Here is a 115,343-nt window from a genome sequence, read left to right on the forward strand (position 1 = left end):
TCAGAATAGCCTTAAAAGAAGGCGACGGCTCCGCACATTACCTATAGAAAAAGCCGCATACGGCTTTTTCTTGAAAGCTTAGACATTTCCATGTACAGTAAGAATAGAGATTTCCCAGTCATTAGAAGTAGAGACTTTGAAAAAAGAGAGGACCTTTGCATGAATAAGAGTGTTGCTGTTGTAACGGATAGTACAGCCTATATACCTAAAGACATTTGTAACGAATTATCAATTGAGATGGTTCCTCTTAATGTTGTGTTCGGAGAGAAGTCATACCAAGAAGAGATCGACTTGACGACTGATCAATTTTATGAGGAAATGAAAACAGCGGAGCAGCTCCCAAAGACATCTCAGCCTGCGATTGGGGATTTCGTTACATTATTTGAGCGTCTTGCCAAAGAAGGCTACAAACAAGTGGTAACGATTCATTTGTCGAGCAAAATTAGCGGTACCTTTCAATCGGCAATGAGTGCTGGAGAAATGGTTGAAGACATCGAAGTGCTTGGGTTTGATACAGAAGTAAGTTGTGCACCTCAAGGCTATTATGTTCTTGAGGCAGCCAAAATGGCGAATGCTGGAGAAGATGGCTATACTATCATTGAGAAATTAATTTCGCTAAAAGAAACGTCGAAAGCGTACTTTATGGTTGATGATCTTAACCATTTGCACCGCGGCGGAAGACTTTCGGGAGCGCAGTTACTTGTCGGAAACCTGCTGAAGATTAAGCCAATCTTGCATTTTGAAGAAGGAAGCATCGTTCCTTACGAAAAGGTGAGAACAGAGAAAAAAGCATTATCGCGTATCGTTCAATTGCTAGAAGAAGACTTGAATAAAGGTGGCAATTTTATCGCTACGGTTATCCATGCGGACAACCTAGAAGGAGCTAAGCAGCTTCAAGCGACGATCACCGAACGTTTTAATGACGTTACCGTAGATATAAGCTACTTCGGACCGGTCATTGGTACGCATTTAGGTGCCGGCAGTCTAGGCTTATCTTGGCAAAAACAAAACTAGTTATAAAATCAAAGAGCATGCTGACATCCCTATGTTGCGTGCTCTTTCTTTAAAAAAATGAGGTGATCCCTGATGAAACTGTCCCCGCAAATTGAATCACTTGCCCAATTTCTCGCAGGAAAACGACTCCTTCTTTCGGAAATTCCTTTCCAGCAAGATGTAATTACGGAAGCGCTGGCACAAAACGTTATCGAAAAAGTAAGTGGGTTACATGAAAATGGAAATAGCCTCAAGTGCAAGCGTTGCGGCAATCAAGATCGCTCATTATTTGGCGTCCATCATTGTGCTCGTTGTGAGCAAGACTGTTCATATTGTCGTCACTGCTTACAGCTTGGAAAAATCAGTAGCTGTCAACAATTGTACTCGTGGAGTGGACCGCCAACCTCTCACGGCAATCTACAAGATACGCTAAAATGGCAAGGAGAATTGTCTCCTGGACAAAAACAAGCTTCCAAATCAGTCATTCAAGCCATTATCGACCAGACAGAATTACTCGTTTGGGCCGTATGTGGTGCAGGAAAAACGGAGGTACTGTTTCACGGTTTAGAAAGAGCTTTTGCCACAGGGAAACGAGTCCTCATTGCCACCCCACGTACTGATGTTGTAAAAGAGCTGTACCCCCGCATCCAAGCTAGTTTCACGCAAGTCTCCATTACTGCCTTGTATGGCGGCAGCAAAATCCGGCATTCGAATGCACAACTCGTTCTCGCTACAACTCACCAAACGATGCGCTTTTACAAAGCGTTTGATGTAGTTATTGTCGATGAAGTCGATGCCTTTCCATTTTCTTATGATGAAAGCCTTCAATATGCTGTTGATCATGCGAAAAAACCAATAGCAACAACGATCCTCTTAAGTGCAACCCCATCAGCCCAATTAGTCAAAAAACGTTCCCTCAACATTGTGAAAATTCCAAAGAGATATCACGGATTTCCTCTCCCCGTTCCTCGATTTCAATGGATAGGTAATTGGAAAAAGCAAGTTAAAAAGAGTCAACTCCCACCCAAGATACATCACTGGATCCAAACGTATTTCGCTAAGAAAAAACTACTTCTCCTCTTTGTCCCTTCTGTATCCACTCTTGCAACGATTTCACAAATCTTGATAAAAAACTCCATTGAACATGCTTCTGTTCATGCGGCTGACCCTAATCGTCACGAAGCAGTACAAGCATTTCGACGCAAAAACATATCACTGATGGTAACGACAACGATCCTTGAACGCGGAGTTACATTTCCTGGTGTACAAGTGGCGGTACTTGGGTCAGAGGATGATGTGTTTACAGAAGCGGCGCTTGTTCAAATCTCTGGGCGTGTTGGAAGGAAAAAAGAAACACCTACTGGCGATATTGTCTTTTTTCATTACGGAGTAACTAAGGCGATGCGTGCAGCGCAGGCTCATATCGAACAAATGAATCGTGAAGGAGGATTTTCATGAACAGATGCTTAGCTTGTCATGGAACGTATTATGATCAGCCAGGGTGGAGGCGCTTGTTGATGATCGAGCAACTATCACAGATTTGCCAAACTTGTGAATCGAAATTAGTTTTGATTAGTGGACGCCGTTGTATAAAATGCTCTCGCTCATTAGATCAGCTATCTCAAACATATAGAAAAGGGGAACAATGCCTGGACTGCTGGCGCTGGGATCAGCAAGGGGAGATACTTGAGAAGAATCTTTCCATTTATGAATACAATGCCTTTTTAAAGGAATGGTTAGCCACGTTTAAGTTCCGTGGTGATGCGATTATTGCGTCTTTTTTTACAAATAAATTAGCCAACATGTATGAGAAACATTTTCAAGGGTATGTACCAGTACCAATGCCATTAAGTAATGAACGTCTTCTTGCGAGAGGATTCAATCAGTCTAGTTTACTGATGAAAGGATGGGCCGATGCCATAGATAGTTTAGTAAGAACAGAAGGAGAAAAACAAAGCAAAAAGAACCGTAAACAACGAATTAGACAATTCAAACAAAATCCATTTTCTTTCAAAAGCGAAAGCGATGTAAAAGGAAAAAACATGGTACTTATTGATGATATTTACACAACAGGGACAACTGTGAGACAAGCAGCAAGGGTGTTACAGGAACACGGAGCAACAAAAGTAGCTTCGTTAACGATTGCAAGATAAATCTAACAGTTGTTAAGACATTCGCTATAAGCAAGAGGAGGGGGAAAAGCTATGAAAGATGTAGCGAACTGCCCGAAGTGTGGGCAGATTTTTGTAAAAGCGCTTCGACTAATTTGTCAGCATTGTTATAAAGAGCAAGAAACGAACTATGAAACGGTTTCGAAAATTATGAGACGAAAACAGAATCGAATGGCGTCGATTCGAGAATTACATGATGGGGTTGTGAAGTGGCAAGCAGAAACGTACGTAAAGCAAAAAAATCAAATTTCCTTTCAAGTTGTTGGTGGCAATGTGAATATGGTGTTGTAGAGAAGTCGGGATGCGGCTTTTTGTTGTTCAGGTAATTAAAAAGCGAACTACACACATGGCTTTCAAACAAAAACGTTCTGTCGATTTGTTTAATTATTAAGGAAATAACTAACACCTTTCCCGGGAAATCGACAAAGGAATTGGGGAATAATGGCTTAACATAAGAGAGGAAGTAAGACTGACTTTACAATTTCCCGTCTTCGACATAAACTGATAGAGAGATTAGTGCTCAATAATAATTTGGAGGTGGGTGTGATGGAAAAGGAAATCTTAACCCTTTTAAAACAAATGAATGAGAAATTGGACAAGCAGTTTGAACAGATCGATGTTAGGTTTGGTAGGATCGAAGAAAAGTTAGACAGGGTAGAACAGAGATTAGATGGAGTCGAAGAACGATTAGATAGGGTAGAGACTCGCCTCGACCAACATGAGCGACTATTAGAATCTTTGATTAAAATGACTGCACAAAACACAGAAGACATCACAGCACTCCGAACAGAAACGAATGAACGCTTTGACAAACTAGAGCTCTCCTACTATAAAATGACTGCTGACATTAACCTCCTATTCCAAGAAACCCAAACAAACAAGCGTGATATAGCATTATTAAAAAATCAATAACCGTTAGCTCCCCACTTGAATGTTTGAGGGGGGATTTTTTTATCATAGAGGGCCCCTGGTCATGTAAGAAGAATGACAAATTGTGTTATGTTACAATGAAGCTAATAGTAACTAGTATAGATGGAATAAGAGAGGCTACGATGAAACTAGAAACGAAATACCAAGGTCAGAAGTACATAAGAAGTCTCACTTTCAAAAGCGGGAATCCCTTTTTCAAACGTAATGACTCTTTCTTCATTCACTTCGCATGCTATTTTAAAAGAGCCTGTAGCAGCGAGGGGGAAAAGTAAATGCTTGTTCTCTCTAGAAAGGTAAAAGAAGCGATTCAAATTGGTGATGATATTGAGCTAAAAATCATTGCCATTGAAGGTGACCAAGTAAAGATCGGTAAAGATGCCCCCGAGACATGTGGAAATAAATCGCAAAGAAGTATATTTGGCGATTCAGGAAGAGAATAGTGCGGTGGCACAGACGGTTTCAGTCAATGTATTGAAAGGGGTTTAGAAAGTGAAATTATTAAAAGGATCTTTCATTAACTTATAAGTTAAAACTTTCTAACGGACTCCTGCAATTCCTCAGCCATTCTCGATAACATCTCAGCCGATGCAGAGATCTCTTGCATCGTTGCCGTTTGCTCTTCTACAGCAGCAGCGACATTTTTGTGAGTAAGATGATGCGTTTTCCGCGATCGTAGACGCTTCTTTAATAGATTCAAGCATGTTATTGTGCCAAGGGCATTTTGCTGAACAGCAACAGATTAGTGTTTGTTCTAATGGTAAGATTCATGAACTAAGTACGTTTTTTCGTTTTTTTTTTCGTTTGTCCCTTTTTTCTTTTCTTAATTCAATGGGGTACCTCCAAGTAAGCGTTGATCTGCGATTAATCTATTAATAAGTAAATATCCATATCCCCAGTGTTACCAAATGAGACAGGGACTTGCATTCCTTTGTCAAACTCGGTTAGTACCGTGCTTTCTTTTATTACAAAAGGAGTGGTAATATTCGTAGGCATACCATACTCAACAATGATTGTCGAAAAACTACCAGCTACCATATTTCCTAGTTCACCAATGAACGAATCTAGCATCTCACCCTCGAGTGACATCCCGGACATGGATTGACCAATTGCTGAGAAGACTGAAATATCTCCAGTCATTACTAACTTCCCTTTAATATCACCCGTAATTTTAATGGAAACACCATAATCTAGAAAGATTGATTGTTCAGTTATTTGTGGAGAGGAGTTTGTCAGATGGAGAGGGACGACATTTTTTATAGAGGTGATGATTCCTTGCAATAAATTAATGTTTGTCTGATATGTCATATCTGTTGTAGAAATCATGTTTAATCCTCCTTGTATTAATAGAGTGGTTCATTCTGTAAAAATAGTGCGTACAAAAAATGGCTACTCCTAAAGAGGAATAGCCAAATAAACATAGTTCGAACACTATCACTTTGGTAACCAGGCGAACATAGTATGGATATACCTTAGTCCCTAGGCTTTGCGTCCTACACTTTCGAGTAGTTTGCCTTTTTCAATTATATATGTAGATCTTTTGCCTTATTATCATATAATGAAAAATATGATAATTCAACTGATTATTACAAAATTCTACAAGCTTATTAGAAAAAATCTAGAAATAGAAAAATGAAACTCTTGATCTCGTTAGTAGTCGCAATTAACCTCATCGATTTTAATTATTTTCAATCTGCCGATTACCGAAGAAGTTTTGAACTTAAAGAAGATGGCACACTAGAACCGTATCCAAATGATTTATTAAGATTGCACTTCTTTGAAATGCCAAAGTTTAAAAATTTAGAGCAAAATGGAAAGATTGTACCGAATGATCGGATGGCAAAATGGCTAGGCTTTTTAACAAATACGGATGATACGAGGTGGGCCGAAATGGCGAAACAAGATCCGATGTTGGAGCTAAGTGTGGAAAAATTAAGGCTTGCAAGCATGGACCCAGAAATTTGAATGCAGTACGAAGCTCGTGAGAAAGCATTAAGGGATATTGAGTCTATTCGAGATGATGCTTTAGAAGAAGGGAATTGGAAGGAAAGAAAGAAGGAAGAGGAAGTGGCTTCAACGCTGCTTAAGGAAGGGATGGACATACAGTTTGTCATTCGTATGACTGGACTTTCAAAGGAAGTTGTAGAAAAGATAGCAACGAAGCTCGATAACTAAAGATGATCAAATGGATAAAGTCAGCTCATAAGGAGAGCTGGCTTTTTCATACATTCTCAAGCTCTTTATGACTACCACTTAACAACTGAGATAAAATAAAATAACAAATGAACGATTCACGACTGCCAATCGTCATATAACTGAATATGCAGAAAGGGGTCTTTTATGGAACATGAGGAGGACGTTCGTTTAATTGAAAAAGCGCTGGATGGCGATGATGATGCGTTCGCCCATCTCTTTCAACGTTATTATTCTTTCTTATATAAATATCTTTTTAAATTGACGCTTGATGAGGAAGTGAGCAGTGATCTGGCACAGGAGACGATGATTAAGTGCTACACTTGTCTTTCCTCGTACCAGGGGGAGGCGAAGTTTTCGACGTGGATGATTTCGATTGCGTCGAGGTTGTACATGGATTCTCTCCGGAAGAAGAAGCGTGAGCGAAAGTGGCTCGACCAAGTGAGGCAGACGTTATCACGGCAGCTTTCTTGGCAGGCGGATACGAAGGGGATGTAATGGAGCGATGTGTTTGCTGACTTTAATCAGCTTGATGCGGATATGAGGGTGCCGATTCTTCTGCATCATTATTATGGGTTTACGTATGGCGAGATTGGAAAGATGATTGGCATTCGCGAGGGTACGGTGAAATCGCGGGTTCACAATGGGATTAAACAAATACGAAAGGAGTGGGATGATGAAGCGAGGATCAGGAGCAAATCCGCAAATTGCAGCAGGATTGGAAGCAGTTAGATGAACTAGGTGATCGTTTATTCGCTTCGTTTGGAGAAATTAAGGAGATGGACGCTCATGCTAAGTAGTTTGGTCGTTTATAGCCTTTGGGTTGTATTTATTGTGGCTGTTACCATTTTAGCAGGGAAAAAAATAACGGGGGAATAGCAGGAGTTAGTGTTCTTTCTTTAGGGGTGTTTAGTCTTTTAACGACGCTGTTTCCAAAGTATATGGAATGGAGTCCGGGGAATATCCGGGGTCAGGCATCAATTCTCTTATTAGAAGGGGAATGGGTTCGCTCGGTTTGGATTGTTGTGGGGAGTACGGTTGGATTCTCGATTCTATTCTTTTTACTTGCGGTGTTTATGTTTAAGAGGTTTGAGAGTTATCATGGATGAGAAGGGGAGCGGCTCAATTTTTGAGTCGTTTTTTACTATTTGCTCTTTACATAGTAAGGAGGTAGGTATATAACGGGAATGTATGTTCTTGTTAACTGTAAAAAAAGAGTGATACCATGTAGGTACCACCCTGTGTTTTAAAAGCCAATGGGCTCTTCGACATGCTTGAAATCATTCATGTCAAAGTTATGTACGTCTTCAAATTCTGACAAGTATAGGTTGAACTCTTCGGCATCTTCCAACGCTTCTTGTGGAACAACAATCTCTGTAATTTCATTAAAGTGATCGAGTGTTTCGGTTACACTGATTTCTCTTTTAATGGAATCTTCGTCCAAAGACAAGTCTAGCACGAGCGACATGGTCCACTCTGTTTGTAGAAATGTCTCCTTCTCAATCAACAACTGATACTCTAATTTGTTAATGTCGGCCATCGTCATGAATTCTTCTAGTTCTGCAGCTAGCTCATCCAACATTAGGTGATTTAATTCTAGAGCAAAAGCCGTTAGGACATCAGGGTTTGCCTCAAATGTTAGAATGAAATGTGATTCATTTTCTTCATAGGTAAGCTGTTCTGTGTACTTAGCTAACATCTCTAAGTGTTGTTCTTGTGGGTTTACCTGTTCTTCTTCAATTGCGATAATTTCATACGTTACATCTTCTGGGTATGTGAACCAAGTATCTTCTAAACCGTCTCTAAAATATATGCCGTCCTCCACTACATAAATATCTGTAATGAAGTCGCCCATAATAGGTACTTCGGACACTCTCTTTCTATACATTGATAACGGGGCTTGGATCACTTCTGTGTATAAACTAGATGTCGTGGAAAAGGGCTCTTCATTTGGCAATGAGATATCTTGTGTTAATTCTTTTGTTGATGAGAAACTCTCTACATGTTGCAGTTCGCCAAGTGACTTCAATAAGATTTCTTCGACTGTTAGGGTGTCTTCAGTTTCACTTTCTCTTGCTTCTTCCTTGTCTTCTTGCGTTGGCTCTGCTTGAATGACAGGGTTCGTTTTGCTGCAAGCCGCAAGAAAAACAAATGCACTTACTAGTAGGAACCATTTATATGCCATTTAGTTCCTCCCTCCCAAAATGATAGAACACTTTATTTTAACAAACATTTTTTCTGAATTATAGAGACAAAAGGCAGAAATAAAAAATGTACACTTCCTCATACTTGAGTCAGTGTACATCATAAGCTAAAATGGGCACGTGCTAGAAGAATCTGCAGGTCTAGTGGCCGCGATTTAGCAGGAAGGATTATCTAATGTTTTTGGAAAATATGTAGTACTTTGTAAGTATTTGTTTGAATATGTTTTTATTTTACTGTGAAAAAAGTATGTATACAATAAAACCGTTAGGAAATCATACATAGTAACAGAAATAAATCTGAATTGTATCATTCAGTTTATTTCTAAAAACATTTGTGGGCAAATTTGTTAGGGAAAGGTAAATGTAGGTAAGCGATTACATTTTTCGACAAAAGTAACCTCTACATGTTGACTTTTGCCGAGTTGTCAGACGTTTCAAGCGTTTGACAAAGGCGTGAGAGCGCTGTTATATTTAACATGTGGAAAAAATCACCACAGTATTTTAGTTACGAAGGGAATGTGAAAGCATGCAAGGTAAAGTAAAATGGTTTAACGCAGAAAAAGGTTTTGGATTTATTGAGCGCGAAGATGGGGACGATGTATTCGTACATTTCTCAGCTATCAACTCTGAAGGATTCAAGTCTTTAGACGAAGGTCAAGACGTAGAATTTGAAATCGTTGAAGGTGCTCGTGGTCCACAAGCTGCGAACGTAGTTAAGCTTTAATTCACATTCCTGGGTAGGAAATGAATCATAGCTAAAACCATACGCCTATCTCAGTTTTTCTGGGATAGGCTTTTTAGTGTTATAAGAAAAAGGTCGGTTTTACCTTTTTCTTATAACACTAAGCGGTGAGCGGAACCGCCGTTATGTTTTAAGCCTTTTAAGCGATCTTCTTAAAAGGCGCACGGCGAGAGGAGCCACCGCCACGTGTTCGCACGATTAATGGGAGAGGGTTGGCTTTACTTTATCTCCATTAAACAGGTAGCGGAACCGCCGTTATGTTTTAAGCCTTTTAAGCGATCTTCTTAAAAGGCGCACGGCAAGAGGAGCCACCGCCACGTGTTCGCACGATTAATGGGGGAGGGTTGGCTTTACTTTATCTCCATTAAACAGGTAGCGGAACCGCCGTTATGTTTTAAGCTTTTTGAGAGCACTTCTCAAAAGGCGCACGGCGAGAGAAGCTACCGCCCCATGTTTGCAATATTAATGGGAGAGGTTAGTTTTATCGTTAGCTGAACCGCCTCATGTATGCACTGCTAATGGAGAAATGTAGCTTTTCACTTTTATTAATAGAAGCTGCGAGAAAGACCTGCCAATGTTCTAAGCTAGTGATAGTGTTGTCATTGCCCTTGCTCGCACGATTAAGACCTGTCTGAATGTTCATTTTAAAAAAAGTAAGCAACAAGTAAAGTCATCTCCATAAATTTGGAAATTAAAAAGGGGCAAAACAGTACTGAAACAAAGGAATTCCTCATAAAATACAACCGACACCATTGTAACAAAAGCGACACAAATTTTATTTTTTTTGTGTTTAAGCAGGACTTTCAATGGGGTAAATAGAAATAAGTACATAGAAAAGGAGGAGTTATTTTATGAACTATAATATCCGTGGTGAAAACCTGGAAGTAACGCCCGCTTTACGTGACTATGTACAAAAGAAGGTCAATAAACTGGAGCGTTATTTTGATACTACTCCCATAGCAGATGTCAATGTTCGTATGCAGGTATTGAACAATCAGCATATCATTGAGGTCACGATTCCAATGCCGCAGCTCTTACTTAGGGGAGAAGAAGTCCATACGGACATGTATGCAGCTATAGATGGTATTGTAGAGAAATTAGAGCGTCAAATTCGTAAACATAAAACAAAAGTAAATCGCAAGTTTCGCCAAGAGGGAAGCTTGAAATATATGTTTAAAAATGATTTAGAACCACTTGAACAAGAGGCTCCAGTTACGGATGAGCTAGAAGTTGTCCGTAAGAAGCGTTTTAACTTAAAGCCTATGGACGCTGAAGAAGCAATTTTACAAATGGACATGCTTGGCCATAACTTCTTTGTCTTTTCAGATGCTGTGAACGGCTCAACGAATGTTGTTTACAAGCGTCGAGATGGCAAATACGGTCTGATTGAGCCAGAAGCGTAAATCGAATAAATAATGGGGAGTGCAGCGTGGCTGTGCTCCCTTTTTTCATAGAGAAAAAGTATTAACACGTGTTGGCTTTTTCGAAGAAGCTTGCATGTTTATCGAAAGAAAAGCAATGGCTCCAAATATCACTCCCCATTTGAGAAGACCATCAGCAAAGGGCTTAAACAAGGCGATGACTCTGCCCATTGCAGCAAAGAAAAGACCGCATGCGCGGCTTTTTCTTCTTTTAGGCTAGCTCCCGATATAGGCGATTTTCCATTAAGACGGTATCAATTGGGCATTCATCTGCGTCGCGGCCATATTGCCACGCCCACACGTTTGCTTCGCAGTCAGGTCTGCTTGGTGTAAATTGGCGCGGGGCATTTCGTTTTGTTGTCGTCCCAGGCTCCGGTTCCGCACTCCAAATAACCGCTTGCTCGCGAACAAGATTACTCATCGCTGTTGCTTGGCAATACGCTTCGTTAAATGGACCTTCATCCGGATCCGCATAAATACCTGGACGATAAGGACTTCTGTAAAAGGCTTCAACCCAAGCAATAATCCAATCAGCATCGACATCAAAAAAACGCTCGATATTGGCGAAGATAAATGTACCTTCTGGGATGCCTAGTTGTCGTGCTTTAAATATTGAGTTTCTTGCAGCGACGGACCCAGCACGAGCTCCGACTGCTTCGCGGAAATTATTATAAATAGGCATAAGCTTCATTCCTTGATTTTGAATGAATCTATATTCTTCGGGAGTTAGTCCTTCACTGACGGCAGGAATCGTTGATAAGTAACGACCCCAGAAGTCAGGTCGGCCGAAATTATCTATAACACATTGATATAAGTCTTCAGTTACGGCAGCAGCGGAGTCTACTCCCCAGTTTAAAATTCGCATAAAATCCCTCCTCATGAGTACTGTATGCGGCAAGTGCGGAGAGAGCGACTTATGACTTTTCAAAAAATGAACTTTTTCTACATTCTTTTCGAAACCATGTCGTAAGGGTGTCCCTTGTAAGACCATGTTTTACCTGCTAAAATTAAACTTAGTGAAAATGCGTCATGCTCGTATTTAGATTGGACGAGCTGAAAAAAGAGAGGGCGAATTTGATGTTAGGTTTATTGAAGAAAGTGATCGGTGACCCGAGTCAACGACAATTGAAAAAAAATGAGAAGCTCGTTGACCAAATTGAAGCGTTAGCATCAGATATGAAGAAGCTATCTGATGATGGACTTCGTAATAAAACTAGTGAATTTAAAGAACGTTATCAAAAAGGGGAAACGCTTGATGATCTTTTAGTTGAGGCATTTGCGGTTGTTCGTGAAGCGTCAACGCGTGTCTTAAAGATGACTCCATATCCTGTTCAACTACTTGGTGCGATCGCACTTCACCAAGGAAACATTGCAGAAATGAAAACAGGGGAAGGAAAAACGCTTGTCGGGACGATTGCGGTTTACCTTAACGCATTAACGGAAAAAGGCGTTCATGTCGTTACGGTCAATGAATACCTTGCTCGTCGTGACTGCGAAATCATGGGAGAATTGTTTGAGTTTCTTGGACTAACCGTTGGACTTAATGCGAACGATCTTTCAAAGGATGAAAAGCGTGAAGCGTACTTAGCTGACGTCACATACAGCACAAACAATGAACTAGGGTTTGATTACTTACGTGACAACATGGTGTTATATAAAGAGCAAATGGTACAGCGTCCTCTTAACTTTGCCCTCGTCGATGAGGTCGATTCTATTTTAGTCGATGAAGCGCGTACGCCATTAATTATTTCTGGTTCTGTTGAGCGTTCCACTCAGCTTTATCAACAAGCTAACTCATTTATCCGCATTCTGAAAAAGGAAGAGGATTATACATTCGATGAAAAAACAAAAAATGTGCAGCTGACAGAAGATGGTGTGAACAAAGCAGAGCGTGCGTTTGGCATCGACAACTTGTACGATTCTAAGCATGTTCAATTAAACCACCACTTGAATCAGTCATTAAAAGCACATGTTGTGATGCATCGTGATACAGACTATGTCGTTGAGGACGGCGAAGTGGTGATCGTTGACCAATTTACTGGTCGCTTAATGAAGGGTCGTCGTTATAGTGATGGCTTGCATCAAGCCATTGAAGCGAAGGAAGGTATGCAGATTCAAAAAGAAAGCATGACTCTTGCTTCGATTACATTCCAGAACTATTTCCGGAAGTATCAAAAGTTAGCTGGGATGACAGGTACAGCGAAAACGGAAGAGGAAGAGTTCCGTAACATTTATGGTATGGACGTCATGGTCATTCCAACGAATAAACCGATTGCGCGAGATGATAAACCTGACTTAATTTTTAAAACGATGGAAGCCAAATTCCGTGCAGTTGTCAATGAAATTGAAGAACTGTACAAAAAGGGACAGCCTGTTCTTGTTGGTACGGTAAGTGTTGAAACATCAGAGCTTGTTTCAAAAATGTTAACAAAGCGCAAAGTTCCTCATCATGTGTTGAATGCGAAAAACCATGAAAAAGAGGCGGAAATCATTGAGAATGCAGGGCATCAGGGTGCGGTTACGATTGCAACGAATATGGCCGGTCGTGGTACGGACATTAAGCTAGGACCAGGTGTCCTTGAACTTGGCGGCTTACATGTCCTTGGTACAGAGCGTCATGAATCTCGCCGGATTGATAACCAGCTTCGTGGTCGTTCTGGTCGTCAAGGGGACCCAGGTTCAACTCAGTTCTACTTGTCGATGGAAGATGAATTAATGCGCCGCTTTGGTTCCGATAACATGAGAAACATGATGGAACGTCTTGGCATGGAAGAGGATCAACCAATCGAGAGTAAGCTCGTTTCTCGTGCGGTAGAGACGGCTCAGAAGCGAGTGGAAGGCAACAACTTTGATGCTCGTAAGCAAATTCTTCAATATGATGACGTCATGCGTGAGCAACGTGAGATCATTTATAAGCAACGTATGGAAGTACTTGAATCAGAGAACCTTCGTGAAATCGTTGAAAAAATGATCAAGTCTGTGATCGAGCGTACGGTGAAACTGCACACTCCTGAGAGTGAAGTTCATGAGGACTGGGATCTTTCTGCGATCGTCAATTATATGAAGGCAAACCTTTTACATGAAGATGATTTAACGGAGAAAGAGTTAAAAGGAAAAGAGCCTGAAGAAATGATCGAGTTGATCGTTGAAAAAGTAACGGCCAACTACAATGAGAAAGAAGAGCAGTTCACGCCAGAGCATATGCGTGAGTTCGAGAAGGTTATTATGCTGCGTACGGTTGACCGTAAGTGGATGAACCATATCGATCAAATGGATCAGCTTCGCCAAGGGATTCATTTACGTGCGTACGGTCAAAATGATCCACTTCGTGAGTACCGTTTTGAAGGCTTCGAAATGTTCGAGGCAATGGTTGATTCGATTGAAGAAGAAGTGGCAATGTACATCATGAAAGCGCAAGTTCAGCAAAACTTGCAGCGTGAAGAAGTCGCTCAAGGCAAAGCGATGCAACAAAGCGACAAAGAAGAACCAAAGAAGAAAAAACCAATCCGCAAAGGCGTAACGGTTGGTCGGAATGACCCTTGTACGTGTGGAAGCGGGAAAAAATACAAAGCCTGCTGCGGCAGATAAAAAAGAAGGAAGCGTAGGTGCAGAGTCTTAAGACTTTGCACTTCGCTATGAGGTGAAGAGCATATGGAATTAGTAGAAGTGAAGCAAGAGCTAGCCCAGGTGGCCAAACGATTAACTGAATTTAGGGGGTCTCTTTGACCTCGATGAAAAGCAAGAGCGTATCGCTGAACTAGAAGAAAAAATGACCGATCCAGATTTCTGGAACGACCAAGATGCAGCGCAAGTTGTCATTAATGAAGCGAATGCATTAAAAGAGCAAGTAAACACGTTTCTAGAGTTGAATGGCCAATTTGAGGACTTAGAAGTTTCGTATGATTTAGTGAAAGAAGAGCCAGATGAAGATCTGCAAAAAGAACTAGAAGATGGTGTGAAGTCATTGTCTCAAGCAATGAACGACTTTGAGCTTCAGCTATTATTAAGTGAGCCATATGATAAGAACAATGCGATCTTAGAGCTTCATCCAGGAGCCGGTGGAACCGAGTCACAGGACTGGGCTTCGATGCTATTGCGGATGTATACGCGCTGGGCAGAGCGGAAGGATTTCAAAGTTGAGACGCTGGATTACTTGCCTGGAGATGAAGCTGGTGTTAAAAGTGTGACACTTCTTATTAAAGGTCATAATGCATATGGCTATTTGAAAGCAGAAAAAGGCGTTCACCGTTTAGTGCGGATTTCTCCTTTCGATTCATCAGGTCGACGCCATACATCTTTCGTTTCTTGTGAGATTATGCCTGAGTTAGATGACAATGTTGAGATTGATATCTCTCCAGAGGATTTAAAAATCGATACGTACCGTGCGAGTGGAGCGGGTGGTCAGCACATTAATACGACAGACTCCGCTGTTCGTATTACCCACTTGCCGACGAACACGGTCGTTACGTGCCAAACCGAGCGGTCCCAAATTAAAAACCGTGAGCGTGCAATGAAAATGATGAACGCGAAACTCTATCAATTGAAAATTGAAGAGCAGCAGGCGGAGCTTGCGGAAATTCGCGGTGAGCAAAAGGAAATTGGCTGGGGAAGCCAAATCCGCTCATATGTATTCCATCCATACAGCATGGTCAAAGACCATCGCACAGGACATGAGATCGGCAACACGAATGCCGTTATGGATGGAGATTTAGACGGGTTTATTGACGCGTACTTGCGTCAGTCTTTAGGGAAATAATAGCTATTTCGATGACAAGCTTAGCTGAATAATAAAGAACTAAACCGAGCGCAAAATCGAGAAGGATTTTGCGCTCGGTTTTTTGTGGAGTATTGGGGAGTATTGGGGTCAGACCCCGCTTTACTTCACTACAGCATTAGCGGAGTCTCGTTTACATATTTGGCACCTGGTGCTATACTACGCAAGGATTATTTGGTTATTCTAAGAAATGAAGGAGTGAACATGTATGATGATGCGACCGAAAAGAGGGCAGAAGCCGCCGAGTACAACTGTGCAATTAGTAACCGATTATACATATATCCTTGTCGGTGCTGCGATTGTGGCGATTGCGTTTAACCTCTTTTTGCTTCCAAATAAAATAGCGTCAGGTGGAGTGAGCGGGATCAGTACGATTGTCGCTCATATGATTGGGATTGAACCAGCCTTTACGCAGTGGGCTTTGAACATCCCCTTATTTATTTTAGGAATACTGCTTCTTGGCGGGCTTAAATACGGGATCAAAACTTTAGTTGGTACCCTGTTTTTGCCGTTTGTCGTTTACTTGACGAGAGATTGGTCGGTTGGTTTTGAAGATGCGTTGCTAGGCGCGTTATTTGGAGGAATTGGTGTAGGAATCGGGATTGGTCTTGTATTCCGAGCGAGAGCAAGTACAGGTGGAACGGACCTTGCTGCTCAAATTATTCAAAAATATACTGGTTTAACATTAGGGGCAGCTGTTTTTATTATTGATGGTTTAATTGTGATTACCTCTGCTTTTACATTCGGAATTGAATTAGCTTTATATGCACTAATTAGTTTATATGTAACTGGAAAAACAGTGGATATGGTTCAGGTCGGAGTCGGCTATGCCAAGGTTGCGCTCATTATTTCAAATCACCAAGAAGAAGTTCGGCAAAGTCTCTTAAGAGATGTTGATCGTGGTGTAACGAAATTAAGTGGCTACGGTGGATATACCGATGAAGAGCGCGATGTGTTAATGTGTGTTGTGAATCAAACCGAGGTCACAAAATTGAAACAAGTTGTGAAAACCGTTGATCCTAAAGCATTTGTCATTGTGACGAATGCAACGGAGGTTCTTGGGGAAGGCTTTAAACGAGCCTAGCGGTTAAACTAGGTATATAATTCCATTGGAGGAAACTCCAGAAAGCTACATAGTGAAAGGAGGTACTTTTTATGAAAAAGCTATTGCTAGCATTAGGTGTTGTTGTTGCTCTTTCTGCCTGTGGTGGAGGAGACGAAGCAGCTCCTGCAGAAGAAGCTCCAGCTGAAGATCCAGTAGCAGAAGAGGCTGCTGATGAAGCGGCTGGTGATTATGATGCTACAGCGGCACGTGCTTCGTATGAAGCAAACTGCCTTGCTTGTCATGGCGGAAACCTTGAAGGTGGCGGTGGTCCGAGATTAGCTGGAGAAGAGCACGATCCGGAGCACATTTATGATGTTATTATCAATGGTCAAAACACGATGCCAGCTATTAATATTCCCGCTGAAGAAGCAGAGAATTTAGCGCAATGGATTTCTGCACAGTAAGAAAAAAAAGCCCATTCTCCTAGGAGAATGGGCTTTTTTAGTGGAAATACAACAATTTTACGCAAAGTGAAATGAAATTGTAACATAAAAGACCAAGCCTTTTTATTTTTTAGGTGTTATAATGATGTAGAATACGACAAATGACGAGAATTTTTTTGGAATTTCAACAGACGGGTTTGTCGGACAAGCTAGTATCCTGTGTCTTGGTGTTAGCAAAATGAAAAAACGCAGGGGTGTGATTAATTAGTGATAGAAATGAAGGATGTTTGGAAGGCCTATCCCAATAATGTTAAGGCCATTAATGGGATTTCAATACGCATTGACAAAGGTGAATTTGTTTACATTGTTGGGCCTAGTGGAGCGGGGAAATCGACATTTATTAAGTTAATGTACCGCGAAGAAAAACCGACAAAAGGTGACATTTTTATAGATAAAACAAATTTAGCAAAATTAAAGGAAAGAGCCATTCCGAAAATGAGACGAAAGATGGGGGTTGTGTTCCAAGATTTTAAATTGCTTCCGACTCTCACAGTCTTTGAAAATGTGGCTTTTGCACTTGAAGTAATAGAAGAAAATCCAAACGTCATTAAACGAAAAGTGATGGATGTATTGGATATTGTAAATTTAAAAACCAAGGCAAGATCATTGCCGAATGAACTTTCAGGGGGAGAGCAACAGCGCGTTGCGATTGCAAGAGCGGTTGTGAATAGTCCTGAAGTGCTAATTGCTGATGAGCCGACCGGGAACTTAGACCCGGATACAGCTTGGGAAATTATGGACATCTTAGATGACATTAATCATCGAGGAACAACTGTAATCATGGCAACACATAACAAAGACATTGTTAACTCAATTAAAAAACGAGTGATTGCTATTGAAAGTGGACGAGTTGTCCGAGATGAAGCGAGGGGGAGCTACGGTTATGAAGCTTAGAACCCTTGGACGGCATGTTCGCGAAGGGACAAAAAATTTAGGTCGTAATGGCTGGATGACATTTGCTTCGATTAGTGCAGTGGCAGTAATGCTGCTAGTTGTCGGAGTCTTTCTTTTGTTAATTATGAACGTCAACAATGTGGCTTCAACGATTGAAGATGATGTTGAGATTAAAGTGTACGTTGAATTAACGGCGTCAGAAGAACAGCAGCAAGAACTGCTTGAGGAAATGGAGCAGTTGCCAAATATAGAGAGCATTACGTTTGTTGGTAAGGAAGAAGGATTAAATCAGTTAATCGATAGTTTAGACGAAAGTGGAGAAGTGTTTGAATCGATACGTGAAGAAAATCCACTTAATGACGCATTTGTTGTGCGCGCGATTAACCCACAGTTAACCGAGCAGGTTGCGAACACAATTGAACCGCTTGCACATGTTGAGCGTGTTAATTATGGTAAAGATTTTATTGAACGTTTATTCGCTGTAACGGATTTTGTGAGAATGGTTGGACTCATTCTCGTCATCGGTATGATGTTTACGGCCATGTTTTTGATCGCCAATACTATTAAACTAACAATTGTAGCGAGAAAACGAGAGATTCAAATTATGAAACTCGTAGGAGCAACAAATGGGTTCATCCGCTGGCCATTTTTTGTCGAAGGAATGCTTCTAGGGGTGCTCGGATCACTTATTCCAATCTTAATTACCGTATTCGGCTACTCGTATTTAGTAACGAATTACGGAGCAAGAATTGAAATTCTCTTCTTCTCACTCGTACCTCCATTTCCATATGTGTGGCAAATTGCAGGCTTGTTAGTAGTGATTGGTGTCTTTATCGGCGTATGGGGAAGCATGATGTCCGTTCGTAAGTTTTTAAAAGTGTAAATAAAACGGTGACCAGTGAGGCAATAGTCTCACTGGCTTTCAGACCGTTTCATGATTGTAGATAATTAAGGGGGAGCGACTGGATGAAAAGGAAAGTAGGACTTATAGCTGTTGCTGTTCTATTAACTGTTGGTTCTTTTGGATGGGGACCATTTAATGAAACAGCGTCAGCAAACTCAGAACTACGCAACAAAATTTCTGATGTTGAACAAGAACAAGCAGAAAATCGTGATCAGGCTCAAAAGACACAGGCGGAATTAGATAAACTTGCATTGGAAATGAAAGAGCTAACAGATGAAATTGAAAAGATTGATCACGAAGTAGCTGAAACGAATCAGAAAGTACGCGAGAAACGTGCTGAAATTGAGGAAGTACGTGAGACAATCGAAGAATTACAAGAGGAAATTGCTATTTTAGAAGAGCGGATCGCTGAACGTGATGAATTGTTAAAAGAGCGTGCGCGTTCGATGTATCAATCAGGCGGACAAATTAATTACATAGAAGTCATTCTTGGTGCACAAAGCTTCAGTGATTTCTTAGACCGTGTCAGTGCATTAACTGTTATTGCACAGCAAGACCGTAATATTCTTGATGCGCATATTGCTGACCATTATGCATTAGAGGAAGCAAAAGAACAAGTTGAGATTGAACTTGAAAAATTAGAAGGTCATTTAGAACAGCTAGAAACGTTAATGGCGGAATTAGAAGCACAGCGCCAACAAAAAGACAGAGTCATGAAACAGCTTGAGCAAACTGAAGGCGAGCTTCACGCAGACCTTGGCGCATTAGAAGATGAGGCTGGAATTCTTCGTGCGCAAGAACAAGCACTTAAGCAAGAGTTAGCTGAGTTTGAAGCAGCTGAGGAAAGACGTAAGCAAGCAGAGGCAGAGGCACAAGCACAAGCACAAGCACAAGCACAAGCACAAGCTTCTAGAAGCGGTTCTAGTTCAAGCGGAAGTTCCTCTAGTGGAGGATCTTCAAGCGGAGGATCTTCAAGTAGAAGTTCATCTAGTGGTTCTTCACAAGTTCATAGTGCACCACCTGTAACGAATTCTGGTTTCATGCGTCCGGCTACAGGAACGATTACGTCAACATATGGCCCACGTGCGACATTTGGTGGACGTATGCACTACGGAATTGATATTGGTAAAAACGGTCGTACAGGTGACGTACCAGTTGTAGCTGTACAAGATGGGACGGTGGTACGCTCTTACTATTCATCTAGTTATGGAAATACCGTTGTCATTGCTCACCAAGTGAATGGACAGCTTGTAACAACGTTATATGCTCATTTAGAAAACCGTGAAGTATCAGACGGACAGCGTGTATCAAAAGGACAACGTTTAGGTCTAATGGGGAACACTGGACAATCATTTGGACCACACCTTCACTTTGAAGTACATGAAGGCGGTTGGAATGGTGCGAAGTCAAATGCGGTTGACCCATTACGTTATATACCACGTTAAGTAATGTCTAACGACAAAAAAATCCTTAATAAACAAAAAAGTCCTTAAATTATATGTGCCAAAAAATTCTTAAGATGAATAAATATACGGTTAGACTAACACAACTTGTTCTTACAGGTTGTGTTTTTTATTAGGAGGTTGGTGATAAGGTGGCAAGGTTTAACTATGTTTGGAATGAAGAGAGAATTAGTATGTAAAGGAAGGAAGGGGAGAAGGCGAATTCCTACATCCTGAATATGGAAACCCTCCTTTTCTAACATGTAAAACGAAAGGGTGCCAATCGTGACACCCTTTTTCCTATTCCAGATCCTACAGAATGATCACTTTAGAAAGGAACGTATGAAGAGACCTGTATTTAAGATTCGGGGATAATAGTAACCCCAATCGTTTGAATAGGAGCGTCTTTCAGTTTGCTTTGTTTCGTTGCCTTATAATACTTGATCATCAGCTCATTTAATTCATTTTGAAAGGTGCGAAACGTTTGATCATCGAGCTTTAGTTCTAAAAGTGAGAAGGTGGAACCGTCCTCTGCATGTTCCCTTTCTTCTAATTTTGTAAGGTAGTTCTGGTATTGATTCATTAGTGATAACTGATAATAGGAAAAATAATTTAGTTTCTTTTCTTTTGGAGATTTTTTCCATTCATCCCCACTAAGTCTAGCTTCTTCTTCATTAAGAACATAATACTTTTCAGAGACGGATCTAACTTTTTTCTCTTTGAGTACACGGATAACGCCATAATCTACCAACACTTGAATATGTCTATAGAGTGTAGCTTGGGGAACATCCTCAATAATTTTCAGCATTTCGAGTGGGGTTAGTCCATTGTCTCTGTTCCTCATTAAAGCTTGGGAAATTTTTATTCGTACTGGGTGCATCAAAATCTCAGCTTTGTTAATCATAATATTCTCCTAACACTCCGTTTTTTTTTTTTGTTTCTATGCGTTTTTATCAAGTGTTTCTATTATTGTTATTTATAATGATAATATTATCATTATAAATAACAATAATAATTAAAACAATATTTTTAATAAAACAGGTGCGAATTTCCAAATATTATGTTATCATTATCAATAATGATAATGATTTATTAGAGGAGTGAGAGCGATGAAATTACATTATGGAATAGACACGTTGAAGAATATAGATATCATGTCTTTTCTACCATTTATTTTACCTGTCCTTGTTATTGGATTGATCTTAGTACTGATCGCATTAATTGATTTGTACAGGAATCGTACGAGAAGGAATAACGTATTACTATGGACCTTAATTATACTTTTTGTAAATATCCTCGGGCCAATATTATATTTAGTCATCGGCAGAAAGGAAAGTGACAGATGAGACTTGAAATCAGAAATGTCACAAAGACATTTAAAGAAAAAACAGCGGTTAATCAGTTTTCAATGGAGCTTCAATCAGGAGAATGTGTTGGGTTAATAGGACCTAATGGAGCTGGTAAATCGACACTAATTAAAGTGATTTCAGATATACTTGACCCAACTGAGGGGGAAGTTCTTCTTGATGGTAAGAAAATTTCACTAATGAAAAGAGAAGTCGGCTATCTACCTCAATATCCAAATTTCTACTCATGGATGACAGCAAAAGAAACCTTGTCTTTTATGGGACAGTTATCAGGAATTAAAAAAGAAGAATTAACAGAAGCGATACCGAAAATATTGAACAAAGTAGGGTTAAGTGGTGAAGAGAACTCAAAGGTTGGAACTTTTTCAGGTGGGATGAAGCAGAGACTAGGAATTGCTCAGGCATTGCTGCATAAGCCAGCGCTTATTGTCATGGATGAACCAGTTTCAGCTTTAGACCCAGTTGGCCGGAGGGAAGTACTTAATATCATCGAAGAAATCAAAAAGGAAACCACCATCTTACTTTCCACTCATATTTTAGGGGATGCAGAAGAGATTTGTGAACGATTTGTCATAATAAAAAATGGTAAAAAAATTGAAGATACGACATTGACTGAGCTATTAAACAAAAACAGTCAAAATAAGTTGAATATTGAGATGGCAACAAAAAACCTGCAATGGATTCAGGTCATTGAGAAAGAAGAGTATGTTAAAGACGTTGAAGTCATTGGAAATAAAGTAAAAGTCGAGGTGGAAAATATACAACTGAACAAAAATATGTTGTTAAGCAGTGCTCTTAGTCATAATGTCGATATAGCAAAGTTTGAAATAGATAACGATACTCTTGAAGAGATCTTCTTAAAATTGGTGGTGGCGAAATGAATAACTTCACAGTAATGCTAAAAAAAGAATTTGTTCAAATGGTTCGAGAATATAAAATTATTTGGCTACCTCTCGTGTTTCTATTTTTAGGAATGACTCAACCAATTATTAGTTATCATTTACCTTCAATATTAGAGGCACTTGGTGGTAGTGAAGGGATTATCATTGATCCAAGCATGGCCGCTCAAAGTGGTGGAGAAGTATTAGCAACGACATTGGCCTCCCAATTTGATCAACTAGGTTTGATTATTATCATTGTTTCATTGATGGGGATTGTTCAGTCTGATAAATCAAATGGAATGTTGGCTTTTATTCTAACAAGACCTGTTAAGGTTGGATCCTATATAGGTGGTAAATTGGTTTCTAACTATCTATTTATTGCCTTGAGCGTCGCAATAGGTTATGTTGCTTCATACTTTTATGTTCAATTTTTATTTACAAGTATTCCACTTGCGGATCTGCTCACTGCGTTAATCTTTTATTTAGTTTGGGTGTTGTTCATTGTAGGATTTACGACAATGATCAGCACGATTTTCAATGGTCAGGGAATTATTGCTTTAATCTCAATTGTATTTTTAATTTTTTGTAGAATGATAGTGGGGCTTAGTCCTATTATTGATTCTATTAATCCTGCCAGTATGAGTCATTATGCGATGGAAGTATTAATTATTGGATCAATAAATAAAGGTGTCATCTTCAGTGGATTAGCATCAATCCTTCTAACTATTTTCACGCTTAGTATTACAAATCATTGGATCACAAAAAAGAAATTTAGCAATGAGCAATAATATACGGATACAAAAATGCTAGGAGGTTAAGAAATGTTAAGGATTACAAACTTAGAAAAAAGCTATACCTCTAAGAAAGTCTTAAACGGGTTAGATCTTAACATAAAAAAGGGGGAAATATTAGGATTTGTTGGCGGGAATGGAGCCGGTAAGACGACAACATTAAATGTAATAACAGGCATTGTCGATTATCAAAAAGGCAAAGTAGAAATCAATGGTCTCTCAAAAGAAGCTGGAATTGAATATAAGAAGCAATTTTTTTTCATTCCTGATACGATTAATGTTTTTAAAAATGTATCGGGATATGACTGGATTTGTTTTTTAATGAATCTATATGGGGAAAAGGATCAAAAAAGGTTTGATCAATATATAGAGAAATTTGATATGCAAGAGGCCCTAAAAAAACCGATGGGAACGTATTCGTATGGAATGCTCCGTAAAGTATTATTAATTGCTGCTTTTGTCATTTCTCCTCCTATTATTATTATGGATGAACCTTTAAACGGTTTGGATCCAAATGCGGTTCTAGTCTTTAAGGAATTAATCAAACACTATGCAGAATTGGGAGGGACCGTATTCTTTTCTACCCATTTATTAGATATCGCTGAAAAGGTATGTAGTACTGTCGCTATATTAAAAGAAGGAAAGATTATTTTACATGATGATATTCAAAACATCCTAGGAGAAGAGTCATTAGAGTCAATTTTTATGGAGGCCCAAGTATATGAACGAAAAGCGTCAATTAATTAAATTTTTCGTTTCTTCTTTTTATAGTAGACCCAAGCAACCGATGCTTCAAGTCGTATTGATCATAGCTGTTTTTTACATGTTTGTTCAGTTATCAGTGGTGAATATTGCCGTATTTTTACTAGGGAATACGCCTTTGTTTATGTTTTACAATTTACTGATATCGAGTGTGCTAGTCTTTGCATTGGTTTGTTATTTCTCGATTTCTCAAGTATTTGCTTATTATGAATTTAACATGTTAGTTCCTCTTCCCTTAAGTGCTAAAGAAATTACAACCGCTAAGGTGATAAGTAGTCTATGGGTTCCGATTGTGATTTCCATGCTTGTTCAAATCCCTACTTTAGTACTTTTACTTATCGAGCTTAGAGTCATCGAAGCAATGAAACTGCTACTTTTTATACCAATAGTAAATGTTTTAATAGCTTTGCTTCTCTTATTTTTTCTTTCTATTGTGAATACACAGTATAATCGATTTGAAAATAAAGTAGACTATTTAATCACTAACATTGCTGTTATCCTTCTCCTAGTGAGCGGCTGCCTCGTTTACTTTACTAGCAAAACGACGGTTACCATGTCTACATTTATGTCACAAATGGATGTGACCTCAATTGGAGGGTTATTGAACTCGATCGAATTTGTCCTTCTAACGATGTATGAAACGTTCAATAACATGGTGCTCATAAGCTTGATTGTGACGAGCTTTACCACTTTAGAGCAAATGGGACTATGGATTGTGATGTTAAGTTTTATTACTTTGATTAGTATTTTACTATATTATATTGTAATGAAAATATGTTCTGTCAGTTACGTTAAGAATGGGGTATCTGAACAAAGTGATAGTCTAAAGCCATCAAAAGTTAAAATTACTAATAGTCAATGGATGAACTATCTACAGAGAGAACTCTGGATTATTCAATCAGAAGCATATTTTAAAATGCAGATTGCTTTAGGTCTCCTACTGCCTCCCATCGGTGCAGTGATCTTATTAGTATTAGTACAAAAGGATGTGTTTCCAACCTATTTCATCCTTGCAAATGAAGCCTTTTTAGGATCATTCTTTTCATATCTAGTCCTATTTCTGTGCTGTATAAATAATATAAGTGGTACGCCGTATTCAAGAGAGGGAAAATATCATTATCTATTGAAGAGTGCTCCCTTTAATAAGAACTATGTCTATTTTTCGAAAGTTGTCATCTCCTCAATTATGAGTATTATTGCTATTTTGGTAAGTTATTTAATATTGGCTCTGTTTGGGTTCTGGGAATTAGAAAGTATAGCATTGCTGCTGACTATCACTAGCCTAGTCATTTGCTATAACATTCTTACACCACTCTATGATATGAAAAATCCAAGTCTAGATTGGGAAAACCCAGCAGAGGCAATTAAATCTAATCCGAATGTTTTAATCAGTCTCCTGTATGGATTACCAATACTGATCTTAATCATAGCGGTTCACTTTAGCTTAATATGGTTTGTGGATCAATCATTTATAGCGACAATTATTACTCTTATATTGGGAATATCAACATTCCTTATCCTAATAAAAAGAGTAAAGATAGCTTTGTGAAAGATATATTTGAGAAACATTAAGTGCTACAAGAAAGGAGGATCTACCTATGGGGAAGCATCATGATAAAGAATTTAAGATGCACGTTGCACGGTTAGTAGTAGAGGAAGGCAGGAAGACAAAAGAACTGTCTGAAGAGATAAATGTGTCATTACAAACTCTACGTAACTGGGTTAACACCTATAAAGAAAAAAGTAAGGAAGGCTATAAAGCAGACGGGAACCTTAATTGTTCAGGGACAAACATTACAAATGAAAAAGACAAAATTATTAAAAGCCTCAAAGAGGAAAATGAAATACTTAAAAAAGCAATGCATATATTGGTGAAAGAACCTAAATAGTTGACCTTCTAACCTATTAAATCATAAAGGGAAAAGCCATATTCAATAAGCAAATTGAATATGGTTTTTTTTTTATGGAAATTTGAAATCTATTTAATTTTTTTAAGAACTTTAAAAATAAATTTTATCTTAACTAAACGAGTAAACTCCTTTTGTGGTAAGGCTTTAGATATAAGAAAATAAAACTATAAATCAACTAATAATGAATAAATCGCCTATTAATTTACAAAATATTAATAGATCTTCCATATTTGTTATGGTAAAGTATTATCAATAATGATAATGATTGATAATTTTGACGAAAATAGTAAAAAATAATAAAAATTACATCGGTAAAAAGTTATATTCATTATTGTTAATTTAATTAATAGGGAGGGAAAAAGTTGATCGAATATTTTATGAATAAGAGCAATATTTACAAATCCTTCACCATGTTTTATGAGGCAGACTTATTAAATTTAAACGATGCAGATGAGATATTTAGTGAGCAAGAACGTAGTTATTTAGAGTCACTAACTGTAAAAAAAAATTTTCAGAAGCAAAGAAAAGTTTATATTGTGCAAAATTTTCTATCATGAAATTTTTAAATATTGGTTTAGATGAAATAAAACAAATTTCAATTCTAAAAGGTGTGTTCGGACAGCCCATCGTTACAGGAAATAGGTTTCTGCCGATTAATGTCGGCATTTCGATATCCCATACCCAAAAAACAATTGGAATCGTTGTATTTGATCAGTTGCACCCAATGGGTATCGATGTTGAACAAAGAACAATACAGGATTCCCCTTTTTTAGAAGAATATTTAACTGAGCACGAAAGAAAGATGATTCATGGAAGTAGCTTCTTAAGCAAGGAAATTTTTTTTAGTGCCAAAGAAAGTCTATCAAAAATATTAAAGACAGGATTAACCACACCACTACAAATTTTTGAAATTTCGCGGTTTGAGGTTGACCATGGCGGCATTTTATTGTTTTTTAGTCATTTTACGCAATATCAGTGTAAGGTTGTGCTTAGAGAAGACGAGATACGAAGTGTTACGTTTCCAATTAATTCTACAAAAAGTAAACGGATAAGGGAGAATACAAATGGAACTAAAAAGGGAAGTGCAAAACGAAAACAATCTAGCTCAACTTCTTTATAAAAAAGAGGACAAATTTAGTAAGTTAATTAGTGCCTTAGTACTACTTAGCCTCATAGCAGGTATTGAAACGACTCTGTTATTATACTCTGCAGAACAAAAGGGAATGGATGTATTAAATGGCGTTTTAATGTCAGAAATGGGTGTCATGGGCTTTATTATGATGACGATTGCTATGGGATCGTTAGGATTATTTTTTACGTTTATGGTTCAAACCCTTATTGTAATACTACTTGCACTTGTTTTAAAAGAGAAACCCGTAAACATAAAAGGAATTATGAAATCGGTTGTAAATGCAGGGATATTAATCGTCATTGGTTCTGGTGTCAATGCAATCATTGCGCTTTTAGTCAGTGCGAAAGAAACTACATTTACTAGCCTAGCTCTACTTGTTCATGATCACAATTCTGCATTACACACCTTTATGGCTGAATTTGAGTTATTCTATATTGCTAGTCTTATTGTATTTAGTCTTTCCTTAGAAAAAGTAGCAAAACTTAAAAGAAAAAATGCGGTTATTATTACACTTATTATCGCGTTAATTTCTTTAGTGTTTCATATGTTGACAGTAACATCAGGAACATATTTAAAGTAACAAAGGAGGGACATGACTATGAAATCGTTGGTATATTTGTTTGAAGAGAGTACAAGAAAGCATGGAGATAAAGTTGCAGTAAGAAATAAAGACAGGACATTTTCATATAAAGAAACAAATATATTAGCTAATCAATTTGCACGGTTCTTACGAAATCAGGGAATAAAAAAAGGTGATAATGTAGGGCTTTATATTGAGAAGTCAGAATATGTTTTATTTTTCATCTTAGCTTTGCTTAAATTAGGTGTTACCTATGTTCCAATTGATCCAAAAAGCCCAGCTAAACGAGTTAAACATATTATTAAGAACTCAGAGTTGAAATTACTCATTACAGACAAAGGAACAACAGTAAATTGTCAACATGTGACGAGTGCTCAAGTCATTGAAGGATCAACAAGATTTGAGGGAAACAATCTGAATATATCGATCGAAACGGAAAGCCCTGCTTATATCATTTTTACTTCTGGTTCAACAGGAGACCCAAAAGGAGTTTGTGTCACCCATGGAAATGTGATGAGTTTATTTTCAGGGTGTGAGAGTTTATTTGATTACGACTACCAAGATAAGTGGACTTTTTTTCACTCATATGCCTTTGATTTTTCGGTTTGGGAAATGTGGGGGGCTTGGATCTATGGTGGTGAAGTAATCGTTGTTTCGTTTGAAGAAAGTAGGAGTCCAATTTCATTTGTTGATCTCATGGTACGAACGAAGACGACCGTTTTTAATTGTACACCAAGTGCCTTTTTTGAAATAAGTACAGAACTCTTAAGACGTCAACAGGAATTACATTTAAAGTACATAATTTTTGGAGGAGAAGCGTTAAACTTTAAAAAACTAGCTACATGGTACTCTCCAGAAAATAAGTCCTTACCAAAACTAATAAATATGTATGGGATAACAGAAACGACAGTTCATGTCACTTTTAAAGAAGTGACAAAATGTAGTGTAGAAAAAGGTGTGACTAATATCGGTAAGGTACTCCCTCACTTAGATTTTAAAATTATGAATGAGTATGAAGAAGAAGTTTCTATAGGGGTAGAAGGGGAGTTGTACATCTCAGGAGAAGGTCTTTCTATAGGCTATTATAATAATCCGGAATTGAATGAGAAAAAGTTTAAAGAGTTTGATAATGTACGGTATTATAAGTCAGGGGATGTAGTAAAACAATTAGATAACAATGAACTTCAATACATCTCTAGAAATGATGAACAAGTCCAATTAAGAGGCTTTAGGATTGAGCTGGGTGAGGTGGAGAGCGCATACAATGAACTTAAGGAAATTAGTAATGCAGTTGCTATAACTGATGCTGTCTTTAACGACAAACATTTGGTTTTATATTATGTTGCAGAGGAGGAATTACCGACCAGTTATTTACGAGAAGTCGTAAGTACTCACATTCCTGCATATATGATTCCAAGTTTCTTTATCAAGATTGACCAAATTCCATTAACAGTAAACGGGAAATTGAATAAGGAATTATTACCGAAGTTTCAACAAACAGTTATTGAACCAACTCCATCTGAAACAATAGTCGCAGATGAACAATTAGCCGAGCAGATAAGAAAAGTGATTATCGATATTCTAGGAAATGGTAGGATTTCAAATAACCAATCATTATTGTCATTAGGAATGAACTCATTATCGATAATGAAAATGATCGTGAAGGTAAGGGACCTTTTTAATATTGAGCTTTCTCCATTAGAGATACTTGAAAACGATACGATACTAAAGATAGCCAGCTTGATTGAAATACGAGTAAAGCAAGAAGACAAGCAAGAATATTATCCTATTGAAATAAAGAAAAGGAATGAATACCCTCTTACATATGAACAAGAGAATTTATGGTTCATTTATCATACAAATGAAGATAAGTCTCTGTATAATATTGTATTTTCCTATGATATAAAAGGAGAAATTGATAGGGAGTCTTTAGAGAGTTCATTTAATAAAATGGGTAATTTGCATCAAATATTAAAAAGTACCATTAAGGAGAAAGAGGGGAAAGGGATTTTAGTCTACGATGAGACGATCTATCATCACTTTACCTATGTTGATTTATCAAGTCGCTCTGTCAAAGAGCAAGAAGAGAAGATAGAAGAATTAGTGAAACAAGAAGCTGCTAGAGAATTTGATATTGAAAATGGATCGTTATTATCGATCACTTTAGCAAAGAAGAGTAATTCTGAGTATCAATTGATTTGTAACATTCACCATATTATATTCGATGGTTGGTCGATTCCATTACTGATTAACACTTGGTTCACTATGTATGACAATCTAAATAATGAAAAGCAGTCTTCTCATAGTGAAGAAAAGCTTCAATATGGTGACTATGCTTACTGGCAAAAGACATCACCAACCTATATAAGTCAAAGGGATCAAGAGTTTTGGAGTAGTGAAATCTCCACAATGAGAAAGGAATCATTTTTACAGTTCGATCATCCGAAAACAGCAACTAATAAAAATGATTCAGATATAATTCGTTTTTCTGTGCCAACGGCCATTCAAAAAAAATTAGAAAAGCTTAATCAAAAAACAAAATCGACCTTATTTATGAGTTTGATATCTGCCTATCAAACGTTTTTATCTGTCTATTTTGATCAGGAGGAAATTGTGGTAGGGAGTCCTTTAGCGAAAAGGAATCATGCTGATACAGAGGGGTTAATAGGCTATTTCGTCAATACATTACCTTTTAAGTTACATATCAATCAAGAAGAAACATTTACAGATGTGTTAAGGAGAAATATTAAGAATATCACCAATGTATTTGATCACCAAAACTTACCGACAGAACAAATTATGAAGTACGCTGCAAGTGATCGCTCGATTCATTCAACACCATTATTTGAAACAGTGTTTGTCTTACAAAATAACGAAATGGAAAAGTTAACGTACGACACCGTTCAATTACAACCGAGACAGGTCGATACGTATAAAGCCATTTTTGATTTGGTTGTACAAGCAGAACAAAATAATGAGGATTTGGTGATCTCTTTTGAATATAACCAATCCTTGTTTAAAAAGGCAACCATTCAGAGAATGGCTACTAATTTCAAACACTGGTTACATGAAATCACTTGTGACGAAGAAACGCAATTAAAAAATTTGTCATACTTAGAATCAGCACAATTACACGCAATGTTAGCACTAGCGACTAATAACAGAGATCAAGATGAAGGTGAGGAGCGTTCGTTTGACGATGTCATTACTCGTTTTGAACAACAAGTCGAGAGTAGGCCTGAAGACATAGCAGTCGTTCATGGAGAAGAGCAATTAACGTACCGAGAATTGAATAAGAGGGCGAATGAGCTTGCACATTATTTACAGCATAATGGGGTTTGTGAGGAAGACAAAGTCGGCGTTTTTATGGAACGTTCTATAGCAATGATATCATCTGTTCTAGCCATTATGAAAGTGGGAGCAGGATATGTTCCGTTAGATCCTTCACAACCAGAAGCTCGACTTATTCATATGATTGAGGATTCTAAAATTGTGTATTGCATAACTAATAATGTAGACCTTAGTTATCCAGGCGATGATAAGCAACTTATCGTTATAGACGAGGTTCCTAATCTAGGTGAAGTTAATGAATTCCAGTCAAGAAGACTTTCCGAAACAAATTTAGCTTATGTTATTTACACTTCGGGAACTACGGGAAAACCTAAGGGAGTAATGATCGAACATAGAGGCCTTGCCAATTTATGTGATTGGCATATCAATTACTATTCAGTTACAGAGGAAGATGCTGCCTTACTTATTTCGAGTGCTTCTTTTGATGCCTCAATATGGGAAATGTTCCCTTACTTAACTAATGGCAATAAGCTTGTGATTTTAGATTACTTTGATTTACTTGATGTAGAAGTACTTTCTGAAAAATTGGAAAAAGAGAAGGTCTCAATTGCATTTTTTTCTACAGGGCTTCTTGAACAATTATTTATTAATGAAATGAAATTCCCAGATTCAATTAGGAGCATCCTTACTGGTGGAGACCGTTTGAAAACAATCCCTACTGAATTAAATTTTAATCTATATAATAACTATGGTCCTACAGAGGGGACAGTTGTTTCAACAGCTCATAAAATACGTCCAAATGATAATAAGGTGATTCCGATTGGAAAGCCAATTTTAAATGTAGAGACATATGTATTTAATTCAAGGATGAAACTGACTCCAAAGGGACAAGTGGGAGAATTATATATTGGAGGTAAAGGAATTGCACGAGGGTATATTAACAATCCAGAAAAAAACATAGAGAGCTTTGTTCCAAACCCTTTTAATCCCACAAAAAAACTCTATAAAACTGGGGATTTAGTTAAATTTACTGAGGATGGGGATTTGCTATTTATAGGAAGAGCAGATGACCAGGTGAAAATTAGAGGCTATCGAATTGAACTAGGTGAAATCAATGCAGCTCTTAAAAAAATTGATGGAATTAAAGATTGCATAGTTACCATTAAAGATCAAGCACAATCAAAACGTATTTATGCCTATTTCATTTCAGATAATGAGATAGCAGAAGATAACATCAAAGAACAATTGAATAAGCGCCTGCCTCATTATATGATTCCGTCTGTTTTTATTAGGTTGGATTCATTCCCGCTCACAACAAATGGAAAGATCGATATGAGAAGCCTACCTGATCTGAAATCACATCCAGAACGAACACCTAAAGAGAAAACAATAAATATGATTGAACAGAAATTATTAAAAATCTGGGGATATGTCCTAAACAAACAAAACATGACCACTTCTGATAATTTTTTTGAATGTGGTGGGGACTCTATCTTAAGTATTCAAATTTGTGCCCTTGCAAAAAAAGAACATCTTCTTATTACATCTAAAGATATTTTTGAGAAACAATGCATTGAAGAGCTTGCTAAGGTGGTCAAGTGGCAGGAAGACAACGAAATAACAGAATCAGACGTTTATGGACAGGCACCGTTAACACCGATTCAAAAGTGGTTTTTTTCTCAAAATATTGACAATTATAACCACTGGAACCAATCCGTTACGTTAAAAGGCTATCAAGCTATAAATGAAAACAAACTAAATCAGATTGTTGCACAGTTAGTAAAGCATCATGATGCCTTTAGAACGGGATTTTCAGCCAGTGAAGAGTTTTCAACAGTGGAAACAGTGGAGAAACACCAAGCATTTTGGCAGGCTTTATACATGGATCTTTCTAATTTACATGAGGTGCAGATCCTACGAGAAATTTCTCGGCAAGAAGAAATAGCTCAAAAAGGAATAAATATTACAAACGGACCACTAATGAGAGTGGTTTGTATTAAAACAAGTGAGGATGAGCATACAATCATTTGGGTTGTTCACCATTTAATTGTAGATGGTGTTTCTTGGAGGATTCTACTAGAAGACTTTGATCAGCTCTATATGTCTGTCTTAAATAGTGAAGAACCTAGACTGTCTAACAAAACAACATCATTTAAAAGGTGGGCAAATAAATTAGCAGATTATAAGGAACGAATCCCGAATAATATTAAGAAATATTGGGAGGATGAATGCAGCAAGAAGTATGATCATCAGTTGGTCAAGACTACAACTGATTATGCTGGGGGATCCTTTGCTTTAACGTTAAATCAAGAACTCACTCATGCAATTTATAACGATATAACAAAGGCTTATAACGTAACAGTTGATGAAGTGTATCTAGCTGTTTTTACAACCATGCTTGGTGAGTATTTTAATAAAAAAAATGTTCACTTTACACTAGAAGGCCATGGTCGTGAAGAATTGTTTGATGATGTGAATTTATCAAGAACCGTAGGGTGGTTTACAACGATGTATCCCATCTACTTAGAGAAGAAAGATTCATTGTCCGAGACTATATTTAACACAAGAAAAAAGTTAAGAACTATGCCAAATAAAGGTATTGATTATGGCATGCTAAAGGATCGATGGACTGAACTGAACCAACCGATACTAAGCTTCAATAACTTAGGAAAATTTCAAAAAAGCAAAAAGTTGCATGCAACGGAAATAAACTTTTTCAGTGAGCAAGATATTCAAGAGAACTCCTATACTGAGCATGAAATAGATATTGAATTATTACTTGTTGATGATCAACAGGAAATAAGAGTCAATTTCAATCGATATTTTGTTCAAGAGGACTTTGAAAGTTATGTAAAGAATCAATTACAAAAATTGCTTTATAGCTTAAGAGAAGAGGCTGAGCAGAATAGAGAAGCTGAAGAAATATCGGACGTTTCATATGGTTCAATACCTGAATCTCAAATTTTAGATGTGTATGACTTAACAGCAACCCAAAAAGGAATGTTGTACCATAGTTTATTTGATAGTGACAGTAGTCAGTATACTGTACAGCTTCGCTTTGGCCTAGATGGGCAATTGAATATTGAAAAACTAAAAAATGCCATAACGAGAACAATGTTAAAGCATGATATTTTTAAGACGGAATTTCATTCCGATAAAAAAGGGAACTTTCATCAGGTGTTATTAAAATATGTGGATATTGATATTGACTATGTCGATTTGTGGAATTCACCTTTGAATTTAGAACAATTGGTGCAGAGTCAGTACAAAAAAATTGACATTGAGAGCAATCGAATCAATTGTTTCTTAATTGTTAAGTCAGGCGAACAGCAATATCAATTAATATGGACATTTCACCATATGATTATGGACGGTTGGAGCTATTCCATGGTAATTAATGAAATTTTCGATTCGTATAAAGAAAAGGTATCATCTCAAGCAGCAGGAGCCCCTTTCAAATCGTACGTTGATTATATGAAAAGGTATATGGATCAAGAACAACTGCAAGATTATTGGAACAGAAAGCTTCAACAATTACAAAGTACCTCTTCTTCATTAGACTTGTTTGCCGGTGAGAATTATGTTGAATACGTGTATACGAAAGAGTTAGATCATGAACTATCTATGTTGGTTCAACGTTACTGCCAGGAGAATAAGATTACGGTCAATACTTTCTTCTTAACCATTTGGCTTGCAACCTTGAGAGGAATTAAAGGAAGAGACACGGTCTGTTGCGGAATGGTAACTTCTGGGAGGAATCTTCCGATTCAAGGGATTGATACGATGGTTGGACCATTTATTAATACAATTCCTTTTATCAAGACTATTAATCAAGAGAAGACGTATACGGAGCTATTGCAAGAAGTACAGCACGAATTAATAGATGTAAGTGCCTTTGAAAATACACCTTTATCTAAAATTCAAGAATGGGCTCATTCACAGGAGCACTTGTTTGATTCATTGTATGCTTTTGAAAATTATCCAATGTCAATAGTGAGTACAGATGAACTGAGTGTGAGTTTAATAGAAGGAAGAGAAACAACTCATTATCCAATAGTCATTGTTGTTACTCCTCGTAAGAGCGTTCAAATTAAATTTAACGAGGTAGCCATTGATGCAAAAGGAAGGTCTTTCATTATTTCAACGTTTAATCAAATCTTAAGTCAACTACTTGAAAATTTAAAAGTTAAGTGAGGAGAAAAAACTATGGAGATAATTACCGAAAGTAAGACTGAAGCAATTGAAAAAAAACTGATAGAGTTTTGGAAAGAAATTTTAGGAGAGGAGAGTGTAGATCGAAAAGTTAGTTTTTTTGACCTTGGAGGTAATTCTCTTTTAGCCATGCAATTTATTCAAATGGTGAAGAATAACCTAGGTGTTAAATTAGCAATCAGAGTATTGTTTGAACATCCCACTATTGAGGAGCTTTCGCTATTGATCAAGCAATTAGGTGATATTAATCAAAGCTGCCATAAATGAGGTGAACAGAATAATGACGAGAACTCAAGAGAAGCTTTTGACCATGTTATCAAGAATGATGGATGCTCCTTTAGCACTTACAGATGACCTTAGAAATCATCTAAAAACGTATGCGGAGCAAGAGGCATTTTTCACGCTTACTCAAAATGAGTTTGGAATCCAATTAACGATGGAAGTAGTGACGGTTCAAACAAGCGTTGAAAAACTAGCAAGCTTTATCGATATGGTTATTAGTATGAGAGAAGACGATAAAGTAAAACCTGTTAAACGTGGGGCAATCTCGGGAGATCTTTCTCATAATCAAGATCGGATGTATTTGTTCGATAGATTAGAAGACAATCAGATGCTTTATACTATGCCATTTAAGTTCCGCTTAAATGGCATAGTAAAAGTCGATCTTCTACAAAAAGCCCTCGATTCTTTAGTGGAGAGACATGAAAGCTTAAGAACCACCTTTATAGAGGAAAACCATCAAATACGACAAGTCGTGAACAAGTTTAGAAGAAATACGATTGCTTATGGAGATTTGCGAGAAGATGAACTAGAAGTCTCTTCTAAGAAGGTTGCTGACTATCTTAATAAAGAAGTAAGAAGAAACTTTCATTTAGACTCAGGTCCATTATTTACGCTGAAGATTTTCCAAATAGAAGAGGAATTTTATTATTTAGTGTGTAACTTTCATCATATTATTTTTGATGGGATCTCATATATAACCTTTTTTCAAGAATTAACTGAAGCGTATGCAAGAATCTCTAGGACAGATGGAACAGACACTTCTCTACCTTTAGAGATGCAGTATTTAGATTATGCGTTGTGGCATAAGGAATGGGTTAAACAGAATGACTCTATTCTAAAAGAATTCTGGGAGGATTACTTCAAGGAGAGAGAGACAAGTTTAGAATTGCCTTATGATTTCTCAAGACCAAAATCTCCTTCTTTTTCGGGAGATAGATTGGAACTAGAAATTAACAAGGATCTTCAAGTGTTAATAGATCGTACCTTGAAACAAAGTGGGACAACGCTCTATGCATTTATGTTGACAGCCTATCAAGTATTTTTAGCTCAGTTTACAGGGAATCAGCAGATTGTTGTTGGGAGTACAGTGGCCAATCGAGTTCAAGAGGAATTTTCTAAGGTGATTGGCTGCTTTGTGAACACATTGCCATTTATGTTAAAAGTAGATCCAACTAAATCTTTCCGACATATTTTAACTAGGAATCAGCAACAAATTTTGGAAGTACTTGAGTATCAGGCTTACCCCTTTGATAGGATCGTAGAAATTATTAATCCAGATCGGGAGCTAAGTTATTCTCCATTGTTTCAGACAGCGCTGGCAATGGAAGAAAGCTTTGATGGTCAGTTTAAAAATTCATATTTTACTTTAACAAAAGAAGATTTTGATATTCCTTTCTCTAATTATGACCTAACGATTAAAGTAAAGAAATCTCAAAAAATAATTCTTGAATTTGAATACTCAGATGAGCTCTTTCTACCAGAGACGGTAAGGAGACTTATGAAGAGCTTTGAAAAATGGCTATATCAAATTTGTCAATATAACGAAACACCGATCAGACAATTGCAATATTTAGATGATGATCAGTTGGATTTGTTATCAAGTTGGCAAGGAGAGTTATCTAATGGTTACGCCAATGAGACGGTTATCTCCATGTTCAAACGGGTTGTAAAAGAACGTGCTAGCAGCATCGCTATTTATGATAACGGGGAAGAAATAACGTATTACGATTTGGATAAGAAGTCTGATAGCATAGCGCATTTAGTGAAAAAGGTAGTAGACAAACGCTCGAAAAAGGTAGGGCTTCACGTAACAAGATCAATTGATATGGTTGTAAGTATGCTAGGAATTATGAAAGCTGGATGTGCTTATGTACCACTAGATCCTTCTCTACCGAGTGAGCGATTGGAATATATTATTCAGGATTCGACCTTGTCTGTTTGTATAACTGATCAGAGACAGCAAGGGGCGATTAAAACGATCCCTCATGTGATTGATCTTACGTCTGTTCGTTATGAAGATATCGTCATTGATCATACAGGGCTTGACCCAACAGATTTAGCTTACATAATCTATACGTCTGGAACGACGGGAAGACCTAAAGGAGTTATGCTTCCGCATAAAGGGATCGTAAATTTGGTTAGAAGTCAGCATAAATATTTACATCTTAATGAATCATCAAGAGTATTGCAGTTTGCTACCTATAACTTTGATGCTTCTGTATACGAGATATTTGGAAGTTTGTTAAATGGGGCAGAGCTACATATCGGGAATAACAAAGAAGATATGTTTGATGTAATTCAACTTGAAAAGCAAATAAAAAAAGAAAAGCTAACCCATCTTGTCCTACCACCAGCAGTTTTGCAGGAGTTAAATATTGAAAGTTCTGAAGTAGAGTTTGTTGGATCTGCTGGGTCTGAATGTCCGGTAGAGCTAGTGAAGAAATATCAGCATGTGAATTTTTACAACGCATATGGACCGTCCGAGTACTCTGTATGGACAACGTTTGAGATGTTTGAGGCATCTAACGATTTTGATGCAACTAGGGGTAAAGTGTCTATTGGAAAACCAATCCTTAATACGAACGTCTATTTATTAAATAGTGAGAAACAGTTAGTGCCTATCGGTGCAACTGGTGAAATGTACATAGGGGGCGAAGGGTTAGCAGCAGGTTATCATAATAATGATGAATTAACGAAAGAGAAGTTTATTGAACACCCTTTTAGACTAGGTGAGTGTCTGTATCGTAGTGGAGACCTTGCTAAATACACAACAACTGGTCAGTTGTTGTTTCAGGGAAGAACGGATAATCAAGTCAAAATCAGAGGGTTTCGAGTTGAGATTGATGAGATCATGATCAAACTCAAGGCACATCCGTTAATAAATGATGCATTTATTAAAATTCGCGAGAATGCAAACTATGTCAAGCAGTTAATTGCTTATGTTACATCAACTGAACAAATGGATACAGGACAAATTAAGGCATTTCTAAAAGAGAGTTTGCCTGCTTACATGATTCCATCCTTTGTTTTACAGGTTGATTCCTTCCTGTTGAATGCAAATGGGAAGGTAGATACGACTAAACTTCCTGAACCTACTACAAAAGTGGAAAAGGTAGTCCAAAAGCCTAAGACAGAGAACGAGAGAATTCTTTTGACTATTTTTAAGTCAGTGTTAAGCATGGATCAGCTAAGCATTCATGATAATTTCTTTGAACTAGGGGGAGACTCGATTCAAAGTATTCAAATTTGCTCATTAGCACGACAAGAAGGTCTTACTATTAGTCCGAAGTCAATTTTCGAACATCAGACTGTAGCTGAATTAGCAGCCAGTTTACACGCTGAAAATAGATCAATTATTCAGCCTTTAGAAACACGAGGGCGTATTGAGCTCATTCCTATTCAAGAATGGTTTTTCAAAGAACACTCGACATCGCTCCATCATTGGAACCAATCGCTAGTCTTCTACAAAAATGAGTGTGCTTCAAAAGAAAAACTGGAACGAATTCTAGCTGAAATTGTCGACCATCATGACGGATTATTAACCCTATTTCAGAAGAAAGACGAGCATTATTTCGGCCTAATTGATTCTGAACATAAGACATGGGAACTGATCTATGAAGATGTTCATCTTCTTGATAAGGATGCTCGAATCAGAAAAAGAAATGAATGGGAAATAGCTATCCAAGAATCTTTGAACATCGAGAATGGCCCGATTATGAAAATGCTCGTGTTAAAAGAACAAGCCCATCAGTATCGCTTTTTCTGGGTAATCCATCATCTTGTTGTAGACGCGGTTTCCTGGAGAATCTTGCTTGAAGACTTCCACCATCTTCATGATCGAGTGTTAAATAATCAACCAACTAATCTACCACCTAGAACTTCATCATATAAAGATTGGTCTAATTACCTAAAGAAATATATTCATTCAGTCCTAGCCCAAGATACTATTAACTATTGGACTAATAAGCTTAATAGTAATGTTTCCCCTTTTAGACTAGTGGATCATATGACTGAAAAAACAGAGAAAACAAGAGAACTAATATTCAGTGAAGATGAAACAACATTTTTCGTTCAGGAATTAACAAGTCAGTCTAAAGCAACTGTGGAAGAAGTATTGTTGACTTTAGTTGCAAAGAGTATGGGACAGGCTTTTGACGTTCGTCGTTTTTGGATAGAGGTAGAAGGGCATGGAAGAGAAATTGTCGATGACACAATAGATATAACAAGAACCGTTGGCTGGTTTACAACAATTTACCCAATCTTATTGGAGACAGATAACGCTTTTGCCACTACCATGAAAAATACTAAGAATACCATTAGAGAAATTCCGAACAAAGGGTTTGATTACGGCCTAATCAAATATGCAACTCCTGTCTTGTTAGAAGATCCGGATATCTTTATGACATTCAATTATTTGGGGCGACTCGATTCTCAAATAGAATCATCGGTTAGCTCGGATTTTGGTGAGTTTGAAAGTAAACCAAGACTTCACATTCTAGCCTTTGTTCAGAATGACAGGCTCCACATGAAAATCATCTCAAAGGTAGCGGAGGATCAAATATCGCTTCTCGTTGAAACTGCTCAAAATATTGTAGCGGAGCTAAAGGACCCCGACATAGTCCAAAACTCCCTGATAGAAAGTGACTTTCCAGATGCGGTCATTACGGAAGATGATTTACTTCATATCTTAAATTCGAATAACTAATTACTCGTATCAAAGTTAACGAGAGAAATGGGAGGGACAAAATGAAAAAATCAATAGAAAATATCTACTCATTAACACCGCTTCAAGAGGGAATTCTTTATGAACTCGAAATGAAGGATTATAGCGAGCACCTATACATTTCTCAAATGAAAATAAAAATAGCTGGTTCATTGAATGTAGATGCGTTGTTTGCGGCTTGGAATCACGTTATTGAACGTCATGAGGCACTTAGAATGAGGCTAATAACAGAGAACGTTGAAAATAACGTTCAAGTAGTATTCGATCAACTTGACTATCAACCCGAGCTAGTAGATGTCACGGCCTTTACTTCAGAGGAGAAGCTGAAAGAGTTAGATCGAATCTCTCACAAGAGCAAAGAAATGGATGTTAATAACTCGAATTTGATGAAGCTTCATTTGGTGAAAATGGAAGAAAAGCTTTTTACATTGATTTGGACTCACCACCATATTATTTTAGATGGCTGGAGCACGAGCATTGTGATCAATGAACTATTTGAGCGATATGGTCAGATTGTTCAAGCTGATGTCAGAGATCTTGCTGAAAAGCCAAGACAATATGGCGATTTCATTCGTCATATGAATAAAGTCAATAAAGAGGATTTGGCTACTTTTTGGAAGGAAAAGGCAAAGGGGTTAGATCGCCCCACTATTACATTTCCAGCATTGTCAGATGTGGAAGTAGAACAAAAGGATAGTCATATTTTTTGGGAAGTAAATCAAGAATTGAGTAGAGAGTTACGAGAATTCGCAGCAATGAATCATGTAACTGTTAATGTATTGCTGCAGGTAATATGGTCGATCGTTTTGAAGGAGATATCACAAAAAGAAAAGATCGTCTTTGGGATAGTCAGTTCAGGTCGATCGTCACAGCTATCTAGATCCGAAGAAATTGTTGGGTTGCTTATAAATACACTACCGGTAATAACAGAGATCAAAGAAACCGATAGCATCAAAAATGTGTTGAAAGAATCTCAAAACACATTAAATCACATGTTAGAATACTCTCAAATCTCACTTGTTGATATTAAACAGTATACCAATATAAGGAAAGAAGACCCTCTATTTGAAACTCTTTTTGTTTATGAAAATTATCCAGAGGCGGCTAAAGATTCAGATATTGAGCTTGATTGGGAAATCCAAGGAGGTTCAGAGACGCATAGTTTTCCATTGTCACTGCAAGCTCAAGATAACAAAGGAGCGATATTCTGTAAGCTATCTTTTCATCTCCAGTTTATAGAACCAGCTCTTGCCGAGGCCATTCAAGAAGCATTTATGGAGATTGCTAACCAAGTAAAAAAGGTCTCTACTGTTAAAGATATAACCTTATTAACTTCATTTCCTGTTAATCGAAGAAATGAGTGTGATTTGGACCAATCTGATGCGATGTTAACCTCATTCGTTCATGAACCTTTAAAGGAAATATGGCTTGAGTTCTTCCCTAATGAGGAATGTGATCCAGATGCTGACTTTTTTTCAATCGGTGGTCATTCCATAAAAGCGATGAAGTTTGTTTCTAGGGTAAATAAAAAGCTTAATGTCAAACTTACATTAAAAGAGTTATTTGAAAATTCTACTTTAGCATCACTAAGTAGGAAGTTGTTTTCACCTATGCTTACTTCTAATTCAACATTAGAAGAGAAGATAAGAGTTTCGGTCAAACAAGTATTGGAAGAAGTATTAGCAATAGAGCATATAGATCCTAATGCTGACTTTTTTGAACTGGGTGGTCACTCGATCACTGCGATGAAAGTCGTATCGAAGTTAAACAAGATTTATAAGAATAAGAACGCTATCACTTTGAAAGCAGTATTTGAGCACTCGAGTGTAAATTCTTTATCTACCTACCTGTCTACGATGGTTGATGGTCAGGGAAGGGATGAAAGTTGTAGCGAGGGAACACAGTATGTCCTTTCAAGTAATCAAGAAGCTTTATGGTTTAACGAAAAACTTGGTAATGTAACGAGTTATACTATTCCCCAAAAGTATCGGGTGAAAGGGAAATTAGACACCGTCCTGTTAGAAAGGGCACTGAATTTAGTGATAAAAAGGCATGAAAGTTTAAGGACGGTCGTACGAGAAAAAGGAGGAAAGGGATTTCAGGAAATTAGAGAAGATGTTTCTATTAAATTATGTGAAGAAGATATAGGAAATCTGACAGAAGAACTGCAATTAGCCTTTCTTTCAAACATCGAAGAAGATCTCCAGACTATGACATTTGACGTTGAGGAAGGTCCTCTTTTGGTAGTGAAACTGGTCAAATTATGTGACTCTGACTATGTCCTTTATGTAAATATCCATCACTTGGTTTTTGATGGCTGGTCTGTAGGGATTTTTTGGGATGAATGGTTATCAATATATGATAGTTTGATGAACAAAACGAACCCCAATCTCAATATTGATTTTAAACAATATAAGGATGTCGCAGCCAAACAAAGAAGATGGTTAGAAGTTCATGGGAAAGAGGAAATGGAGTTTTGGAAAGACAATTTATCGGGAGACTTACCGAAGTTAGAGTTGCCTTTAGATAGCCCTCGTTTAAAGGACACCACAAATCCAGGAAGTAGCATGATCGTAGAAGTAAAGAAAGAAGAGCTAGAACGGTTAAAGAGCATGTCACTTGACAGAAACTCTACATTATATATGACATTACTTACCATGTATCAAACATTTTTAATCAGGTACACAGGACAAGATGAGGTGATTGTAGGAAGTCCGTTAGCCAATCGCCTCATTGAAGGAACAGAGAGGACCATTGGGTATTTTGTTAATACGTTACCGTTTCGATTAAAGGCCAATTCTAACGATACTTTTGAGGCGATCTTGGCAAGAAATGTTGAACATATTATTGATGTATATGACCATCAACAAATGCCGTTAGATAAAATCGTTGAAACGCTCAACCCTGAAAGAAGCTCAATTAGTACCTCATTGTTTCAAACAGCTTTTATTTTACAAAACAATGCAGTAAGTTTTCAAAGTGAGTATATTGCTATAACATCAGAAATACTAAAGTCTCAAAAAGCAAAGTTTGACTTGAGTTTAGCTGCTGAGGAACATGATGGAAGACTGTTACTTGCCTTTGAGTATCAGTCAGAGATCTTTCAAGAGGAAACAATTCAGCAATTAAGCGAGAATTTCCTAGCTTGGATAAGGAGATTTATTGATATGCCAGAACTTCCAATATATCAAGTACCTGCTATTAGTGAGCGGCAGGAGCAGCTGTTATTGGAGGAATGGCAAGGAGAGCAAGTGATGTTTGAGGCCATGGGAGATACGATTCCGGAAGCTTTCGTTAAAATGGTTAGACAGTACCCTAATAAGATAGCGGTGGTGGATGGTACGAAATCAATCACCTACGAGAAGTTGAATCAAAAGAGTAATCAGCTTGCACACTACTTATTAGGAAAGGGCATTAGCAAAGAAGAAAAGGTAGGAATTTATGTTAACCGATCGATTGATATGGTCATTGGTATGCTAGCTGTCATAAAGGCAGGGGCAGCTTATGTTCCGTTAGACCCTCATTATCCAGTAGATCGCTTAAGTTACATAATAGAAGATTCGTCTCTTTCCTACTGTTTAACCAACAAAGAGTTCGGTAAAAGTGAACTACTTGCTAGCTCTGAATTTATCTTTCTTGAAGCAGTTGAAGCTGAATCAGAGACACTAGATGTAACTAATATTGATATGTCTGAGAACACCAATTTGGCTTATGTAATTTATACGTCAGGGACAACAGGTAGGCCCAAGGGAGTTATGCTTGAGCATAAAGGGATTATTAATTTAGTATATAGCCAAAATAAGATGCTATGCTTAGACTCATCAGCTAAATTGTTGCAATTTGCTACCTTTAACTTCGATTCATCTGTTATTGAGATTTTTAGCACTCTGCTATTTGGCGCGGAGCTTCATATAAGCTTTGATAAAGAAAACCAATTTGATATGGACAAGCTTGTTGATCAAATAAAAGTAGCAGAAATTACTCATATTATTTTGCCGCCAGCTATTTTAAAAGAGCTACCAATTGATCAATTAAATAGCATTAAGGTGTTAGGGTCAGCAGGTTCCGAATGCACGGTTGAGTTGGTTTCAAAATTTAAACAGATCACCTTCTTTAATGCCTATGGACCTACGGAGTACTCCGTGTGTACTAGTTATAAACTATTTCTACCGAACGAGGATATCCAGGGTGCACATGTTGTCCCAATTGGAAAACCGATAACGAATACAAATGTGCTTGTATTAGATCAACATCTAAATCTAATGCCGATCGGATCAATAGGTGAACTGTATGTAGGGGGGCTTGGTATAGCAAGGGGGTATATAAATCAGGAAGAATTGACCAATGAACGATTTGTCGTCAATCCATATAATCCTACTGAAAAATTATATAAGACTGGTGATCTAGTTAAATTTAGTAATGTTGGAGAGCTTATATATGTAGGAAGAGCAGACGATCAAGTGAAAGTAAGAGGATATCGGATCGAATTATCAGAGGTAAACATGGCCCTTCTTCAGATTGATGAAATTACAAATAGTGTTGTAACAGTTATGGAAGATAAAAATGGGTCAAAAAAGTTGATAGCTTACTATACAACCGCGTCAGAGGTTACCGAAGAAGCGATTAGAAAAAAAATACGGGCAATTTTACCGAGCTTCATGATTCCTTCTTATTTTATCAAGCTTGAGAAATTTCCTCTCTCACCGAGTGGAAAGATAGATAAAAAGGCATTACCGAAATGGGCAGATTACGCAAAAGATCGCGAGACGGCGCTCCAAACCGTTACCGAATTATCAAAAACGGAAACAGAGCTTCTTAGTATATGGAGGGAGGTTCTTGGTGATTCACTCATTGGACCGAATGATAACTTTTTTGAGTGTGGCGGTGACTCGATTGTTAGTATTCAAATCTGTTCAGCAGCAAAAGAACAGGGTCTATTTATAACACCTAAAGATTTATTTGAATCTCAAACTGTTCGTGAACTGGCGACCGTTGTAGGTGAAACAACTCAAAGTGTCGTTTCACAGGATCTAGTATCAGGCCATGTTCCGTTAAATCCGATTCAATCCTGGTTTTTCAATGAAACCCATCAGAATATACACCACTGGAATCAGTCTATTGTAATAAGTAAGGATCACCAACTAACAACGGAGCAATACAGAGAGATTATCCGGACATTAGTCGACCATCATGATGGGTTACGAACCGTATTTGAAAGGCAAGATGACTCTTATGTAGGGATTATTCGAGAGGCTGATACAGCTTTTGAAGTGAATGATTATTCTTTTTCTGATATTAGAGATGGTGAGTGTTTGATAGAGATAAAAAAACTAGAGGACGAAGCGCAGAGAAGTCTTAACATTTTTCATGGTCCACTGATGAAGGTTCTGCTGTTTAGAGATGAACGTCAAGTAAGAATGTTTTGGGTGAGCCACCACTTACTTATTGATGGTGTTTCTTGGCGAATCCTTCTTGAAGATTTTGAGAAATGCTATCAACAGATTACGAATAAGCAAACCTTGTCCTTACCTTTAAAAACAACCTCATTTCAACAGTGGTCTAAGACGCTTAAGGATTATCAAGCGAATGAACTAACATCAGATATTGTTGAGTATTGGAAAAACGAAATGAATCAAACGGTTTCTTCTCATATACAAGATTTAGGAGAGTATTGTAATGGAGAACACAGATATACCATTGAAGCGAATGTCGAACAAACTCAAAACCTTCTAAAAAATACGTTAAGAAAGTATAAAACAACTATTGATGAATTGCTATTATCTGTCATAGCAACTGGACTATCGAGTCAAATGGGGATAGACCAGTTTTGGGTTGACCTAGAAGGACATGGTAGAGAGCAAATTTCTGATAATCTTGATTTGACTAGAACTGTAGGTTGGTTTACTACGATGTACCCGGTAAGATTGGAAGCAGGACCGTCGTTTGGAATAACCCTAAGAAACACGAAAAAAAGATTGAGAGATGTACCAAATAAAGGGTTAGATTTTGGAATCATTAAGTATCTTTCTAAACAGGATCTAAATTACCCAAGAAGTCTTGTCAGCTTCAATTATTTAGGGCAATTTAACAACGTAGATGATATGGAACAAACTCAAAGTAGCAATCTAGATGAGAACTATGTTTTCCCGTACAAAATAAATATCGTCGCCAGTATCATCAATGATAGATTGACATTGAATGTAATGGGAGATGGGCGCAATAGCAACTTTCAAGCGGTATGTAGTGAAATGGAGTCCTTAGTTACGAAGCTGTTAACGGGGGATCTTGGTTTATCTAATGCGATTGTGGAAACGGACTTTGAGACAGATCAGATTGTTGAAGAAAGCTCGATAAATTATTTTATTAAAAAGTTTCCCAATATAGAAGAAATTTACCCAGTGACGTCTCTTCAAGAGGGGATGCTATTCCATAGCGAGATGATTCAAAGTTCTGAGTATATTTCACAGGTCTCCTTTGATATCAAAGGAAATATTGACCTTAACCTTCTTGAAGAAGCATGGAATGAAACGGCAAGAAAGTTTGATGTACTACGTTCGGTATTCAGAAGGAATCAAACCGGGGACCGTTACCAACTTATTCTTAGTGATAGCTATTATGTCTTTCGTCATGTCGATATATCAATGTTTTCAGGTGAAGAGCTGCAAGAGAAGCTTGATAAATTGTTAGTCCAAAATAGGAATAAGCAATTCGATATTGAGAATGGACCACTAATGAATATAACAATCGCTCTCCTGCCAAATCAGCGTTTTACATTTATATGGACACATCATCATGCATTGCTTGATGGCTGGAGTCTACAAGTGGTAATGAATCATTTTCTTGAATATTATCGCAATCCAATGAACGTAGCCAAAGATACTGGAGAGCACAGACTTGCTTATAAGCAAGTAATGAGACACATTCAATCTGTTGACAAAAAAGCGGAGGCTCTATTCTGGAAGAATGAACTCAAAAATATAGGTGAAGTCACCCCGTTTCTAGGTAAGAAAAAGGAAACTGACTCAGGATCAAAAGACCGAGTCATTGAGTATCACCTGGAAGAAAATTTGACAGAAAAAGTTATAGAGTATGCAAGGCGGCATAGGAAAACAGTCAATACGGTTATTCAAGGGGTATGGGGCATGGTACTGTCTCGTTTTAGTGAGAGTGAGTCCATTTGTTATGGTGTGACAAGCTCTGGAAGAAATCTTAGTATCCCTCATATTGAATCAGCTGTAGGTTTGCTAATTAATACATTACCATTCATGTTAAACATTGATCGTAATGAGAATGTCAAATCGTATTTAACTACTGTTCAAATGAAACAACTTCAAATGAGAGAATTCGAAAGTAGTTCATTACCGGATATAAAAAGGTACGGTGACGTTTCCTGGGTTCAGGATTTATTTCAGCAAATTTTTGTTTTTGAAAATTATCCGAGCACAGAACAAGTAACTGATTCGGACATCGTGATTGAGAACTTCTCTGGAGAAGAGTCAACAAATTTTGATCTAACCTTTTCTGCGGCTATCGTACGATCACAACTTCATTATAAGTTAATCTATAAAGAAAATAAGTATGAAGAGAGTGAAATCGTCCGGTTTATGGATGCAATACAAACGATCATTACGAAATTAATAGAAGATGAATCAATGACCGTTGGACAATTACTAAATGATATGAGAGTTGAGGTGTGGTAATGAGCAAAATGATTACAGCAAGTGGATTAATATCGGTAACAGAGGCTTTTTCTAATATAGTTATAGCTCATCCCCAAAAAGTGGCTATTCGTGAAAAAAATAGATCCGTAACCTATGAAGAGCTTGATCATCTATCCAATCATCTCGCACAGAAGATCATCGATTTAGGAACTGAAGAGGAAGCTATGATAGGAATTCCTAGCCAACGTTCGATTGAACTTATTGTAGGGATGTTGGCTATTATGAAGTCTGGTTGCTGCTATGTTCCGTTAGACGAAAAGTATCCAAACAGTCGATTGCAGTATATGATTGCAGATACTAAAATGAGCGTTTTTCTACCAAATGGTATGGAGCATAACAAACTAGTTGAATTGGGGATTTCACCTATTTATTTTGATCTAGATGAACTTAGCCAAATGAAGGTAAAACCAGTGAATCGTTCAACCACAAACAGCCTTGCCTATGTCATCTATACGTCTGGCACAACGGGACAGCCTAAAGGCGTTATGATTGAACAAAGTAGTATTGCTAATCTTGTTCTTAATTCTGACACCATTAAAATAGACGAGTCTAATATAGTTGCTCAGTTCTCTAATCCTTGCTTTGATGCAGCTACCTATGAAATTTGGGGAGCCTTATTAAACGGAGCGACACTGTTCTTAATGGCTAATGAATTTACTTCCTTCGATGATTGGAAGGAGGCGATAACGATTGGTAAGGTGAATGTTGCCTTTTTCACAACAGGTCTTTTCCATGCCATTGTTGATGAGGATCCAATGATATTCGAAGGGTTAAAGAAACTCGTAGTGGGTGGAGATAAGATTTCTACTTCCCATGTGAAGAAGTTGAAGCAATCCCTTCAAGATGTCTCAATAATTAATGGATATGGGCCAACAGAGTGTACGACCTTTGCAATTTGTCATGAGGTGAAAGATGAAGATACAAGTGTGATCCCTATTGGAAAACCAATAAGTAATGTCGAAATTTCAATCCTTTCTGAGGACCAGGTAGAAGTTGCAGATGGACAGATAGGTGAAATTTATATTGGTGGACAAGGGGTCATGAGAGGATATTTAAATCAAGAGGAGTTAACAAAACGAGTATTGTTTGTAGATCGTTTACAAAAGAAGTGGTATAAAACAGGAGACTTTGCTGTTCGTCAAAGTAATGGAGAAATACTCTACAAAGGACGTAGAGATAGCCAAGTAAAGATTCGGGGATTTAGAATTGAATTAAATGAAATTCAAGAAAAGCTTGATTCCTATTCTGAAGTCGAAACTACATTAGTAGCGGTAAAAACGATTAATGATGAATCTTACGTTGTAGCATATTATAAACATCAAGACGTAAATGCTCAGAACGTGGATAAAGAGCTAAAAGATTACCTAAGTAGTGAATTGCCAAGTTATATGATTCCACATTTCTTTGTTAGAGTTGAAGAATTCCCGCTTAACGCTAATGGGAAAATTGATCAAAGGAAAGTTCTTGAGATGGATATCTTTGATCCAACAACAGCTATAACAGTTGAAGAAAATGAAAAGAAAAAAGAAGTATTAGCGATATGGAGACAAGCATTAGGGAATGATAAGTTGGGATTGGACGATAATTTCTTTGAATATGGTGGCCATTCAATTTTGGCTACGAAGCTAGTGTATTTAATGAAGGAAACGGTATTACCGGAAGCTACTCTTCAGAAGTTATTAGAAAACAATACCGTTAATAAGTTTGTGGATGCTATCGAAAATGAAGCAGCTAATAGTGTGAGAGAATTGATGGAAAAGGATTCTGAACTAGATCCTATTTTAAAGGAACACATCAGCTCGATTAGAACTCAGTCTGTTGCGTTTGATAAAAATATACTGATCACTGGTGCAACCGGGTTTTTAGGTGCGCATCTCTTGAACAAATTACTACTCGAGTTGAAAGATGTGAAAATTTATTGTTTGATTAAATTTCCTTCGAAAAATCGATTACAGGAAACATTAAAGAGCTACCAGTTGTGGGACGATGAGTTTGAAAGTCAGTTAGTTGTGATAGAAGGAGATTTCAGTAAGCCTCAATTTGGTTTAGATGATATCACCTATGAAGAATTAAGTACTGATGTCTCTCATGTGTACCATGTGGGAGCAGAAACAGACTTTTTCAACTCTTATAGCAAGTCTAAAAGTTCAAATGTAGATGGAGTGCGAGAGGTTGTGAAATTCGCAGCGTCTAATAATCGAAAGAATATTTATTACGCATCAACACTCTCTGTGTTAACGGGTGAAAGGGAGTGGGATGAAGAAGATGAATTGGTGTATACACCTGATTTAATGATAGGGTATAGTCAGTCGAAATGGGTTGCGGAGAAGCTCCTTTTTCAAGCAAGGAAAGAGGGACTCTCCATTGATATTTTCCGGTTAGGACGTATTTCTTCTCATTCAGTAAACGGAATATGGAATAAAAAAGATATGTTATACAAGGTGTTTGAATCATTTGTTAATCAAAAGATCATGCCATTTAAGGAAGAGATTCACTTTGAATTAATGCCGGTTGATTTTGTCAGTGACTTTATTTATAAAATTACAAGAATGGAAGTCGGCGAAAAACTAGGAATCTACCATATGTTTAACGGCCAGAAGGTTTCAAGTGAATTTGTAACAACTTTCTTTGACAAATACCAACTAAACTATACAAATATGAAGTTAGAGCAATGGTTACAACTTTTAAAAGAAAAAACACAATCAGATGAAATTCATTCCTTAAGTGCGTTATCTCAACTAATTGATGAATCAACTAAGTTAAAAGAGTCGACCATTTTACAAGAGAAAACGAAAAAAGAATTGGAGAAGGTTTCAATGGACATGCCAATTATCGATGTCCATTATGTTGAAAACTTTATGAGGCATATGTTGGATTAATCGGTACTACCGAAGAGAGGATGGTTTGGAATGAAGAACAAGCTCTTTTGTTTTCCATATGCGGGGGGGAGTGCGTCCTTTTATAAAGACTGGAAAACAGATGGTAGCCTACAGGTCATACCGCTAGAGTATCCTGGACATGGTAGTAAGTATTGTGAGTCTCTCTGTGAGAGTATGTCTGAGTTAACAGATGTATTACTCGAGGAAATAGTCACCAACTATAACATAACTCCGCTACATCATTTGTCATTTTTTGGGCATAGCATGGGGGCGACAGTTGCCTATGAGGTTGCAGTGAAACTAGAGCAACGTTACAGTCAAAAAGTAGAAAATCTATTTCTTTCCAGCAAATCATCGCCCAATTACAAATTAGAGCAAATGGATTGTTCGAATGTAACCGAATTAAAGAAAACGTTAAAAAAAATTGGTGGAACCTCAGAAGAGCTTTTAACAGAAGATATATTACAGGTCTTCTTGCCGATCATGCAAGCTGACTTAACGATATTAGCTAACTATTGTGGCGGTCCAAAAGCTAACCAAAAATTGAGAAGTCATACCATGCTATTAGTAGGCTCTGAGGATACGGTGACAAAGGAAAGTATGGAAGCGTGGGACGAATATATAGAACCCATTGAAGGCATGCAAGTTTTAAAGGGAGATCATTTTTATATTAGACAAAATCAGGATACGGTCCTTAAACTTGTTCGTAACAACATCAGCAAAAGACAAAATGAACTTCTGATCATGTAAGTATACTATACGGGGCTGTCCCATAAGGTTATTAAATGACCTTTTGAGACAGCCCCGTTTTTTAATGATTTATTTCTTGAAAATGTTGATTTTGATTGGCATGCTCAACCGCATGTTGTAACTTATGCTCGGCCATATAGACAAGGGGACAGAATTGTGTAAAACCCTATGCTACTTTCATTCCACCACAAATAGCGGCTAATAATGGGATTTATGAATTAGACTTTCCAGATAATTTTGCTGTTGCCAAGTTAATATCGTTAACCCCATTGTGATTCGACAGTAGGCATTGTCACGTCCGTTATTCGGTTTCATTTGTCTAGTCTACATTATATTTTTTTACCATAAAACTTCTCATTTTTACACATTATGAAAAACCTCTTTATGACGATGGTTTCCGGCGTTAGCGAGTCTTTGACTTATTTACGATCATTGACTAAAATGAAGGGAATACGAAAACATAATATAATAAAAAAAGCATAGGTTAGAATGAAGCCACTGAAAAAGGTGAAAATCAGAGTTCATTGAAAAAACTCTTGAAAGTTAATCAAGGAAGCCGCAATGGCTCCACACGTTGCGCGCCTTCTATGAGAAACCCGCTCATAGCAGGCTTTTAAAAAATTGCAACGGTTCCGCTCATTGCTTAGAGTCCACTGAAAAAGGGAAAACCAACTTATTTCAGTGCTCTCGATTAAGTAGCAATGGCTCCGCATGCTGCGCGCTTTCTATGAGAAACCCGCTCATAGCAGGCTTTTAGGTGAGAGACACTTCTCACACCAAAGGCAGCAGCTCCGCACATTGTTAGAGGACACTGAAAAGGTACAAACCAACCTTTTTTTCAGTGTCCTCTAGAAGGATTCTCCATTTCATGATAAGAAGAGCGTTAAGATTTTTGCCTTCTCCTTTCTATGATCGAAAAACAGGATTGGGTTGGCTGCGAGATAATTGAAGTTGTAGATATAGTGGGAGTTGATAAGAATATGAACAAAAGACAGTTTCTTATGATCGTAGCAGCCGTATTAGTGTTAGGTGTGTTTGGTTTTTATTTCCAGGCAGCTCAGCCTAGTATTGAAACGGATACCGCTGCGTCAGGTGTATCAGGAAATGGAGGACAAGCAGAATCAGAACTTAGTGAAAAGGAGCTTTTAGATAAGTTCCAAAAAGCATTAGGAATTATTCATGAACAGTATGTCGATGAAATAACCGAGCAAGAGTTATATGAAGGAGCGATTGAGGGGATGCTCCGGACATTAGATGATCCTTATTCCGTTTACATGGACCAAGAAACGGCAACTCAATTTGTTGAGTCACTTGGGTCGCATTTTGAAGGGATTGGGGCAGAAGTAAGTATGACAGACGGGAAAGTAACCATTGTTGCTCCTTTCCGTGAGTCACCAGCGGAGAAGGCAGGGCTCCAACCAAATGATAAAATCATTGAAATTGATGGAGAATCAATTGAAGGTCTGTCATTGTACGAAGCCGTCCTGCAAATTCGCGGTGAAAAAGGGACGATTGTTAATTTAACAATTGAACGAGCTGGGCAAAACGATCTGTTTGAGGTTCCAGTCGAGCGTGGCTTGATTCCGATTGAGACGGTTCGTTCGGATGTCATTGAGCGTGACGGGAAGACATTAGGTTTGCTTGAAATTACGTCATTCTCTGAAGATACAGCTGATCGTTTTAAAGAAAAGCTAGAAGCACTTGAAGACCAAGGCATCGATGGATTGCTTATCGATGTGCGTGGAAACCCTGGTGGTTACTTGAATGCGGTAGAGGACATTGGGAAGCTTATTATTCCTGGTGGAACACCAATTGTTCAAATTGAAAATCGTGAAGGTGAAAAAATTCGTTATATGTCCAATTTAGATGAGCGAAAGCCATACCCAATTATTGGGTTGACCGACCGTGCTTCTGCATCGGCATCAGAAATTTTATCAGCTGCATTAATTGAAGGCGGAGGGTATGATGTTGTTGGAGAGCAAACGTTTGGAAAAGGCACGGTTCAACAAACGATTCAGCTAGGTGATGGTAGTGAGTTAAAACTATCGTTGTTTAGATGGTTAACATCAGCTGGGAACGACATTAATGGAGAAGGTGTGAAGCCGACCGTTGAAGTCAAGCAACCAGATTACTTCTACACAGCACCAATTTCGATTGGAGAAGTAGGCGAATTGCGTCTTGATATGATGAGTGAGCAAATTAAAAATGCTCAAATTATGTTAAAAGGGCTTGGGCATGAGCCTGGTAGAACAGACGGTTATTTTAGTGAACAAACGGAAATTGCCGTCATTGCCTTCCAACGATCCAATGATTTAGAACCTACTGGAAAAATCGATGAAGAGACAGCGTCGATGATTCAGCAACGTACGGTTGAAATGGTTCGTGAAAAAGAAAATGATCAACAATTGCAAAGAGCGATCGAGTTGTTACTTGAACAAACGAATGAGTAAAAGAGGAGTTTAACGATACATGTCGAATGAAAAAGGTACATCCTTCGCGCAATGAAGGATGTACCTTTTTGCATAAATGTGATACGTTAAAAGGAAGAATAGTTGAAGGAGATACAACTATGCTAAATGACATTTTACAAAGTATTGGAATCCTTTTAGTCTATTTTTTAATTAACCCCCTATTGTATATAGGCCTGTTTGCTGTGTATTTATTTTCTGGCAATCGCGTAAAACAAGAACGACTCTCGTTTCATACGAGAGTGTATGGGCGAATGGCTGATATTACGATTCCGTTTTTATCAGCGGTTTTGTTAGGTGTATGTGTATCAATCGTCACGATTGCGTTAGGGCTAACGATTACATTGCCGTTTGTTGCGGTGCTTGCGATTATTTATATTATCTTTGCGCTGACAACACAGCTTCGTTGGATCTCGCCGACATTTGTGCTTGGAGCCGTCTTGCTTTTATACGGTTTTGAGCCAGTTCTAAGTACAGTTGAAACACTCATGCCTTTGTATAACATTCTAGCGCAAATTCCAATCTTCGTTCCTGCAGCCATTTTAGCGATCATGGCGCTAGCGGAAGGGTTTTTGATTCGTATGAATGGGCATGTATATACGTCACCGTTACTTGAGCGAAGCAAACGTGGCAAGTGGGTCGGCATACATATTGCCAAAAGACTATGGATGGTCCCGATTATCCTCTTTATCCCTGAAGGCATTATTCCAGCTTTCTCATTTTGGCCTGTCTTAACGGTTGCTGATATAGGGTTACAACCTGTTCTTGTACCGTTTTTAATAGGCTTTCAGCAGCGAGTTAGAGGAACATTACCTCACATCCAGATTCGAACGATGGGGCTTCGTGTCATTGGTTTAGGGATTGTCTTTGCACTACTAGCTGCCGGTAGTTATTTTGTTCCTTTTTTAGCAGTTCTTTTAGGTGGACTAGCTATCGTTAGCCGTGAGCTACTTTCCTATTATGCGAAAAAGCTAGATGATAAGCTACCAGCATTTTTCTCAAGCCAGACAAAAGGCTGTGTCGTTCTTGGCGTTCTGCCAGGGAGCCCTGCTGAGAAAATGAATATTGTCGTTGGGGAAACGATTGTTAGAATTAACGGTCAAGAAGTATTTGATCAAACAAGCTTTTATGAAGCGCTTCAAATCAATTCGGCTTTTGCTAAAGTAGATGTTTTAAACCATGAAGGAGAAGTACGATTTGCCAAAGGAGCTCTTTATGATGGGGAACATCACCAGCTTGGTGTATTATTAGTAAAAGATGATGCCGATTTGCAAGATTCGATCGTTTAGGTCGAATTGAAAAAAGAAAAAATAGCAAGAGCAAAAGGAGCTTGAACAGACGGATGTTGGACTTAGTCCTTGCCCTCGTCATCCCGTTTCTTTTAATGATTGTAGTCACAAGAGTTACGTTTAGTATACTAGGTGCTTGTATCGTGACTTGGATGATTGTGCTATTTGTTTTACAAATTCATCAGCAATCATGGTTTGTTGGGGTGCTGGCCATAATTTCATTTATTTTGGGCTTAATCGTTGCCAAAAAAAGATTAGCGCACAAACAAGGTATGTAATCGAGAAGGTGGTGTCTTTTGACACTGCCTTTTCGATTTTTTTGAAATTCTTACGTAAGGTGTGCTGAAAAAGGAAAAACTAGTAATCTGAAAAAAATGACTTGATCATGTAGAATAGTCATTTTAAACTAAAAAGGATACTTAAAAAGATATAATAATAAGTGGAAAAGAGGAATTTGTCTATGGCTTTTGAAAAGGAAGAGAAAATAAATGAAAATGCAGCCGTGCTAAATGAAAAAATCATTTATGATGGCCTGGAAATGAAAGTAATTGCTGTGTATAACAATAGTGTCGCCGCAGAGTTTTTGGAGTTCCCTGTAAAAGGAAGAGAAGCAGATTTTCCTTATTCAAGAACAGCTGTGAACCATAAGAACTATAAAAGAACACACGAGATTTTAGAAGAAAAATAAATAGTAAACTAGCAACCTCAGAGATCTACGTTGATCTTTGAGGTTTTTTATAAAAAAATAGCAAAAACAGATGTTCGTATTATTTGCTTTGTAACTGGTAGTCTATGGTATAATACTTCTACTTATGAACAGTTCGTTGGGAGGTAGTCGGTTTGAGTGAAACGTTTGAGTTGGTATCAGCCTATCAACCGCAAGGAGACCAGCCTGAAGCGATCAAAAAGATTGTGGAAGGTTTGAAAAAAGGAGAGAAGCATCAAACATTGTTAGGGGCAACAGGAACGGGGAAAACGTTCACGATGTCGAACGTAATTAAAGAGGTGAACAAGCCTACGTTAATCATGGCTCATAACAAAACTCTTGCCGGTCAGCTCTATAGTGAGTTTAAGGAATTTTTTCCTAACAATGCCGTTGAATACTTTGTCAGCTACTATGATTACTACCAGCCAGAAGCGTATGTACCAAGTTCCGATACGTTTATTGAAAAGGATGCAAGCATTAATGATGAAATTGATAAGCTTCGTCACTCTGCAACGAGTGCGTTATTTGAGCGTAACGATGTCATAATTATCGCCAGTGTCTCTTGTATTTACGGTTTAGGCTCACCAGAAGAATACCGGGAGCTCGTAGTATCCCTAAGAGTTGGGATGGAGATGGACCGAAATGAGTTGCTTCGTAAGCTAGTTGACATTCAGTATGATCGTAATGATATCAATTTTACGCGAGGAACATTCCGTGTGCGAGGCGATGTTGTTGAGATTTTCCCAGCTTCACGTGATGAGCAGTGTATTCGTGTTGAGTTTTTTGGTGATGAAATTGATCGGATGACAGAAGTTGATGCCCTTACTGGAGAAATAAAAGGGGAGAGAAATCATATTGCGATCTTCCCGGCATCCCACTTCGTTACACGCGAAGAAAAATTGAAAAAAGCGATCACGAACATTGAAGTTGAGCTTGAGGAACGGTTGAAAGAGCTGCATGAAGAAGGGAAGTTGCTGGAGGCGCAGCGTTTGGAGCAACGAACGCGCTATGATATAGAGATGATGGCAGAGATGGGGTTTTGCTCAGGAATTGAGAACTATTCACGTCATCTAACGCTTCGTGAAGCTGGAGCTACTCCATATACGCTTATTGATTTCTTCCCAGAGGATTTCTTGCTTATTATGGATGAGTCGCATGTGACGGTTCCTCAAGTAAGAGGAATGTACAACGGGGACCGCGCGCGTAAAGAGGTCCTTGTAAACCATGGCTTCCGATTGCCGTCAGCTCTTGATAATCGACCTCTTCGGTTTGAGGAGTTTGAGAAAAAGGTCCACCAAGCTGTGTACGTATCAGCGACGCCTGGACCTTATGAGCTTGAGCATACACCGAAGATGGTCGAGCAAATCATTCGACCAACCGGCTTGCTTGATCCGACAATTGACGTTCGTCCAATTGAAGGCCAGATTGATGATTTAATTGGAGAAATTCACGCTCGTGTCGAACGGAATGAACGAGTGCTTGTCACAACATTAACGAAAAAAATGTCTGAGGACTTAACCGATTATTTAAAAGAAATTGGCATTCGTGTACGCTATTTGCATTCGGAAGTAAAAACGTTAGAGAGGATCGAGATTATTCGCCAGCTCCGAATGGGAACGTTTGATGTACTTATTGGGATTAACTTGCTCCGGGAAGGTCTCGACATTCCGGAAGTTTCGCTTGTCGCCATTTTAGATGCCGATAAAGAAGGATTTTTACGTTCCGATCGTTCTCTTATTCAAACGATTGGTCGTGCCGCACGAAATGCAAATGGGCATGTCATCATGTATGCAGACAAAATAACAAAATCGATGAACGTAGCGATAGAAGAAACAAAACGTCGTCGCTCGATCCAAGAAGAACATAATGAAAAGCATGGCATTATACCAAAGACGATTCAAAAGAAAATTCCAGACGTCATTCAAGCAACATTAGTTGCAGAAGACGCAGGTAAAGAAAACTATACATCTGCACCAACACAGAAGCTGAATAAAAAAGAAAGACAAGCAATGATTGAACGAATGGAAAAGGAAATGAAGGAGGCCGCGCGCGAATTGAACTTCGAGCGTGCAGCTGAACTTCGTGACCTCGTTCTTGAATTAAAAGCGGAAGGGTGAGGAAACGGTGGCATTAGAGAATATTGTAGTAAAAGGAGCGCGCTCCCATAACTTAAAAAACATAGACGTAACCATTCCACGCGACAAGCTCGTTGTGTTAACAGGCTTGTCGGGTTCTGGGAAATCGTCGCTTGCGTTTGATACGATTTATGCGGAAGGACAGAGGCGTTATGTCGAGTCACTCTCTGCTTATGCTCGCCAGTTTCTAGGCCAGATGGATAAACCGGATGTAGATGCCATTGAAGGCTTATCACCTGCCATTTCTATCGACCAAAAAACGACAAGCCGCAACCCTCGTTCAACGGTCGGTACCGTAACGGAAATTTTTGATTACTTGCGTTTGTTGTATGCCCGAATTGGAAAGCCAGTTTGTCCGAAGCATGGAATCGAAATTGAGTCCCAAACGATTCAGCAAATGGTTGATCGTCTCGTTGAGTACCCTGAGCGGACGAAAATGCAGATCCTTGCCCCACTTGTTTCAGGTCGTAAAGGGACGCATGTAAAAGTGCTAGAAGACATGAAAAAGCAAGGCTATGTTCGCGTTCGTGTTGACGGAGAAATGCGCGAAGTCGCGGAAGAAATTGAGCTCGATAAAAACAAAAAACATAGCATAGAAGTCGTCATCGACCGAATTGTCATAAAAGAAGGAATCGATACGCGCTTGGCAGACTCTCTTGAGTCAGCACTTGCGTTAGCAGGTGGTCGTGTACTCGTTGATGTCATTGGCGAAGAGGAGCTGCTTTTTAGTCAGCATCACGCTTGTCCTGAGTGTGGCTTTTCCATTCCAGAGCTTGAACCGCGAATGTTTTCATTTAACAGTCCATTTGGAGCTTGTCCCTCATGTGATGGCTTAGGATCAAAACTTGAAGTTGATATTGACTTACTCGTTCCAGATCGTACGAAATCACTAAAGGAGCATGCGATTGCAGCATGGGAGCCAACGAGCTCACAGTACTATCCGCAGCTATTAGAAGCGGTGTGTGACCATTATCAAATTGATATGGATATACCTGTTGAACAAATTTCCGAAGCTCTTTTTGATAAAATTTTATACGGGAGTGGGAAAGAGCGAATCTATTTCCGCTATGAAAATGAGTTCGGCCAAATTCGCGAAAACCTCGTCCTATTCGAAGGGGTCGTCAACAATGTCGCCCGCCGCTACAAAGAAACGAGCTCAGATTATATTCGTGAGCAAATGGAAGCATATATGACGCATAAGCATTGTCCGACTTGTAAAGGGTACCGTCTGAAAAAAGAAGCGCTTGCTGTCTTTATCGGCGGTCAGCATTTAGGGCAAATCGCTTCCCTTTCTGTGAAGGATGCGAAAGTATATTTTGAACAACTTGAGCTGTCAGAAAAGGATATGGCGATCGCTCGATTAATTTTAAAAGAAATCAATGATCGTTTAGGATTTTTAATTAACGTAGGGTTGGATTATTTATCATTAAGCCGCTCAGCAGGTACATTATCCGGCGGAGAAGCTCAGCGAATTCGTCTTGCCACACAAATCGGTTCATCGTTAATGGGGGTTCTTTACATTTTAGATGAGCCATCGATTGGATTACATCAACGCGATAATGACCGCTTAATTGAAACGCTTGAACATATGCGAAATTTAGGAAATACATTAATTGTCGTCGAGCACGATGAAGATACAATGCTCGCAGCTGACTATATTATTGATATCGGTCCAGGTGCAGGTGTTCATGGCGGGCAAATTACCGCACAGGGAACACCAGAAGAAATTATGAATGATGACAATTCATTAACAGGTCAGTACTTATCCGGAAAAAAATTCATCCCAGTTCCAAATGAGAGAAGACAATCAGATGGACGTTCTTTTAGTGTGAAAAAAGCGAGTGAAAACAATTTAAAAAATGTTTCTGTAACCTTCCCGCTCGGCGTTTTTATTGCGGTAACGGGGGTATCAGGCTCTGGGAAAAGTACACTCATTAATGAAATTGTCTACAAATCATTAGCACAAAAGCTTCATCGTGCGAAGGATAAACCTGGAAAACATAAAGAAATTGTCGGGCTAGACCAAATTGATAAAGTGATCGAAATCGATCAATCTCCAATCGGACGGACGCCTCGTTCGAATCCAGCTACATACACGGGGTTATTCGATGATATTCGTGATGTATTTGCCCTTACAAATGAAGCAAAAGTGAGAGGCTACAAAAAAGGACGCTTTAGCTTCAATGTAAAAGGCGGACGCTGTGAGGCATGCCGCGGTGACGGAATTATTAAAATTGAAATGCATTTCTTACCTGATGTGTATGTGCCATGCGAAGTATGTGAGGGCAAGCGCTACAATCGTGAAACGCTTGATATCACATATAAAGGCAAAACGATTGCTGATGTATTGGCAATGACGGTCGAAGAAGGCTTAGAGTTTTTCGCCAACATTCCAAAGATCAATAGAAAGATTCAAACTCTTGTTGATGTAGGGCTAGGCTATATTCGCCTTGGCCAACCAGCTACGACGCTATCTGGCGGGGAAGCGCAACGTGTGAAACTAGCTTCTCAACTTCATAAACGTGCCACAGGCCGGACGATCTATATTTTAGATGAGCCGACAACTGGCCTTCATGTCGATGACATTGATCGCTTATTAAAAGTTTTGCAACGCCTCGTAGATAATGGTGATACTGTCCTTGTTATTGAGCACAATTTAGATGTGATTAAAACGGTCGACCACATTATTGACTTAGGACCTGAAGGTGGCGACAAAGGCGGGCAGCTCGTCGCACAAGGTACACCAGAAGACGTTGCAGCAGTCGAAGGTTCTTACACAGGAAAGTATTTAAAACCGATCTTAGAGCGAGATAAAGAACGGATGGATCAATTGGTGCGTGAAAAAGAACTGACAACCTGATGTTGTAGGCGTGAGCGAGTAAGTGGCTCACGTCTTTTTGGTTGTATGCTTGTAGGGAGTGTGTGAAAAATAATGAAGGGAGATAAGGGGCATCTGAGTACTTAAAAAAGTGACAGTGTCAAAGAAGGGTGCAGGGTGCTAGATAAGCGATATAGGTACTTAAAAAAAGAAAATCGGCCAAAATAGGGTACCAGAAGAGGGGTTTAGGTACTTAAAAAAAGAAAACCGGTCAAAGTAGGGTACCAGAAGAGGGGTTTAGGTACTTAAAAAAAGAAAATCGGCCAAAATAGGGTACCAGAAGAGTGGTTTAGGTACTTAAAAAATGAAAACCATGTAAAATACGGTACTAGAAACGGGATCTGAATAACTAAAAAAGGAAAAGCCGATAAAGGAGGGTCACAAGTAAGCCATCATAGTATCCAAAATTAAAAAAAGCAGAAAACTAAGACCACGAGCACTATAGATGGCAATGGCTCCGCGCGCCGTACGCCTTTTGAGAAGGGCACTCAAAAGGCTAAACCCATAACGGCGGGTCCGCGCATTGCTCAAATCTCAAGAAAAAAGAAAAGCATTTTATTAATCGAGGAAGAACGGCAATGGCTCCGCGCGCCGTACGCCTTTTGAGAAGGGCACTCAAAAGGCTAAACCCATAACGTCGGCTCCGCACATTGCTCAAATCTCAAGAAAAAAAGAAAAGCACTTTTTTTCTTGAGATTTGAAACATCTTTTTTATTTGTTTCGTAATACAATAGTGTAGGTATCGTTTTGTTTGTTGGAATTATGGCTCATAATTATAGATGAGGAGTGAGTTTGTTGGAAGAACGTAAGATGGTTTTGAAGATGATTGAAGATGGAAAGATTACAGCTGAAGAAGGAGTTAAACTGCTAGAGGCGATGGAAAAAAGCGAGTCGGCCCAGAGCAATAAGAGAGAAGAACCAAGAAGAGAAGTTTCGACAAAGGTTGATTGGGATGAGGGTGAGCAATATCGCCAGCGCGCAAGGCAGGCGGCACATTCAACGGCAAACTTGTTTACCTCCTTTATTGAAAGCACAATTCAAAAAATTAAAGATGTCGATTTAGATTTTAATTTTGGGGCATCGATTGAAGTCGATCATATTTTTCAGCATCGTGATATTTCACCTAAGTCACTAGATGTTTCGCTTGAAAATGGCTCGATTACATTTAAGCCTTGGGATGAGTCAGATGTAAGAGTGGAGTGTAAAGCGAAGGTATATCGGGTAAGGGATAGTGATGAGGCACGTCGCGTCTTTTTACAAGAGTCATCGTTTCGGGTAGATGAGCGTAAGTTGCTTTTCCATACGAAAACGAAATCAATTAAAGTCCAAACAACGGTGTATGTACCAAAAGAATCGTTTGATCATATTAAGCTATATACATTTAATGGTCAGGTCGAAGGTGCGTCATTTGAAACAGATACACTTGACGTCAATGCGATCAATGGTCCTCTTGCGTTTTCTTCTGTTAAAGCGAAAAAAGCGATGGCTGAAACAGTAAACGGACCGATTGAATACAAGCAAGTCGAAATCGATGTTTTCGATGCAAAAACGATTCATGGTGGCATTAGTTTACGAGGAAAAGTGCAGGACTTTGATGCAGAAACAGTCAATGGCTCGATCACGTATCAGCTTGATCAGTTAAAAGAATCAGGCTATGCGGATTTGAAGGCGACTACCGGTAGCATTCATCTGTTTATTCCGAAAGAAAACCGGATTGAAGGGAAGTTGAAAACAAACGTAGGTGGCTTTACGATTGACATGGGTGATTACGAAACGTTAGAAGAAAAGAAAGAGTTCGCCCAAAAGTCATTGAGCTTTATTGGGAATCAACACTCGTCACCACGTGTGAAGGTGAATGCATTAACGAATACAGGATCTGTTCTAGTGAAAGATCAGGAATAAGAACCAAATAAGGAAGGCGGAATATGATGTTTTGTCTTCCTTTCTCTTAAAAAGAAAGAGGTGAGAATCAATGAAACGTTTGTTTAGGACACAATATGATCGCAAAATTGCAGGGATATGTGGTGGACTAGCACAGTATTTTTCAGTTGATCCAACGATTATTCGTTTGCTAGCTGTGATTTTGTTTTTCGTTACAGGGTTTTTCCCGTTCATCATTGGCTACATCATTGCCATTTTCATAATTCCGAATGAAGAGGATGTGAGAGACTGATGAGGTGGATTATTGGGTTAATTATCAATGCTTTAATTTTGATGGGGATTGCGTATTTATTTGCCGGCTTTTATGTATCAGGCTTTGTAGCTGCCTTCATCGCGAGTTTGCTCTTATCGATCGTTAATGCTATTGTCCGTCCGATTCTTGTTGTGCTAACATTACCGATTACTGTCCTCACACTTGGCCTTTTCTTATTTGTAATTAGTGCGATCACACTCATGTTTACGGCTGCTTTAATGGGAAGTGCTTTTGTGATTGATGGTTTCGGAATGGCTATCATAGCAGCTATTTTGATAGCGATCATCCAAACATTTGTCGTAAAACCAATGAGGAAAAAATAGGATTTGATTGTAGCTGTAAATCGTTACCAATATGGAAAGCACAAGCGTCCTTCATTCTCCAATGAAGGACGCTTTGTATGAAAAATGCGTGTGAAAACTCCACCATGTCTCCGATGAAGACCGTTTCCCATGAAATGCACCTAAGAAAAAGCCTTCATAAAAAGAGTTGTATCCAATATGTAATTGTTTCACCGTGATGATCTGATTATAAAAAAATTGTAGAAGTATGAAATGCTATCCCGTAAAACATGCTAAAATGGAAAAGGTATTCACTCCATTTAGTTAGCATAGAGATGTGAAGGTGGGATTAGCGCAGTGGCAAAAGTTACAGCAAATAATTTATTAGAGCGTTTTAACTTAGAATTAATCGCTGGAGAAGAAGGAATTTATCGCCCGATTACAACAAGTGATCTTTCTAGACCAGGGATCGAAATGGCAGGATATTTTACCTATTATCCAGCAAAACGTTTGCAACTTTTAGGTCGAACGGAGCTTTCATTCTTCGAGCATTTAAAGCAACATGAAAGAGAAGAAAGAATGTTAAAGCTATGTACATATGATACACCTGGAATTATCATTTCACGTGATTTGGAGGTACCTCCTGAGTTGGTTGAGGCGGCAGAAAAGGTCGGGGTGCCTTTGATGAGATCAAGTATGGCAACAACGCGTTTAAGTAGTAGCATTACAACCTTCTTAGATAGTGAACTTGCACCTATGACCGCAGTTCATGGGGTACTTGTCGATATTTATGGGATTGGTGTTTTAATTACAGGAAATAGCGGTGTCGGAAAAAGTGAAACAGCGCTCGATTTAGTTCGCCGTGGACACCGACTTGTAGCGGATGATTCCGTTGAGATTCGTCAAGAGAATGAAGGGACTCTTGTTGGGCGTTCACCTGACTTGATTCAACATTTACTCGAAATCCGCGGATTAGGGATCATTAATGTGATGACGTTATTTGGTGCTGGGGCTGTTCGTCCACACAAACGCATTGTTCTATGTATTAACTTAGAGCTTTGGGATCAGAAGAAGGCATATGATCGTCTAGGATTAGAAGAAGAGAAAATGAAAATTATTGATTCAGAGATCACGAAATTAACTGTACCTGTAAGACCTGGACGAAACTTGGCTGTTATTATTGAAGTCGCAGCTATGAATTTTCGACTAAAACGCCTTGGCTTTGATGCGGCTCAAGAGTTCTCTGAACGATTAACAGATGTTATTGAAGAGGGCGATCACGACGAATTTCGTTAAGAGTGTGGTATAATGGCGGCGTGTTCGATTATGAACGCGCCTTGTTTTGATATGTAGAAAGGGAGAGTGAAAACGTGGAAGAGACGATACAACCTTATAGCAGAATTTTTCTCGAGATCGGCCCATTTACGATCTATTGGTACGGAGCGTTAATAGGATTAGGTGTGTTTATTGGGTACCTGATCGCAACGAGAGAAGCGGTAAAACGTGGCTATCCAAAAGAAACGTATGCCGATTTGCTTTTATTTGCATTGCCAATTGCGATTTTATCAGCAAGACTTTATTATGTCATTTTCCGTTGGGAGCAATTTGCGGATAACCCGATTCGAATGTTTTATATTTGGGAAGGTGGCCTTTCGATTCACGGAGGGGTCATAGGGGGAATGCTGACAGCATATTTCTTTTGTAAAAAACGTGGTTATTCATTCTGGCAAATTGCTGATATTACCGCGCCGAGTTTGTTATTAGCTCAAGCAATTGGCCGCTGGGGTAACTTCATGAACCAAGAAGTTTACGGTGGTCCGGTAACAAGAGAGTTTTTAGAAGGCTTAATGCTGCCAGATTTCATTATCAATCAAATGTACATTAACGGTACATATTATCATCCGACCTTTTTATATGAATCGATTTGGAACTTACTAGGCTTCTTCTTACTAATCTATTTAAGAAGATTCAACTTAAAACAAGGTGAAATCTTCATGACGTATTTAGTATACTATTCATTTGCGCGATTTTTCCTTGAGATGATTCGTCTAGATTACTTACTTATTGGCGGCGTTCTAAAAACAGCACAAGTGGCATCAATTATTCTAATTGTCTTTGCTGTCATCTTTACAATTTACCGTCGGAAACAACCAAATACACCAAACTACCATGACCCGGCTATTACAGCTCAAACGAAGCAAACAATAAACAAAACAAAGAAAAAGAAATAGTATAAAAAGGCGCTCTACCTTTTTATACTATTTCGAAGCAGTGAGCGAAGCCGCCGTAATGTCTTAAGCTTTTTGAGCGAACTTCTCAAAAAGCGCACGGCGAGTGAAGCCACTGCAAACATGTTCGCACATACAATACAAAAAGGCGCTCTACCTTTTTATACTATTTTGAAGCAGTGAGCGCACCATAAAGAGGGAAGTAATATTTCGAGAAGCGAGAAGATTTTAAGCTTTAACTAATTTTTTTATTATTATTTTTTTTATAAAAAACTTACCCAATAAAAATAGAACGGGAGTAAGTGGAGGGAGAGACCATTGGGGATGCTAAAACGCGGGCTTCTTGTTGGTTTACAGACGACATGGACGCTAGGAAAAATCATTTTTCCAATCACCTTAATCGTAACGATTTTAGGATATACACCAGTCCTTGAATGGTTGGCGGGCTTATTAGCTCCAGTGATGGGGTGGATTGGATTACCTGGAGAGGCGGCAATTCCGCTTGTACTTGGGAATGTCTTAAACTTGTACGCCGCCATTGGTGCGATATTAACGTTGGAACTAACGGTGAAAGAGGTATTCATTTTAGCGGTAATGCTCTCTTTCTCGCATAATTTGTTTATTGAATCAGCGGTCGCGACAAAAGTAGGAATTCGAATGTCTGTCGTACTAGTTGTGCGAATCGGGTTGGCTCTTTTCGCGGCCTTCATGATCAATCTATTTTGGTCTGGTGGACAGGAAACAGCACAGTATGGGTTTGTTTCTAGCACGGGTCAGCCAGAAGTGAGTGGGTGGCTTGCCATTGCTTGGCAAGGAGTTACAAGTGCTACGCTTGGAATTCTCCAGCTTGCGATGATTGTGATCCCGCTTATGATTGTCGTTCAGATTATGAAAGAACGAAACTGGTTAAAACTAGTATCAAAAGCGATGGCTCCATTTACAAAAATGCTAGGAATCAAGGAAAATACGTCAACCACACTAGCATCTGGTCTGTTATTTGGTCTTGCATTTGGTGCTGGGGTTATGATTCAAGCCGCAAAAGAAGATGGTGTAGCAAAAAAAGATTTATATTTAGTCTTTATTTTCCTCGTGGCTTGTCACGCAGTCATCGAGGATACACTCATATTTATTCCACTAGGTATTCCAGTTTGGCCGCTATTGATTATTCGACTCGTCACTGCAATTTTGTTAACAATGGCCATTGCTTATATTTGGAACCGATTGGAGAAAAAACAAGAGCTAGAGCGAAAGGAAGCGACTTATGAACATTGATACACTATTGTTTGACTTAGATGGAACCTTAATCAATACAAATGAGCTAATCATTGCTTCATTTCTTCATACGTTAGAGCAATACAAACCAGGTGAATACACGCGTGAGCATGCAATTGAGTTTATCGGGCCACCGCTTCGAGATAGCTTTGAATCGGTTGATGCCACGCGTGTAGATGAAATGATTCAAACATACCGTACATTTAACCACGAAAAACATGATGAACTCGTAACTGAATATGAGGGCGTTTATGAAACGGTTGAACGCCTTCATAAAGAAGGCTACAAGCTTGCGATTGTCACGACAAAAATTAGGAAAACAGCCTTAATGGGTTTAAAGCTTACAGGACTTGATCAATTTTTCGATGTTGTGATTGGATTGGATGATGTTAAAAACGCAAAGCCCAATCCAGAGCCTCTTGAAAAGGCGCTTGCAGCACTAGGTTCTTCTAAAGAATCAGCAATGATGATTGGAGACAGCCTTTTCGATGTGGAAGCCGGCAAGAATCTAGGTGTTCCAACAGCTGTTGTAGGTTGGTCGATCAAAGGACCAGAAAAAATTAAGACGTTTGAAGCAGATTATACGCTATCTAACATGCGTGACTTGTTAGCTATTGTCGGAGTGGAAAAGCAATGAGCAGAAAAACAGAGCGATACCCTGTAGAAGAGGCCAATTCGCTCTGGCAAATTTACAAGACCGTTCCTTTTTGGAAGGTTGTGAAAAATTTTATAGTGATTCAAATTGCTCGCTACACACCTTGGATTAGCGTGAAAAATTGGTTATATCGGACGTTTCTCGGGATGAAAGTTGGCGATGAGACAGCGGTAGCATTAATGGTCATGATGGATATCATGTTTCCAGAGCGTATTACAATTGGCCGTAACTCGATTATTGGCTACAACACAACGATTTTGGCACACGAGTATTTAATAAAAGAATACCGTCTTGGTGATGTCGTTATTGGCGATGAAGTGATGATCGGTGCAAATACGACAATTTTACCGGGAGTTACCATTGGTGATGGGGCAGTGGTCTCAGCTGGAACGCTTGTATATCGTGATGTTCCACCTGGCGCTTTTGTCGGTGGGAATCCGATGCAAGTGATTCGAGATAAAATGGATGACTAAGAGGAAGCTGTTAAGTAGAAAGGTGCTTGACAGCTTTTTTATATTTGGTGAAGGAGCTAATATAGCTTGAAAAACCGCTATTATATTTGAAATTTCTAATAAAAATCAAAAGTCGCCAATATGTACCAACTGAATTATAAGATAATTCTATCAAAATGGTTGACGTTGTTCGGACCTCCATGTAAACTAACAGTATACTTTATCTTATTAGCACATTAGCGAACTAAAGCAAAATAGACATTTTCTTGAAATAAAACAGGTATTTTGACAAAAATCGCGAATGATAGGAAAGATAGAAAAAAGATGTCGGAGAGCTGCACAAAAAAGCAGACAACGGAGAAGAACGAGGAGTGAAATCAATGTCTAAGCCACTTATGTTTGAGAAACCACTTGGAATGCGCGATACATTACCAGAGATGTATGAGATGAAAAAGCAGGTACGTCAGCAATTGGAAACGGAAATGTCTGGATGGGGCTATCAAATGATTGAAACCCCGACGTTAGAATATTATGAAACGGTTGGTCTTGCGTCAGCGATTTTAGATCAACAGTTGTTTAAATTATTAGATCAACAAGGAAATACGTTAGTCCTTCGTCCTGATATGACAGCGCCTATTGCAAGACTCGTTGCTTCTAGTATGAAGGGAGAAGCGTATCCACTTAGACTTTCCTATCAATCAACGGTTTTCAGAGCTCAGCAGCATGAGGCTGGAAAACCAGCAGAATTTGAGCAGGTTGGTGTGGAATTAATAGGAGACGGGACGGTTAGTGCCGATGGTGAAGTGATTGCGCTTATGGCATCAGCGTTAAAACGTGCTGGTTTGTCTCACTTTAAAATTGCGATTGGCCATGTTGGCTATGTGAACGCGCTCTTAGAAGATATTGTTGGAGAGCGTGCAGATGAGCTGCGTCGTTTTTTATATGAAAAAAATTATGTTGGGTTTCGTGAACATGTGAAAAGCTTGCCGATCTCTTCCATTGATAAAGGGAGACTTCTTGGTCTATTAAAGCTACGCGGTGGCAAAGGAACAGTGGAAGAAGCAGCGAAGCTTGTTTCTAACGAAGAAGGGTCAAAAGCGCTTGCTGAACTTACTGAGTTATGGCAAGTATTAGAGAGCTACGGCATTGAACAATATGTAAAATTAGATCTGAATTTAGTCCTTCATATGAGTTATTACACAGGAGCGGTATTTGAAGGCTATGGAAGCAATTTAGGTGTACCGCTTTGTAGTGGCGGACGTTATGATGAGCTACTTGGCAAATTTGAGCGTCCTGGTCAGGCAACAGGATTTGGAGTTCGTCTAGATTTACTTGTTGAAGCACTAGGCGAAATGAATACAAAGCAGAAAAAAACATGCATCGTCTTTAGCAAAGAAAGACGTGCTGAAGCATTCCAAGAAGCGGCAAGCCTAAGAGGAAAAGGCGAGTCCGTCGTCGTGCAAGACATTGCCGGGGTTGAAGATGTCGACGGAATGTCAGAACAATTTACTGACGTACACTACTTCATTGGTGCAAAGAAAGGAGACGCATAAGATGGCAGAATGGTTAACGGTCGCGATGCCGAAGGGGAGAATTTTTGAAGAAGCATTAGAATTGCTGCGAAAAGCAGGCTACAACTTACCGGCAGAGTTTGATGATTCTCGGAAGTTAATTATCGATGTGCCAGAGGAAAACATGCGTTTTATCCTAGCGAAACCAATGGATGTACCTACATATGTCGAGCATGGTGTTGCCGATGTTGGAGTAGCTGGAAAAGATACGATGATTGAAGAAGAGCGCGTTGTCTACGAAGTGCTCGACCTGCAAATTAGTGAGTGTTACTTGGCAGTTGCCGGCCTTCCGAATTATGAAAAGAAAGACATCAACCCAAAGGTCGCTTCGAAATATCCGAACCTAGCAACACAATATTTTAAAGAGCAAGGGGAGCAAGTTGAGATCATTAAATTGAATGGCTCAATTGAATTGGCACCATTAATTGGGCTCGCTGATCGCATCGTTGATATCGTATCAACTGGAAGAACATTAAAGGAAAATGGCTTAGTAGAGCTTGAAACAATTGTGCCGATTACTTCCCGCTTGATTGTCAATCCAGTTAGTTACCGTATGAAGGACGAGCGTATTGATGAAATGGTCGAACGTCTTTCTCGAGTGATCGAGGGGGAAGAAGCATGAAAATCGTCAAAGTTGGAGCAGAGGTAAGCATTAAGCGCGATATTGACACAGGAACAGAGCAGCAACGAGAAGCGGTAGAAGCGATCATTGCTCAAGTAAAAGAACAAGGCGATAAGGCTCTATTTGAATTAACAAAAAAATTTGATGGAGCAGAGCTTACGAGTCTACGAGTAACGGAGGAAGAACTTGAAGGAGCGTACGCAGAGATTGATGACGAATTGATTTCAGCGTTGCGTGAGGCGATCGTAAACATTAAAGATTTCCACGAGCGTCAGAAGCGTCAATCGTGGATGACCACAAAAGAAGATGGGACGATTCTTGGACAGAAAATCACTCCACTAGATTCTGTTGGTGTCTATGTGCCAGGTGGCAAAGCAGCCTACCCATCATCGATTATGATGAATGTCATTCCAGCTCAAGTGGCTGGGGTCGAGCGCATTGTCATGGTGTCACCAGCTGGGGCAGATGGATTGCTCCCAGCTAGTGTCCTTGTAACAGCGAAGGAACTAGGAGTGAAGGAAATCTACAAAGTTGGCGGGGCACAAGCAGTTGCCGCTCTTGCATACGGAACAGAGTCAATTCAATTCGTTGATAAAATTACAGGACCGGGTAACATTTTCGTGGCGTTAGCTAAACGTGCTGTATTTGGAACGGTTGATATTGATATGATTGCAGGACCAAGTGAAATCGTGGTTCTTGCTGATAAAAAAGCGAATCCTCGTTACATTGCAGCTGACCTTCTATCTCAAGCCGAGCATGATGAGCAAGCATCAGCCGTGTTAGTAACTGCATCACAGGTGCTTGCTGAAGAGGTCGCTAAAGAAGTACAAGAGCAGCTTACGACTCTGCCAAAACGTGACATTGCCGGAGCCTCCATTCGTGATTACGGTGTGATTTACGTTGCGAGGGATTTAGTTGAAGCAGTTGATGTTGTCAATCAACTTGCACCTGAGCATTTGGAAATTCTAACAGAAGAACCGATGAACTTAATCGGGAAAATCCGTCATGCAGGAGCGATTTTTGTCGGACCTTACAGTTCTGAGCCGGTTGGGGATTATTTTGCAGGACCGAACCATGTCCTACCAACAAATGGAACTGCTCGTTTCTCGAGCCCACTCAATGTCGATGATTTCACAAAAAAATCAAGCATTATTTCATATAGCAAACAAGCCATGGAAGAACATGGCTGCAAAATTTCAGCTCTTGCGCGTTTAGAAGGATTGGAAGCACACGCACGAGCAATTGATATTAGGTTGGAGGAAAAGTAGATGACAGAACGTCGCGCACAGATCGAACGAAATACAGGTGAAACGCAAATTAAGTTGGACTTTACTGTGGATGGAGAAGGAAGATCAGAATTAGAAACAGGCGTACCTTTTTTAACGCACATGCTTGATCTGTTCACAAAGCATGGTCATTTCAATTTAACCGTTGATGCAAACGGAGATACGGAAGTTGATGATCATCATACGACGGAGGATATCGGCATTTGCTTAGGACATGTGTTAAAAGAAGCACTTGGCGATAAAAAAGGAATTCGCCGCTATGGAAATGCATTTGTACCAATGGATGAGACGTTAGCACAAGTCGTTGTTGACTTAAGCAACCGCCCGCATCTTGAGTTCCGCGCTGAGTTCCCAAGTCAGAAAGTAGGGACATTTGATGTTGAGCTCGTGCACGAATTTATGTGGAAGCTCGCTCTTGAAGCACGAATGAACTTACACATTATCGTCCACTATGGGCATAATACACACCACATGATTGAAGCGGTGTTTAAAGCATTAGCACGTGCCTTGGATGAAGCAACGAGTATCGATGAGCGGGTAAAAGGCGTCCCGTCAACGAAGGGAATGTTATAAGATGATCGGCATTGTTGATTATGGGATGGGGAATTTGCACAGTGTCAGTAAAGCACTGGAGCGCTTAGAGCTAGACTACGTGGTAACAGATGATATTGAACAATTGAAAAAAGCTGATGGACTTCTTCTTCCTGGTGTTGGGGCATTTCCAGATGCGATGAAGACGTTGAATGAGATGGGCTTAACGGAATTTTTACGTGAATGGGCGGAATCAGGAAAGCCGCTTTTAGGGATTTGCCTTGGCATGCAGCTTTTATTTGAGGAAAGTGCGGAGCATGGGGAGACAGAAGGGTTAAAGCTTTTACCTGGTCGCGTGGAGCGCTTTGTTGGTCATACGGCAAATGGTGAAACATACAAAGTACCTCACATGGGCTGGAACAAGTTAACGTTCCATAAGCGTGAACACAAACTTTTACAAGACGTTGAAGAGGGGCACGTGTATTTTGTTCACTCGTATGTCGTCAAGCATAAGGACGAGGACGTGTTAATTGCTTCGAGTGAATATGATGTAACGGTTCCAGCTGTAGTTGGCAGGGATAACGTAATGGGGACGCAGTTCCACCCAGAAAAAAGCAGCAGCGTAGGTATGGCGATCCTTCGTAACTTTGGGGAGCTTGTCACGCAAGGAGGAGAAAGTTGTGAGTAATTTTGTTATTTATCCAGCGATTGATATGAGAGACGGAAAATGTGTGCGTCTTGTACAAGGAGATTATGATCAAGAAACCGTGTATGGCGATTCGCCATTTGACATGGCGAAGTTATTTGCTGATGCCGGGGCACAGTGGATTCATATGGTTGACTTAGACGGGGCGAAAGCGAAAAAGCGTGTGAACCATGAGCACGTGCTTCGTGTTGCTAAAGAGCTTGATGCGAAAGTGCAAATTGGCGGTGGTATTCGTACGGCTGAAGATGTGGCTTTTTATCTTGAGCAAGGGGTAGACCGTGTCATATTAGGTAGTGTAGCTGTCAATAATCCTGAGTTCACAAAAGAAATGTTAGCTACATATGGCGGTGAGCGAATTGCCATTGGGCTAGATGCTCGTGATGGCTATGTTGCCACAGAGGGCTGGCTTGAAACGTCTTCAGTAAAAGCTGAGACATTAGCGCAGGAGCTTGCTCGTCACGGGGCTGAAGTGTTTATTTTTACCGATATTTCACGTGATGGCATGCTATCTGGTCCTAATACAGAAGCAATTACGAATTTAGCAGAAGCAACTGGCAAGCAAGTCATTGCCTCTGGAGGCGTGAGTTCACTCGCTGATTTGACGGAGCTTCGTGAGCGTAAAAATCGCGGAGTGAGTGGGGCAATTGTCGGGAAGGCACTATACACGAACCAATTCACATTAGAAGAAGCATTGCAAGGGGGCGAATAGGTTGTTAACAAAACGTATCGTTCCTTGTTTGGATGTGAAAGATGGGCGTGTCGTAAAAGGTGTTCAATTCGTCGATTTACGAGATGCAGGTGATCCAGTTGAACTTGCTGCTTTTTATGATGAGCAAGGCGCTGATGAGTTAGTATTCTTGGATATTTCCGCTTCGCACGAGGGGCGTGAAACGATGGTGGAAGTCGTGGAGCAAGTAGCAGGTACACTTGCGATTCCTTTTACCGTAGGGGGCGGAATTAATTCGCTAGAAGATATGAAACGTGTGCTACGAGCTGGAGCAGACAAGGTATCGCTCAATACGGCAGCGGTGAAGCGTCCGGAGCTGATTAAAGAAGGAGCGGACTTTTTTGGTTCGCAGTGTATCGTTGTAGCGATTGATGCAAAATATGATGATGAGCTTGGTTCATGGCGGATTTATACGCATGGCGGCCGTGAAGCAACGGAATGGGAAGTAACTGATTGGGCGAAGGAAGCTGTACGTCTTGGCGCTGGCGAGATTTTATTAACAAGCATGGATCAAGACGGGGCGAAGACGGGGTTTGACCTCGCGTTGACAAAAGCAGTGAATGCAGCTGTTACGGTACCAGTTATTGCATCAGGTGGTGCAGGAAAGAAAGAAGACTTTGCTGATGTGTTTGAGGATGCCAAAGCAGATGCAGCGCTGGCGGCATCAATTTTTCATTACAAGGAAACGTCGGTCGCAGAAGTGAAAACATATTTAAAAGAAAAGGGTGTGGCCGTTCGATGAGCATAGAAAAAATCCAATTTGATCAAAATGGACTCGTTCCTGCGATTGTGCAAGATGCTGCGAGCAAGGAAGTTTTGACACTAGCCTATATGAACAAAGAATCGTTACAGAAGTCACTGGAAACGAGAGAAACATGGTTTTATTCTCGTTCTCGCCAAGAGTTATGGCATAAAGGAGCAACATCAGGGAACACACAGCAAATTGTTGATATGCGCTATGATTGCGATAGTGATGCGATTGTTGTTCTTGTTGTACCTGCAGGGCCGGCGTGTCACAAAGGGGACTATTCGTGCTTTTCTGATTCGTTGTTTGAAGATCAAGCTGTTCGTACCAACCCTACTCGCTTTGCGATCCTTGACGAGTTAGAACAGGTCATTGCACAGCGTGAAGCGGAAATGCCGGAAGGAGCTTATACGACGTATTTGTTTGAAAAAGGCGTCGATAAAATTTTGAAAAAGGTTGGGGAAGAAGCAGGAGAAGTAATCATTGCTGCGAAAAATCGTGACCCGGAAGAATTAAAGTGGGAAGTTTCGGATTTGCTGTACCACCTTTTAGTACTCCTTCGTGAACAAAAGCTACCGCTCGATGATGTATTAGCTGTTTTAGAGGAAAGACATAAAAAGTAGTTGACAAAAAAAGGGGTCTGACCCCTACCCACTGGGGTACAGAAAAAGGCAAACGGTATGCCACTTTCTGTACCCTTTTTTTCGTTCCCACGCTGTCTAAAATGATGTATACTATTTGTTATGATTGAGAAGCTGGAGGTAACAAAACTTCATGGGATTAAAACCAAAAGACGAACAGGAAAAGGGCAAAGTTGTTCCTTTGTTTCAAAGTGGGGATTATTTCTTTCATAGGGGAATCGAAGCGTACAGAAAGAACCACTTACAACGTGCGATCAAGCTGTTAGAGAGAGCAGTTAAGCTAACGAACACTGAGCCTGTTTTTCATGTTCAATTGGCAGCAGTGCTTTCTGAAATTGGAGAATATGAACGGTCAAATGAAATATTAGAAAATGTGTTAGCGGAAAAAGAAGATGTAGCAGAATGCTATTTCTTCATGGCAAATAATTATGCATACCTTGGACTTTTTGAGAAAGCTGAACGAATGACGTTGCGCTATTTAGAGTTAAGTCCAGACGAGCGCTTTACAGAAGATGCAAAAGATCTTTTAGAATTGCTTCGTTTTGAACGAGAAGAAGATGAGGACTGGGATGACCTTGAAGAAGACGAAGATGAATTGATCGCTCAGTTTGAGCGTGCACGTTATTTAGTGAGGCGGGGCAACATTCAAGAAGCTATTCCCGTTTTGCAAACAATTATTGATGAGCATCCAACCTATTGGACTGCACATAACCAGTTAGCAGAAGCTCTTTTTCGTCTAGGAGAGGATTCTGCTTTTGAAATTTGTCAAACCATCCTTGAAAAAGATCCAGGAAATCTTTTTACACTGTGTAATTTAGCTTTGTTTTACACGAAAAGTGGGGATGCTAAAGGTGCAGAACCGTATATTCGTTCTTTGCGTCGTGTCTACCCGATTGATGGGGACCATTATGTCAAAGTAGCTGAAACATTATGTACGGTTGGAGAGTTTCAAGTTGCTTATGACCGACTAAAGGAATTAAGCAGGTGGGAACTGGAACAACGGTCTGAATTGCTGTTTGGTTATGCTGTAGCAATGTATCATTGTCATGATCGACATAAAGCGATCCAATTATTTAAACGTGCAGAAGAACTTGGGTCAAAGCAAGCCAAAACAGCACTTATAATTACGAATAAGGAGCCAGTAAATCCCGATCAAATCCAGTTTGATATGTGGGTTGAATAGCTGAGCAGATAGATAGACATTCACAAGTCAATTCGCTACGATATTAGTGAAAAGACGTAGATTTAGACAAGTGAAAAAGAGTGTTCTAAAGGAGTGGACCAATAATGAGTGAGGAAAAAATTTATGATGTTGTCATAGCTGGGGCTGGTCCTGCAGGTATGACGGCTGCTGTTTACACATCTCGTGCCGGTCTTTCAACGATCATGGTTGAACGCGGAATCCCAGGTGGACAAATGGCGAATACAGAAGACGTGGAAAACTATCCTGGGTTTGATCATATTCTAGGGCCAGAGCTTTCTACTAAAATGTTTGAGCATGCTAAAAAGTTTGGTGCTGAATATGGATATGGCGATGTGAAAGAGATCGTTGATGAAGGCGACCTTAAAATCGTCAAAGCAGGTAGCAAGGAATTTAAAGCTCGTGCGGTCATTGTGGCAACAGGTGCAGAATACAAGAAGATTGGTGTTCCTGGTGAAAAAGAACTAAGCGGACGCGGAGTTTCTTATTGTGCTGTATGTGATGGTGCCTTTTTCAAAGGGAAAGAGCTAGTTGTTGTTGGTGGCGGAGACTCTGCTGTTGAAGAAGCAGTGTATTTAACGCGCTTTGCAACAAAAGTAACCGTTGTTCACCGTCGTGATGAGTTACGTGCACAAAAAATCTTACAACAACGCGCATTTGATAATGACAAAATTGATTTCATTTGGAACCATACAGTAAAAGAAATCAATGATGAAAATGGCAAAGTCGGAAGTGTCACGCTTGTTAGTACTGAAAATGGCGAGGAAAAAGAATTTAAAACAGATGGCGTGTTTATTTATATTGGCATGTTGCCTTTAAATGAAAGTGTGAAAAACTTAGGAATCACCAATGCAGAGGGCTATGTTGAAACAAACGAAGAAATGGAGACGAAAGTTCCTGGAATTTTTGCAGCTGGTGATATTCGCGAAAAGTCACTTCGTCAAATTGTTACAGCAACAGGTGACGGAAGCTTGGCCGCTCAAAATGTACAGCATTATTTAGAAATGCTAGCAGAGAAGTCAAAAGCATAAGATAGCTTAGAATCAAGTGTATGACCGGCAAAAGGTTTTACACTTGATTTCATATCTGAGGTATTTTGGGGTTTCTAAGGCTTCGTACATTACAATTAAAAGGAAAAATAATCCTTTTTGATATCAAACGTTAATCCGGTTGTAACACGAGTGAAATATAAAAGGGGTAAGATATAAATAAGTAATTGACCCCCTTTTTTTATATACATTTGCACGGACGATTAGGTCCGTGCCCTTTTTTTTCCTCAAAAGACCTACGTTCAAAAAAGTTCCCTAATTCTAGCAATTGTTAGACCTTTTAATTAATTGTATAATAAAGTAATAGAACGTGAGGTGAAGCTGTTGCAACGGATTACTAACTGTGTATTAACGAATGGAGAGCATGCATTATTATTACAAAAACCAAGCCGTGGCTGGTGGGTTGCACCTGGCGGCAAAATGGAACTTGGTGAAACGATAAAAGAGTCAGCTGAGCGTGAGTTTCGGGAAGAAACAGGTCTTCAGGTAGAAGATGCGAAGCTGCGTGCTGTTTTTACCATCGTAATACTAGAAAATGATCAGCCGGTGAATGAATGGATGATGTTCACGTTCCATGCAACGAGTTTTAAAGGTGACATGGTTGAACACTCTCCAGAAGGCAAGCTCGAATGGAAAAGTATAAAGGATGTACAGGGACTGCCAATGGCAGCCGGTGATAAGTATATGTTTGAACATGTGTTACATGATCAAGGAGTCATGCACGGAACGTTTTATTACACAAAAGATTTTAATCTAGTGTCATACCGATTAACTTCAGAATAGATATAGAGGGGTGATGAGGGTGAGTATCGAGCACGAAGAAATACAGATTGTGATTATTACGGGAATGTCTGGGGCAGGAAAGACAGTGGCCGTCCAAAGCTTTGAGGATCTTGGCTATTTTTGCGTCGATAATTTACCCCCAGCTCTTATTCCAAAATTTATTGAACTGATTGAAGGTTCAAATGGAAAAATGAATAAAGTAGCGCTTGTTATCGATTTACGTGGACGGAAGTTTTTTGATCACCTATTTGAAGCAATCGATACGATAAGTCACGCTCCGCATTTACAATTTAAGCTGCAGATTATCTTCTTAGATGCAAAGGATGCAAAACTTGTCCAGCGCTACAAAGAGACGAGACGTGCTCATCCATTAGCACCAAATGGTCTGCCGCTTGAAGGTATTCGACTAGAGCGCGAGATGCTTGAGGATATGAAGGGCAGAGCGCAGCAAATTATTGATACAACGGACATGAAACCAATCCAGTTACGTGAGAAAATTATTCAAAGATTTTCTGGAACGGAAAAGCATCCGTTTACCGTTAATATGATGTCATTTGGTTTTAAGTATGGCATGCCGATTGATGCCGATCTCGTCTTTGATGTACGTTTTCTTCCGAATCCTCATTATATTGACCACATGAGACCGAAAACAGGGCTAGATGAAGAAGTTTCATCATATGTATTGAAATGGACAGAAACTCAACAATTTATTGAGAAATTAACTGACTTGTTGAAGTTCATGCTGCCTCAATATAAGCGTGAAGGAAAGAGTCAAGTTGTCATTGGTATTGGTTGCACAGGTGGAAAGCATCGTTCTGTGACACTTGCTGAACACTTTGGAGAAGCTTTTGCTGATGAATATGTATTGCATGTTAGCCATCGAGACATTGATAAAGATAAAGGAAAAGGTACTCATAAGTGAAAAAGAAAAATGTTGTTGTGATTGGAGGAGGAACCGGGTTATCAGTATTGCTTCGAGGATTAAAAACGTTCCCAGTTGACATTTCTGCTATTGTAACAGTTGCTGATGATGGCGGCAGTTCCGGTCGACTCCGAAAAGAACTAGACATCCCTCCTCCGGGAGACGTGAGAAACGTTTTAATTGCTTTATCTGAAGTCGAACCTTTGGTGGAAGAGCTCTTTCAGCACCGTTTTTCAAACGGAAATGGCTTGTCAGGGCACTCGCTAGGTAATCTGCTGCTTGCGGGCATGACATCCATTACAGGTGATTTTTCAAGAGGCATTACTGAATTAAGCAAAGTGTTAAATGTTCGTGGAAATGTTTATCCAGCGGCTAATTGCAGCATTGTGCTACATGCAGAAATGGAAGACGGAACGATTGTGACAGGGGAATCCCTCATTCCGTTAGAACAAAAAAAGATAAAACGTGTTTTTTTAACGCCTGAAGATATTTCACCATTGCAGTCGGCTATTCGAGCAATTGAGGAAGCCGATATTATTGTGTTAGGACCAGGAAGCCTTTACACTAGTGTTATCCCAAACCTTCTTGTTCCGGGAGTTACTCAAGCGATCGAACAGTCTGAAGCGCGGAAAGTATATATTTGCAATGTAATGACACAAAGTGGAGAAACGGAAGGCTATACAGCAGGAGACCATATTCAAGCCATTTCTGATCACTGTGGCAGTACTTTGGTCGATGAAATTGTTGTTCATGGAGCGCCGGTGTCAGCTGAAGTTCGAGCGCGTTATGCAAGCGAAGGGGCTGTTCCTGTTGTTGTTGATGTAAATCGGATAAATTCAATGGGAGTATCCGTTGTACTTGATCATTTTGTAATCGAACGAGAAAATATGTTGCGTCACGATGCTATTAAAGTGTCAAAGGCTATTTTACGAATGTAAGAATGACTACTGTTCGTGTAGGGAAAGGGTATTAGAGAGCTACACGGCTGAAAGGAGTGAGGACTTTGTCCTTTGCAGCCAAAACGAAAAAAGAATTAACCCAATTTGAACAAGAAGACTGCTGTGCTACAGCAGAGCTTGCAGCACTTATCCGGATGAACGGATCCCTTTCGTTCAGTCAAATGAAGCTTGGTCTAGATGTAACGACAGAGAATGCGGCGATTGCAAGGAGAATCTATACACTTATTAAGAGAGTCTATCCTTCCATGTTTGTGGAGCTGCTTGTTCGAAAAAAAATGAGACTGAAAAAAAACAATGTCTATCTCGTTCGTATGCAGCACGAGGCAAAAGAATTGTTAGAGCAGCTTGGTATCTTAGGAGAAGGTTTTGTTTTTCTTCGAACAATCTCAAAACAATTAACAAAATCCAATTGTTGTAAGCGTGCCTACTTACGAGGAGCTTTCTTAGCGGGGGGTTCTATAAACCACCCCGAAACCTCGTCTTATCATTTAGAGATTTTCTCAATCTATGAGGAACATAATGATTCTTTATGTGAATTAATGAACGAATATGAATTAAATGCAAAAACATTGGAACGTAAAAAGGGTTTCATCACGTATATGAAAGAGAGCGAGAAAATCACTGAGTTTCTTAATATCATTGGCGCACATCAGGCACTGCTGTACTTTGAAGATGTTCGAATCATGAAGGACATGCGTAACTCGGTAAATCGTCTTGTTAATTGTGAAACAGCTAATTTAAACAAGACCGTTGGGGCAGCATTAAGACAAGTAGAAAATATTCGGCTTGTTGATCGAATGATTGGTTTAGATCAGCTTCCAGCGAAATTACGTGAAATTGCCGAATTACGTGTATTGCATCAGGACGTTACTCTAAAGGAACTTGGTGAGATGGTTGATGGGGGGACCGTTAGTAAATCTGGTGTGAACCATCGCTTACGAAAAATTGATCAGATTGCAGATAAATTACGAAATGGTCAAGAGATTCAAACAGAAAAATTATAAACGATTAAGGAGGAGAAAAAAATGTTAAAAAAAGAAGTGACAGTTCAAAGAAAAACTGGATTACAAGCAAGACCTGCAGCATTATTTGTTCAAGAGGCGAGCCGTTTCTCGGCAGAAGTGTTTATTGAAAAAGGTGATAAAAAGGTAAATGCAAAAAGCATCATGGGTCTTATGAGCTTAGCCATGGGTCATGGAACAACATTTACGCTTATTACAGATGGAAATGACGAAGCTGAAGCACTTGAAACATTAAGCAACTTTATTGAAACTGCTGAATAATAGAGAAGACACCGGTCTGCCACAAGCAAGCGGTGTCTTTTTTTTGGTGTGAAAAAAGGGGGTTTCTCAAAAAGGTCTGTTTTTGACCTTTTGAGAAACCCCCTTAATCATATTAAGCTTTCGTCGCAGGAATAACTTTGTCAATTAATCCATACTCTTGTGCTTTTGCAGCAATCATGAAGTTATCACGATCCGTATCACGCTCGATCACTTCTAAAGGTTGACCAGTGCGTTCTGCTAAAATTTTGTTTAAGCTTTCACGCATTTCAATGATACGTTTCGCATGAATTTGAATATCAGAAGCTTGACCTTGTGTACCGCCAAGTGGTTGGTGAATCATTACTTCACTGTTTGGAAGGGCAAAGCGCTTGCCTTTTTCACCAGCTGCTAGTAAGAAAGCACCCATAGAAGCAGCCATTCCAATACAAATCGTCGATACTTTTGGCTTTATGTAATTCATCGTATCATAAATGGCCATACCAGCTGTAATGGATCCACCAGGACTATTAATGTAGATAGAGATATCTTTTTCAGGGTCTTCTGCTTGTAAGAATAAAAGTTGTGCCACAATTGAGTTAGCAACGTTGTCATCGATCGCGCTTCCTAACATAATGATACGATCTTTTAATAAACGAGAATAAATGTCATATGCACGCTCGCCTCGGTTTGTTTGCTCAATAACTGTAGGGATTAAATTCATCGATAAATTCCTCCTTTTAGGTACTAGTGAACCTTATTGTTCTACTATGTTATGTACATCATACCCGAATGGTCAAAGAAGGTCAAATGAAAACACTTCTTCAACGAGTTGGGCCAAAGCTGGTGTTCTGGTATTGTCGCGTAACAATACCTTTTAACCACTTACTACATACTATTCAATATCAAACTTATTAAACCCTCTTTTCATAATATCCGTTTTTAAATAATCTAAACGAGATTATCTATCATTAGCATAGTTTTGATTTTATAATTCCTATATAATTAAAGATAGGAATGAAGTAAACTATAATAGGCATATAAATTAGAAAACGCTTACAAATCTAATATACTCTTGATTCGATATGTAGAGTGGCAAAATTTGGATTGTTCTTAGCTAAGTGAAAGGAGGGGTAGTAACGTGCAATTTGGATTGTTTCAACAACAGACGCAGAGTTTGGTCATGACGCATGAACTACGTCAAGCCATTCATCTCTTACAGTATTCAGCAACAGAACTGTCAACCTTTATTCAGGAGCAAGCACTTGAAAACCCGTTAATGGAAGTGAAGGAATCACAAAAGCTAGAGGAGGTTTCATTTTCATCCTTTAGAAACGTTTCTGAAGACCAAGCCTCTCCAATTGATTATGCGCATATTGATAGAACAAGCTTGAGTGACTTTTTACTCAATCAATTACAGGACCTTCGAGTTTCAAAAAAAGAAAGAAAACATATAACGTATTTCATTTATAGTTTGAGAGAGGATGGATATTTATCTAGACCGTTTGAAGAAATTTGTGAAGAACTTCAAATCTCCCAAAGAGAGGGAGAAAATCTACTTGAAACACTGCAGCATTTTGATCCCGCTGGAGTAGGTGCTAGGAATTTGCAGGAGTGCTTGTTGTTACAATTGCAGCGCATGGATGACCCGAATTATATTGCTGAACAGATCGTTATGTTTCATATGGAGGCATTCGCCACACGTAAGTGGAAGGAGATATCTCAACAATTAAACATTACATTAGCAGAAGTTCAGGAAGTAAATGATTTAATAAAAAAGCTCGATCCACGGCCAGGGACGCAATATATGTCGGAGCCAGTTCAATTTGTCCGACCTGAAATTAGGATTGTACCGTATGAAGGAGATTTGCTTGTTCATATAGAAGATGATTTAATTCCAAGTGTTGGGCTCAATCATCATTATGAGGAGTTACTTCGCTCGTCAGAAGATGATGAAGCAAGTCAATATGCCAAACAAAAAATCCAGCAAGTTCAATGGCTAATGAAAAGTATTCAGCAAAGAAAACAAACGATTGTGAAAGTGGGAGAAGCTATTGCAAGACACCAAAAGGAATATTTCTTAAAGAAAGATGGTGTGCTAAAGCCACTTACATTAAAAGAAATTGCCGATGAGATTGAGGTTCATGAATCGACTGTGAGTCGTGCTACAACAAATAAGTATGCGGATACACCTAGAGGAATCATAGAACTAAAATCCCTCTTCTCATCAGCTGTTCAAAATGGCTTAGGGGAATCGACATCAAGCCGTTCGATTAAAGAATGGATGAAAGAGCTCATTGCAGCAGAAAATAAACAAAAGCCACTTTCAGATGCAAAAATTGTCAGTTGGTTACAATCAGAAAAAGGAACAACTGTATCGAGAAGAGCCATTGCAAAATACCGAGATGAACTAGGGATACCATCCTCATCAAAAAGGAAAAGATACTGATCAAAAAGGGCGGATTTCCCTTTTTGATCAGTATCGAAGCAAGGAGCGGAGCCGCTGCGTCGGTGTGAGAGGTGTCTCACACCTGCAGCGTGCAGAGCCCTTGCCATCAATAAATAAGCTAAATAAATAAAGAAAAGGGCGGTTTTCGAGGCTATTAAAAAAGGTACGGTTTTGACCTTTTTCAATGGCCTTCCTCGAATTGACTAAAAGGGACTTTTTCAGTACCCTCTATAGAAGAAGCGAAGCGGCAGCGTTGGTATGAGACCCCCTTACCTCCCTATAAATTTTTACATACTACGAATAAAAGTGAGTGATAAAGAAATGTTAGAAGTAACTGTTATGTCAAAAATTGATTGCCCGCTTTGTGACAAAGCAATTGACCTAATTAAACCATTATCTGAAGAGGTTCCTTTTACAATGACCATTACCGATATTTATAAAAATGATGCCTTGCTTGAAAAATATCAGATTATGATTCCGGTTATTTTGATAAATGGAGAAGAGGTTGATTTTGGTCAAATTTCAAAAGATAAGGTAAGAAAGCGTTTACTTGAAATAAATAGACAAATATAACTTGTGAAAGGACTCTATCCTTGGTAATATGTACTTGTGGATGAGGATTTTGGTCTTTTTTTTGGAAATAACGGGACTAAAAATGTCTATGCGGGACATAATGAGTCCAGTCCTAACTTAAAGGAGTTTGGCTCGATGAATTCATTATTAGACATACAGAAAAAATTATTACCCGATTTGCTTGATGTTATGGTCAAGCGATACCGAATCCTTCACTACATTAAATTGATGCAACCGATTGGTCGAAGAAGTTTATCAGCAAACTTACAGCTTTCAGAACGAGTGTTACGAGGAGAGGTTACTTTTTTAAAGGAGCAAGGCCTTGTACATTTCGCTACTTCAGGTATGAGTATCACTGAAGAAGGCGAAAAATTGTTTGAAAAGTTAGAAGAAATGATGAAGGAGCTTCTTGGACTTCGGGAATTAGAAACACAGCTAGAAAAGGAACTTGGTGTAGGACAAGTCATAGTCGTTGCTGGAAATAGCGACAAGGATGAATGGGTCAAAAGAGAAATGGGTCGAGCTTGTATTAGTGAGCTTAAGGCAATCATTAAACCGAAAGATGTGGTTGCGGTCATGGGTGGTACAACCCTTGCTGCTGTTGCAGAAATGATGAAGCCTGATGCAAAAACTAGGGAAGTTGTTTTTGTTCCTGCACGTGGTGGCCTTGGCGAGCAGGTGGAGAACCAAGCGAATACGATTAGTGCAGAACTTGCGAGTCGAGCAGGAGCACAATATCGCTTGTTGCATGTCCCAGACCAAATAAGTGAAGAAGCTTACTCATCTCTTGTATTAGAACCTTCTGTTAAGGACATCCTAAGGCTGATTAAATCAGCTTGTACGGTTATTCATGGGATTGGAGATGCAAGAACGATGGCACTCCGGCGTGATTCAGTGAATTCGTTTATTGACAAGCTTAATCGGGAAGAGGCTGTAGCAGAGGCGTTTGGATATTATTTTAATCGTCGCGGCGAACCAATCCACAAGCAAAGAACGATTGGGTTACAGCTCGATGACCTCGGGGAGCATAAGTATGTAATTTCTGTTGCTGGAGGAGCTTCAAAAGGAGAAGCGATCGCTGCCTATATGAAGTATCAGCCAAGTGATGTGTTAATTACAGATGAAGCTGCCGCAGAAGCTTTATTGCAATTACGTAGATAAAAGGGCATTGCTCTTTTTGATAAATTCTTTTTAAGTTACTAGGAGGAGATTGAACATGGCAACAAAGATTGGTATTAACGGTTTTGGACGTATTGGACGTAACGTATTTCGTGCAGCATTAAACAACCCAGCGGTAGAGGTAGTAGCAATCAACGATTTAACTGATGCTAACATGCTTGCGCACTTACTTAAATATGACACAGTACACGGGAACCTAGATGCTGAGATTTCAGTAAATGGTAACTCACTTGTAGTTAACGGACAAGAAATCAACATCTCTGCTGAGCGTGATCCATCTAAGCTTGAGTGGGCTAACCGTGGAGTAGAAGTAGTAGTTGAATCAACTGGTTTCTTCACTAAGCGTGAAGATGCTGCTAAGCATATCGAAGCTGGTGCGAAGAAAGTAATCATCTCTGCTCCTGCATCAGATGAAGATATTACAATCGTAATGGGTGTTAACGAAGACAAATACGATGCTGGTAGCCATCACGTTATCTCAAATGCATCTTGTACGACAAACTGTCTTGCACCATTTGCAAAAGTTCTTAACGACAAATTCGGAATTAAGCGCGGTATGATGACAACTGTTCACTCGTACACAAATGACCAACAAATCCTTGATCTTCCACACAAGGACTACCGTCGTGCGCGTGCAGCTGCTGAAAACATTATCCCAACATCTACAGGTGCTGCAAAAGCGGTTGCTCTTGTTCTTCCTGAGCTTAAAGGTAAATTAAATGGTGGAGCAATGCGTGTACCAACTCCTAACGTTTCTTTAGTTGACTTAGTAGCTGAGTTAAACCAAGACGTTACAGCTGAAGAGGTAAACAATGCACTTCGTGAAGCTGCTGAAGGTCCATTAAAAGGAATCCTTAACTACAGCGAAGAGCCACTAGTATCTAGTGACTACAATGGTAACCCACATTCTTCATCAATCGATGCTCTTTCAACAATGGTTATGGAAGGCAGCATGGTTAAAGTAATTTCTTGGTATGATAACGAGTCTGGTTACTCTCACCGTGTTGTAGATCTTGTTGATTACATCGCTAAGCAAGGACTATAATAGGTAACAGTTGGTGGAGGAGGAAGATGATAGAGGTTTCCTCCTCTTTCCGCTGTAAAAAATTGCAATCCAAACAGGAGGTCTAGCCAAAATGAACAAACAAACGATTCGTGATATCGACCTTAAAGGGAAAAAGGTATTTTGTCGTGTTGATTTCAACGTGCCAATGAAGGATGGACAAGTAACGGATGAAACTCGTATCCGTGCAGCGATCCCAACAATCCAAGCATTAGTAGAACAAGGTGCAAAAGTCATTCTTGCTTCTCACCTTGGTCGTCCAAAAGGCGAAGTAGTAGAAGAATTGCGTCTTACTCCAGTTGCAGCTCGTTTAAGTGAGTTACTTGGTAAAGATGTGAAGAAGGTTGACGAAGCATATGGTCCACATGCAGAAGAAGCTGCAAATGCTCTTTCTGAAGGCGATGTATTGTTACTTGAAAACGTTCGCTTCTACCCTGGGGAAGAGAAGAATGACCCTGAACTTGCAAAAGCGTTCGCTGCTTTAGCTGATGTGTATGTAAACGATGCTTTTGGTGCGGCTCACCGTGCACATGCATCAACTGAAGGAATTGCACACCATTTGCCAGCCGTTGCAGGTTTATTAATGGAAAAAGAGCTAGATGTTCTTGGAAAAGCATTATCAAATCCTGAGCGTCCTTTTACAGCGATTATTGGTGGAGCAAAGGTTAAAGATAAGATTGGTGTTATTGAAAATCTGTTAGAAAAAGTAGATAACTTAATCATTGGTGGCGGACTTGCTTACACATTTGTAAAAGCACAAGGCCATGAAATTGGGAAGTCATTACTTGAAGAGGATAAGATCGATCTTGCAAATTCATTTATGGAAAAGGCAAAAGCAAACAATGTAAATTTACTATTGCCTGTTGACGTAACAGTTGCTGATGATTTCTCAAACGATGCAAATATTAAAGTAGTAGATATTGATTCTATTCCTTCTGATTGGGAAGCATTAGATATTGGACCAAAAACGATTGATACATATCGTAAAGTCATTGCAGAATCAAAGCTTGTTATTTGGAACGGACCAATGGGTGTATTTGAACTTGAGGCATTCTCTAAAGGGACAAGAGGTGTAGGAGAAGCTCTTGCTGATAGTGCAGATACATATTCTGTTATTGGTGGAGGAGACTCTGCAGCTGCTGTTGAGAAGTTCGGCATTGCAGATAAGATGAGCCACATCTCAACAGGTGGCGGTGCATCACTTGAATTCATGGAAGGCAAAGAGCTTCCAGGGCTTGTTGCACTTAACGACAAATAATATTGGGGTCAGACCCCGCTTTAATCTAATAAAGAGGTGAAGTACTATGCGTAAGCCAATTATTGCAGGTAACTGGAAAATGAATAAAACGCTTGGGGAAGCGAAGCAATTCGTTGAAGCGGTAAAAACGAGTGTTCCAGCTAACAGTGAAGTGGATGCAGTTGTTTGTTCACCGGCGTTATTTTTAGAAAGCTTAGTGAGTCAGACAGAAGGAACAGATCTCAAAGTTGGTGCACAAAACGTTCACTTTGAAGAAAATGGTGCGTTTACAGGTGAGATCAGCCCTGTAGCTCTAGCTGACATGAAAGTAGAGTATGTCATCATTGGTCACTCTGAGCGTCGTGAAATGTTTGCTGAGACAGATGAAACAGTAAACAAAAAAGTTCACGCGGCGTTTAAGCACAACTTAGTACCAATCATGTGCTGCGGTGAAACAGATGAAGAGCGTGAAGCTGGAAAAACAAACGATGTCGTGAAAGTACAAGTAGAAGCTGGACTAGCTGGCTTGACGAATGATCAAGTGAAAAACACAGTTATTGCTTATGAGCCAATCTGGGCGATCGGAACTGGGAAATCTTCTTCTGCAACAGATGCAAATGATGTTTGCTCATACATCCGTAAAGTGGTAGCTGAGGCGTTTTCTCCAGAGGCTGCTGAGGCAGTGCGTATTCAGTACGGCGGCAGCGTGAAGCCTGCTAACATTAAAGAATACATGGCCGAGTCTGATATTGACGGAGCACTTGTTGGTGGAGCTAGTCTAGAAGCTGATTCATTCCTTGCACTTTTGGAGGAAGGGAAATGAGTAAGAAACCAGTAGCTCTCATCATCCTTGATGGATTTGCGATGAGAGATGAAGTAAAAGGTAATGCGGTAGCGCAAGCGAAGAAGCCAAACTTTGACCGTTACTGGAACCAATACCCGCATGCAACTCTTGAAGCACAAGGGGAAGCGGTAGGTTTACCAGAAGGTCAAATGGGGAATTCGGAAGTAGGACATTTGAACATTGGTGCTGGACGTATTGTTTATCAAAGCTTAACACGCGTGAATTTATCCATTCGCGAAGGTGAATTTTTTGAAAATGAAACGTTCCATGCCGCTATGAACCATGTGAAAGAAAAGAACAGTGCCTTACATGTTTATGGTCTTCTATCAGACGGAGGAATTCATAGCCACATTGAGCATTTGTTTGCACTACTTGAACTTGCGAAGCGTGAAAATGTTGAGAAAGTCTATGTTCACGGCTTTCTTGATGGTCGTGACGTTGGTCCAACTTCAGCTGAAGTGTATGTTCGTGCGTTACAAAGCAAGCTTGAGGATTTAGGTGTCGGTGAAATTGCTTCCATTCACGGCCGTTACTATGCGATGGATCGCGACCGTCGCTGGGAGCGTGTTGAGAAGTCATACCGTGCGATGGTATATGGTGAAGGACCTGCTTATACAAATCCGATTGATGTCGTGACAGACAGCTATAAGAATGAGATCTTTGATGAGTTTGTCATTCCTTCTGTTATTACAAAGGATGACGGAACGCCAGTCGGTACAGTTGGAGACGATGATGCGGTTATCTTCTTTAACTTCCGCCCGGACCGAGCAATTCAAATGTCTCAAGTGTTCACAAACGAAGACTTCCGCGGATTTGATCGTGGTGACATGCATCCAAGAAATCTTCATTATGTGTGTTTAACGAAATTTAGTGAGACAGTTGATGGATATGTCGCATTCAAACCGACAAATCTAGATAACACACTTGGTGAAGTGTTATCACAACAAAATTTCAAACAACTACGCATTGCGGAAACGGAAAAGTATCCACATGTAACGTTCTTCTTTAGCGGCGGACGTGAGGAACCATTCCCTGGTGAAGAGCGAATTTTAATCGATTCACCAAAAGTAGCAACATATGACTTGAAGCCTGAGATGAGTGCATACGAAGTAACGGACGCGTTACTTGCAGACATTGAAGCTGATAAACATGATGCAATTATTTTAAACTTTGCAAACCCTGATATGGTTGGGCACTCAGGAATGCTTGAGCCGACAATCAAAGCGGTAGAAGCAGTTGATGAGTGTTTAGGAAAAGTTGTTGATGCGATTATCGCTAAGGGTGGCGCTGCTGTTATTACCGCTGATCACGGAAATGCAGATGAAGTGTTAACTCTAGAAGATAAACCAATGACAGCTCACACAACAAATCGTGTGCCGGTTATCGTTACTCAAAACGGAATTGAGTTGCACCAAGACGGGAAACTCGCTGACTTAGCTCCTACTGTTTTAGCGTTACTAGAAGGTAAGCAGCCAGAAGAAATGACAGGTGTTTCATTAATTAAGAAATAATTTTTTTCTAGAAGGAATTTCCTTCTTTCAGTTGAATCTTAATACGGTTGGCTGAATGAAAAAGACTTTTTTGACCGAAAATAAATTGATAAATTTTAAGGAGTGACTTTACAATGACAATGATTACAGATGTTTATGCTCGCGAAGTATTAGATTCTCGTGGTAATCCAACAGTTGAAGTAGAAGTATACCTTGAGTCAGGTGCAATGGGACGCGCGTTAGTGCCAAGTGGTGCTTCTACTGGTGAATACGAAGCAGTTGAATTACGTGACGGTGGAGAGCGTTATATGGGTAAAGGAGTTCTTCAAGCAGTTGATAATGTGAACGAAGTAATTGCTCCTGAGCTTATCGGTTTCGACGCTTTAGACCAACTTGGTATCGACCAATTAATGATCGATCTTGACGGAACAGACAACAAAGGCAAATTAGGTGCAAACGCAATCCTTGGTGTATCTATGGCTGTTGCTCACGCTGCTGCTGATGCTCTTGGTGTACCTTTATATGTTTACCTTGGTGGATTCAACGCGAAGCAACTTCCAGTACCAATGATGAACATCATCAACGGTGGAGAACACGCGGATAACAACGTAGACATTCAAGAATTCATGGTTATGCCAGTAGGTGCAGAAAACTTCCGTGAAGCACTTCGCATGGGTGCGGAAATTTTCCATAACCTAAAGTCAGTACTTAAAGCAAAAGGCTACAACACAGCTGTAGGTGATGAAGGTGGATTCGCTCCAAACCTTTCTTCAAACGAAGAGGCACTTTCTACAATTATCGAAGCAATCGAAAAAGCTGGTTTCAAACCAGGCGAAGATGTTCAACTTGCTATGGACGTAGCATCTTCAGAGCTATATAACAAAGATGATGGTAAATATCACTTATCTGGCGAAGGTAAAGTTCTTTCTTCAGAAGAAATGGTTACTTTCTACGAGGATCTTGTTTCAAAATACCCAATCATCTCAATTGAAGATGGTTTAGATGAAAATGACTGGGAAGGCCACAAACTTCTAACTGATCGTCTTGGCGATAAAGTTCAACTTGTTGGTGATGATTTGTTCGTTACAAATACAACAAAGCTTGCTGAAGGTATTGAAAAAGGAATCGGTAACTCAATCCTTATCAAAGTGAACCAAATCGGTACATTAACTGAAACGTTTGAAGCAATCGAAATGGCGAAGCGTGCTGGTTACACAGCAGTTATCTCTCACCGTTCTGGTGAAACAGAAGATGCAACAATCGCTGACATTGCTGTTGCAACAAACGCTGGACAAATCAAAACAGGTGCTCCATCTCGTACAGACCGTGTGGCGAAGTACAACCAACTTCTTCGCATCGAAGACGAGCTTGCTAACGTAGCTACTTACGGCGGCTTAAAAGCATTCTACAACTTAAAGAAATAATTTAACTGGTAAAAGACGTGCCTTCCTCGGAGGGTGCGTCTTTTTTGTGCGATTCTGGGAGTGCATGCCAAGGGTAGGGGGGGAGAGTCTTCATTGGTGTTTATGAGAAGCCACTGAAAAAGGTACAACCCAGTCTTTTTCTGTGCCCTCGTTTATGAAGAACGAAAGCTGGACTATTGTATGGTGAAAAGTCACTCATCGGGCTTATGAAGAACAATTGCGATCACCTGCCGAGAGAAAAGGTGCTTCACTGACCTTATGAAGACCTTAAGCGAGAACATTAGAGGATAAAAGGGGACTCATCAGGTTTATGAATAACACTCCTCTTCGCCTTAAAGCAAAACCCCTGTAACTCCAGATTTAATGAACTGCTACAAACCTTACAAGATACTAATAAAAGTATGTGAGATTTAATAACCGATTTTACCAAACGTGACGAGATATCAATTACTCTAAAGCTACAGAAATGGTAATTATGAACCAATACTTTGAATTTTAGAATAAGATACTTTGTACAAGAGGAGAGGTTTACACCAATGACGAAACTCATTGACTTATCTCAGGAGATTTACCAAGGGATGCCGGTTTTACCAATTCAACAACAAACCGTCATTTTTCCTAATGTATCCCATGAAGATACGAAGCAGAAACTAGGATTTGAATTTGCTACAAATAGCTTAATTATTAATGAGCACGTGCCTACCCATAGCGATGCCATTTATGAGTATGATCCAGATGGGCCGACGATTGACGAAATGGATTTAGCTTCATTTTATGGTCCTGCTATTTGTTTAGATGTGTCTCATATTTCTCCTGAACAGTTTATTATGAAACGTGATATAAAAGACGCACTGAAAAGATCGAACGAGTCGATTAATGAGGGGGATATTGTCCTTATTTATACAGGGCATTATGAACGTGCATATGGAAAGGAGGATTGGTTTACGCGCCATACTGGCTTGCATTATCAAGCAGCGAAATGGCTTGCGGAATTAGGTGTGAAAAATATTGGAGTGGATGCACCATCTATTGACAAGTCAAATGACAAAAAATATTCTGGGCATCTTGCTTGCAGAGAATATCAAATAACAAACACTGAAAACCTATGCAATTTAGGAGAAATTGTGAATAAAAGGTTTCTATACATAGGCCTTCCATTAAAAATTCGTCATGGTACGGGGTCACCGATTCGAGCGATTGCCTTGTTAACGGAAGAATGAAAGAAAAGCTTTGTGTAGTCGCTTGTATTATGCTTTAATTAGATAATTTAGGAAGGGGAGGGGGGGGTCTCAAAAGTCCGGAACAGAGGAGGCAATGGCTCCGTTCGCTACCACTTTGAGAGGAGAAACCCCCTTTAAAAGAAAGGAATACGATCTTTATAAGCTTCAATTAATTTCCGATTATGCTCATCAGATCCATCTATGTTTCCACTTTTAAAAACAGGAGGCTCAATGTCAAGCTCTATTAATCGTTCAATCACACCTACGATGATACTATTGATGATGGTTAATCCTATAACAGATGAACTTGGTCCATAGGAGATTCCGGTTCCATCTATTGAGATCACACCGTCTCCTGGCTTGGTGTGGTTGTTAATAACTAAATCTACTGCGTCATATAAAAATTTTCCGCTTTTATGCCTAGATGATTGTTTTTTGGGATAAGAAAGCGAGGTGATCCCCACTACATAGGCACCTTGTTGCTTTCCATGAAGCGCTACATCGATGGGGACGGGATTCCTTCCGGAAGTTGAGACAACAATTAAGATGTCATTTGGGCGAATATCTTGATCATCTAGAAAGGTGCAGGCAAAGTCTGCGCTGCGTTCGAACATTGAAGATTGAACTGCTCCTTTATGCAGCATCACTTCTTCTATCAGAATCGGATGAACGGGAGCAAGTCCACCCGCACGGTAAAAAACTTCTTCACCAATTATATGAGAGTGTCCGCAACCAAAAATGTGAACAATCCCTCCGTTTACGATTGCTTCAGCTGTTTTATGGGCCGCTTTCTGAAGAGAGTTTTTTTCAACCGTTTCAAGATTTTCAAATAACTCTTTGATCTCAGATAGATAAGCTTGTATCATTACACACCTCCGGGATAGATTGTTTCAAAAGGCGACAACTATTTTACCGTTTTAAATGAGAAATAAACTTATAGCGATCAGCTCGATAAGATGATCGAACAATTTCAAAAGGAGTTCCATTCGTTAAAAAGGTACAGCGTTCAATTAACAGAATAGGAGAACCCTTTTTGATCTTTAATAACTCTGTTTCTGTTTCGTTAGCTAAAGAAGATTCGATGATTTGGGTTGCTTCACCGATTTCAAGTTGAAGCTTTTCTTCGATATACCTATAGATCGAGTGGCTAACAATTTCTTCCGTTAATCCTTTTACTAAATTAGCCGATATATAACAGGTTTCTAAGGCCATCGGAATTTCATCGGCTAAACGAATACGTTTCATTTCATAGACTGGTGTGTTTTCAGCAACCTGTAAGGTAGCGGCTACCTGAGGGCTGGCTGGGATGATTTCAAAATGAAGGAGTTTACTACTAGGTGTTAACCCTCTTGCTTTCATATCTTCTGTGAAGCTAGTTAACCCTTGTAAAGCTTGTTCAAACTTCTTTTCTGCCACAAACGTACCGCTTCCTTTTTTACGATAAAGGTAGCCGTCGTTTACAAGTTTGTTTATCGCTTGTCTAATCGTCATACGACTTACTTGAAACAGTTGAGAATATTCACGTTCAGATGGAAGGACATTACCAGGCTTTAACTCTCCTTTTTCAATCCGATCTTTAATATACTCTTCTATTTGATGGTAGATCGGCAGTGGTGAATTTTTATCGATTAACAAAATATAGTCGTCTCCTTTCAATGCATAACGCCAACACCTTTTAGTGCCTTTTTATCTGCAATTATTGTAACATGAGGATGCTTTTTCAAAATAGAAGCAGGGAAGTCTTCATTAGGTTCTTCATCAGTAAGCAATCGTTTCAAAGCAGCGTTTTTATCCTCGCCTGAAACAAGTAATAAAATCTCTTTACTAGCTATAATTGAAGCAATTCCCATTGTAATGGCATGAGTTGGCACATCGTGAATAGAGTCAAAAAAACGAGCATTTGCTTCCCTTGTCGAGGGGGCTAATTCTATGACGTGAGTTGTACTGAGAAAAGGTGTACCAGGTTCGTTGAAGCCAATGTGCCCGTTAGCACCAATCCCAAGAAGCTGGAGGTCGATGCCACCCTGAGACTTGATTTTCTCTTCATATTCTCTGCATTCTTGGTCCATCTTCAAAGCTAGTCCGTTTGGAATGAAAATGTTCTTACGGTTAATATCAATATGATTAAAGAAAGTTTGGTTCATATAGTGATGATAACTATTTGCATTTTCTGGATCCAGGCCGATGTACTCATCTAGATTAAAGGTGGTGACGCTGTTGTAGGATGTTCCGTTGTTTTTATGATCTTCTATTAACAATTCATATGTTTTTTTCGGAGTACCGCCTGTTGCTAAACCAAGAGTAAGATTTGGTTTTTGTTTAATTTTACCGCTAATATAATTTGAAGCTAATTGGCTTAGCTCTTGATATTCCTTTGCCTCAATTATTTTCATCGATAATTCCTCCTTGATAAGCGATTTTGCCATTGCATAATGTGAAAATTACATTTAGATCTTGATCTAATATTGTTAAATCAGCATCTTTTCCAACAGTAATACTCCCTTTTTGGTTCCACACTCCGATTTGCTTTGCTGGATTCTCAGATGCCATAACGGTAATCTCTTGCAGGGAACAACCTGTATATTGAATCATATTTTTAATTGCGTCGTTCATCGTTAAAATACTTCCGGCTAACGTTCCATCTGATAAGAGAGCTTTTTGATTGGAAACTTGTACCTTTTGTCCACCAAGATCATAAGTTCCATCTTTAAGCCCTTTTGCGCGCATAGCATCAGTGATCAAAATGATTTCACTTGCACCTTTTGTCCGATAAGTGCTCTTAACGATAGCTGGATGAATATGAATTCCATCGACAATCATTTCCACCTTGAGCTCATGATGTGCTAGTGCTGCACCAGCGACTCCAGGTTCGCGATGGTGAAATCCACGCATTCCATTGTATAAATGAGTAACATGGCTAAGGCCTTTTGAGATAGCTTCTTGGATTTCATGATAAGATGCATCAGAGTGACCAATTGAGGCAATAACTCCTGAGTCAGTTAGATAACGAAGTAGTTCCAGGCCATTTTCTCTTTCTGGAGCCATCGTCACTAGTTTGATTAATCCACCTGAGAGTTGTTGCCATTTCTCAAAAAGAGATAAATCTGGCTCTTGAATAAATGAAAGAGGCTGGGCACCTGCTCTCTCAGGCGATATGAAAGGGCCTTCTAGATGAATGCCGAGCATTTCAGCGGCAGGCTCCTCTTTAATAGTAGATGAGTAAGTGGCAGCGTTTGATAGGGCTGCTTCAATTTGATCGCTTGATTGTGTAATCGTCGTTGCTAAGAAGCTTGTTGTTCCTTCTCTAGGAAGAGAACAAGCCATAGTGGATAGAGCTGATGGTGTTCCGTCCATTGTATCTGCACCTTTCACACCGTGGATATGAATGTCAATGAACCCAGGAACGAGTGAGAAATCAGGTGTTAAAGAAATGATTTCGTCTGCTTTTTGATTAGCATTGTCTGTCACAGGACCGATATCGATAATTTTTCCTGCTTTTATTTTAATAAATCCTTGTTCGAAAATTCCACCTTCGTGATAAACTGCTATGTTCGTAATCAATAAAGATTTATTTTTATTCATAATCTCCCCCTGATAAATTCTAAAATCCCTTTGTAGTTATTCTACCGCGCGCACCTGAAGTTGTCTATACCAATTTTAAGTCATAAAAATATTTACTATGAGGAATTCTGTACTAACCTTACTTTATGCTGTTAATAGCCTGTAAATAGGTATAGACAACTATACTTTGTGGTGATAAGATAAATTCATTATTAACGACTATTTTTTACTAAGGAGATGAACAACATGCTAAGTTTTCTTCAAAAAATTGGTAAGTCACTCATGCTGCCAATAGCCGTTCTACCTGCAGCCGCCCTACTATTGAGACTAGGGCAAGAGGATTTATTAAATATCCCCTTTATGGCAGGTGCTGGAGCTGCAATTTTTGATCATTTAGCTCTTATTTTCGCGATTGGGGTTGCGATTGGTTTTGCTCATGATAATAATGGGTCTGCTGCTTTAGCTGGGGCAATTGGATATTTTGTGCTTGTCAACGGAACACAAGCAATAGATGAAAATATTAACATGGCAGTATTAGGTGGGATAATTAGCGGGATTATTGCTGGTCTTTTATATAACCGCTTTCATAACATTCGCCTTCCACAATGGCTTGGCTTCTTTGCAGGAAGACGCTTTGTTCCAATTATCACAGCTGCTACGATGGTTGTACTAGCTGGAGTATTTGGAATTGTTTGGCCTCCGATTCAAGATCTTATTAATGGACTTGGACAGTGGATTATTGAAGCAGGTGCACTTGGAGCTGGGGTGTTTGGTTTCTTAAATCGACTTTTGATTCCGATTGGTTTGCATCATGTTTTGAATAGTTTAGTTTGGTTTGTATTTGGTGAATACAACGGGGCTACTGGAGATTTGAATCGTTTCTTTGCAGGTGATCCGACTGCAGGTATTTTTATGACAGGTTTCTTTCCAGTTATGATGTTTGGTCTTCCAGCTGCTTGTTTGGCGATGATCATGACAGCTAAAAAGGAAAAGAAAAAACAAGTAACCGGTATGTTTATCGGTTTAGCTTTTACTTCATTTTTAACTGGGATTACGGAGCCGATTGAATTTTCGTTTATGTTCTTATCTCCAATTTTATACGGTATTCATGCGATCTTGACAGGGGTATCGATGTCTTTAACTTATGTACTTGAAATAAGACATGGCTTTGGATTTTCAGCTGGATTTATAGATTATATGCTAAACTTTGGAATCGCTCAGAAGCCGTTATTTTTGTTAGTCATTGGCTTAGCTTATGGAGCTGTATATTTCGTGATCTTTTACGTAGTCATTCGTACAATGGATCTAAAAACACCTGGACGTGAGGATGATGAGGATGGAGAGTCTACCAATCCTGAAACCTCTGGAGATCGCTATAGCATTATGGCAGCTACGTTTATGGAAGCACTAGGTGGAAAAGCAAATGTGAAAGCAATTGATAACTGCGCAACGCGATTAAGATTGCAAGTAGTGGACATGGAAAAGGTAGATGAAAGCATGCTTAAGAAAAATGGTGCAAAAGGAGTCATGAAACTAAATAAGACAGATATCCAAGTCATTGTCGGAACCGATGTCGAGTTTGTAAGTGATAAAATGAAGCAGTTATAAGGAAAGATATGATAAAAAATAACTTCTAGAAAACATTTTTAAGGCATAACCTCACTTCTTTTGTGAGAGCTATGCCTTATTTATTTATGGTTCCTATAGGCTGCTCTGTTAAATATAAAATATAGTTATCATAAATGTAAGATTTTACTACAAATGATTTTTGAATGTAACGACAAATGTGTGGGGATTAATCCTTCATTAGTTAATAGTTACAAAAAGATAGTATTTCGTTAATCTAAATAATTGTCGGTTAGTAAAAAACATTGAGAGGTTATCTAACTATTTACAACAAAATTCCAATTATTTAAATTACTCTTACCATATATTCGAAATATCTAAAAAATGTACTTGCTTTTGTGGATTGTAACTAGAGATCTCGTATATGCGAATGGTTCAGATTCCTAGAGCTAAGGAGGGGCTTGTAAATCAAATACAAAAGGAGGAGTATGATGAAGACGAGCGATATTAACGAGATATTTATCAATATCAGTACAAGTTCAAGTATACCCAACACAAATAAAGGTGGTGCTATTCAACATGTCTAGAGAAGCTGTAAATAGAACGGGTCAAGTTGTTGTAAATAATTCAGCAGTAGACGCAGTGAATAAGAAAAGTAGTGAATTGATGAAAAAAACTCTTCCTCCTTTTGTTGCTCTCATTTCTTTTATAGTCTTTTGGCAAGTAGTTGTCACCTTAATTGGTACACCCCATTATATTTTGCCAAAACCAACAGATATTTTTGATGCTGCTGTGAAAAATTGGAGCAATCTATCAACCGCTTTAATGACAACGATTGTGAGTGCCGTTTCAGGCTTTCTATTAAGTGTAGTAGGCGGAATTGGAGTGGCTGTTTTAATGGCAAGTTCCAAACTTATTGAAAGGAGCTTTTACCCATATGCCATTATCTTACAAACAATTCCGGTTGTAGCGATTGCACCGATTATTGTCATTTGGTTCGGCTCCGGAATGAACGCAATTGTGATCATTGCTTTTACGATTGGATTTTTCCCAATGTTATCAAATACGTTAATTGGTCTAAATGCAACAGATCATAATATGAAAAATTTGTTCTACCTTTACAATGCTTCTAAGTGGCAAGTTATGTGGAAGTTGCGTTTTCCAGCAGCACTTCCATACATCATAGCAGGAGCAAAGATTTCTTGTACGTTAGCTGTTGTTGGTGCGATTGTTGGTGAATATATTGCGGGTGTTGGTGGTGGAGCGGGTGGACTAGGGTATGCCATTACCGTTGCTGCCTCAAGGTTACAAACTCCTTATTTATTTGCATTAGGATTATCAGCGGCAGTGCTTGGAATTGCTTTCTTCTTACTTGTTAGTTACATCTCAAGAATGTTCTTAGCTTCTTGGCATGAATCGGAAATGGAACAAGAGTAGGAATTTATGAGAAATTTTATTTGAGAGGGGTTTGGTAAAATGGAATCAGCAATCTTGGAGATGAAAGAGAGTGCGAAAGAACCAGTCTCTATGCTGCGAATCAACAATGTTAGTAAAATTTATAATGAATCAATAACAGCTTTAAATGAAGTGAATTTAGATATTCCTGAGGGGGAATTTGTCTCTTTCGTTGGTCCATCAGGGTGTGGAAAATCAACGATATTTAAAATTATAGCTGGTTTAAGTGAACCGACGACTGGAAAAATCGAGATGATCTCTCCAACTCAGCAAGAAACGAAGATGGATCGGAATGACGTAGGATTTGTGTTTCAGCATGCTACTTTATTACCTTGGAAGTCAGTGTTGGAAAATGTGGCTCTTCCGCTCGAGTTAAAAGGGGTACCAAAAAAAGAGCGCCAAGAGAGAGGGAAGGAAGTTCTTGGGATGGTTGGTCTAGATGGGTATGAAAAGGCGCTGCCAAGACAACTTTCAGGTGGTATGCAGATGAGAGTCTCGATTGCTCGCTCACTCATTGCCAAGCCGAAGCTACTTTTAATGGATGAGCCATTTGGCGCACTTGATGAAATGACGAGACAAAATTTACATTACGAGCTCCTTAAAATTTGGGAGAGAACAGGGATGACCGTTCTATTTATCACTCATAACGTCTTTGAGTCTGTATTCTTATCAACGAAAATTGCTGTTATGAGCGCTAGACCAGGACGAATTACAAATGTATTTGACGTACCTTCTTATGAACGAGATGACTCATTTCGTAGTACTGCTGAATTTAGCCATCTCGTTGGTGAAATTTCAAAAGGATTGCAACATTGATACAGCTATCAAAGGGAAACCCACCCTTTGTCTTGATATGAGCGACCATGTTGCGCTGGCTCCGCTCGCCGTGCGCTTAAAAGATAACGTCGGCTCCGCTCATCGCTAAGATGCAGCTGCCAAAGGGAAACCCGCCCTTTGGCAGCTGCATCTTTCTATTGTTCTTTAGCTTATTTTTGTGGTACATTAGTATAAGCGCAAACTGTGCTTGGAGGTGTAGATATCGTGCAAATGTTCGCAACAGTTTTACTCGTTATTGTATCAATTAGCTTGATTGCAGTTGTTTTATTACAATCTGGAAGAAGTGCGGGTCTTTCAGGGGCGATTTCTGGTGGAGCGGAACAGCTTGTTGGAAAGCAAAAAGCTCGTGGGATTGATGCGGTATTAATTAAAGCAACTGTCGTTTTATCTGTGTTATTCTTTGTCCTAACCGTTACAGTTGCATATTTCTTGTAATGTTCAAGCAGTAGGTGCGATGCCTGCTGCTTCTTTGTTATATTTCCTAACATAAAAAGGGCAGCCTAAAGGATTAATGAGGTTACGAATACATAGAATAAGGGTATGAAGGATAAGTGCGGGGAATAGCTTCTACTGGATATATGTCAACAGAAAGCGTCGAATTCTTGATCAGCAATGATTAGAAGGGTGTGAGAGAATATGATTGGCTGTCTATGTTTGCATGGCTTCACTGGGGAACCGTGGGAAGTAGAGCCTGTTTCAACATATTTTCTTGAGAACAAGCGTTGGCTTGTATATACGCCAACGTTGCCAGGGCATGGTCCAAAGGGGGATTTGCGTGATGTTACATACCAGCAGTGGGTGTTTACTGCGGAGGTTGCCGTATGTGAATTGTTAAGTCGTTGCGAAAAGGTATATGTGATTGGATTTTCGATGGGCGGGATGCTTGCATGTTACATTGCGGCTAAGTACGAAGTGTCGAAACTTGTTTTGTTGAGTGCAGCAGCATACTACGGAAATCCGCAGCAACTTTTGCAAGAGCTGAAGGACAAAGTGCGCCTCCGAGTACTTGGTGAGCTTGACCAAGATGAGCATTATTTAATATATAGGAAAAAAATTATGGATACCCCGATGACGGCTGTCTTTCAATTTATGCAGGTCGTAAAAAAGATTAAGCCCTATATTAACAAAGTATCAATTCCAACGTTGATATTGCAAGGGGAACAAGACGGGATTGTTCCGCGAAAAAGTGCGCTTTACCTTTATGAAACAATTAGTTCTGAACAAAAAAAGTTAAACTTTTTACCTGAGTCTAAGCATTTGATTTGTCATGGCTTTGAAAAAGAGTTATTAATTAATAAGATTGAGGCATTTTTGTGTAGAGAGGAAGATGAAGATGAAAGTGGTTGTACCTAAGCCATTTACGTTTGAAGGAGGAGACCGGGCTGTTTTGCTGCTTCATGGTTTTACTGGAACAACAGCTGATGTCAGAATGCTTGGTAGGCATTTACAGAAGCTCGGATATACATGTCATGCACCATTATATAAAGGACATGGTGTCCCTCCTGAAGAATTAGTACATACAGGTCCAGAGGATTGGTGGAAAGATGTAGTAGAAGGGTATGAGTTCCTAAAGAGCAAAGGCCATGAAGAAATTGCTGTTTGCGGGCTTTCACTCGGAGGGGTATTCTCATTGAAAATCGGGTACACTCTACCTATAAAGGGCATAGTGCCGATGTGTGCACCGATGAAGCCGAAAACAGAAGATGCTATTTACAAAGGTGTGCTTGCTTATGCGAAACAATATAAGCAGTTAGAAAAGAAGGTGCCAGAGCAAATTGAAGAAGAAATGGTTGCGTTCGCTGATTCGCCAATGGGAACCTTAAATGGCTTGCAAGGATTAATAAATGATGTAAAAGATCATCTTGATTATATTTATTCTCCTATTTTTGTTGTCCAAGCAAGACATGATCAAATGATTGATATAGAGAGTGCCAACATTATTCACGACCATGTTGAGTCTGATCAGAAGTCATTAAAATGGTACGAAGATTCAACGCATGTTATTACATTAGATAAAGAAAAAGAACAGCTTCATGAGGATGTGTATCAATTTTTGGAGTCACTTGATTGGACCGTCTAGACGAACATAGAAAGAAGCTGTTAACGAAAGGAGAAGAAAACATTGAATGAAGAATTGATTCAACAACTGTTGTCGCACTTTCGCGAAACAGCGGAGAAACCTCTTTCTATAAAAGAAATTGAAGATTCGTTTAATATTAAAAGCAGTGATGAATTTAAAGAGTTAGTCAAAGCGTTAAATGAGTTGGAACATAGGGGGCTCGTTGTTCGTACAAGAACGGACCGTTATGGGATTCCAGAAAAAATGAATTTAGTGCGTGGGCGTGTTCAAGGCCATGCAAAAGGCTTTGCATTTATTATTCCTGAAGAACCAGGAATGGACGATGTGTATGTGACAAGTGGAGATTTAAATAGTGCTATGAACGGTGATACTGTCCTCGTTCGATTAAATCAAAAGTCATCAGGATCAAGACCTGAAGGCCAAGTCGTTCGGATTGTCGAGCGCGGGACGACTGATGTCGTCGGTACGTACCAAGATCAAGGGTCATATGGCTTTGTTATTGCTGATGATAAGCGCGTTGCTAATGACATTTTTATCCCACAAGAACAAGCAGCAGGCGCTGTGGATGGACATAAAGTTGTTGTTAAAATAACGAAGTATCCAGAAGGAAGAATGAGTGCAGAAGGGAAAGTCATTAAAGTGCTTGGGCATAAAAATGATCCAGGTATGGACATCCTTTCAATTATTTACAAGCATGGGATTCCTATTGAGTTTCCGGACGAAGTGATTGAGCATGCTAATTCTGTGCCAGACACTATTGATCCGGATGATTTGAAAGATCGCCGGGATCTTCGCGATGAAACCATCGTGACGATTGACGGAGCTGATGCGAAAGATTTAGATGATGCTGTTCATGTAAAGCGTTTGGAGAACGGCAACTATTTATTAGGTGTTTCGATTGCAGATGTAACTCATTATGTGAAAGAAGGATCGCCAATTGACCAAGAAGCGGCTGACAGAGCGACAAGTGTCTATTTAACAGACCGTGTGATTCCAATGATCCCACATAGACTTTCTAATGGAATATGCAGTTTAAATCCAAAGGTCGACAGATTGACACTTACGTGTGAAATGGAAATTGATGCTAACGGCCAAGTGGTTAACCATGAGATTTTCCAAAGTGTCATTAAGACGACAGAGCGTATGACGTATTATGATGTGAATAAAATTTTAGTTGATAAAGATGAAGAAACACGTAAGAACTATGAATCGTTGGTTCCGTTTTTTGAGGAAATGGAAGAGTTAGCAGCGGTCTTACGTAAGAAGCGTTTTGAGCGTGGGGCGATTGACTTTGACTTTAAAGAAGCAAAAGTACTTGTGGATGAAGAAGGAAAGCCAACGGATGTTGTTCTTAGAACGCGGTCGGTAGCGGAGAAGCTTATTGAAGAATTTATGTTAGCAGCTAACGAAACAGTTGCTGAGCATTTCCATTGGCTGAAGCTTCCTTTTGTTTACCGAATTCACGAGGACCCAGATGCTGAAAAGCTTGGCAAGTTTCTAGAATTCATTACGAATTTTGGTTACGTTGTGCGTGGGAATGCGAATACGGTTCATCCGCGCGCACTTCAAAAATTATTGGAAGAAATTAAAGGCGAGCCAGAAGAAACGGTTATTAGTACAGTCATGTTGCGTTCAATGCAACAGGCAAAGTACGATACGAACAGTCTAGGGCATTTCGGGTTATCGACAGAGTTTTACACGCATTTTACGTCGCCGATTAGACGTTACCCTGATTTGCTTGTGCACCGCTTAATTCGCACATACTTGATCAAAGGCAATGTCGACGAAGCAACTCAAGAGCATATGAATTCGGTTTTACCTGAGTTGGCGCGTCATGCCTCAGAGATGGAAAGGCGTGCTGTTGAAGCAGAGCGCGATACAGACAGTATCAAAAAAGCTCAGTATATGGAAGATAAAATTGGTGAAACGTTCACTGGGATGATTAGTGGAGTAACAAATTTCGGGATGTTCGTTGAGCTTGATAATACAATTGAAGGTCTCGTTCACGTTAGTTACTTAACGGATGATTATTATCATTACGATGAAAAACAGTATGCGATGATCGGAGAGCGAACAGGGAAAACGTTCCGAATTGGTGATGAAATTGAAGTAAAAGTAACAAATGTTAATGTTGATGAAGCATCAATTGACTTTGAAGTCGTCGGAATGAAACCGCGTGAACGCCGTGAAGTACGAGATCGTCCGAAAGTTATTGTTGGTGGCAAACGTGAAAGTCGCGGCGGTGGTAGAAATGGAAAAGGTCGTGGCGGTCGTGGAGGTACAAATACTGAAAACCGAAACGGCAGAGGCAAAGATGGTGGTAAGAAGGACGAGAAAGCTGGCGGAAAACGTAAGAAGAAAAAGTTTTACGAGAATGCACCTAGTGTGAAGAGGAAAAAAGGGAAGAAGCGTCGGAAGTAGGTAAGAGCAAGTTGCCTAGAGAGGAGAATCCACTCTTCTCTAGGCTTTTAAAAGATGTGGCGACTCGAATGATAAAAAAGAAGAGGCGGACCTTTTGTCTTAATAGTTCGAACATGCTTGCGATGGCTACGCTCACCGTGCGCTATTTAGGAGAACCCCACTCCTAAATAGCTTAAAACATAACGGTGGCTTCGCTCACGCAAAGAGAGCACAGAAAAAGGGAAACCCGTCCTTTTTCTGTTAAAGAGGCAATGGCTATGCACGATGCGCGCCTTCTATGAGAACCCCACTCATAGAATGCTTTAAAACTTTGCATCGGCTCCGCTCATTGCTTAGATTGCACGGAAAAAGGAACCCCACCTTTTTCCGTGCAATCTTTGACTTTCGTCTATTTTTTTTGCTATCATAGAAAGAAATGTCGTATGAACAAAAGGGTGTAGGAGATGGCTGTAAAAGATAAAGATCGTAATGTAATTGCTCAAAACAAACGAGCCAGTCATGATTATTTTATTGAAGAAACCTATGAAGCAGGAATTGTTTTAAAGGGAACAGAAATCAAATCAATGCGAGCAGGTCGGATGAACTTGAAAGATTCGTTTGCCCGTATTTCTAATGGAGAAATGTATCTTCATAATGCGCATATTAGTGAGTATGAACAAGGGAATCGTTACAACCACGAGCCAACCCGTGCGCGTAAGCTGCTGCTTCATAAGAAGCAGATCAATACGTTAATTGGTCAAACACAGCAAAAAGGCTATGCGCTTGTACCGCTAAAAGTGTATATTAAAAATGGATTTGCCAAAGTTTTAATTGGTCTTGCTAAGGGTAAGAAAAATTTTGATAAGCGTGAGACATTGAAACGTAAGGATGCTAAACGTGAAGTCGAGCGTGCATTAAAGGATCGAATGAAAGGCTAAAGATGCAATTGGTTCTACTGGTAGTTAATTACCAGTTGCAACGATTAGTCAGTATGCTATAATAATAAGTGTCCAGAGCGAGAGTTACTTAATACTTTTTGTTCTGGACGATTGATTTTATAACACTTAGTTTGCGAGTGAAAACCTCACAACTAACTTTAACTTGGGGACGTTTTGGATTCGACAGGGATAGGTCGTGCTTACGTGGCGAGTCGAGGGGGTCGGCCTCGTTAAAACGCCAAAGCCATTAACTGGCAAAGAAAACAACAACTTCGCAGTAGCTGCCTAATAGCACTCTGCGGTTCCACCCTCCATCGCCCATGTGGTAGGATCTGGGACTCACTCTAAGTGGGCTACGCCGGTTACTCTCCGTCTGAGGGTGAAGGAAGAGAACAATCAGACTAGCCTCATGGAAGCCTGTCATTGGGCCGAAGTGTTGGCGAAATGCTAATACAGTGACTACGCTCGTAGAAGCGTAAGTGTCGTTATTCTTGGACGTGGGTTCGATTATGGAAATAGTCGCCTCGTGTGGTGACGCATGAGTGATAACTTGGCTTTATCGATGAAGTCTACGTCATCTTTTGATGATAAGGTAACATCGAGCGGTATGTGGAGTAATCCGACAGCCGTGTATCGACTTATAGGCTGCCTATTTAAGTTAGGTAGTACTAGGATGGGGCATTCAGTCAGGAATCTGGCAAATATATATGCTTCATAATACGCCAAGGGACTTGATGGTGATCAAGTTCAAGATATAGTCAGTGCCAATGCGAAAGCTTGGAAAAACATGTCCCACCGTCTCCACCAAAACCATACCGTGAACCGCATGACTGCATAGGTCATGCGGTTCTTTTCATTTTATAGATAAAAATTCTTTTTCAAATTGTTGTTTTAAGAGTAGTTTTTCTGGAGTGTATTTACCGTTTCGGGGAGTCAGATCATCATATTTTTGTAAAATTAGAGTTGCTCTTTTTTCTTTTGGGTAATCACGAGATAAGGAGTAATATAATTAAGTACTGTAAAAATGTCTCTTTTATTTTTTATAGTTAATACGAAAGAGTTTTTATGCAATGAAGGTTTGTAATTTCTCTTGCTAGTAATATCCCCGCCAACTAACTGTTGAATATAGACAAGCAATTCTCTGTCAGTACTAGCAATGGAAATAATCGGCCTTCTGTTCTCGCTGCGGTGCATTTTAGTTAACGTGATGGTACCTTCCCCATCTACAATTCCTGCAAGATAAGCGGCTTCTGTTAAAGTTAACATCCTATTACCTCCTTGAATGGGAATGTATGTTCTTTTTAATTATAAATTGAATTTAGGGATATATAAAGGAATTTATTAACAATACAATAAGTAATAAGTTTTAGATATCAACAAATAATCAATTTAAGTATTAAAAAACTAGTTGCTTTATTCTATTCACTCACAAACATACCCACAAAATCCCCAATAAAACGATCTAATAAGCTGGATAACTTTCTTATCCACGATGAATAGGCGAAAAAGAATGAAGTTTCCTAACGCTTGAAAGTAACATGTGAATAAAGTGTAAGTAGTAAAAACACCAGGTAAAATTTTTACTTGGTGTTTTTACTTATTTTTTAGTTATATGGTATAGTTATTTTTGATTTATAAATGTATTTTTCTAATACAACGCTTGCGATACCGGTAATTCAGTAAAAAACAACAAAAAATTAGTAAAAAAAATAATTGTTAAACCGTTTTTAATCTGTTAAACTAAAAAAAACGGTAAAATAAAACAAAAGTTTACCAGTAAAAAGTGGTGATGTGATGGCTACAATTAAGGAAATAGCTGAAAAAGCCAATGTTTCAATATCGACAGTTTCGAGAGTTTTAAATAATGATCAAACGATTACTGTGATGGAAGAAACTCGAAAAAGAATTATTCAGGTTGCAAAAGAATTGAACTACATTACTAGAAAGAAAAATGTAACGTCGGTTCAACCGAAAAAAGAAAGCGTAAACATAGGTCTTTTAATGGGGTGTAACCAAGAAGATGAATTTGACGATCCATATTTTGTATCAATTCGAAAAGGGATAGAAGAGCAGTGTATCCGCAAAAATATGAAAATATCGAAGTTTATTCGCTTGAAAAATCGGACGGATGATCAGTCGCTTGAAGAATTAGATGGATTAATCGTTGTTGGCTATCGAAACACTGATAAAATCGAGGAACTATATAAACATAGCAAAAATATTGTTTTTGTGGATAGTGAATCACCAGGTTATGACTGTGTAATAAGCGACCTGAAAGAAGCGTCAGATAAGGTCATGAATCATTTGTATCAACTAGGTCATAAAAAGATTGGCTATATTGGTGGGCCGGTCAACGATCCGGAAATGCAGCCTAATATAGATAATGATGTTGATGAATGGAATGTTAGAAAACAGGTGTATGAATCATTCATGAAAGATAAAGGCTTATTTAATCAGGATGATCTTTACATTGACCAATGGGGGACTTCTAGAGGGTATCGAGTTATGAAAGAGATTATTGAAAAAGGGGATATCCCAACAGCCTTTTTTATTGGTAGTGACCCAATGGCTATTGGTGCCATGAGAGCATTAAATGAAGCGGGAAAAAGGATTCCTAAAGATGTAGCTATTATTAGTGTTGACGGGATTGAGGTTTCTAATTTTGTGAATCCGCCGCTTTCGACTGTGAAAATTTATACAGAACAAATGGGGATAACGGCAGTCAATTTGCTTCAAGAGCGTATCGAAGGTAGGAAGATTCCTCTTAAAGTAGTTGTTCCAACCGATTTAATAGTAAGAGAGTCATGTGGAGGAAAAACATAAACAGGCCATTTAGGGCGACTCGTAAATGTACTCACTAAAGTGTTATTACTTTTAACAAATATAGGGGGAAACAAAAATGAAAAAAATATTAGGAACAGTTTTAACAGGTGTCTTAGCAGTTGGTTTGTTAGCTGGTTGTGGTGGAGGAAGTGGTGCTGCTGATGATGGCGCAGTTACTCTTGAGTTCTTTCAGTTTAAATCAGAAGCTGTTAGTACGTATGACAAATTAATTGAGAAATTTGAAGAAGAAAACCCTGGAATTAAAATTGAACAAAACCATGTTCCGGAATCAGACACTGTTATTTTATCTCGTTTATCACAAGGGGACGTTCCGGAAATTGTAGCTACAAATGGAAACAGTGTGTACGGTGAGTTAGCGCGTGGGGGGGCGTTTGTTGACTTCACTGATGATGAGCATGTTGAACGTATCATTCCAGCTTATATTGATATGATTAACCAACTATCAGATAACGGACAAACTAATGCGCTGCCACATTCTGCAAACGCAAACACGGTGCTTTACAACAAAACAAAGTTTGAACAATTAGGCTTAGAGATTCCTACAACATGGGATGAGTATATGGAAGTTGTGGAAACAATTGAAGCAGCTGGCGAAACCCCATTCTATTCAGCGTATGGAGAAGCGTGGACAGCACTACCACCGTTTAATGCACTAGCATCAAATTTACATGGCGATGACTTTTTTGAAAAACGTCACGCAGAAGAGACAACTTTTGCAGAGCGTTATCCAGAGGTAGCAGAGAAAATGCTTACAATGATGGAATATACAGATAACGATGTGTTTGGGACAAACTACAATCAAGCGAACACAGCCTTTGCGAATGGTGAGTCAGTTATGTACATGATGGGGGTTTGGGCAATTAGCCAAATCCAAAATGCGAACCCTGATATTGAAATCGGTGCCTTTGCGCTTCCTGCATCAAACAATGCTGAAGAAAACCGTCTTGTTTCAGGTGTTGATACATTGCTTACGATCTCATCACAAGCAAAGCACCCTGAAGAAGCAATGAAGTTTGTGAGCTTCTTATTAGAAGAAGAAAACGTTCAGTTCTACATTGATGAGCAAAAGTTATTCTCAGCTGTAGAAAATGTGTTCCAAGAAGATCCTACGGTTGTTGACCTACAAGTCCACTTTGAAGAAGGTACGATCACGAGCTTTGCTGATCACTACTACTTCCCGGGAATGCAAGTAGAGAATTTAATCCAAGAGTTCTTAATCAACAAAGATATCGAACAATTCCTACAAACAATGGACAATGAGTGGGATAAAGTACAAGCGAGACAATAATGAACAAAAGGGGCACTTGCTGCCCCTTTCCTCATAAAGGAGAGGGTACATGATGAAGAAAAAAATGAATCCTTATTTATTAATGATTCTTCCTGCTTTTATTATATTCTTTGCTTTTCATACGTTTCCGGTTATCCAAGGAATCTTTTATAGTTTCACAAACTACCGAGGATATGGGGGCTGGAATTTTGTGGGATTCAGAAATTATATTAACGTTTTTCAAGACTCGCGAGCAATGGATGCTTACATATTTACGTTTAAGTTTGCCATTGTTTCAACAGTTCTCGTAAATATTATTAGTTTAGTGATTGCACTAGGGTTAAATGCGAAAATCAAATTTAGCAAAACGCTACGTGGCGTGTACTTCATGCCAAACATTTTAAGTGTTTTGATTGTCGGATTTATCTTTAACTATATTTTTGCGGTCTTTCTTCCGTCGATTGCTCAAAATCTTGGGATGACGACACTTGCAACAAATATCCTAGGGAACCCGGACTTAGCTTGGGTTGGGATTGTCATTGTTGCGGTTTGGCAAGCAGCGGCATTTAATACGATTCTGTATTTAGCAGGACTTGCAACGATAGATCAAGGGCTTTATGAAGCATCGAACTTAGATGGCGCAAACAAATGGCAGGAGTTCTGGAAAATTACATTCCCATTAATTGCTCCATTTTTCACGATCAACATGGTTCTTGCAATGAAGAACTTTCTAATGGTGTTTGACCACATTATGGCGTTAACAGGCGGTGGACCAGGACGTTCTACTGAGTCGATCTCTTTATTGATCTACCGCGGTGGTTTCCAAGGCGGGGAGTTTGCCTACCAATCAGCTAATGCGGTCATTTACTTCATTGTCATTGTCACGATTTCGATTATTCAAATTCGTTTCTTGCAGAAGCGGGAGGTGCAAATGTAATGATGACGAAAAAAATAAACTGGACTGTCACGACATTACTTATCGTTGGATCAATCGTTATTTTGTTTCCGCTTTATTTAACCGTCGTGAATGCATTTAAAACGCCGCAAGAAACAGCACAAAGCATTCTTGCACTCCCATCTTCTTGGAGCATTGAGAATTTTACAACAGCGATCGAGATGACGAACTTCTTTAATGCGCTAGGAAACAGTTTCTATATTACGTTCTTTACCGTTATTTTAACCGTTTTAACGAATTCACTTGTCGCTTATGCGATTGCTAGAAACATGCACAAACGCATCTATAAAATTTTATTCTACTATTTTGTCAGTGCGATGTTCGTACCATTTCCAATCATCATGTTACCGATTGTCAAACAAATGAGTGCGCTAAACTTGAACAATCCGACTGGGCTGATTATTTTGTACGTCGTTTACGGCCTAGCGTTCAATATATTCCTGTATGTAGGGTACATTAAGACGATACCAAAGGAGTTAGAAGAAGCAGCGATAATTGATGGATGCAGTAGATGGGGTGTGTTCTGGAGAGTCGTCTTCCCGCTATTAGCACCGATGAATGCAACAGTTGGAATCCTAACAGCGCTATGGGCGTGGAATGACTTCATGTTGCCGCTTGTTATTCTATCAGATCGTCATGATGCCACGCTTCCATTAGTGCAGTATATTTTCCAATCACAGTTCAGTGTGAACTACAACCTAGCATTTGCGTCTTATTTACTTGCGTTATTGCCGATGTTGATCGTGTATTTATTTGCACAAAAATGGATTATTAGTGGAGTAACAAAGGGAGCAATTAAGTAAGAGAAACCTAGGAAGAGAGGCTGTGTAGTAGCCTCTCAAAAAATCAGGAGGAACATCATGGCTATTACGTTTAACAAAGAGACAAAAACATTTCACTTAAAAGCTAAAAACACGAGCTATGTGATGCAAATTATAAATGATGGCTATTTAGCTCACCTATATTGGGGCAAAAAAATAAATGAGTATAATCACTCAAACAAGGTTCGTTTTCGAGATAGAGGATTTTCACCGAACCCTGTTCCAAGTAACCGGACGTTTTCATTAGACACACTACCGCAAGAATATCCGGCATATGGAAATACGGATTTTCGAACGCCAGCTTATCAAGTGCAGCTTGAAAATGGCAGTACGATCACCGACTTGCGCTATCTTTCTCATACGATTGTAAAAGGAAAGCCGACACTTGAAGGGCTTCCTGCAACATATGTTGAGTCGGAAGATGAGGCGGAAACGTTAGAACTCATCCTTTTTGATGAATTAATCGGCTTAAAAGTGAAACTACTTTATACGGCATATGCTGACCTTGATGTGATTACTCGTTCGGTTCAGTTAGAGAATGAAGGCTCTTCTAATCTGAAAGTATTAAAGGCTTCTAGTATGAATGTGGATTTCCAAGATAATCAATTTGAGATGATCACACTTTATGGAGCTCATGAAAGAGAACGTTTTATTAATCGAACAGAGCTGCGTTATGGAGTTCAATCGATTGAAAGCCGTCGTGGGACGAGCAGCCATCAGCAAAATCCGTTCGTTTCGTTAGTAAGAAAAGATACGAAGGAAGACCATGGCGACGCGTACGGGATTAATCTTGTGTACAGCGGGAATTTTGAAGCTTCTGTCGAAGTCGATCAGTTTGATTGCGCACGCCTAACGATGGGAATCAACTCATTTGATTTTACTTGGCTTCTAGAACCAGGTGAAACCTTTACGGCACCTGAAGCGGTTATGGTTTATTCATCCAATGGACTTGGAGCAATGTCACGTACTTTTCATAAGCTTTACCGCACGCGTTTGTGCCGCGGTGAGTTTAGAGATCAGGAACGTCCAATTTTGATTAATAACTGGGAAGCGACGTATTTTGATTTTAATGAAGAAAAGATTACGGACATTGCGCGTAAAGGAAAAGATTTAGGAATAGAGCTATTCGTATTAGATGACGGTTGGTTTGGTAAGCGTGATGATGACAATACATCACTTGGCGATTGGTTTGTTGATAGAAACAAGCTGCCAAATGGGTTGGAATCGTTAGTCGATAACGTTCGTAATACGGATATGCAATTTGGACTTTGGTTTGAGCCGGAAATGGTATCTGAAAACAGTGATTTATTCCGAGCGCATCCAGACTGGTGCATTCATGTTCCAGATCGTAAGAAGTCTACAGGAAGAAACCAATTAATTTTAGATTTTTCTCGAAAAGAAGTGTGTGATGAGATTATTAACAGAATTTCCACGATTCTTTCAAGTGCGCCGATTACGTATGTAAAATGGGACATGAACCGCCATATGACAGAAGCGGGCTCAGTAACACTGCCAGCAGAACGCCAAAGAGAAGTAGCGCATCGCTTTGTTCTTGGGGTGTACCGAGTGATGGATGAAATCACAACAAAGTTTCCACACATCTTGTTTGAAAGCTGCTCAGGTGGGGGTGGACGTTTTGACCCTGGAATGCTATATTACATGCCGCAAACATGGACGAGTGATAACACGGATGCGATTTCACGCTTGAAGATTCAATACGGCACAAGTCTTGTATACCCAATTAGTTCAATGGGGGCGCACGTGTCTGATGTACCGAATCATCAAGTAAATCGAATTACGTCACTTGAAATGCGTGGGCATGTCGCAATGTCTGGAAACCTTGGCTACGAACTAGACTTAACGAAGATGACGGAAGAAGAGCAACAGATTGTTGTCGATCAAGTAGAGTACTACAAAGAAATCCGACCGCTTATTCAATTCGGTGACTTCTATCGATTACTAAGTCCGTTTGAAGGCAACTACACAGCGTGGATGTTTGTCTCTGAAGATAAATCTGAAGCCGTGTTTGCTCATTTTAGAGTATTAGATGAAGCGAACTCTGCTTTTGTCTCAGTGAAATTACAAGGTTTAGATCCAAATAAAAAGTACATGATTGCTGAACTTGGGGAGTCGTACTACGGTGATGAGCTAATGAATGTTGGGATCAACATTCCAAAAGTAAAAGGTGATTTCACAAGCGTCATGTGGAGACTGAAAGCTGAGTGAGTGCTTTAGTGTGGTAAAGAGGGGTCTGACCCCTACCTATAAGGGTATACTCAATATAAAAACTGTCTCAAAAGGAAAACCTTGTTGAGGCAGTTTTTTGTGTTCTTTAACACTTTCCACCAATACATATAAAACTTGCGATGACTTTATTTTTAGAGTTTCTTATATATGCATTGTAAGGTTTATCTTCATTGAGGATTCTAAGTTGACGGACCATTTCTATACTAGTAAATGTTTTATGAACGGTAGCGTCAAAATCTACTAATGTAAAATCACTAATATCGACTTTCATTTCATGCCCTTCCTTGGTGAAAAGCCATAAATATTTATCGGAAATTTCAAAGAATTCTATCGTGACGTTGCGCAAACTAACATCATTAAGATGAATAGTTACAGGTAATTGATTGCTTCTTAGATATTCAACTAGAGTCACAATTGCCATACGATCACCAACCTTTTTAAGTGTTGTTAAATTGTATGACAAGTTATTCGTGAATATGTAATTCAAATGCTAAAATAATAGAATCGTTCCTAGTTGACGATAGTAAGGCCAATCATTAGCCTATGCTATAATAGCGTATGGAAGAATCTACGGATAAAATAGGAGTAAATAATGAAAAAATGGTTAAAGATCGTAGTTTTTTACTGGTTGCCTGTTTTGTTTGTAGCAGCGATGATTTTTACGGCATCTTCTCAGCCTTATGAGCAACAAGACATAAGACCATATATCTCTCATGCTACGGATTTAGAAAAAATGAAAGAGATGTATAATCAGCTAAAAATGGAACATGTGCAGCGTCGTCTGTATGTGGAAGAGAACGGCTTTAAGCGGACGTTGCAGGTTATTGTGGATAGGTGGAAAGCACTCGTTTTTATAATTGGCGCTGCCACTGCACTTGCCTTTGTCACGATTGTCACCTATGTCATAAAGGCCATACGCAAACATGGATATAAACAAGTTGGGAAAGTGTTGTGCTTTGTTGCAGTCCTCATTGCCATAAGTGGTATGTTAGTGTTTCTCGGAATGTTATTTGCGTTTCGAATCGAAGAATTATTAATCATCATTAAAAATCAACTCACTAATGGAAGAGCACAAAGCTTTCTTGAAGGTATTCGTTTTCAATATGCAGGAAATGAAATTAGTGTGGAACGATTAGGATTAGAGAGCTTTATTGAATTCCTTATTCGAAAAGGTGCTCATTTTGGCTTATTCTTCCTCTTGGGATTTTTGACATACCGCGCACAATGGGCTAGCGGCTGCAAAAAGAAATTGAGTTATTTCGGATCCCTACTTTTTGTACTACTTTATGCGATTTCAGACGAAATCCATCAAGCCTTTACACCAAATCGAACTCCGTTGGTTCAAGATGTAATCTTAGATTTTTCAGGTGGACTAACAGGAGTAACGCTGGCTTTTATTTTGGTGATTTCTCACAATAAGAAAAAAGAAAAAGGTCAAAAGCCAGTTCAAATCACATCAAGAATGGATCGGAGAAAATTTAAAGGATAAAACTGATGGCGAATGCTCGTAACGGGTTCGGGTTGAAGGGGAGAAAATTACCTTTCACAACCAAATTTCAATCGGAATAACAACTAATTCAACAGTGAAATAGCAATTAAAAAGCATGGTAAAAATTACCATGCTTTTTAAAGTTAATGTTATATAGTCGTACTGTACATTAAAATTACTTTTTCCTATACTTAAATGTATTTTTGTCCGATGAAATTCGTCCAGACCTTCCTATAACCAAAACATAAAGTATAGTACCCCTTTTGAAATGGAGGTGAAATATCAATGGACCAATTAGCAATGGCGTATCAAGGACAAATGGTAGAAATTAGAGATGCTTATGGTGGAAT

At 39.2% G+C, this 115,343-nt stretch carries 95 protein-coding genes, 1 other RNA gene, 2 pseudogenes and 1 riboswitch (1 of these 99 only partly in view); of the genes and pseudogenes, 86 read left to right on the forward strand and 12 right to left on the reverse strand.

Translation table 11 applies throughout. The annotated features are described in order from the left end of the window. The first annotated feature begins 159 nt into the window (after positions 1-159). The 6 genes and pseudogenes from SAY88_RS04925 (at position 160) to csrA (ending at position 4,580) form a co-directional block, all read left to right on the forward strand. Complete coding sequence (locus SAY88_RS04925; RefSeq protein ID WP_332629837.1) at positions 160-1,014, forward strand: DegV family protein; 855 nt, start codon at positions 160-162, stop codon at positions 1,012-1,014. Between the two features lie 72 nt (positions 1,015-1,086). Further along, positions 1,087-2,451, forward strand: coding sequence for an ATP-dependent helicase ComFA (locus SAY88_RS04930; RefSeq protein ID WP_332629839.1), 1,365 nt, complete (start codon positions 1,087-1,089; stop codon positions 2,449-2,451). Beyond that, positions 2,448-3,146, forward strand: a complete 699-nt coding sequence (locus tag SAY88_RS04935; protein WP_332629841.1) for a ComF family protein — start codon at positions 2,448-2,450, stop codon at positions 3,144-3,146. The genes SAY88_RS04930 and SAY88_RS04935 overlap by 4 nt, the downstream gene beginning before the upstream one ends. Before the next feature lie 51 nt (positions 3,147-3,197). Further along, positions 3,198-3,455 carry a hypothetical protein gene (locus SAY88_RS04940; protein ID WP_332629843.1) on the forward strand — a complete coding sequence of 86 codons (258 nt, stop codon included), beginning with the start codon at positions 3,198-3,200 and terminating at the stop codon, positions 3,453-3,455. 255 nt (positions 3,456-3,710) lie between these two features. Beyond that, positions 3,711-4,076, forward strand: a complete 366-nt coding sequence (locus SAY88_RS04945) for a hypothetical protein (RefSeq protein ID WP_332629844.1) — start codon at positions 3,711-3,713, stop codon at positions 4,074-4,076. Positions 4,077-4,366: 290 nt separating this feature from the next. After that, positions 4,367-4,580, forward strand: a pseudogene (csrA, locus tag SAY88_RS04950) (carbon storage regulator CsrA). Positions 4,581-4,620: 40 nt separating this feature from the next. On the opposite strand, the gene SAY88_RS04955 reads toward csrA, so the two are convergent. Further along, on the reverse strand, positions 4,621-4,791 hold the full coding sequence (locus tag SAY88_RS04955) for a hypothetical protein (RefSeq protein ID WP_332629846.1): 171 nt from the start codon (positions 4,789-4,791) through the stop codon (positions 4,621-4,623). A 164-nt stretch (positions 4,792-4,955) separates the two neighbouring features. Next, positions 4,956-5,417: a chemotaxis protein CheX gene (locus tag SAY88_RS04960; RefSeq protein WP_332629848.1), complete on the reverse strand. Its 462-nt coding sequence runs from the start codon at positions 5,415-5,417 to the stop codon at positions 4,956-4,958. A 112-nt stretch (positions 5,418-5,529) separates the two neighbouring features. Then, a riboswitch (cyclic di-GMP riboswitch) is annotated at positions 5,530-5,616 on the reverse strand. A gap of 107 nt (positions 5,617-5,723) precedes the next feature. Here SAY88_RS04960 and SAY88_RS04965 point away from each other — a divergent pair. From SAY88_RS04965 to sigY, 3 genes and pseudogenes are all read left to right on the forward strand, one after another. Beyond that, positions 5,724-6,056: a PD-(D/E)XK nuclease family transposase gene (locus SAY88_RS04965; protein ID WP_332629850.1), complete on the forward strand. Its 333-nt coding sequence runs from the start codon at positions 5,724-5,726 to the stop codon at positions 6,054-6,056. Beyond that, positions 6,057-6,266, forward strand: coding sequence for an RpnC/YadD family protein (locus SAY88_RS04970; protein WP_332629852.1), 210 nt, complete (start codon positions 6,057-6,059; stop codon positions 6,264-6,266). 165 nt (positions 6,267-6,431) lie between these two features. After that, positions 6,432-7,016, forward strand: a pseudogene (sigY, locus tag SAY88_RS04975) (RNA polymerase sigma factor SigY). Positions 7,017-7,530: 514 nt separating this feature from the next. On the opposite strand, the gene SAY88_RS04980 reads toward sigY, so the two are convergent. Further along, entirely contained in the window at positions 7,531-8,469 is a 939-nt protein-coding gene (locus SAY88_RS04980; protein WP_332629853.1) for a DUF6612 family protein, read from the reverse strand. A 545-nt stretch (positions 8,470-9,014) separates the two neighbouring features. Between SAY88_RS04980 and SAY88_RS04985 the strand changes: the two genes are divergently transcribed. Further along, the gene (locus SAY88_RS04985) at positions 9,015-9,212 is read left to right on the forward strand and encodes a cold shock domain-containing protein (protein WP_012960443.1); all 198 of its coding nucleotides are present in this window, start codon (positions 9,015-9,017) and stop codon (positions 9,210-9,212) included. A gap of 869 nt (positions 9,213-10,081) precedes the next feature. Then, positions 10,082-10,633, forward strand: coding sequence for a ribosome hibernation-promoting factor, HPF/YfiA family (hpf, locus tag SAY88_RS04990; protein WP_332629863.1), 552 nt, complete (start codon positions 10,082-10,084; stop codon positions 10,631-10,633). 229 nt (positions 10,634-10,862) lie between these two features. Here the strand turns inward: hpf and SAY88_RS04995 are convergent, their stop codons facing one another. Continuing rightward, positions 10,863-11,516: a glycoside hydrolase domain-containing protein gene (locus tag SAY88_RS04995; RefSeq protein WP_332629864.1), complete on the reverse strand. Its 654-nt coding sequence runs from the start codon at positions 11,514-11,516 to the stop codon at positions 10,863-10,865. A gap of 212 nt (positions 11,517-11,728) precedes the next feature. Here SAY88_RS04995 and secA point away from each other — a divergent pair, with 212 nt between their 5' ends. The 7 genes from secA (at position 11,729) to SAY88_RS05030 (ending at position 20,216) form a co-directional block, all read left to right on the forward strand. Further along, entirely contained in the window at positions 11,729-14,239 is a 2,511-nt protein-coding gene (gene secA, locus SAY88_RS05000; RefSeq protein WP_332629866.1) for a preprotein translocase subunit SecA, read from the forward strand. Positions 14,240-14,302: 63 nt separating this feature from the next. Further along, a protein-coding gene (prfB, locus tag SAY88_RS05005; RefSeq protein WP_332629867.1) for a peptide chain release factor 2 occupies positions 14,303-15,407 on the forward strand; the annotation gives its coding sequence in 2 pieces (ribosomal slippage) (positions 14,303-14,374 and positions 14,376-15,407; 1,104 coding nt in all). 232 nt (positions 15,408-15,639) lie between these two features. Continuing rightward, the gene (locus tag SAY88_RS05010) at positions 15,640-16,509 is read left to right on the forward strand and encodes a YitT family protein (protein WP_332630037.1); all 870 of its coding nucleotides are present in this window, start codon (positions 15,640-15,642) and stop codon (positions 16,507-16,509) included. 71 nt (positions 16,510-16,580) lie between these two features. Beyond that, on the forward strand, positions 16,581-16,934 hold the full coding sequence (locus SAY88_RS05015; protein ID WP_332629869.1) for a c-type cytochrome: 354 nt from the start codon (positions 16,581-16,583) through the stop codon (positions 16,932-16,934). A 246-nt stretch (positions 16,935-17,180) separates the two neighbouring features. Then, positions 17,181-17,867 (forward strand): cell division ATP-binding protein FtsE, encoded by a 687-nt coding sequence (ftsE, locus tag SAY88_RS05020; protein WP_332629870.1) that lies wholly within the window; start codon positions 17,181-17,183, stop codon positions 17,865-17,867. Next, complete coding sequence (gene ftsX, locus SAY88_RS05025; protein ID WP_332629872.1) at positions 17,857-18,750, forward strand: permease-like cell division protein FtsX; 894 nt, start codon at positions 17,857-17,859, stop codon at positions 18,748-18,750. Before ftsE ends, ftsX begins: the two co-directional genes overlap by 11 nt. Positions 18,751-18,833: 83 nt before the next feature. Continuing rightward, complete coding sequence (locus SAY88_RS05030) at positions 18,834-20,216, forward strand: murein hydrolase activator EnvC family protein (RefSeq protein WP_332629873.1); 1,383 nt, start codon at positions 18,834-18,836, stop codon at positions 20,214-20,216. Positions 20,217-20,571: 355 nt separating this feature from the next. Here SAY88_RS05030 and SAY88_RS05035 read toward each other — a convergent pair whose 3' ends face one another. Then, a complete protein-coding gene (locus SAY88_RS05035; RefSeq protein WP_273847157.1) occupies positions 20,572-21,117 on the reverse strand; it encodes a helix-turn-helix domain-containing protein in 546 nt (181 codons plus the stop codon). Between the two features lie 205 nt (positions 21,118-21,322). Between SAY88_RS05035 and SAY88_RS05040 the strand changes: the two genes are divergently transcribed. From SAY88_RS05040 to SAY88_RS05250, 43 genes are all read left to right on the forward strand, one after another. Then, positions 21,323-21,559, forward strand: coding sequence for a PLD nuclease N-terminal domain-containing protein (locus SAY88_RS05040; RefSeq protein ID WP_332629876.1), 237 nt, complete (start codon positions 21,323-21,325; stop codon positions 21,557-21,559). After that, complete coding sequence (locus tag SAY88_RS05045; RefSeq protein ID WP_332629878.1) at positions 21,556-22,461, forward strand: ABC transporter ATP-binding protein; 906 nt, start codon at positions 21,556-21,558, stop codon at positions 22,459-22,461. The genes SAY88_RS05040 and SAY88_RS05045 overlap by 4 nt, the downstream gene beginning before the upstream one ends. Then, on the forward strand, positions 22,458-23,249 hold the full coding sequence (locus tag SAY88_RS05050; RefSeq protein WP_332629880.1) for an ABC transporter permease: 792 nt from the start codon (positions 22,458-22,460) through the stop codon (positions 23,247-23,249). The genes SAY88_RS05045 and SAY88_RS05050 overlap by 4 nt, the downstream gene beginning before the upstream one ends. Positions 23,250-23,282: 33 nt before the next feature. Further along, complete coding sequence (locus tag SAY88_RS05055) at positions 23,283-23,999, forward strand: ABC transporter ATP-binding protein (RefSeq protein ID WP_332629882.1); 717 nt, start codon at positions 23,283-23,285, stop codon at positions 23,997-23,999. Then, entirely contained in the window at positions 23,974-25,563 is a 1,590-nt protein-coding gene (locus SAY88_RS05060) for a hypothetical protein (RefSeq protein ID WP_332629883.1), read from the forward strand. Before SAY88_RS05055 ends, SAY88_RS05060 begins: the two co-directional genes overlap by 26 nt. Positions 25,564-25,612: 49 nt before the next feature. Beyond that, positions 25,613-25,903, forward strand: a complete 291-nt coding sequence (locus tag SAY88_RS05065; RefSeq protein ID WP_332629885.1) for a transposase — start codon at positions 25,613-25,615, stop codon at positions 25,901-25,903. A 574-nt stretch (positions 25,904-26,477) separates the two neighbouring features. Continuing rightward, positions 26,478-27,044: a 4'-phosphopantetheinyl transferase family protein gene (locus SAY88_RS05070; protein WP_332629887.1), complete on the forward strand. Its 567-nt coding sequence runs from the start codon at positions 26,478-26,480 to the stop codon at positions 27,042-27,044. After that, entirely contained in the window at positions 26,989-27,636 is a 648-nt protein-coding gene (locus SAY88_RS05075; protein ID WP_332629888.1) for a hypothetical protein, read from the forward strand. Before SAY88_RS05070 ends, SAY88_RS05075 begins: the two co-directional genes overlap by 56 nt. Positions 27,637-27,654: 18 nt before the next feature. Then, positions 27,655-35,121, forward strand: a complete 7,467-nt coding sequence (locus SAY88_RS05080; protein WP_332629890.1) for an amino acid adenylation domain-containing protein — start codon at positions 27,655-27,657, stop codon at positions 35,119-35,121. A gap of 12 nt (positions 35,122-35,133) precedes the next feature. Beyond that, positions 35,134-35,406, forward strand: a complete 273-nt coding sequence (locus SAY88_RS05085) for a phosphopantetheine-binding protein (protein WP_332629893.1) — start codon at positions 35,134-35,136, stop codon at positions 35,404-35,406. Positions 35,407-35,419: 13 nt separating this feature from the next. Then, positions 35,420-40,126 carry an amino acid adenylation domain-containing protein gene (locus tag SAY88_RS05090; protein ID WP_332629895.1) on the forward strand — a complete coding sequence of 1,569 codons (4,707 nt, stop codon included), beginning with the start codon at positions 35,420-35,422 and terminating at the stop codon, positions 40,124-40,126. Between the two features lie 41 nt (positions 40,127-40,167). Continuing rightward, on the forward strand, positions 40,168-47,844 hold the full coding sequence (locus SAY88_RS05095) for an amino acid adenylation domain-containing protein (RefSeq protein ID WP_332629897.1): 7,677 nt from the start codon (positions 40,168-40,170) through the stop codon (positions 47,842-47,844). Further along, positions 47,844-50,744 carry a non-ribosomal peptide synthetase gene (locus SAY88_RS05100; protein ID WP_332629900.1) on the forward strand — a complete coding sequence of 967 codons (2,901 nt, stop codon included), beginning with the start codon at positions 47,844-47,846 and terminating at the stop codon, positions 50,742-50,744. The genes SAY88_RS05095 and SAY88_RS05100 overlap by 1 nt, the downstream gene beginning before the upstream one ends. Positions 50,745-50,774: 30 nt before the next feature. Then, positions 50,775-51,494: a thioesterase II family protein gene (locus tag SAY88_RS05105; RefSeq protein ID WP_332629901.1), complete on the forward strand. Its 720-nt coding sequence runs from the start codon at positions 50,775-50,777 to the stop codon at positions 51,492-51,494. Between the two features lie 980 nt (positions 51,495-52,474). Further along, the gene (locus SAY88_RS05110) at positions 52,475-53,944 is read left to right on the forward strand and encodes a S41 family peptidase (protein WP_332629903.1); all 1,470 of its coding nucleotides are present in this window, start codon (positions 52,475-52,477) and stop codon (positions 53,942-53,944) included. 68 nt (positions 53,945-54,012) lie between these two features. Next, the gene (locus SAY88_RS05115; RefSeq protein WP_332629905.1) at positions 54,013-55,251 is read left to right on the forward strand and encodes a PDZ domain-containing protein; all 1,239 of its coding nucleotides are present in this window, start codon (positions 54,013-54,015) and stop codon (positions 55,249-55,251) included. Between the two features lie 53 nt (positions 55,252-55,304). Further along, positions 55,305-55,529, forward strand: coding sequence for a DUF2198 family protein (locus tag SAY88_RS05120; protein WP_332629906.1), 225 nt, complete (start codon positions 55,305-55,307; stop codon positions 55,527-55,529). 182 nt (positions 55,530-55,711) lie between these two features. Beyond that, complete coding sequence (locus SAY88_RS05125; protein ID WP_332629908.1) at positions 55,712-55,939, forward strand: DUF2187 family protein; 228 nt, start codon at positions 55,712-55,714, stop codon at positions 55,937-55,939. A 152-nt stretch (positions 55,940-56,091) separates the two neighbouring features. Beyond that, positions 56,092-58,074, forward strand: a complete 1,983-nt coding sequence (uvrB, locus tag SAY88_RS05130; RefSeq protein ID WP_332629909.1) for an excinuclease ABC subunit UvrB — start codon at positions 56,092-56,094, stop codon at positions 58,072-58,074. 7 nt (positions 58,075-58,081) lie between these two features. Beyond that, positions 58,082-60,952, forward strand: coding sequence for an excinuclease ABC subunit UvrA (uvrA, locus tag SAY88_RS05135; RefSeq protein WP_332629911.1), 2,871 nt, complete (start codon positions 58,082-58,084; stop codon positions 60,950-60,952). A gap of 804 nt (positions 60,953-61,756) precedes the next feature. Further along, the gene (locus SAY88_RS05140) at positions 61,757-62,872 is read left to right on the forward strand and encodes a DUF4097 domain-containing protein (protein WP_332629912.1); all 1,116 of its coding nucleotides are present in this window, start codon (positions 61,757-61,759) and stop codon (positions 62,870-62,872) included. Positions 62,873-62,942: 70 nt separating this feature from the next. After that, a complete protein-coding gene (locus SAY88_RS05145) occupies positions 62,943-63,143 on the forward strand; it encodes a PspC domain-containing protein (protein WP_250097859.1) in 201 nt (66 codons plus the stop codon). Further along, positions 63,143-63,487 carry a phage holin family protein gene (locus tag SAY88_RS05150; protein ID WP_332629915.1) on the forward strand — a complete coding sequence of 115 codons (345 nt, stop codon included), beginning with the start codon at positions 63,143-63,145 and terminating at the stop codon, positions 63,485-63,487. The genes SAY88_RS05145 and SAY88_RS05150 overlap by 1 nt, the downstream gene beginning before the upstream one ends. A 315-nt stretch (positions 63,488-63,802) precedes the next feature. Next, a complete protein-coding gene (hprK, locus tag SAY88_RS05155) occupies positions 63,803-64,741 on the forward strand; it encodes an HPr(Ser) kinase/phosphatase (protein ID WP_332629916.1) in 939 nt (312 codons plus the stop codon). Between the two features lie 74 nt (positions 64,742-64,815). Beyond that, positions 64,816-65,676, forward strand: coding sequence for a prolipoprotein diacylglyceryl transferase (gene lgt, locus SAY88_RS05160; RefSeq protein ID WP_332629917.1), 861 nt, complete (start codon positions 64,816-64,818; stop codon positions 65,674-65,676). A gap of 315 nt (positions 65,677-65,991) precedes the next feature. After that, the gene (locus SAY88_RS05165) at positions 65,992-66,945 is read left to right on the forward strand and encodes a nucleoside recognition domain-containing protein (protein WP_332629918.1); all 954 of its coding nucleotides are present in this window, start codon (positions 65,992-65,994) and stop codon (positions 66,943-66,945) included. After that, positions 66,935-67,582 (forward strand): pyrophosphatase PpaX, encoded by a 648-nt coding sequence (gene ppaX, locus SAY88_RS05170; RefSeq protein ID WP_332629920.1) that lies wholly within the window; start codon positions 66,935-66,937, stop codon positions 67,580-67,582. The genes SAY88_RS05165 and ppaX overlap by 11 nt, the downstream gene beginning before the upstream one ends. Then, positions 67,579-68,073, forward strand: a complete 495-nt coding sequence (locus SAY88_RS05175) for an acyltransferase (protein ID WP_332629922.1) — start codon at positions 67,579-67,581, stop codon at positions 68,071-68,073. The genes ppaX and SAY88_RS05175 overlap by 4 nt, the downstream gene beginning before the upstream one ends. Before the next feature lie 359 nt (positions 68,074-68,432). Continuing rightward, on the forward strand, positions 68,433-69,605 hold the full coding sequence (locus tag SAY88_RS05180; RefSeq protein WP_332629923.1) for an ATP phosphoribosyltransferase regulatory subunit: 1,173 nt from the start codon (positions 68,433-68,435) through the stop codon (positions 69,603-69,605). 1 nt (position 69,606) lies between these two features. Next, positions 69,607-70,245, forward strand: a complete 639-nt coding sequence (hisG, locus tag SAY88_RS05185; protein ID WP_034626799.1) for an ATP phosphoribosyltransferase — start codon at positions 69,607-69,609, stop codon at positions 70,243-70,245. Next, positions 70,242-71,513: a histidinol dehydrogenase gene (hisD, locus tag SAY88_RS05190; protein ID WP_332629928.1), complete on the forward strand. Its 1,272-nt coding sequence runs from the start codon at positions 70,242-70,244 to the stop codon at positions 71,511-71,513. The genes hisG and hisD overlap by 4 nt, the downstream gene beginning before the upstream one ends. Then, a complete protein-coding gene (gene hisB, locus SAY88_RS05195) occupies positions 71,514-72,104 on the forward strand; it encodes an imidazoleglycerol-phosphate dehydratase HisB (RefSeq protein ID WP_250097877.1) in 591 nt (196 codons plus the stop codon). Between the two features lies 1 nt (position 72,105). Next, on the forward strand, positions 72,106-72,750 hold the full coding sequence (hisH, locus tag SAY88_RS05200) for an imidazole glycerol phosphate synthase subunit HisH (RefSeq protein ID WP_332629930.1): 645 nt from the start codon (positions 72,106-72,108) through the stop codon (positions 72,748-72,750). Next, positions 72,743-73,477 carry a 1-(5-phosphoribosyl)-5-[(5-phosphoribosylamino)methylideneamino]imidazole-4-carboxamide isomerase gene (hisA, locus tag SAY88_RS05205; RefSeq protein ID WP_250097879.1) on the forward strand — a complete coding sequence of 245 codons (735 nt, stop codon included), beginning with the start codon at positions 72,743-72,745 and terminating at the stop codon, positions 73,475-73,477. The genes hisH and hisA overlap by 8 nt, the downstream gene beginning before the upstream one ends. 1 nt (position 73,478) lies before the next feature. Continuing rightward, positions 73,479-74,237: an imidazole glycerol phosphate synthase subunit HisF gene (hisF, locus tag SAY88_RS05210; protein WP_332629932.1), complete on the forward strand. Its 759-nt coding sequence runs from the start codon at positions 73,479-73,481 to the stop codon at positions 74,235-74,237. Continuing rightward, the gene (gene hisIE / locus SAY88_RS05215; protein ID WP_332629934.1) at positions 74,234-74,863 is read left to right on the forward strand and encodes a bifunctional phosphoribosyl-AMP cyclohydrolase/phosphoribosyl-ATP diphosphatase HisIE; all 630 of its coding nucleotides are present in this window, start codon (positions 74,234-74,236) and stop codon (positions 74,861-74,863) included. Before hisF ends, hisIE begins: the two co-directional genes overlap by 4 nt. A 151-nt stretch (positions 74,864-75,014) precedes the next feature. Beyond that, on the forward strand, positions 75,015-76,064 hold the full coding sequence (locus SAY88_RS05220; RefSeq protein WP_332629936.1) for a tetratricopeptide repeat protein: 1,050 nt from the start codon (positions 75,015-75,017) through the stop codon (positions 76,062-76,064). Positions 76,065-76,168: 104 nt separating this feature from the next. Then, positions 76,169-77,113, forward strand: a complete 945-nt coding sequence (gene trxB / locus SAY88_RS05225; protein WP_332629939.1) for a thioredoxin-disulfide reductase — start codon at positions 76,169-76,171, stop codon at positions 77,111-77,113. 342 nt (positions 77,114-77,455) lie between these two features. After that, entirely contained in the window at positions 77,456-77,914 is a 459-nt protein-coding gene (locus tag SAY88_RS05230; protein WP_332629940.1) for an NUDIX hydrolase, read from the forward strand. Between the two features lie 19 nt (positions 77,915-77,933). Then, complete coding sequence (rapZ, locus tag SAY88_RS05235; protein ID WP_332629942.1) at positions 77,934-78,836, forward strand: RNase adapter RapZ; 903 nt, start codon at positions 77,934-77,936, stop codon at positions 78,834-78,836. Beyond that, complete coding sequence (locus SAY88_RS05240) at positions 78,833-79,774, forward strand: gluconeogenesis factor YvcK family protein (RefSeq protein ID WP_332629944.1); 942 nt, start codon at positions 78,833-78,835, stop codon at positions 79,772-79,774. Before rapZ ends, SAY88_RS05240 begins: the two co-directional genes overlap by 4 nt. A gap of 65 nt (positions 79,775-79,839) precedes the next feature. Further along, on the forward strand, positions 79,840-80,799 hold the full coding sequence (gene whiA, locus SAY88_RS05245) for a DNA-binding protein WhiA (RefSeq protein WP_332629946.1): 960 nt from the start codon (positions 79,840-79,842) through the stop codon (positions 80,797-80,799). A gap of 21 nt (positions 80,800-80,820) precedes the next feature. After that, positions 80,821-81,078: an HPr family phosphocarrier protein gene (locus SAY88_RS05250; RefSeq protein ID WP_332629948.1), complete on the forward strand. Its 258-nt coding sequence runs from the start codon at positions 80,821-80,823 to the stop codon at positions 81,076-81,078. Between the two features lie 112 nt (positions 81,079-81,190). Here the strand turns inward: SAY88_RS05250 and clpP are convergent, their stop codons facing one another. Beyond that, positions 81,191-81,778 (reverse strand): ATP-dependent Clp endopeptidase proteolytic subunit ClpP, encoded by a 588-nt coding sequence (clpP, locus tag SAY88_RS05255; RefSeq protein ID WP_034626778.1) that lies wholly within the window; start codon positions 81,776-81,778, stop codon positions 81,191-81,193. A gap of 417 nt (positions 81,779-82,195) precedes the next feature. On the opposite strand from clpP, the gene rpoN reads away from it, so the two are divergent. The 9 genes from rpoN (at position 82,196) to SAY88_RS05300 (ending at position 92,533) form a co-directional block, all read left to right on the forward strand. Next, complete coding sequence (gene rpoN / locus SAY88_RS05260) at positions 82,196-83,503, forward strand: RNA polymerase factor sigma-54 (RefSeq protein ID WP_332629953.1); 1,308 nt, start codon at positions 82,196-82,198, stop codon at positions 83,501-83,503. Positions 83,504-83,842: 339 nt separating this feature from the next. After that, on the forward strand, positions 83,843-84,076 hold the full coding sequence (locus SAY88_RS05265; protein WP_332629955.1) for a glutaredoxin family protein: 234 nt from the start codon (positions 83,843-83,845) through the stop codon (positions 84,074-84,076). A 135-nt stretch (positions 84,077-84,211) separates the two neighbouring features. Further along, positions 84,212-85,237: a sugar-binding transcriptional regulator gene (locus SAY88_RS05270; protein ID WP_332629957.1), complete on the forward strand. Its 1,026-nt coding sequence runs from the start codon at positions 84,212-84,214 to the stop codon at positions 85,235-85,237. 55 nt (positions 85,238-85,292) lie between these two features. Then, positions 85,293-86,300 carry a type I glyceraldehyde-3-phosphate dehydrogenase gene (gene gap / locus SAY88_RS05275; RefSeq protein WP_332629959.1) on the forward strand — a complete coding sequence of 336 codons (1,008 nt, stop codon included), beginning with the start codon at positions 85,293-85,295 and terminating at the stop codon, positions 86,298-86,300. A 91-nt stretch (positions 86,301-86,391) separates the two neighbouring features. Further along, positions 86,392-87,576, forward strand: coding sequence for a phosphoglycerate kinase (locus SAY88_RS05280; protein WP_332629961.1), 1,185 nt, complete (start codon positions 86,392-86,394; stop codon positions 87,574-87,576). Positions 87,577-87,622: 46 nt separating this feature from the next. Then, positions 87,623-88,378, forward strand: a complete 756-nt coding sequence (gene tpiA, locus SAY88_RS05285) for a triose-phosphate isomerase (RefSeq protein ID WP_332629963.1) — start codon at positions 87,623-87,625, stop codon at positions 88,376-88,378. Next, a complete protein-coding gene (gpmI, locus tag SAY88_RS05290; protein ID WP_332629965.1) occupies positions 88,375-89,910 on the forward strand; it encodes a 2,3-bisphosphoglycerate-independent phosphoglycerate mutase in 1,536 nt (511 codons plus the stop codon). The genes tpiA and gpmI overlap by 4 nt, the downstream gene beginning before the upstream one ends. Before the next feature lie 113 nt (positions 89,911-90,023). Then, entirely contained in the window at positions 90,024-91,313 is a 1,290-nt protein-coding gene (eno, locus tag SAY88_RS05295; RefSeq protein ID WP_332629967.1) for a phosphopyruvate hydratase, read from the forward strand. Between the two features lie 536 nt (positions 91,314-91,849). Then, positions 91,850-92,533: a cyclase family protein gene (locus SAY88_RS05300; RefSeq protein ID WP_332629969.1), complete on the forward strand. Its 684-nt coding sequence runs from the start codon at positions 91,850-91,852 to the stop codon at positions 92,531-92,533. Between the two features lie 134 nt (positions 92,534-92,667). On the opposite strand, the gene SAY88_RS05305 is transcribed toward SAY88_RS05300, so the two are convergent. Genes SAY88_RS05305 through nagA form a run of 4 tightly spaced genes read right to left on the reverse strand, consistent with a single transcriptional unit; the run spans position 92,668 to position 96,115 of the window. After that, positions 92,668-93,399, reverse strand: coding sequence for an SIS domain-containing protein (locus SAY88_RS05305; protein ID WP_332629971.1), 732 nt, complete (start codon positions 93,397-93,399; stop codon positions 92,668-92,670). A gap of 43 nt (positions 93,400-93,442) precedes the next feature. Further along, on the reverse strand, positions 93,443-94,168 hold the full coding sequence (locus SAY88_RS05310; protein WP_332629972.1) for a GntR family transcriptional regulator: 726 nt from the start codon (positions 94,166-94,168) through the stop codon (positions 93,443-93,445). A 17-nt stretch (positions 94,169-94,185) separates the two neighbouring features. Beyond that, positions 94,186-94,926, reverse strand: a complete 741-nt coding sequence (gene nagB, locus SAY88_RS05315; protein ID WP_332629974.1) for a glucosamine-6-phosphate deaminase — start codon at positions 94,924-94,926, stop codon at positions 94,186-94,188. Further along, positions 94,913-96,115: an N-acetylglucosamine-6-phosphate deacetylase gene (nagA, locus tag SAY88_RS05320; RefSeq protein ID WP_332629975.1), complete on the reverse strand. Its 1,203-nt coding sequence runs from the start codon at positions 96,113-96,115 to the stop codon at positions 94,913-94,915. The genes nagB and nagA overlap by 14 nt, the downstream gene beginning before the upstream one ends. Positions 96,116-96,340: 225 nt before the next feature. Here nagA and nagE point away from each other — a divergent pair, with 225 nt between their 5' ends. From nagE to ssrA, 9 genes are all read left to right on the forward strand, one after another. Further along, on the forward strand, positions 96,341-97,702 hold the full coding sequence (nagE, locus tag SAY88_RS05325) for an N-acetylglucosamine-specific PTS transporter subunit IIBC (RefSeq protein ID WP_332629976.1): 1,362 nt from the start codon (positions 96,341-96,343) through the stop codon (positions 97,700-97,702). A gap of 537 nt (positions 97,703-98,239) precedes the next feature. Then, positions 98,240-99,097: an ABC transporter permease gene (locus SAY88_RS05330; RefSeq protein WP_332629977.1), complete on the forward strand. Its 858-nt coding sequence runs from the start codon at positions 98,240-98,242 to the stop codon at positions 99,095-99,097. A 39-nt stretch (positions 99,098-99,136) separates the two neighbouring features. Then, entirely contained in the window at positions 99,137-99,931 is a 795-nt protein-coding gene (locus SAY88_RS05335; protein WP_332629978.1) for an ABC transporter ATP-binding protein, read from the forward strand. A 225-nt stretch (positions 99,932-100,156) separates the two neighbouring features. Next, entirely contained in the window at positions 100,157-100,387 is a 231-nt protein-coding gene (gene secG / locus SAY88_RS05340; protein WP_250097905.1) for a preprotein translocase subunit SecG, read from the forward strand. Between the two features lie 201 nt (positions 100,388-100,588). Then, positions 100,589-101,305 carry an alpha/beta hydrolase gene (locus SAY88_RS05345; protein ID WP_332629980.1) on the forward strand — a complete coding sequence of 239 codons (717 nt, stop codon included), beginning with the start codon at positions 100,589-100,591 and terminating at the stop codon, positions 101,303-101,305. Continuing rightward, complete coding sequence (locus SAY88_RS05350) at positions 101,286-102,032, forward strand: alpha/beta hydrolase (RefSeq protein WP_332629981.1); 747 nt, start codon at positions 101,286-101,288, stop codon at positions 102,030-102,032. The genes SAY88_RS05345 and SAY88_RS05350 overlap by 20 nt, the downstream gene beginning before the upstream one ends. A 42-nt stretch (positions 102,033-102,074) precedes the next feature. Beyond that, positions 102,075-104,453: a ribonuclease R gene (rnr, locus tag SAY88_RS05355; protein WP_332629983.1), complete on the forward strand. Its 2,379-nt coding sequence runs from the start codon at positions 102,075-102,077 to the stop codon at positions 104,451-104,453. Positions 104,454-104,896: 443 nt separating this feature from the next. After that, a complete protein-coding gene (gene smpB / locus SAY88_RS05360; RefSeq protein ID WP_250097909.1) occupies positions 104,897-105,370 on the forward strand; it encodes an SsrA-binding protein SmpB in 474 nt (157 codons plus the stop codon). 173 nt (positions 105,371-105,543) lie between these two features. Continuing rightward, positions 105,544-105,880, forward strand: a transfer-messenger RNA (tmRNA) gene (gene ssrA / locus SAY88_RS05365). A 447-nt stretch (positions 105,881-106,327) separates the two neighbouring features. Here ssrA and SAY88_RS05370 read toward each other — a convergent pair. Continuing rightward, complete coding sequence (locus SAY88_RS05370; protein WP_332629986.1) at positions 106,328-106,636, reverse strand: LAGLIDADG family homing endonuclease; 309 nt, start codon at positions 106,634-106,636, stop codon at positions 106,328-106,330. Positions 106,637-107,164: 528 nt separating this feature from the next. Between SAY88_RS05370 and SAY88_RS05375 the strand changes: the two genes are divergently transcribed. The 5 genes from SAY88_RS05375 (at position 107,165) to SAY88_RS05395 (ending at position 113,483) form a co-directional block, all read left to right on the forward strand. Continuing rightward, entirely contained in the window at positions 107,165-108,193 is a 1,029-nt protein-coding gene (locus SAY88_RS05375) for a LacI family DNA-binding transcriptional regulator (RefSeq protein WP_332629988.1), read from the forward strand. Positions 108,194-108,269: 76 nt separating this feature from the next. Then, positions 108,270-109,502 carry an ABC transporter substrate-binding protein gene (locus SAY88_RS05380; protein ID WP_332629989.1) on the forward strand — a complete coding sequence of 411 codons (1,233 nt, stop codon included), beginning with the start codon at positions 108,270-108,272 and terminating at the stop codon, positions 109,500-109,502. Positions 109,503-109,554: 52 nt separating this feature from the next. Then, complete coding sequence (locus tag SAY88_RS05385; RefSeq protein ID WP_332630038.1) at positions 109,555-110,418, forward strand: carbohydrate ABC transporter permease; 864 nt, start codon at positions 109,555-109,557, stop codon at positions 110,416-110,418. Between the two features lie 2 nt (positions 110,419-110,420). Then, complete coding sequence (locus tag SAY88_RS05390) at positions 110,421-111,239, forward strand: carbohydrate ABC transporter permease (RefSeq protein ID WP_250097927.1); 819 nt, start codon at positions 110,421-110,423, stop codon at positions 111,237-111,239. 57 nt (positions 111,240-111,296) lie between these two features. Further along, positions 111,297-113,483 carry an alpha-galactosidase gene (locus SAY88_RS05395; protein ID WP_332629991.1) on the forward strand — a complete coding sequence of 729 codons (2,187 nt, stop codon included), beginning with the start codon at positions 111,297-111,299 and terminating at the stop codon, positions 113,481-113,483. Positions 113,484-113,589: 106 nt separating this feature from the next. Here the strand turns inward: SAY88_RS05395 and SAY88_RS05400 are convergent, their stop codons facing one another. Further along, positions 113,590-113,925: a hypothetical protein gene (locus SAY88_RS05400; protein ID WP_332629992.1), complete on the reverse strand. Its 336-nt coding sequence runs from the start codon at positions 113,923-113,925 to the stop codon at positions 113,590-113,592. Between the two features lie 171 nt (positions 113,926-114,096). On the opposite strand from SAY88_RS05400, the gene SAY88_RS05405 reads away from it, so the two are divergent. Together SAY88_RS05405 and SAY88_RS05410 are read left to right on the forward strand one after the other, a co-directional pair. After that, complete coding sequence (locus tag SAY88_RS05405; RefSeq protein WP_332629994.1) at positions 114,097-114,993, forward strand: VanZ family protein; 897 nt, start codon at positions 114,097-114,099, stop codon at positions 114,991-114,993. A gap of 285 nt (positions 114,994-115,278) precedes the next feature. Next, positions 115,279-115,343, forward strand: partial view of a hypothetical protein gene (locus SAY88_RS05410; RefSeq protein ID WP_332629995.1) — the 5' portion only. The gene runs 130 nt beyond the window's last position; 65 of the gene's 195 nt are visible here — the first part of the coding sequence; its start codon is at positions 115,279-115,281; the stop codon falls past the right edge of the window.

Source organism: Halalkalibacter flavus (assembly GCF_036663575.1).
GTDB lineage: Bacteria > Bacillota > Bacilli > Bacillales > Bacillaceae_D > Halalkalibacter > Halalkalibacter flavus.

What these genes read in the sequence shown, in the direction of transcription:
- SAY88_RS04925 (WP_332629837.1), top strand. Translation starts at nt 160, where the DNA reads ATGAATAAGAGTGTTGCTGTTGTAACGGATAGTACAGCCTATATACCT.
- SAY88_RS04930 (WP_332629839.1), top strand. Translation starts at nt 1,087, where the DNA reads ATGAAACTGTCCCCGCAAATTGAATCACTTGCCCAATTTCTCGCAGGA.
- SAY88_RS04935 (WP_332629841.1), top strand. Translation starts at nt 2,448, where the DNA reads ATGAACAGATGCTTAGCTTGTCATGGAACGTATTATGATCAGCCAGGG.
- SAY88_RS04940 (WP_332629843.1), top strand. Translation starts at nt 3,198, where the DNA reads ATGAAAGATGTAGCGAACTGCCCGAAGTGTGGGCAGATTTTTGTAAAA.
- SAY88_RS04945 (WP_332629844.1), top strand. Translation starts at nt 3,711, where the DNA reads ATGGAAAAGGAAATCTTAACCCTTTTAAAACAAATGAATGAGAAATTG.
- SAY88_RS04960 (WP_332629848.1), bottom strand. Translation starts at nt 5,417, where the DNA reads ATGATTTCTACAACAGATATGACATATCAGACAAACATTAATTTATTG.
- SAY88_RS04965 (WP_332629850.1), top strand. Translation starts at nt 5,724, where the DNA reads ATGAAACTCTTGATCTCGTTAGTAGTCGCAATTAACCTCATCGATTTT.
- SAY88_RS04970 (WP_332629852.1), top strand. Translation starts at nt 6,057, where the DNA reads ATGCAGTACGAAGCTCGTGAGAAAGCATTAAGGGATATTGAGTCTATT.
- SAY88_RS04980 (WP_332629853.1), bottom strand. Translation starts at nt 8,469, where the DNA reads ATGGCATATAAATGGTTCCTACTAGTAAGTGCATTTGTTTTTCTTGCG.
- SAY88_RS04985 (WP_012960443.1), top strand. Translation starts at nt 9,015, where the DNA reads ATGCAAGGTAAAGTAAAATGGTTTAACGCAGAAAAAGGTTTTGGATTT.
- hpf (WP_332629863.1), top strand. Translation starts at nt 10,082, where the DNA reads ATGAACTATAATATCCGTGGTGAAAACCTGGAAGTAACGCCCGCTTTA.
- SAY88_RS04995 (WP_332629864.1), bottom strand. Translation starts at nt 11,516, where the DNA reads ATGCGAATTTTAAACTGGGGAGTAGACTCCGCTGCTGCCGTAACTGAA.
- secA (WP_332629866.1), top strand. Translation starts at nt 11,729, where the DNA reads ATGTTAGGTTTATTGAAGAAAGTGATCGGTGACCCGAGTCAACGACAA.
- SAY88_RS05010 (WP_332630037.1), top strand. Translation starts at nt 15,640, where the DNA reads ATGCGACCGAAAAGAGGGCAGAAGCCGCCGAGTACAACTGTGCAATTA.
- SAY88_RS05015 (WP_332629869.1), top strand. Translation starts at nt 16,581, where the DNA reads ATGAAAAAGCTATTGCTAGCATTAGGTGTTGTTGTTGCTCTTTCTGCC.
- ftsX (WP_332629872.1), top strand. Translation starts at nt 17,857, where the DNA reads ATGAAGCTTAGAACCCTTGGACGGCATGTTCGCGAAGGGACAAAAAAT.
- SAY88_RS05030 (WP_332629873.1), top strand. Translation starts at nt 18,834, where the DNA reads ATGAAAAGGAAAGTAGGACTTATAGCTGTTGCTGTTCTATTAACTGTT.
- SAY88_RS05035 (WP_273847157.1), bottom strand. Translation starts at nt 21,117, where the DNA reads ATGATTAACAAAGCTGAGATTTTGATGCACCCAGTACGAATAAAAATT.
- SAY88_RS05040 (WP_332629876.1), top strand. Translation starts at nt 21,323, where the DNA reads ATGAAATTACATTATGGAATAGACACGTTGAAGAATATAGATATCATG.
- SAY88_RS05045 (WP_332629878.1), top strand. Translation starts at nt 21,556, where the DNA reads ATGAGACTTGAAATCAGAAATGTCACAAAGACATTTAAAGAAAAAACA.
- SAY88_RS05050 (WP_332629880.1), top strand. Translation starts at nt 22,458, where the DNA reads ATGAATAACTTCACAGTAATGCTAAAAAAAGAATTTGTTCAAATGGTT.
- SAY88_RS05055 (WP_332629882.1), top strand. Translation starts at nt 23,283, where the DNA reads ATGTTAAGGATTACAAACTTAGAAAAAAGCTATACCTCTAAGAAAGTC.
- SAY88_RS05060 (WP_332629883.1), top strand. Translation starts at nt 23,974, where the DNA reads ATGAACGAAAAGCGTCAATTAATTAAATTTTTCGTTTCTTCTTTTTAT.
- SAY88_RS05065 (WP_332629885.1), top strand. Translation starts at nt 25,613, where the DNA reads ATGGGGAAGCATCATGATAAAGAATTTAAGATGCACGTTGCACGGTTA.
- SAY88_RS05070 (WP_332629887.1), top strand. Translation starts at nt 26,478, where the DNA reads ATGAAATTTTTAAATATTGGTTTAGATGAAATAAAACAAATTTCAATT.
- SAY88_RS05075 (WP_332629888.1), top strand. Translation starts at nt 26,989, where the DNA reads ATGGAACTAAAAAGGGAAGTGCAAAACGAAAACAATCTAGCTCAACTT.
- SAY88_RS05080 (WP_332629890.1), top strand. Translation starts at nt 27,655, where the DNA reads ATGAAATCGTTGGTATATTTGTTTGAAGAGAGTACAAGAAAGCATGGA.
- SAY88_RS05085 (WP_332629893.1), top strand. Translation starts at nt 35,134, where the DNA reads ATGGAGATAATTACCGAAAGTAAGACTGAAGCAATTGAAAAAAAACTG.
- SAY88_RS05090 (WP_332629895.1), top strand. Translation starts at nt 35,420, where the DNA reads ATGACGAGAACTCAAGAGAAGCTTTTGACCATGTTATCAAGAATGATG.
- SAY88_RS05095 (WP_332629897.1), top strand. Translation starts at nt 40,168, where the DNA reads ATGAAAAAATCAATAGAAAATATCTACTCATTAACACCGCTTCAAGAG.
- SAY88_RS05100 (WP_332629900.1), top strand. Translation starts at nt 47,844, where the DNA reads ATGAGCAAAATGATTACAGCAAGTGGATTAATATCGGTAACAGAGGCT.
- SAY88_RS05105 (WP_332629901.1), top strand. Translation starts at nt 50,775, where the DNA reads ATGAAGAACAAGCTCTTTTGTTTTCCATATGCGGGGGGGAGTGCGTCC.
- SAY88_RS05110 (WP_332629903.1), top strand. Translation starts at nt 52,475, where the DNA reads ATGAACAAAAGACAGTTTCTTATGATCGTAGCAGCCGTATTAGTGTTA.
- SAY88_RS05120 (WP_332629906.1), top strand. Translation starts at nt 55,305, where the DNA reads ATGTTGGACTTAGTCCTTGCCCTCGTCATCCCGTTTCTTTTAATGATT.
- SAY88_RS05125 (WP_332629908.1), top strand. Translation starts at nt 55,712, where the DNA reads ATGGCTTTTGAAAAGGAAGAGAAAATAAATGAAAATGCAGCCGTGCTA.
- SAY88_RS05145 (WP_250097859.1), top strand. Translation starts at nt 62,943, where the DNA reads ATGAAACGTTTGTTTAGGACACAATATGATCGCAAAATTGCAGGGATA.
- SAY88_RS05150 (WP_332629915.1), top strand. Translation starts at nt 63,143, where the DNA reads ATGAGGTGGATTATTGGGTTAATTATCAATGCTTTAATTTTGATGGGG.
- ppaX (WP_332629920.1), top strand. Translation starts at nt 66,935, where the DNA reads ATGAACATTGATACACTATTGTTTGACTTAGATGGAACCTTAATCAAT.
- SAY88_RS05175 (WP_332629922.1), top strand. Translation starts at nt 67,579, where the DNA reads ATGAGCAGAAAAACAGAGCGATACCCTGTAGAAGAGGCCAATTCGCTC.
- SAY88_RS05180 (WP_332629923.1), top strand. Translation starts at nt 68,433, where the DNA reads ATGTCTAAGCCACTTATGTTTGAGAAACCACTTGGAATGCGCGATACA.
- hisG (WP_034626799.1), top strand. Translation starts at nt 69,607, where the DNA reads ATGGCAGAATGGTTAACGGTCGCGATGCCGAAGGGGAGAATTTTTGAA.
- hisD (WP_332629928.1), top strand. Translation starts at nt 70,242, where the DNA reads ATGAAAATCGTCAAAGTTGGAGCAGAGGTAAGCATTAAGCGCGATATT.
- hisB (WP_250097877.1), top strand. Translation starts at nt 71,514, where the DNA reads ATGACAGAACGTCGCGCACAGATCGAACGAAATACAGGTGAAACGCAA.
- hisH (WP_332629930.1), top strand. Translation starts at nt 72,106, where the DNA reads ATGATCGGCATTGTTGATTATGGGATGGGGAATTTGCACAGTGTCAGT.
- hisIE (WP_332629934.1), top strand. Translation starts at nt 74,234, where the DNA reads ATGAGCATAGAAAAAATCCAATTTGATCAAAATGGACTCGTTCCTGCG.
- SAY88_RS05220 (WP_332629936.1), top strand. Translation starts at nt 75,015, where the DNA reads ATGGGATTAAAACCAAAAGACGAACAGGAAAAGGGCAAAGTTGTTCCT.
- trxB (WP_332629939.1), top strand. Translation starts at nt 76,169, where the DNA reads ATGAGTGAGGAAAAAATTTATGATGTTGTCATAGCTGGGGCTGGTCCT.
- SAY88_RS05250 (WP_332629948.1), top strand. Translation starts at nt 80,821, where the DNA reads ATGTTAAAAAAAGAAGTGACAGTTCAAAGAAAAACTGGATTACAAGCA.
- clpP (WP_034626778.1), bottom strand. Translation starts at nt 81,778, where the DNA reads ATGAATTTAATCCCTACAGTTATTGAGCAAACAAACCGAGGCGAGCGT.
- SAY88_RS05265 (WP_332629955.1), top strand. Translation starts at nt 83,843, where the DNA reads ATGTCAAAAATTGATTGCCCGCTTTGTGACAAAGCAATTGACCTAATT.
- SAY88_RS05270 (WP_332629957.1), top strand. Translation starts at nt 84,212, where the DNA reads ATGAATTCATTATTAGACATACAGAAAAAATTATTACCCGATTTGCTT.
- gap (WP_332629959.1), top strand. Translation starts at nt 85,293, where the DNA reads ATGGCAACAAAGATTGGTATTAACGGTTTTGGACGTATTGGACGTAAC.
- SAY88_RS05280 (WP_332629961.1), top strand. Translation starts at nt 86,392, where the DNA reads ATGAACAAACAAACGATTCGTGATATCGACCTTAAAGGGAAAAAGGTA.
- tpiA (WP_332629963.1), top strand. Translation starts at nt 87,623, where the DNA reads ATGCGTAAGCCAATTATTGCAGGTAACTGGAAAATGAATAAAACGCTT.
- gpmI (WP_332629965.1), top strand. Translation starts at nt 88,375, where the DNA reads ATGAGTAAGAAACCAGTAGCTCTCATCATCCTTGATGGATTTGCGATG.
- eno (WP_332629967.1), top strand. Translation starts at nt 90,024, where the DNA reads ATGACAATGATTACAGATGTTTATGCTCGCGAAGTATTAGATTCTCGT.
- SAY88_RS05300 (WP_332629969.1), top strand. Translation starts at nt 91,850, where the DNA reads ATGACGAAACTCATTGACTTATCTCAGGAGATTTACCAAGGGATGCCG.
- SAY88_RS05305 (WP_332629971.1), bottom strand. Translation starts at nt 93,399, where the DNA reads ATGATACAAGCTTATCTATCTGAGATCAAAGAGTTATTTGAAAATCTT.
- nagB (WP_332629974.1), bottom strand. Translation starts at nt 94,926, where the DNA reads ATGAAAATAATTGAGGCAAAGGAATATCAAGAGCTAAGCCAATTAGCT.
- nagA (WP_332629975.1), bottom strand. Translation starts at nt 96,115, where the DNA reads ATGAATAAAAATAAATCTTTATTGATTACGAACATAGCAGTTTATCAC.
- nagE (WP_332629976.1), top strand. Translation starts at nt 96,341, where the DNA reads ATGCTAAGTTTTCTTCAAAAAATTGGTAAGTCACTCATGCTGCCAATA.
- SAY88_RS05330 (WP_332629977.1), top strand. Translation starts at nt 98,240, where the DNA reads ATGTCTAGAGAAGCTGTAAATAGAACGGGTCAAGTTGTTGTAAATAAT.
- SAY88_RS05335 (WP_332629978.1), top strand. Translation starts at nt 99,137, where the DNA reads ATGGAATCAGCAATCTTGGAGATGAAAGAGAGTGCGAAAGAACCAGTC.
- SAY88_RS05345 (WP_332629980.1), top strand. Translation starts at nt 100,589, where the DNA reads ATGATTGGCTGTCTATGTTTGCATGGCTTCACTGGGGAACCGTGGGAA.
- SAY88_RS05350 (WP_332629981.1), top strand. Translation starts at nt 101,286, where the DNA reads ATGAAAGTGGTTGTACCTAAGCCATTTACGTTTGAAGGAGGAGACCGG.
- smpB (WP_250097909.1), top strand. Translation starts at nt 104,897, where the DNA reads ATGGCTGTAAAAGATAAAGATCGTAATGTAATTGCTCAAAACAAACGA.
- SAY88_RS05370 (WP_332629986.1), bottom strand. Translation starts at nt 106,636, where the DNA reads ATGTTAACTTTAACAGAAGCCGCTTATCTTGCAGGAATTGTAGATGGG.
- SAY88_RS05375 (WP_332629988.1), top strand. Translation starts at nt 107,165, where the DNA reads ATGGCTACAATTAAGGAAATAGCTGAAAAAGCCAATGTTTCAATATCG.
- SAY88_RS05380 (WP_332629989.1), top strand. Translation starts at nt 108,270, where the DNA reads ATGAAAAAAATATTAGGAACAGTTTTAACAGGTGTCTTAGCAGTTGGT.
- SAY88_RS05385 (WP_332630038.1), top strand. Translation starts at nt 109,555, where the DNA reads ATGAAGAAAAAAATGAATCCTTATTTATTAATGATTCTTCCTGCTTTT.
- SAY88_RS05390 (WP_250097927.1), top strand. Translation starts at nt 110,421, where the DNA reads ATGACGAAAAAAATAAACTGGACTGTCACGACATTACTTATCGTTGGA.
- SAY88_RS05395 (WP_332629991.1), top strand. Translation starts at nt 111,297, where the DNA reads ATGGCTATTACGTTTAACAAAGAGACAAAAACATTTCACTTAAAAGCT.
- SAY88_RS05400 (WP_332629992.1), bottom strand. Translation starts at nt 113,925, where the DNA reads ATGGCAATTGTGACTCTAGTTGAATATCTAAGAAGCAATCAATTACCT.
- SAY88_RS05405 (WP_332629994.1), top strand. Translation starts at nt 114,097, where the DNA reads ATGAAAAAATGGTTAAAGATCGTAGTTTTTTACTGGTTGCCTGTTTTG.